Here is a 115,343-nt window from a genome sequence, read left to right as displayed (position 1 = left end):
TGGATTAATTGCTTTGTTCTTATGGACTTTCCCATTCAAAAACAGGCCAATGAAGGTTCCTCTTATCAGGTAGTAATAACTTACTAGACAAAGGATACTGGTAGCGGAAAAGGTAATGGCGAACTTTAAGAAAGCAGAGATTGGATAATCGAAAAGCAACCCAACTATAAGATAGATAAGCGGCAGATGTATGATATAAACCCAGTAAGACGCATCCATCAAATAACTTAACCGGGGCGAATAACGATTGAAATACGTCAGAAAAAGGGCCAGTAAACCAAATACGAATAAGGGCGTGTATAAAGCGGAAAGAGCTATTTTCAGCGTAAGGGTATCATCCGTTAAGGGCCATTGTATAATACCCTGTGCTAAAAAAAGGAGAGTGGCAGCAACTAACTGGCTAATTGAGTATCGCGTCAGTTTGGGCAGGCTGTTGGTTGTAAAGATCAGCCAGCCTAACCCAAAGAAGAAGAGATACGTTGTAAATACCGATGGAATAACAACCCATCCGACACTGGTCAACAGATAAGGGCTTCGCTGCCAGTAAAGACAAAGAAAAAACAGGACGCCCACGCAAGAATACGTACCCAGAAATTTTGAATGATGATAGTAGTCAGTCGCCTAACGGTTTCCGTATACGTTTCTGCTTTTTGGAATACCATTACTAGTAGCCATCCTATACCTGCATATAGGGCCAGAAAATAGATAAACCATAAGTGGTCCACTTGAAAGGGAAGGAATTTGCCAGTAGTGAGAGCCTTCCAGCCAGTCTGGAGGGGAAAAAGGGCATGCGAAAGTTTCGCTCCAGAATAGGTAATAACGAATGTCTCCAGCGGACCAAGGATCAACGTAAAGACCAATAACGGAAGTACAATTCGTTTGAAGCGGTTGATCAGCATTGCCCTGGGGCCTTTTTTATAGAGTAACAAGGCACAAAAAAAACCGGATGCGACAAAAAACACGGGCATACGAAAGCAATGAATGAAGCCACAGGTCAAGTCAAAAAGCAGGCTATTGGCTGAGTCCGGGAGTGGCCATAGCTCATTTTTGGTAACGATATACGCAGCGGAACCGTGAAGAACAATACCAAGCAGCATCATGATACTCCGTAAGGCATCGAGCGCATAAACCCGTTCGCTCGTTTGCAGGTCAGTCGTTTCCATTGAGATAGAATGTAAAATAGGTCGGTTGGAAGTGAGAACAGATCAATTGGATCATTTACTAACAAACTCATCGTCGCTGATACCGGTGTTAACCTGATAGCTCTCTATTTTCAGGGTACCATTTCCGGGCGTAAGCAGGAACGGAAACTTGATGCCCTTAACCTCCCGATAGTCGCTGTAAAGAGTCACATCGGGATTAAAAGGGGAAGACCAGGGTTATATAATTTTACTTTTAAACCTGTCTGGATATCGTAATAGGTGCTCCAGGTGCTGCCGTCAGGCATGGTGTGGGTGAGTTTGTAGGCTTCTTTACTATTTACGGCTTCCCGGCCAGCGAAGGCGGTCTTTACGCCCTGATCGGCTAAATACAGCTCGGGCATTATGAGCATAGTCAAAACCAGGCGATCCACCGCCGAACGATCGATGGGCACTTTACTCGTTCCCAGAGTTACAGCTATATCCTTGCCATTACTGATAAGCTTAAACGCAGTCTACCCTTTGTCGGTCTTGGCTGTGACCGTCACGTTCAAAGGGGCTTTGTATTGGGAAACGGTTGGTAAAGAAATCCCATTGGATATAGAGGCTGCTTTGTAAGTGAAATCCTTAAGGTTTAGGAGAGCCTTTTCCCTCCAAGGGCTTTGAAGTAGGCATTGAGCACCTCATCGGCAGTCGGCAGGTTTTGGGCGTTAGTTGTCGTGGCTATCGTGAAAATAGAAAGTAAGAGTAGCGTAATGACTCGAGTTTTCATGGCTTGCTTTAAGGTGAGATGAATTGGTTTCGAAAAAGTTTTCTCCGCAAAATCAGGAATAGGCTCGTCTGTTTTGGACAGAACAAAGGTCGCTTGGACAACTACGTTAAGCTGTCATTTTTAGGTAAAAAGCTGCTAATTTTAAGTAATGAATTAGGTTTACCTGGTGTTGCCAAATGCCTTAGATAGGTAACTGAACCGTGAAGGTAGCTCCCCGTCCTTCCTGACTATCTACGAGTAAATCCCCCGCATGCCCTTTCGTAACAATGTCATAACTTAAACTCAGGCCTAACCCAGTTCCCTCTCCCGGCGGCTTGGTGGTAAAAAAAGGCTGGAACAGTTTGTCTTTAATTGGCTCCTGAATACCGGGGCCGTTATCCTTAACTCGGAGGGCCACATAACCATTTTGAGCGTAGCTACTTACTTCAAGCATGGGTTGGTAACCATTGGTTTGCTGCTTTTCCCATTGCCGAATGGCATAAAAGGCATTGTTGTATAGATTTAATAATACCCGGCCAATATCCTGACTATCCAGTTGAATGGCAGGAATAGTTGGGTCAAATGAGGTGACTAGCTGACAAGTGAACAAATTATCTTTAGCTCGCTGATTCTGATACGCTAATCGTAGGTAATCATTCGCCAGTTTATTGAGATCAGTAAGCTGGCGTTCTCCATTACTTACCCGCGAGTGTTCCAGCATCCCTTTGACAATACTGCTGGCTCGGTTACCATGATGGTTAATCTTTTGCATATTATGCCGAAGGTCGCCTAGAATGGCATCGGAATAAGCTTTTTCGGATTCGGGCAGCAACTGTAAGGGGCCTTCCTGAAGTTCATCGACTAATTCGGTACTGACCGCAGAGAAGTTGTTAACGAAGTTCAATGGGTTCTGGATTTCATGGGCTATGCCAGCGGTCAGTTCGCCTAAGCTGGCCAGTTTCTCTTTTTGGATCAATTGCGCCTGAGAAGCTTTGAGTTCGGCGGTACGCTGTTCAACTTTTTCCTCCAGCACTCGGTTCTGGGTTTCGATGAGGGTTTGGTTCTCCTGAGTTAACCGGAGTTGCTCCAGAATGGCTTCATCCTGCTTCTTTTTCAGCTGATTGATTTTGTAGGTAAGCCCTAGCAAGAAGAAAATAATCTCTAAAATTAGACCAATCGATGCACCATTCTGATTCCAGAACATAAACGGAAATACGCCGTATAAGCTCAGTACGAATAGACCGGTACATATAAGAACCGATATACTACCCAGAGCATAAAATAATCCTGGCCTATAACCTTTGATGGCAACGGTAATCCCAGCCAGCGTCCCAAAAAAAGTTAAAGGAAACGCAGTTGTGATGCCTAAATAATCTTGTAAGTGATGACCCTGTTGTTGACGCAATAGATACATACTAAATACACCGGCTGTGGCTATGGCAACCACTACAGCTAGTGCTACACCGCCCCGGTACAACCAGGGCGCCCGTTGCCTGAGTTGTAAAAACGAAAGTATAAACCCTATCTGGAAGAGAACACTGATGCCAGTATGTACGCCATGGTTGTCCTTGAGTGCGATCACCCAGTTGCCGGGTAATTCAAGCAGTGTTCCATTTGAGCTAATCCCAATAGACGTCGTAACAACAGTCGATAGGGCATACAATATATTATCGCGATCCCCAAGCCTGATACCTAGCAGCAGACTATAAATGACAATGATGAAAATGAACCCATAAAAAAGGCCGTTGAGCAGGTCCTGGAAATGGATCTCTTTGGTGAGCCTTTGCGCCGACATAATACCGATGTGAAGATCAGGTATACTCATGTTGGGGACAAAAAAGTACAGAGTACGGGTTTGCCCCTGCCGAAGCTGTAGTGGAAGGATTGACCGGCTTCGTTGAAATAAGTCCTGGTTGGAAGTGCCATGAAAATCAATCTGACAACTATCTATCAACTGATTGTTGGCTATTTCATAAACCTGAACCAAATCACTCGCGTAATAACAACGCAGGAAGTAGTTGTCGAGGGTGGGGTTGATCAGATCAACTTTGAACCAATAGGAGTGCTTGTTGTCGGATTGGAAAGGCCTTTGTTTAAGAGTAGAAAAGCGATACGTATCCGGGTGGTGTAGTAGGGAATCTAGCGTAATTTTTTGTCCCGGCTCAATGGGGAGGGCAGCGCAGTTCTCAAAAATGAGATAGGTTTGATTCGGGTTGTTCAGAACTACGGATTGAGCCTGAATAGTATTCACAAATAAGAAGAGGAAGTAGGTGGATAATAAGGGTTTCATATACGGTAGGTTGGTAAAAGCAAATATAAGTAATTGTACCTATCTTATACACCCGCATTATTAATTTCTAGTGATCGCTTCCTATGATAAATAACAGTCTTTATATGAGTATTTTATAATTAATCTAAAGATAAAGACTTCCTGGTTTTCTTTTCCTTTATCTCTCAATTCCTTATATAATCTGTAGGCGTTTGATGGTAAAAATCCTTAAAAACTTTAGCAAAATACGAGGGCGACTCAAAACCCACCAGATACGTCGTTTCGGATGCATTGTGACCCGCTTTGAGTAGATCAATCGCTTTGCGAAGTCGATACTGACGAATGACTTCATTCGGTGAAAGTTGTATAAGCGTTTGTACTTTCAGGTAAAGCGTCTTTTTACTAACGGCCAGTTGCTTAGCCAACCAGTCGATATTTAACGAGGAATCATCTAAGCGTTCCTCAATCAGTTGGTACAACCGACGAAGAAATTGATCCTGTACGGTTGCCAATGGGGATAATGTGCCAGGCTGAGCAAACTGCTGACGGTATTGATCCCGCAGTTTCTGTTGACGATTCAGCAAATTGCGCAGCCTTAATCGGAGTGCACCCACATTAAATGGTTTGGTTACGTATTCATCAGCTCCGTATTCGAACCCTTTCCGTCGACTATCGGATTCGATGCTGGCCGTTAATAGGATGACAGCAATATGATCGGTTACCGGGTCATTTCGGATCTGTTCAATGAGCGCATAGCCATCCATTCGCGGCATCATCAGATCGGCTATTATGACATCGGGTAGTTCTTCTTTTGCCAACAACCAGCCTTCATAGCCATTGGCCGCCGAACGAATTCGATACGTAGCCGCTAGTTCAGCCACGATAAACTCGCGCATCTCTGTATTATCCTCAACCACCAGAATCAAGGGCAAGTGTTCCTGAGGCCCGGAATCAATAGCCTGAGCAGCAGCATACATGAAGTCAATTTGTGTCGTGGGCGCAACTGGTGGGTTGGTCTCCCGATAATTTCCCATTTGCTGAATGGGTAGTTCTACCAAAAAATGAGTTCCTGATGGTTGGTCAGCCCCTTCTACCTGGCTTCGAACACTGATCGTACCGCCCAATCGCGAGGTAAGGCTATAGACTAAGGCTAACCCGATGCCGGTTCCCTCATACACCGGGTTCGCGAGCTGTCGGCCTGGTCAAAGCGGTTAAAAATATAAGGTAGTTTATCGGCCGGGATACCAATGCCGGTATCGTCATCGACCAGTAGAATTTTGGTTTTCATCATTAGATAAACTTACGTTACATCGTATTTACCGAGCAAAAATACTCAGCTTACTAAGTGAAGCAATTGAAAATGAAGGGGATTGAGGACGAGATTGTTACTTTGCAAAAGATAGCTATTAGCCAAAAAACAGCCTATCTATATCTTTTCGAAAATCAATTGGACCTTTTTACTGAACAACTATTGAGTACAAACAGATAGCAGTTGATAGCCATTACTAAGATCTACGCTAATTGTTACATATGTTTTTATTAATGCACTAGATTGCAGTTTCTTGCTTTTTGATCCACCACACATACGTAATAAGAATCCTACTGAGGAACTAACAATCGAATGAACGCCTTTGGCAAACGGGTACGGATGATTGCTAAGGAAGTCATTTTTTACTCATTTAAGCAGTTTGATTAGAAAGTTGTAATGCTCATACGTAAGTAAAGCAATTACTAAATCTAGGCATGTGGTAACGTTAGGTCAAATTCGGCACCCTGCCCATCGCGCCTTTCTACGGTTAGTGTTCCTCCGTACCCTTTCGTGATAATGTCGTAACGTAAACTTAGCCCCAAATCTGTACTGACCTCAGAAAAGTTGGTAACGAAGTTGAGTGAATTCTGCATTTCGTGAGCAATACCTGCCGTCAGTTCGCTCAGGGTGATATCCGCCAGCTTGTTGGCCTCTTCCAACTGGACAAAATCTTCATGCCAAGCATAAGCCGTCGAAAAAGAATCCGCCCGCAGTTGCACAATGCTAAATTAGGGATTAACTATAAATCTCAAAAAAGCTCCTAACTGAGACTAATGAATTTTCCTGTATCTGTGCCAATAAATGAGCGTTTTAACAGACGGTCTATTTCAATAACTGTCAATTACTATCCGTAGCATACGTCCTTCACGTACACTAACCACTTTTACGAATGAAGCCACTCAGGTCTATCTTCATGACGAACCAAACACAATCCATGCTTAGGCTTCTGCTACTGGCTCTGGTCCTATGTCCGTTCTGGGCTTTTTCCCAGACTGTTTTCTACGTTTCACTCAACGGTAGCGATACTAATCCGGGATCGAGGACGAAGCCTTTTGCTTCAATAGATAAGGCCTTGGTGGCAGCCCGCCGAACTGCCGGCCCCGTGTCGATCCGGTTATTTGGCGGAACCTATCATCTGACTCAGCTCATCCGGTTTACGGCTGCCGATTCCCGGAAAGCTAACGAGCCATTGGCGCTAACCTCTACTGACAACCAGCCAGTGACCCTGAGCGGTGGAGCCGTATTGACGAATCTGCATTGGAAAGAGGGCTCTAACGGAATCTGGCAGACACCAATTGCGCAGGATCTGATCTTTGATGAGTTGATTGTCAACGGGCAACGCCAGCGCATGGCCCGCTATCCCAACTACGACCCTTCGGCCCGGTTTCTGGGAGGAACAGCTGCCGATGCGGTCAGTGCGGAACGGGCGGCTCGATGGAAATCGCCAGACGGGGGCTACGTCCATGCTTTGCATCGAGCCGAGTGGGGTGATTTTCATTACCAAATTACCGGGAAGAATGATAAAGGAGAACCGACGCTCGAAGGTGGCTGGCAGAATAACCGCCGAATGGGAATGCACGTCCGACACCGGTTTGTGGAGAACGTTTTGGAAGAACTGGATACGACTAACGAGTGGTACTACGATAAAAAGGCTAAAATTCTGTTTTTCAAGCCGCCGAAAGGGCTTGCCCTTAAAGCCGCCACCTTCGAAACCCCGCAACTTACTCATTTAGTCGAGTTTACCGGTACGGAAGCCAATCCGGTAAAAAACATTCACCTGTCTGGCCTGACGCTCACGCAAACCATTCGCACCTTCATGCAGAACCGGGAGCCACTATTACGGAGTGACTGGACCATTTACCGGGGCGGAGCCGTGCTGTATGAGGGAGCCATGAATTGCAGCCTAGCCAACTGTACACTTTATAACCTGGGTAATAATGCGGTCTTTTTCAACAATTTCAACCGAGACTGTCAGGTATCGGGATGCCTGATTCGGGAAATCGGGGCTAGTGCCATCTGTTTTGTCGGCGACCCCAAGGCCGTTCGTTCGCCGAGCTTTGAGTACAATCAGTTTGTCCCGCTGGCTCAGATTGACCGAACGCCCGGTCCTAAAACGACCAATTACCCAGCCGACTGCAAGGTGTACGATAACCTGATGTTCGATCTGGGGTATGTTGAAAAACAATCGGCAGGGGTGGAATTATCCATGTGCCAAGGCATTACGGTGAGCCATAACACGATTTACGACCTACCCCGCGCAGGCATCAACGTAAGCGAAGGAACCTGGGGTGGTCACATCATCGAATACAACGACGTATTCAACACCGTAAAGGAAAGCGGTGATCACGGTTCGTTCAATTCCTGGGGCCGGGATCGCTACTGGCATCCAAACAAACGGGTACTCGACTCTATTGTGGCAACGAATTACGATCTGGCCCTGCTCGATGTCGTGAAACCCATTATCCTCCGGTACAATCGGATGCGGTGCGATCACGGCTGGGACATCGATCTGGATGATGGGTCAAGCAATTACCTCATCTACAACAACTTGTGCCTGAATGGGGGTCTAAAGCTCCGCGAGGGCGTCGGGCGGGTGGTAGAAAACAACATCATGATTAACAATACGTTTCATCCCCATGTGTGGTTCAAAAACAGCCATGACGTATTCCGCCATAACATCGTAACCACCGGATATCTACCCATTGGCATCACCAACTGGGGCCAGGAAATCGATCACAATATTTTTCCCGATTCGGTAGCCTTGGCCCAGGCGCGACAACGCGGAACAGACCAGCATTCCGTGTACGGTGATCCTCAGTTCATCGATCTCGGAAAGGGTGACTTTCGGGTAAAAGACGGTTCGATTGCGCTGGCCGCCGGGTTCAAAAACTTTCCGATGGACAGCTTTGGCGTAGTTTCTCCCCGCTTGAAAAAGCTCGCTAAACCAGTGCCGCAGCCAACCCTCATTAAACTGGACAAAGTTGGTGACACCGAATCGATCCAGTTTATGAGAGCAACGGTCAAGAATTTGACGACACTGGAGGAACGGTCGGCAACGGGGATGGACGAAGCGCGGGGAGTACTGGTGGTATGTGTGCCTATCGGTGCTGAAGCGGCAAAGTTCCTCCAGGTCAATGACGTTATTCTATCATTCAATGACAAAAAAATTAATACGCTACGAGACCTCTTCGAGGCACGTCTTCTGGTGATCGGGTCAAGCACCAACGTAGTTGTTTTTCGTAATCAAAAGGAATTAAAACAAGAAATTGAATTACATGAAAAACGATAGCTTAGACTTGGTAGAGCCTCTGAAAGCCATCTATTACAAGCGTTTCTGCAAGACAGTGGAACTGAAGAATGATGCCGGACTGATCGACGCCTACAAAAAAGTCCTTGCTCCTGGAGCGGGATGGCCCGAAATCGCCCAGGGAATGAAGGAGGTTGGGATTATGACCATGGAACTTTACCTGTTGGGGACCACACTGTTTATGATTATGGATATCGTAGCCGACTTTGATCTCGTCCGGGCTATGACCGAACTAGCCAGCAAACCCCGCCAGAACGAATGGGAAGCCCATATAGCGCAATTTCATGATATCACAACGGTGGCCACCGCTAACCAGAAATGGCAGCTGGTTGTCATGCAAACCCACTAAGGCTTTGGGAGTCAACGATTGGGCGATACAAAAAGCCAAAACCTATGGTGCGATTTTAGTTGATCTGGATCGACATTAACCTATTGATTTACTTGAAGGCAGAACCGCCGAAGGTCTGCGGGATTGGCTGAGAGCCCATCCCGGCGTAGAGGTGATTACTCGGGATTGTTCAGGCGAATATGCATGGGGCGCTCGTGAGGGAGCACCACAGGCCCAGCAAGTTGCCGACCGATGGCATTTGCTACAAAACCTAGAGCAAGTGGTAGGGCTAAGACCAATGGTTATCAACGACTTCGTAATCTACCCACTTCAGAGATGAACTCATCGGCACAAAAAACCACTGAGCGATTGGCTTACATTATGCAGGATTATTCGCAAAATGAACTGGAGGCTCGTCACAACAGTCGGGAAAGACGACTGGCTTATTAGCAGAAAGTACAACAATTACATCAGGCGGGCTGGTCCATTTGGCAGATCAGTCGAGAAGTAAATTTGAATCGGACTACGGTGCGCCGGTATGCCTTCGCCGAATCGTTTCCAGAGCGTATCCGGCGTCCCACGGGCCGTAGCATGTTTAACCCCTTACTTGCCTTAGCTGGAACGGTGTTACCAAGAGGGGGGGTGCCATAATGCCCACAGTTATGGCGGGAGATTTGTCAACAAGGCTATCCTGGTTCAGATAGTCGACCCACTAAGTGGCTCAGTCGACGCCGGACCCAAGATGCACCTTTGACTAAAAATTAGCTAGCAACAGACTCCTCTTTGTCTAAACAATTGCTTGTTACTGCCCCCAAGCCGCCGGTTGAACTTCCCTCCACACAACAACTTGCTTGGCTGATGGTGCGCCCAGTCTCCCTTTTAGAAGAGGTTGACCGGCAACTTCTAACTCATATCTGTCAAGATCCCACCATTAACCAAGTTTATGAATTAGCTAAGGAGTTTGCTGTTATGGTTCGCAGCCATCATGTGGAGGCATTAGACGATTGGTTGTTTCGTTGTAAGACCTCTTCGGCCGCGTTGTTGCAACAGTTTGGGTTGCGACTTCACCAGGACTATGCTGCTGTTCAGGCGGCCCTAGCTACGGAATGGAGCAATGGCCAAACTGAGGGGCAAGTGACCAGAGTCAAGCTTATCAAGCGTCAGATGTATGGGCGAGCCAAGCTGGATTTATTACGCCAACGAGTCTGTACCGAGACTGAGCCACACAAAGTGCGTAAGAGCCAGTTTATTGGGAGGAGGTCAGGGTGTCAACTGTATCAGATATCCTTAGCGTTGATTTATATGCTAGTCCAGCGACCAAACTGTACTTCTTCAGACCGGGAGTTGGCGAGTTTGCGCATGGAGTGAGATTGTCGGGTTTTGATTCCCTCGGTAAATTTATGAAGTGCGTTAGCTAATCGCTTGTCGGGTATGGGCATACCGCAAAAGTAAACTCATAAGATGTGTATACACTCTAGGTGAAGACACGGAAAGAAGATAAGAGATTCCTCCTGACCTCGGAATGAAAAATAAGTTTAAACCAAAAAACGCCCGATACTCACTAGTATCGGGCGTTTTTTGTATAGCTTTAAAAAAAGGAGTTCTAAAGCAATCTCTTGATCAATTGCTCAACGGAAATTCCTTCGGCTTCTGCTTTAAAGTTGCGGACAACCCGATGGCGCAGAATTGGTAACGCTACCGCCCGAACATCTTCAATATCGGGGGAGTATTTGCCCGAAAGTAATGCATTACACTTAGCTGCCAGAATAAGCGATTGCGAGGCCCGTGGACCTGCGCCCCACTCTAAATATTGATTCGCATCAGAAGATGCCATTTCGGTATTGGGACGTGTTTTATGGACAAGCTTAACCGCGTATTCAACCACGTTGTCAACTACAGGCACTCGGCGAACCAGTTGCTGGAACTCCCGAATTTCTTCGCCCGTAACTACGCGCTGAACCTCGTATTTACGATCAGAGGTAGTACTTTTTACGATATCAACTTCTGATTGGTAAGACGGATAATCCAGGTAGATATTGAACATGAACCGGTCTAACTGTGCTTCGGGGAGCGGATACGTACCTTCCTGCTCAATGGGGTTTTGGGTAGCCAGCACGAAAAAGGGGCGTCCCAGATTGTATTTTTGACCCGCAATCGTTACCGAATATTCCTGCATCGCTTCCAACAGAGCAGCCTGCGTTTTAGGCGGAGTCCGGTTGATTTCATCGGCTAGAATAATGTTGGCAAAAATAGGGCCTTTGATAAATTTGAAATTGCGCTCCTGATCAAGTGTTTCTGAGCCCAGAATATCCGAAGGCATTAAGTCGGGCGTGAACTGAATTCGATTGAAGTCCAGATCCAGCGCCCCAGCAATTGTCTGGATCAGCAGCGTTTTGGCCAGCCCTGGCACACCTACTAACAAACAATGTCCCTGGCAAAAAATAGCCGTCAACAACAGCCGAACGGTTTCGTCCTGACCAATTACGACTTTCGAGATTTCGCTTTTGAGTTTTTGGTAAGAGTTGCTAAGGGCTTCTGCAGCCGCGACGTCTGATGAGTAAGGCACAGTAAATCAGGTTAATTATGAATGAGCGAATGAGTGAATGACTGAATGAGTGAATAGCTGACGCAAGAATATTCCGCCGAATGATATTCACTCATTCGCTCATTCACTCATTCAAAACTAATTGCCTCCACTTAGGTTGGCCGCACTGTTCTGGGTTGTTCCGAATATTCGGCAACTGTGGAATTCAGGATCAACCGTGATGTATACATCGGCGATTGATTTTTTGAACCAGTCATCGATGGCGCGGTTCTTTTTGTTCTGAAGCACAATTGTCTGCAATTTTTCGAAGTCTTTCGTGAAGTCGGCCGTGTGAGGTGGAACCTTAGTCTTAAAATACAATAATCGTACCGCACTTTTGCCATCTTCCGTACGGTAAGGTAGTGGCGACGAAATCTTGCCTACCTGCATGGTATCAAGCATCTGGAACATTGCATATTCCATTGAGCCATCCATCGCCATGCGGCTGCTACCCGTTTGAGGATCACGGAGTAAGCCCCCAGCATCGGCTGTGTTTTTGTCTTCTGAATAGTCGTGCGCTGCTTTTTCAAATTTCAGCGAATCAAGTTGAATCAGATTCTTAAGGCTGTCTAAATAGTGGGTTGGACCACTTAAATCTAAACGGTTGTAGTCTGGGCGAAGCAGAATGTGGCGGGCATGGTATTCGGCACCACGGGTTTCTAGCAACTGGATTAAGTGTAAACCGAATTCAGATTCCACAACATCCGACATTTCATTCGGTTTTAGTTTCAGGGCAGCTCCTTCAAAAGGCGCAACCATCATGCCTCGTTTGGCAAAACCTAAGTCTCCACCTTTCTCTCCCGAACCAACGTCTTCAGAGTTTTCTTTGGCTAGTTTCGCAAAGTCTTCTCCTTTTTCAACCCGATGTTTGAGGTCCAGTAATCGCTGACGAAGCGCTTCTTTTTGTTCTTTAGTAGGTTTCGCAAACCGAACAATCTGCCCCACCTCTACGTCAGCGGGCATGTACGGAAGACTGTCTTTAGGAATCGCATCGAAGAACTTACGAACATCACGTGGCGTCACCTTCACATCGGTCGTGATTTTCTGCTGCATTTTCTGAACAACCTTCTGCTCTTTTACTTGCGTCCGAAGTTCACTTTTCAGCATTTCCAGGCTTTTGCCATAGGCTTCAACGATGCTTTTTTCAGAACCGAACTGCTGTATCATGTACTGCATTCGGGAATCGAGTTCGCTGTCTACAATTTTATCATCGACAACAACCGAGTCAATCTCGGCTTTTGCCAGCATCATTTTGTTAACAACAAGACTTTCCAGTAACTGACATTTTGCGGGAGGTGTCTGGTTTTGGCCAACGTACGATTGGGTGGCTTCGTCAAGATCTGATTTCAGCACGTAGTAGTTATCTACTTTTGCGATGATCTTGTTAAGACTGATGCCCTGGCCAAAGGTAGGTGCTGTCAGAAGGCAACCAACCAAAATAAAGAGCACACTGCTGATTACTTTTTTCATATTCTCAAAGATACGCACAGAACGGCAAGTGGTCTGTGTTTTAAGAAATTTTAAATGGATTGGGTATATCATTTTTGTCATGCTGACGAAGGAAGCATCTTAACGTATCCTAACTCATTGGTAATAGGGAATTAAGATGCTTCCTTCGTCAGCATGACAAAACTTACTTAACTAACTTCTGAATTTCGGCTTCGTTGACCTTCACCGGATAGGTTTGCCGAAGTTGATTAAGCCATTGTTGCTCAAGCATGGCCTGGTATTCGTTAATGACCGTGCCACGTGCCTCAGCAAATGTTTTGGCTCGTGGGGGGTCAATTCGGCTGATGATCACCGCAATCGCCTTATTATCACGGTGAAGGGTCGTTGTACCTACTTTCCATTGGGCGATAGCGTCAAGGTAGGGATTCGCTCCCTGGGCAAAGACGCCCTCGGTAAGGGACAGCGCAGGTAACGCACCAGTGGCTACTGGATATTTGCTGTTGATGGTTTTGATTACATCGTCCTTGGCATTGCTGAAGTACTGGAAGGTTACGTTCCGCTGAGCATCTTTGGATACGCCTGGTCGGGCTCCCTGGTAATCTTTTTCCATAATGCGGCTCAGCGAAATGCCATTTTTTTGCAAATAACCCACAACACTCCGAATCCGATTTGCCGAAACAGAATCACGCTCGGTAGGGTCGTGCGAACCAGTTACCTCAATAACGTAATCGGGATTATGGCCCATTGCAACCAGAATGTCGAAGAGGGTTTCACGCAGATTTTGCGTGAGAACTGTCTGGTTTTTGTCAAACGTTATCGGAGCTGCCGACCGGCGAAGTTGGTAGAGCGGGCGGCCACTAAGTGCTGTTGTAGCTTGTTTCAGAAGGCTGTCGTTTTGGGCAACAACAATCGTTGCAACGGCACGCTCGGGCAGGCGATAATTGGCTTTACGCTGTTCAAAATACTGACGCTGACCTGTTGAATCGACCATCGACCGCTCCCAAACGTTCTTCTCCATTACCTGAGAGAGCAATACACCGTCCCGGATTTCATTCATTAGCGACCGAAACTCGGCAGACTTTTTGTCCAGATTCGCTTCTTCGGTGGCTAAAAGGCGATCCCCCACAAATCGATCAAATAACCGACGCATCGCAACAACTGGCGACCCCTGAACAGGCGTGGTGGCGGGTGCACTCGATGTCGCCGATAACGCTGGGTTGCGGGGAGGTTGCTGCCGTTGGCGAACATAGGCGAAGAAATCGTTAACCGTCGACGGTTTGCCTGAGATGGTAACGATATTCTTGTTTTGTAAAGCCGGATCAAGTGGCTCTGTATATCGCCATTGGCCCCGAAGCAAGCTAGTATCGGCTTTGGTTAACGCAGCTTCCAGCGTAGACTTATCTTCCTGAACAGCATATTCTTTGCGAAGTTTAAGGATCGTGGCTTGCCTTAGTACTTCGGCCCGGCTGTCGGTAGTAACCCGCTGATGTAACGAAGGAGCCATTGTTGCGTAGGGCTCCAGATTTTTGCGTTCAATGAGCTTAATGATATGCCAGCCGTAGTTGGTATGAACAGGCTTGGAATAATCGCCGGGTTTGGCTAGGCTAAAAGCTGCATCGTCGAAAGTCGGAACCCAGGGTCGATCGGGGGTAGACATGGGTAAAACACCCCCGTTTGTTTTCGAGGTTGCATCGTCGGATAGCTCACGACAAACCAGTTCGAAAGGCTCTCCTTTTTGTAAACGGGCGTAGGCAGCGTCGATCCGTTCTTTCGCCATTTTTTGCCCCGCATCGTCGGCACTTGGACTCATGCGGACCAATATATGTGCTACCCGAACACGCCCCCGACTCGGCCGACGGTTGTTGACTTTGAGAATATGATAGCCAAACCGAGTTCGAGTGGGCTGCGAAATGCCACCAATGGGGGTTGTGTAAGCGGCTGTTTCGAGTGGGTAAACAACGCCAAAGGCCGTAATATAACCCAGGTTTCCTCCGTTTGGAGCGGTCGTTGCGTCTTGCGAATGAGCGCTCGCCAATTTGGCAAAATCTTCGCCAGCTAATGCTTTTTTACGCAACGCCAACGCTGTTTCATACGCCTTAAGGGTATCGGCAGGCAGCGCATCTTCGGAAACAGGTATCAGAATATGGGATGCATTGACATCTTCCTGCATACGCTGATAAGCCTCGGCCGTGAGGGATTCGACCAGTACTTTGTCGGTCATGTACGATTGCGCCAGTTGCTTCCGGTAGGTGTTCATTTCCTCCCGAAAAGCCTCCGTTGTATCGCGGCCTTCGGTTTCGGCAGCCAGTACTTTCAGCTTAAGATTTGTATAGAGATCAAAATATCCTTTTACATCGGTGTGCTGGGCCGAATCGGAGGATAACTGATTTTTGGTGAACGACTGAAAGAAATCATCGGTCGTAAAAGCTTTGTTCCCCAGAGTCAAAATAACTGGTTGCGGGGGTGTTTGCTGAACAACCGGCGTGGTTGTTTTACAGGCTGTTACAAGAATGGCCAGTAAAAAACCGCCTGTTAAATGGCGCATAGCGTCTAGTAAAGGAAATTTTGATATGTTGGTAAAACAGATACTATAGAAAAAACATTCGCTTCTTAGTTAACTAGGGAACGAATGGACAGAATCGCTTATTGGCGAACTGGTTGAATTTTAACGGTTTTCAGTACAATGTCATACTCCAATCGGTAATCGAATGCGTCTTTCATATTCTGACCGGTAAATACGGCCGGAACATGCACAAGCTGCTGTTTTTTCTGGCGCAAATCGGCTTCGCGAAGATCAACACTGCTTTGTCCTAGTAGATCATCGTCATCGAGTTTATCGACGAGTTGTAAGCCAATGCCCGACGCCACCAGCCCCGCCGAGACATATTTCAGCGGTGTCAGCACTTCAGTGGCGGTTAGCAATAACCCAATCGGAAGCGCCACTATGTTATGGATCTTCTGTATTTTAGAAATCGTTTGCCGGGCCTGATTGTAGTCGTCGACCTCAATCAATACGACCGATGCTACAATGCGACCGTTGCGGGGAAGTTGAAGACTAATCGGTTTCGCCGGACTGTGCTCGACTGAACTACTGCCATCCGTCTTGCCTGTTTGCAGATCAAGCTGGTCATCCTTCTTTACGGACTCTACCCCCCAGCCTCCATTCACGACAGCAACAGGCTTATTCTTGGCATCATAGCTGGTCAACGAGTAGGCCATCATCAGCTCATCCCGCCGACTAATGGTTTCTTCCAGATTAACAGCCCTCAATGACCGGGGTACCAATTCTGCGGTGAGGGTTGGTTGAGGAGTACAGCCGATAATCTGAACCAGGATTATCAGGATTAAAATGATTCGCATGATCTATGATTCGCGTGATTTTGTCAATTCATTCGACAACTTCTTCAACTACAGATTCGCCCGATGAGTTGTCGCCACTAGTCCACTGCCAGCGTTCGTTAAGGCGAATACGCCCATCAGCGAGCAGCTCGGGTGTGGAGTGGCATTGACCAGTCATCAATTCTCCCTGATTATTGACGTGCTGGTATCGCATATCCAGGCAATTGTTTTCCCGCAATGTTGCTATCAGAAATCCTTTGACGATAGCCCCGCCACTATACTCTGCCCACACAATTGAGCCTTCCTGATGGTAATGAAAAAGCGTGTCGCCACTCACTTCGCCATTGGGCGTATTGGTGACGGAGCGGAAGGTTTTGTTGTTGTACACGAGTTATATAGGATGTAGGATGTATGATATATAAGCAGAAATACATCCTGCATTATATATCATATATCAGTTAAACAACTGGCTCCTGCTGGCTTAAACAATGGAAACTTCCCAAGCCCCAGACGATATCGGTTGAATCGATGCCGACAATTTTACGATCAGGAAAGCAGGTGCCGATGATGTCTAAAGCCTGCTGATCCTTGGCGCATCGGAACGTTGGCACGATGACCGATCCGTTCGTAATCAGGAAATTGGCATAGGATGCGGGAAGGCGCAGTCCATCACTCTCAACCGGATCGGGCATGGGTAGTTCAACAATGTTAAGCTGCTTGCCATTCAGTAGTCGCATTTCCTTCAATTCCTGATGAATTTCCTGTAGGAATGGGTAATTGGCGTCGTTCGGATTCGATTCGTAAGCGGCAATAACTGTGTCCTCGTTCACAAACCGGACTGTATCGTCAATGTGGCCATCGGTATCGTCGCCTACAATGCCTTCTTCTACCCAAAGCACCTGTTGCACACCGTAGTAGTTGCACAAATACTGCTCGATTTGGGCCTGTGTTAAGTGTGCATTTCGGTTCTGATTGAGCAGGCAGGCTCGGCTTGTCAGCACCGTTCCGGCACCGTTGAACTCTACAGAACCACCTTCCATAATGATGCCGGGCGTAACATATTCCAAACCACGATAATGGGCAATTTCTACCGGAATTAGGTCGTCCCGATCGTAAGGCGGATATTTTCCTCCCCAGGCATTGTATCCCCAGTTAACGATCATCCGCTCTTTTTTCTCAGGATTAATGAGGAAAGCCGGCCCATGATCGCGGCACCACGAATCGTTCGTTGGATGGGGCAAGAGCGTAATGCGGCTCATATCAGCGCCCGCAGCGAGTAAACGCAATTTTGCTGCCTGCATCACAATGTCGTTATGCGCATTGATGCACACGTGCTCGCTTTCGGCGATGGCCTTGATAAACTCAATATAGGCCGGAAACATCAACTCCTGCCGCTCGCGCGTCCAGGAGGCTTCTGTATGGGGCCAACTGAGCCAGGTTGCCACGTGTGGATGCCACTCGGGAGGAAAGAAAAAGCCCTCGCGGGCTGGTATAAACTCTTGATTTGTCGATTCAATCAATGGCTGTATCTTCATGCGAACGCTAAAAATTCGTCCACAAAAGTACAACAAAATACGCACCCCGATAAGCAGAATGAGTGCTTCTTCATGATTGTGGGATGGTGCGTATCGAATCTAAAAACCACTTCTATATGCTTAGCCAACTAACGCGTGCACTGCCTCGACGGTTAATTGCGTAAAATCCTCAACAATCAACGACGCACCTGTGTCTGCTAGCTCATCCCGCGTATGGGTTGTTGCCAGGGCAATGACTTTCATACCTGCCTGTAATCCGGCTTCAATACCTGCAAACGCATCTTCGAATACAACACATCGGGCTGGTTCAACACCCACTCGGTTGGCGGCAGTCAGATAGATTTCGGGGTCGGGTTTGCCTTTGTGCACCATGCTGGCGTCCACGATCGCGTCGAAATAAGGGCGTAAGGGCAGGCCATCTAATGTGAACAAGACATTACTTTCTGGGGCTGATGTGCCTACGGCCAGTTTAACGTGTTGCGTTTTTAAAGCTGTCAGAAAGTCCAGCAAACCCGGTGCTGGCTGAAGATGCGGTCGATATAATTCCCGATAAATGGCTTCTTTTTCTTCCGTCAGTACGATCAGCTCACCCGGTGAAATGGGCCGCTGAAATACGTAGGCCATAGCGTCGGCAGATACACGACCGTTGATATTTTCGAGGTATTGGTCTTTGGTAAGTGGACGATTGTGCTGTTGAGCAAACTGTAACCAGGCATTGATATGAAAATCGGAATTGTCGATCAATACACCGTCCATATCGAAAAGAGCCGCCCAGGTAGGGGCGAAAGAAGAATCGGGCATTAGACTAAAATTTAATTCAGGTTGTCTGGAGTAGCTGTGGGTAAAATATCTCCGGCCAGCACAGCCGCTTCATGGAGTAATTCTGTAGAAACCAATTCATCCGTAACCTCCTCAATCCGCTCATCGAAGGCATCGATCCCTTCATCAGTAGTGGATGAGGACGCATTCATGCCTAACAGAAACCGGCCTATGTACAGAAGGCTAAGCGAAAAACGCAATTCTGGTAGCGCAGGGCTATGGCGAGTTACTGGTTCGGTTTGCATGGGAGTAATGTAACGCGGACATCCTGTCCGCAGTAGCCTCTACTAATTTGACGCTATGCGGACAGGATGTCCGCGTTACTTATAATGCTTTGATTTTCAGATTTCGGAAATAGATAGGTGCTCCGGCGTGTTTCCCCTGTAAGCCGATATAGCCATGAAGTGGTAAGTCGGCGGGTGGTTTACTAAGCCATTCCGGTACGGACGAACCATCGGGGTTGCTTTTAGCCGAGGTAAACTTTGACAGATCGATGGTATTCACCAACTGGTTATTGAGCACCACATAAATCATCTTGCCCTGGCAGGTGATCGTATACCGGTTCCATTCGTCGGGCTTCTTAACAACTTGTTGTTTGATAGCCGCCTGATGACCAAAAAACGCACCACATTGCCAGTTCGTTGGCGAATCGGCCCATTTTTTTGCGTGATCGTCGGCAATCTGAATCTCTACTGAATTAGGAATCCAGTTGGTCGTATCGCTGGCATGAACAACTACACCACTGTTGGTTCCATCGGCCGTTTTGAAAAATAAATCCAGAACAAAGTCGTCATAAGGTACTGCTGTCCAGATGGTTTTATCGGCCGAAGCTGTCAGAACACCCCCATCGTCGACAGTCCAGACGCCTTTGGGAAAACCGGCATCAGAAAGATCACTGGCAAAGAGGGGTTTCCAACCGGCACCGCTGGGGTTTGGGTGGCCTTTTGGAACTGGAACGGTTGGAGTCGTTTGGGCAAAAAGCTGATTCGTTAATGCCAGCGCGAAACCAATGAACAACAGATATTTTTTCATGAAAAGCATTAGGGAAATAGTCTATTCGTAAAGTAGCCGTTTCGATTTTAAACACAAAGACGCAAAGTACACAGAGAAAACGTAAAAGCTCTCGGTACTGTGTATCTAGATGTAAGACAAGTTTTTCTGACAGGATTAACAGGATTTTCAGGATTTGTTTTGCTAATCTCTTCGGTCAACAAATCCTGAAAATCCTGTCGAAAAATATCAGGCACCCACGGCGATCTGCGCCAGATCGAATGAAGGGTCGTTTTGCCGGAAGCTTTTCATAATCCAGCCCCCGCCAATAACGTCGTTGCCTTCGTAAAATACAGCCGCTTGTCCGGGTGCAATAGCCGATACGCCTTCCTTGAAAAGAACCTCAATTTTGTCGCCCGTTTGCGAAATGGTCGCTGGAGTGCCGGAGTCTTTGTAACGCACTTTAGTCACGGTTTCGAGCGGTCCATTGATGTGATCGTACTTTTGCAGATTCAGCTTGCTGACAATCATACCATCGCGAAGCAGATCTTTGTCGACGCCTAGTACGACTTCATTGGTATCTTTCCGGATTTCGGTAACGAACATCGGCTGGCCAAACGCCATACCAAGTCCCTTACGTTGGCCAATTGTATAGAAGGGGTAGCCCTGATGTTTGCCGAGAATTTTACCAGTACCTTCCATCACGAAATTGCCGCCTGCTACTTCGGCTTCCAGACCCGGCATCCGGCGTTTCAAAAAGCCCCGGTAATCGTTGTCGGGCACGAAGCAGATTTCGTATGATTCTGATTTGGTAACCAGTTCGATAAAGCCCCGTTCGGTAGCCATCTCACGAATTTCAGATTTGCGCAAATGGCCCAACGGCAATTTTGTTCGGCTTAAACTCTCCTGCGATACACCCCATAATACATAGGATTGGTCTTTCAGGCTATCAACGCCTTTGGACAGAATATGGCGGCCATTCTCCGTTCTGATATGGGCATAATGCCCAGTTGCAATCGACTCGCAATCAAGGCGGTCGGCTCGACGTAGGAGGGCGTCCCACTTGATGTGCGTGTTGCACATAACGCAGGGGTTAGGTGTACGACCTTCGAGGTATTCACCCGTAAAATGGTCGATAACGGCATCGCCGAATTCTTCCCGAATGTCCAGAATGTAGTGGGGGAAACCGAGACTAACCGCAATGTTGCGGGCGTCGTTGATGCTGTCGAGGCTGCAACAGCCGGTTTCTTTTTTTGTACCACCTGAGGAAGCATAATCCCAGGTTTTCATGGTCATGCCAATGACCTCGTACCCTTCTTCGTGCAACAATACCGCTGCCAGCGAAGAATCGATGCCGCCACTCATGGCGACCAGAATTCGTCCGTGTTTGCTCATCTCTGCCGGGGTTCAAAGCCCCGCGATTTATGGTTTAATATGGTACTATTTGTATTGATATGTGCTGATAATCAGCGTATTTAAAAAGCTATCAAATCGTATAAAAACAGGCAAAACCACTATTTGTTGTACCTATGTTGTACCAATTTGTTGTACCATTTGGTTATCTTTGTGTTAGATAGCAGTGCCCAAAGATACAGTCTAACAATTTTTGACGGAAATCCATTCAGACTATACGGATAATTCTATGGCCTCCTCACTCAAAGTCGTTTTACGGAAGAAAGCTAATCAGACTGGTGTTTTTCCGCTCGCCATACGCGTCACCATCGACCGGAAATCATCGTATATCTATTTGGGGCAACAAATACGGGAAGCTGATTGGGATGCAGCTCAACAGAAAGTTCGCAAATCACATCCCAATTCAGTTCGACTGAATAACGAAATCCTACAGAAAAGAGCGGAAGCTAATGACAAGTTGTTAGAAATGGGTACCCAGCACAAAGCTGTATCCTCCAAAGCCGTTCGTAAACAGCTAAAATCCTCTCAAAGTGCTTCCTTCTTTGCCTTAGCAGAAACGTTTATTGAGAATATGCGCAAGCAGGGAAAATACAACCGAGTCAGCACCGAACAGCCACGGATCAATCATTTTCGCGATTTCTTAAAGGATAAGGATATTACGTTTCCAGAGATCACCGTATCATTGCTGAATAAATTCAAGTCTTATTTGAAGGGTTCTCGACAGGTTGGCGAACGGACTATTGCTAATCATCTTGTCCTGGTCAGAACCATCTTTAATCAGGCAATTGCTGAAGGACTTGTTGATCAAAAATACTACCCCTTTGGCAAAGGGAAGGTTGGTATTAAGATTCCTGAGTCAGTAAAAATCGGATTGAATGCTGAAGACGTAGCTAAACTGGAAAATGCTGATCTGTCTTCATGCCGCCCTTACTGGACTCATGCGCGAAATATGTGGCTCATATCTTTTTGGTTTGCCGGTATGAGAGCATCAGATGTGTTGCGCTTAAAACATTCAGACTTTCAAAATGGCCGATTACATTATACAATGGGGAAGAATGCCAAAAGTGGATCACTCAAAGTGCCCGAAAAAGCACTTAAAATCATTGAACAATATCCTAAAAACACTAAACATGATTTGGTCTTTCCTGAATTGCAGCCTATTGATGATATAAGTAACGGATACGAAGTTCAACGTAAAATTGCTTTTGCTATTAAACGGTTAGACAAAAACCTTCAAGACATTGCCAGGTTTGTCAAGATCGACAAAAGCTTGACTATGCATATTGCCCGCCACACGTTTGGTAATCTGTCAGGTGACAAAATATCGATTCAGCAATTACAAAAACTTTACCGGCATACATCGATTACAACAACGATTGGTTATCAGGGGCATTTTATTCACAAAGACGCTGATGAAGCCTTGGAGGCTGTTATCGGATTATAATTATTCCGTTTTGACTTTGCGTCAAAACGGAATAATTCATAAATGGTCGCTGATTAATGAGTATAGCGCCTTCTCCGCTATAAAGAGTAGTCATTCAGTTATCGGTGCTTTTTCCATCAGATTTTCTATTTTGGCCTAAAAAACAAATGGAAGTTATCTGTCTACACGATGAAGCCTTTTATGCCCTGATCGATAAGGTTATTGAACGAGTCGAGCAACGGAAAGTGGCTAAGGATGATAAATGGATTTCAGGCAGCGAAGCCATGCAGAAACTGCGTATCCAGAGCAAAACGACTTTGCAGAAGCTCCGTGACGAAGGCAGCATCCGGTTTTCGCAGCCTGAGAGAAAGATCATTCTATACGACAGTGATTCAATCAACGACTACTTATCTCGCCACTCCAAAGCAACCTTTTAGCCATGACAGAAGACGAAGAAGAACCATCCCCGGAGTTCGTAAAAGGTTATAATCATGGCTACCAACTGGCCAAACATGAGCCGGAACTACTGGACAAAATTCTGAAATCCCCAAGCGACAATCCTCCGAACGATTACAGCAGGGCTATGGTACACGGGAAAACCCAGTACGAGCATGAAAAACTCGTTGCTGAAATGAAAGCTATCCGTGAACGGCAGAAGCAGACGATTAGAAGAAAGCGATAATTCTAATCAACACATCATTTATTCGGAAATCATCTTTGTTTCCCTAGTGTAGTCAACGACATAAACTTTCATTCGTTGACCTTACGTTTGTCTATAACCTTTTCTTTAATGGATCAAATCCAAACTCTGCGTCGACGACTGCACATCATTCGCATGGTCGACCGACCTTTTTTGTATCCGTCCCTCAAAAAGCTGGTTGCTCAACTCAGTGAGGACTTCGATGCGGTTTCGGAACGGACCGTCGAGCGAGACATTCGGGCGATTGGAGCGGTCTATCAAATTTACATTCGGAATGACCGGCGCAAAGGGGGCTATTACCTCGATCTGCCAACCGATGAAGATGTGGCTGACTTCGAGCAGTTTGTACAACTGCTCGAACGACGAGAACGGTTGGAGTTTCTGACGTCGTCGGTAGCGAGTATTCGGGGCATTGGGCGCTATTTGCAACTTGAGCATAACACACAGTTTACAGGCAACGGACATTTGCCTCTGTTATGGCAGGCACTACAAACAGGTCGCTGTGTGGAGTTTGTCTACCGAAAGTTTGAAAAAGAGGCCGACGAAGGAAAGCTCCGGCGGGTAGAACCGGATTTACTGCTGGAGTACCGTAATCGATTTTATCTGGATTGTTTTGATCTGGAAGCCAATCGGCCACGCACCTTCGGCCTAGATCGGTTACACGGACTTACACTAACCGATCAGCCTATTTCCACCGCCCATACTGGCCAGCGTCGAACCGACCGCCGACACGCTATCGGAGTAACCTGTCCGCCTGACCTCGAACCTCAACGGGTGATCCTGCGCTTCCAGACCAGCGAAGCCAACTACGTCCGTTCACTACCGTTGCACAGTAGTCAGCGGCTGATTCAGGAAACCCCCGATTTTGTTGATCTCGAATTGACCGTCATTCTCAACCACGAACTTGAACGTGAAATTCTGGCTTTTGGCGAACTGGTCGAAGTGATGGAACCAGCTGAACTGCGAGAGAAAATGGCTGCGCGTGTAGAAATGATGACAAAGAAATACTTTTGATTATCTTATTATAGTCATAACATACCGTAGTAATGCAAAGTAGAAATTAACGAAAAATTTGGATTTATTTTCTGTGTAAGGCTGAACAAAATTACTTTTGTTATAGTTGTGAAAATCAGGAAATAAACTCAAGATACTATGAAGCTAGTAGTAGTTACTCCAGAAATCCAACCTATTTTTCGACGGACGCTCCGGACGCTCACATTCTTTGATAAGAGTGAGTTGATAATAATTTCTGAAAACCAGAGCAAAAAATATGACAATGAAGAAGTGATTCAGCAAATTTAGGACTTACGCAAAAGTGGTAAATTGAAATAAAAAATAGCTTGAAGGTCACCGCACAACTTTACGGACAGTTTCTACTGAGTAGCCAGATCAACTATACGGCTACCTACTTGGCTGATCACCTGGAAGGGATCACCCATGACAATGTGCAGTACTTTCTCAAAGCTAGCCGAGTGGCACCTCGCCAGGTCTGGCAACATGTCCGCCACCAAATTCAACTGGATACCGATGGCTATATCCTCTTTGATGATACCGTGCTCAATAAAGAACATAGTCATAAAATTGAACTGGTTCGTCGGCAATACAGTGGAAATGCTCATGGAATCATCAAAGGCATCGGTGTGGTTAATTGTGTCTACTTCAATCCTAAAATTAATCAGTTCTGGCTCATTGACTACCGTATTTTTAATCCCGATGAGGATGGAAAAAGCAAGTTGGATCATGTGTTGGACATGCTTAACCAACTAGCACCCCGCCAGATCAGTTATCGAATCGTCTTAATGGACAGTTGGTATGCTGTGACCGACCTCTTCAAGTGGCTCATTACCAATGAAAAACTGTTTTACTGTCCTATCAAGAGCAACCGTAAGGTCGATGATTCAGGTGGCAAAGAATCGTATCAACCTGTCAGCTATCTGAGCTGGTCAGCTCAACAGGTGCAGCAGGGTAAGCTGGTTAAAGTACACAAGATGCCTCAAAACACCTATCTTAAACTGTTCCGCGTACTGGTGTCTACCCACCGGACGGACTATATCGTCACCAACGATTTAGCTCAAAATGAGACGAGTGCCGCTGAAGAAAAAAGTGGTATTCGTTGGACAATTGAGCAGTTTCATCGAGAAGATAAGCAGATCACGGGTCTGGAATGTTGTCAATGTCGATTAGCTCGTAGTCAACGCAATCACATTGGCTTAGCGGCTCTGACTTGGTTACGTTTTAAACAGTTGGCTTATCAGACTAAGAAAACGGTTTACCAACTCAAACAAGGCTTATTAGATGCTTACCTTCGTCAAGAGTTGGCGAATCCTTCAGTTGCCTTTGCGTAAGTCCTAAAATTATAGAATTTTCACCATCATTGGTTATTACTCAAGACAAAGATTTGGCTAGTATTTGCATTAACCTTCTAGGGTGCCCTAAAGTCATATTATTGAGGGATTGTCAGCCAAGCTGTGATCGCATCTTTTTATCAAATGCCCTGGATATCAGTGCTTTCATAGCTTCTAGTGCCAAACTATTCACAATGTAATTAATCGCACCCGTTACGGGTATTGAAATTAGTAGTGCATAGGGGATATTAATTCACCCCAATCATCAATCGCACCTTCGGGTATTTTTTTCTGTAAACCGTCAATTTCTGGCGGAATGGTCATTCACCTTTGACCCACATCGCTTATTAACGGCAAATAACAACCTTCTAAACCACCTATGCGTCTTCAACTACAACTAACGCCCAATACCCAACCGGTTCCCTACGACCATTTACACCAGCTTACTGGTGCTTTGCACAAATGGCTAGGCCGAAACGATATTCACGATGGCTTGAGTTTATATAGCTTCGGCTGGTTACGAGGGGGCGAAAGTCGCAATGCTTCCTTACGTTTCCCCAAAGGAGCCAATTGGAACATATCTTTTTTTGATGACGAGAAAGCTCGGCAACTACTAAAAGGTATATTGGACCAACCTGAGTTGGGCTTTGGTATGCAGATTTATGAGATTCGTGAGGTAGCCCCACCACCGTTTCAAGCCCAGCATTATTTCCTGACAGACGGCTCCTCGATTGTCATTCGCCAAAAACGGCCCGATGGCTCGCGAGCCTATCTACTCTGGGATGATCCAGCTACTGATCAGGCGCTAACCCAGTCATTTCAGCGCAAACTTATAGCGGCTGGCTTTTCTGGAGCCGATCTCGGCGTTACAGTTTCGTTCGATCGTACCTACCAAACTGCCCGCACTCGAAAGATCGCTATTAAAGGTACTAATCATCGGGGAAGTGAATGCCCGGTGATTGTTGAGGGAACTCCCGATGCACTACATTTTGCCTGGACGGTGGGACTTGGTGAATTAACAGGCAGTGGTTTTGGCGCATTACGTTAATCCGATAACCCATTATGAGCCAAGAACTTTACTATGTCGTCCGCTATACCGGACCCTTCGGCTACATCAAACCTTGGACCGCTGTGCGCGATGAACGAACATTCAGCCAGCAGTTTCTGACGCCAAGTATTGTTGAAGGTATTCGGCAAAAACTGGGGGTAGAGGTAATTCTGCGGCATCGATTGTCGTATGCCAAAATTGATCAGCAACAGGAACGGACGCAATCAAGGGCGTTTGTTATCGAAGCCAAACGGAAACGGGCAACGCGGGAGCAATCAATTCTGATACGGGGTGTTATGCTGAATCCAGTCTTGCATCTGGCTTTTTCGACCCCTGAAGATGCCGAACTGGCAGCTGAGCAACATGTCTGTTTATGTCGAAATGAGGATGTATTGCTACCAGATGGTTTGGTACTGACTATGTCCGCTGACGAGTTTGACCAAATTCCTGGCTTCGAACTTTTGTTTGGTGAAGGCTCATCGGCGGTTATGGTCGGATATGACCGCTTTCAGGCGAATCAACCGATGTATGGCACCGTGAGGATTATTGGTAGACCCGTTGGCGCTGATCCCCTCGAATAATGGAACTCTTAGCAAAAAGTCCCGAACAGGGAGGATTGACGCTGTTGCAGCACACGCAGCACGTGGTCGACTGTATTTTGAAAATGGCACGGGAATACGGCTTTAACACGAGATTAGCTCGATTGGGTGCTGTACTGCATGACCTAGGCAAAGCTCATCCTTATTTTCAGCGCGTGTTACAGGGAAAGATTGGCAAAATAGAGAATGATGAATCTGATCCACACCGGCACGAGATTTCGTCGCTGCTTTTTCTACCCTTATTCGACCGAAGGGATTGGCCTATTCTAATTGATACGGTTGTTGCTCACCATAAATCATTAAAGTCATTACAGAATAATAACGCATCCAGACGCGGACTCAATGATTTGAAACGTGATTTTGGGCCCAATGATGTATTTCTCCGGCACGCCGATTATACCTACAGCGGTTGCCATGAAGTGTGGGAAGTCTGGTCGGCGCGGGTAGAACCTGTAGTAAAAGCATTCAAGGTAAACTACCGTTTAATCAGCCGCGAAGAGGCCCGAGAAGCGTTTGATTACGCCATTGAGTACTGTAAAAGTCGACCTACTGGTCGGTCGCGATGGCGAGGTTTGCTGATGAGTGCTGACCATTTTGCCTCCGAGCACATGCACGAGGCTAAATCACTTCTTAATAGCTACTATAAGCGGCCTAATCTCACTTATTACAGTCGACAGTCTGATTTACACCCTCTTTCATTATTGCCAACGGATCGCCGAAACCGGCACACGCTGGTTATTGCGCCGACGGGGGCTGGAAAGACAGACTTTTTGCTACGCCGTTGTCTAGGGCGAGTCGTATATACGTTGCCGTTTCAGGCTTCAATCAATGCCATGTACCTTCGAGTAAACGAAAATTTAAACAAGAAAGATGGTAAATGGCTGCCTCGCAACGAGCAAACGGATGTTCGGCGGGCGCACGCATCGTCACAGATCAGGCTTCGAGACGAAAAAGGTAAGCAGATTGAAGAAGAACAATTCCGGCAGCGAAATCCAGGAGCTAGTATTAAAGTAACAACTCCGCACCAGTTGGCTAGTATTGTATTTAAGACTAGTGGTCATGAAGCGGCAGCACTCGATGTTGCTGACTGCGACGTGATTTTAGATGAGGTGCATGTATACGACAATCTGGCTCGGGCAATGACACTTGAGTTGGTCAAGGAACTGGTACGGTTAGGATGCCGGGTGCATATTGGCACAGCTACTATTCCTGATGATCTAAAACAACATTTCATTAATGCACTGGGCGGTAGCCGACGTGTTTACCAGGTTCAGTTAAAGAAGCGAGCGCTTACCAAATTTAACCGACATGAAGTGAGCAAGTTGCTTGATGAAACATCTGCTCGTGCGCTGGTGAAAAAAGTAGTTACGGGTGAAAATAAGGAGCGTGTCTTGTTTGTCGCTAATCGGGTTAAACTTGCTCAGGAACGGTACCAATGGGCGCAAAAAGAATTGCCGAACGTGCCTGTATTGTTGGTTCATAGTCGTTTCCGACGGTGTGACAGAGCTGATTTGGAAAGCCTGATTGATGTATTTGACAAGTCAGAGGGGCCATGCGTGGTCATTGCTACACAGGTTGTCGAAGTAAGTTTAGATATTTCGTTTGACCGACTAGTAACGGATGCCGCTCCATTGGATAGCTTGATTCAGCGTTTCGGGCGTATTCACCGTCGACGCACTTCCGATACGATTGGTACATACAAGCCGGTTCACGTAATCGCACCAGCTACTACAGACAAAGACATCCAGCCTTATGATGCGGATGTGGTGCGACGCAGTTTTGATTTGTTGCCCGATGGATTACTACGTGAGACGGAGTTGCAGCAACTCATAAATCAGGTATACGATAAAATTACTGTTCCACCGATTGATGTTCACACCGCTCCTATTTGGGAACTGTGTCATCGTCCGAAGTCATACCTGATTGCTGCTCTTGAAATAGATGGAGCCGTTTGCATTCTGGCAAAGGATCGGGAAACGTACTTAAAACCGAAGGGTATAAACCGCCAAGAATTAGAGATACCCGTTCCCTGGAAGAGTATTGCCGCTTTCGTTGCTGCCAAAACCTTTCCTCCACTCGAAGCAGGTAATTATCCATACGTTATTCCAGATAATTTGTATCAATATGACCCAGAAGGTATTACACTAGGACTGGTATTGCCCGATAAACCAGAATCGGTGCGCGCGGGAGCTTCCTCAACTACAGCTAAACGAATGATCTGATATGTACACAGCTTACCTAGGGCGTCGGCTTGTTGAATTACTCAACACTCGCGACCATACCCAACGAACGGTGCAGGATTTTTTCTCGAATGAGTATTTTACGTTGTTCTTCAACGACGAACGATTCTTGCAACACGTCAATAATTCGAAGTTCGATCAAGCCTATAAGCAGAAAGGAAAAACACCACTTACGGAAGTGGTGCGGACGAATGTTTTGGCGGCTCAGCATCAGCGAATCCAACACGACACCCCTGATGGTTCCTTCTTTTTGGGCGGTGCCGCAGCCGAAGCGACGGCCGGTACGTCGGGGCAGGTAACCGACATTCTGTTACCCATCTCACCCGAAGAAGTGTATGCTTCGTGGATTGGAGCAGCTTTAGGAATTGGGGTAAGTGGCGGACTAAACGTACTGGTTGACGATGATCTTGTCTTACTGACTCTGTATGATGGCTGGCAATATTATCGGGCCTTCATGAAGCAGATGCATAACCTGAAACCACACCAGATTAATACCTGGAATGGTTGGTGGATTACCAATGCATTTCGGGATGATTTCGAACCGACCGATGAACCGTTTAGCCATCAGCCTGATGTAAAAATAGATAAAGCTTCGGGGATTGCAAGTCTGGAAACGCAGAAGTGGGTAGGTGTCATTTTTGCGCTGGCTCACAAAATTCCACGTCCGCTAACAGCGTATGTGTATTCGCTCAGCCAGATGAACACAACAGTCGGATTCATTCAGATTCAATTGCGTGACATAGTTGAGGTGTTACGTGAACTTCATCGGCAGCTTTTTCTCTTGCGAGAAGGCTTGTCTTATGAAAAAGTAGCCAGTTTGTATGAAACCGAAATGGGGTTTCAAAAAGCCTGCGAATTAGGTGCTATCGGTGTCCAGGCAATTGAGCCAGAAAGCCTGCGCGAATACATGCCCGGAGCGCGTGGGAATAGCAAGCTGTTTAAAACGCCAAAGAACAAAGAAGACTCATTATGGATCACTTACAAAATTTATGAAACCTGGATCACTGCCATGCTAAACAACAGGAAATTATTGGAACTCAGCGAAAAAGTAGCTGCCATACTTATTCAAGTGTCAGACCCTACTCAACGAGGCAAAAAAGGGGGAAGTAATCTAGTCAATGAATTAACGAACTCTACTAATCGCAATCAATTGATCGAGCGCTTTGCCAGGTTAATTGATAAAATACCAGATCAGCACCCAATGCTGAATGAAATAGCCAGTATGATTGCGGTCATGCCTCTAACGGATATTCCGCTCTTTATTGCCCTTCTGAAACTAAAATACGCAGTCGAAGAGGCCAAATTAATCACCAGTACATCAAAAGCTAACTAATCGAAAAATGAAACCTTACCTTTATCTACGCGGCTTAAAAATAGCCGAACATACTGTTTTTGCTGTTCAGGATGGACAGAAAAACTACTATGATCCAACGTTTAATAAACGAGTTTCTTACTCAAGCGGCCAGCAGGTAAAACGCTCGTTGCTTGATATGCTCTCCGAAACGCTGGAAGAGAATCGGGCACCTGTGACGTTCAATTACGAGATCAATAACAAAGACGAGTTAGGAAATAAAGAGCCATGGTCACCCTGTGATCCAACGTACGCCGATCAGTTGATTGGGGGCTGGATGCGGGCGCGTCCGGGCGTGGTAACCTTGAAACGACGTAGTCCACTGTCTATTTCGGCTATGCGTCCATTGCACCCATTGCTGGTTAGCATGACAAACGAAAATTTGACATTCGACCGGAGTGACCGACCGGACAATAATCCAATACGCGTTATCAACGCTGCCGGAGAAGCACTTTCTGAGGAGCAGATTAATGATTATCTAACCAGAAAACAACGCACGTTACCGCGTCGGCACTGGATTCCAGATAATTCCCGAACAACGGGCTTGTTTGTCTTCGATGTTGCCATCGATCTAAATCGGTTATTTAGTGTTTCCGTTAATCAACATGAACCGGAACTAACAGCGGATTCATTACAAAATCTGCGAGATGCTGGCTGGGTAGCCTCCGCTGATGGCGAACGGCTGATTGCTCCCGCTGAGCGTCGAACGGAAATTATTCCAGCTTTGGCGTCGGCACTAGTTAACTGGCATATCACTAGTAATCAGGCGCGTACTTACAGTCCGCAAACGATGTTGGCTATTACTATTAGCGACAATGCCAGTCGGATTGCTGGAGCTATTCGAGCCGACCTGGACTCTGAACAAAATAGGGACAACAGCTACCGGGCGATTCCAGTTGTTGAGCCTATTGAGGGAGTTGATTTATTTACTTCTCTGGCTTGCAAAGGGTATGTGCCGGGTGTTAGCGGTTCGGTCGATGCGATGGAACAGGCGGAACAACGGCTAATCGAATTGTTGTCAGCTTATAAGTACGAAAACTGATGACCACCCTTAACCCTCGCATCGGTGGGATGCTAGTAGGCTACTATCGGTTATGTCCCCGCAAAGCGTGGCTGTCGATGCGGGGGTTGTGGATGGAGCAGGAGTCGGACGCGGTGGCGCTCGGACGACTACTCGATGACCACAGCTACAGCCGCGACGAGAAGCACCTCTCCATTGACGCCGAAGCTCCTGATGGCACGGAACTGGTCGGTAAGATCGACCGGACGAACCTTAAAAACGGTGTCTTGCACGAAACCAAGAAAGGCCGCGCCTGCGAGGATTCGCACCGCTGGCAGCTACGGTTCTACCTCTGGCTACTTTATCTCAACGGAGTAACTCGTTTCAATGGACAGCCGTTTACCGGTCAAATAGATTACCCGTTGCTGCGCCGGACAGAACCTGTCACGCTGGATGCTGAACACATCACGGAACTAGCCACTACCGTGTCGGCAATCCGGTCCATAGCGGCTCAGGAAACGCCACCGCCCCGACTAACCAAGCGGGTATTCTGCACCAAATGCGCCTTCGAAGAACTCTGCTATGGATGAGCCAAACTGCCGTAGTGAAGCGAGAGGGCGGATAAAGTAACGCGTTCATCATCACTCATTCACTACTATGAAACGACCACACTACCTTTTTTCAAGCGGCCGATTGCGTCGCCAGCACAATACCCTATGCCTAGAGCGCACAACGGGCGAGCGATTGCCTGATGATGCCCCCGACGACGAGGGATTGCCTTCCGCCGAGGCCGACGGTGCCCGATCCCCGTTTCCCGTCGAAGCCGTCGACAGTCTGTACCTGTTCGGCGAAATCGACATCAACAGCAAACTCGTCACGTTCCTAGGGCAGCAGGGTATTCCGACGTTTTTCTACGACTACTATGGCAATTATACGGCCACGCTGTTCCCTCGGGAGGGGCAGTTGTCGGGGCGGTTGCGCGTTGATCAGGCCCGGCATTATCTGAGTGCGAAACGGCGGCTGGTATTGGCCCGCGCCTTTGTAGAAGCGGCTCTGTTCAACATTGAGCGCGTTATCAAATACTACCAACCTCGGTTAGCAGGGGAGAAGCAAGCAGCCGTGCAAGCTACCTTACTGGAACTGAAAAAAGACCGAGATGCCCTACCGCTGACGGTTGATATTCCCACGCTAATGGCGGTTGAAGGGCGTATTCGGGATCGGTACTATCGACTTTGGCCCCACTTTCTGGGGCCGGAAGTAGCGGCCCGGTTTCCCTTCAACAAACGTGAACGACGACCACCTTCGAATGAGTTGAACGCCCTGATTTCGTTTGGCAACTCGCTCTGCTATTCGACCGTACTGCGGCAGATTTACCGGACAGCTCTCGATCCGACCATTGCCTACCTGCATGAACCTGGCGACCGACGATTCTCGTTGGCCTTAGACTTGGCTGAAGTCTTTAAACCCCTGCTGGTGGATCGGATGATTTTTCGGCTCCTAAAAACGGGCGAGCTGAATCCACGGCATTTTGAGAAATACCTGGGCGGCTGTTATTTAACCGAGGCCGGACGTAAAATTGTGGTTAGCCATTGGGATGAGCGCCTAAGCCAGACCGTCCAGCACCGCACCATGAACAAGAAAGTATCCTACGAGCGGCTGATTCGCCACGAGTGCTACAAACTTGTGCGTCACTTGTGCGATCCGGTCGGCGATCCATATCAGGGTTTTCATATGTGGTGGTAAAAACGTTTATACTAAACCGTTATAACTATGCCGTTTTGTATTGCCGTTTATGATGTGAAGCAGAAGCGAGTGGGTAAAATGCTCAAATTATTCCGGCGTTACCTAACATGGGTGCAGAATTCCGTCTTTGAAGGTGACCTAACCGTTGGTCAGTTAAAGCAATTACAATTGGAAGCGGATGCGCTTTTGCAGGACAATGACGGCGTGGTGTTTTATCAGTTTCGCGACGAACGCTATGTCGAACGTATTGCCCTCGGTACTGATGAGGTAAACCGAACGCGGTTTTTATAAGTCGTCAGCCCGTCGAGTTGCGAGATTATTTCGGCATGAATAATGCCTGTTCTAGAAGGCATACCTATCGAAATCGGGCCATACTGATTAATAACGGCCTTTTTATCAAGTCGTCAGCTTCCTGCTTTTTTTGCAGTACTATAGGCTGACGCTTTTTTGTGTTATTTTTAAGACTGAAAACCTTCTTAAAAGGCACGTACAGTGCTTTTTTAGGGCTTGGTATCAATCGCACCTTCGGGTATTGAAAGAATACATGACCCTCAACCGGGTCAACGAGCCTTACCGTATCAATCGCACCTTCGGGTATTGAAAGGTTTTAACCCCTGCCCCTCAAATACTTCGATACAGGTATCAATCGCACCTTCGGGTATTGAAAGAAATTTTCATTCCAGTCAGGAACATTGCTCAAAAACCGTATCAATCGCACCTTCGGGTATTGAAAGGTTCCAATCAGGGACCTACGTAACCTATGCAGCCAGTATCAATCGCACCTTCGGGTATTGAAAGTCGTATCGGGTAAGATTCAGTGTTATTTAAGTTTGAATGTATCAATCGCACCTTCGGGTATTGAAAGTCAGGATCAACTAGTTCAAAGTGCGGGTGCTCCAAGTAGTATCAATCGCACCTTCGGGTATTGAAAGAATCCTGGCATGAGGTCACACTTTCTCAGGCACTGGTATCAATCGCACCTTCGGGTATTGAAAGCTATTCAAGGAGCAATCGACGCAGCCAATTTGCTTGGTATCAATCGCACCTTCGGGTATTGAAAGGATGGCATGACAAATCAACTCATTGATCTTGGAACGTATCAATCGCACCTTCGGGTATTGAAAGGGAGTATTATTAGCCGCGACATTTTTCAGATTAACGTATCAATCGCACCTTCGGGTATTGAAAGAACTGGTAAAGCCCGGTATGATCGGTATTCTACTTTTGTATCAATCGCACCTTCGGGTATTGAAAGTCAACCGCCACGGCTTCAATAGCCGCTATCTGTTCATGTATCAATCGCACCTTCGGGTATTGAAAGTTTGAATCACCTCGGCAATGGTGGAGCAGGTGGCAGTATCAATCGCACCTTCGGGTATTGAAAGAAATGGTGTGATTACTGTATTGTTCATCCAAATCAAGGTATCAATCGCACCTTCGGGTATTGAAAGTACAACCAGCCGCCAACGCAAAATATTATACACGGTATCAATCGCACCTTCGGGTATTGAAAGTTGCCAAAGAGGTCGCCATCAAACGCGGCAAATTCAGTATCAATCGCACCTTCGGGTATTGAAAGTTGTAAGCAGTGCGATGGCAGTGGTTTCGAGGGGGTATCAATCGCACCTTCGGGTATTGAAAGGTGGAAATCTCAATTTTCTGGGTACTCGTGGTGATCGTATCAATCGCACCTTCGGGTATTGAAAGCATGGAGGAAAGGGGGGCAGATTCAGCTTCTTGATCAGTATCAATCGCACCTTCGGGTATTGAAAGTAACCAGCGCGCGTCCAGGACGGCACAATTGAAGTTGGTATCAATCGCACCTTCGGGTATTGAAAGGCGAAGTGGTTTACGATGGTTATTCGGGTTCAGGCACTGTATCAATCGCACCTTCGGGTATTGAAAGTAAAAGTCCAGGAGATAACACCATCAGAAATAAAGTAGTATCAATCGCACCTTCGGGTATTGAAAGTATGTGATTCTAGGTCCCTGGCAGGCACGTTCGGGGTATCAATCGCACCTTCGGGTATTGAAAGATCTTGATTTGTATGTTTTGGATTTAGGTGAAGTAGTATCAATCGCACCTTCGGGTATTGAAAGATGCTGAACTATGAAAACCCCTAAACTAATCGGCTGTATCAATCGCACCTTCGGGTATTGAAAGCTCCTGTCTTGACTCCTCAATAACAGTCGGAAGAATAGTATCAATCGCACCTTCGGGTATTGAAAGTTGGCCTTTGCATGGCCACTGAGCATGGCCCACAGTGGTATCAATCGCACCTTCGGGTATTGAAAGGAGAATATCTCCTCACCACAATCAATCAGTTTCGCGGGTATCAATCGCACCTTCGGGTATTGAAAGCTGGTGCAAGGGGGACATCACTATGGTGAACCCGCGTATCAATCGCACCTTCGGGTATTGAAAGATGATCTGGGTCGACAAATCATGTTCTTCTCGGGTATCAATCGCACCTTCGGGTATTGAAAGTAGTATAACCGACTGGCTTCTTACCTACTTTAATCCTGGTATCAATCGCACCTTCGGGTATTGAAAGTTAAAACGTGGACAGATTTAGCGACGGGTTTGCCTTGTATCAATCGCACCTTCGGGTATTGAAAGTTCTAACAGGTGATGCCAGTGTCATAAAAGAAAATCCGTATCAATCGCACCTTCGGGTATTGAAAGATTTTCGCGGTAAGTTTCAAAGGCTTCTTCCCAATGTATCAATCGCACCTTCGGGTATTGAAAGGGTATGCAATTCTGCATGAAACTTGGCCCTACCGCGTATCAATCGCACCTTCGGGTATTGAAAGGTCCACCATCAACAGCAACCGCACCGACGCTGATGGGTATCAATCGCACCTTCGGGTATTGAAAGTGGGTAACAGATCGATCTTGTTAGGCTCCAGTACAGGTATCAATCGCACCTTCGGGTATTGAAAGACTGGAAAAACAGGGATACCAAGTTTATTAACTATCGGTATCAATCGCACCTTCGGGTATTGAAAGCGTTAATTCCTTCGACCCAAGCTGCACCATTCCACGGTATCAATCGCACCTTCGGGTATTGAAAGGCAGGAAGCAAACGTACTAACGGTTGAGGGCTTTACGGTATCAATCGCACCTTCGGGTATTGAAAGTTGAGGTATTTGCTCCACGCTTCTAGGTCCTGAATCGTGTATCAATCGCACCTTCGGGTATTGAAAGTTGTAATAGGTTACTGCACTTCCTGAAATAACACTTGTATCAATCGCACCTTCGGGTATTGAAAGATAACAAGGTCATTAAGGATGCTTTCATAAATCACGCGTATCAATCGCACCTTCGGGTATTGAAAGTTAACTCAAATGAATGCCTATAGCCAAAAATCTATTGTATCAATCGCACCTTCGGGTATTGAAAGGCGAAACAACAATGCCCGTGTTTGGTGTTGGAAAACCGTATCAATCGCACCTTCGGGTATTGAAAGTCTCCACAACGAATCATTAACGCAAGCCATTGACAATGTATCAATCGCACCTTCGGGTATTGAAAGATGGTGCCACCGTCCAAGTGACCTTTACACCCGTTCGTATCAATCGCACCTTCGGGTATTGAAAGAGTTCTATGCCCTTGCTGAACAGGTAGCCATGGAGGTATCAATCGCACCTTCGGGTATTGAAAGAAGACACGTGGAGCCTGCATAAAGAGGCTGGAATTGGGTATCAATCGCACCTTCGGGTATTGAAAGCAGGGGTTGACGTTTACCAGGACTTCGGGTGCAACGGTATCAATCGCACCTTCGGGTATTGAAAGGGTTCCAAACGTCCACGAAAAAGCGGGTCGTTGGATAGTATCAATCGCACCTTCGGGTATTGAAAGGTGACGGACGCGATGAAGGATGGTAAGTACATCGAGTATCAATCGCACCTTCGGGTATTGAAAGTGGCTGGACGCACACAGCCGAGTCAGCCAAATGGAGGTATCAATCGCACCTTCGGGTATTGAAAGTGGTGGTCTGCGAGCCAGGATCGGTAGTTGTCGTCGAGTATCAATCGCACCTTCGGGTATTGAAAGATACCAGGCATTGGGGTCTTGCAATTCGTTGCTCTCGTATCAATCGCACCTTCGGGTATTGAAAGTTTGCACGTCGAAACAGATATCCAGGGGCGTATCGGTATCAATCGCACCTTCGGGTATTGAAAGGTGGCCCTGCACGAGCTGAACATGGTCGGGTGTTAAGTATCAATCGCACCTTCGGGTATTGAAAGTTGCATAACTCAGCTCCTGTTGGGGGTCGCCAGTAGTATCAATCGCACCTTCGGGTATTGAAAGTGAAATATCCTATTTATCGCCCTTTAATTGTACTATGTATCAATCGCACCTTCGGGTATTGAAAGAACCTCGATCATCAGGCTTTTAGGCATCTTGAGTCCTGTATCAATCGCACCTTCGGGTATTGAAAGTAGACGATACCGATAAACCCCATTGACTCCATATAGGTATCAATCGCACCTTCGGGTATTGAAAGCTGGTAGGCGTATCCCCCCCATACAGAATGGATACTGTATCAATCGCACCTTCGGGTATTGAAAGAAAAATCAACGCCCTTTCGCAAACCGAAAGCCTGGTGTATCAATCGCACCTTCGGGTATTGAAAGGCAATACTTCGAACCCACACGGTACGACAGCCGCCCAGTATCAATCGCACCTTCGGGTATTGAAAGTTGTGTCGAGATAGTATAGGAAACCAAGCCCCAAGATGTATCAATCGCACCTTCGGGTATTGAAAGGTGTCACAGAGGCATCTGCCAGTTTCGATGTCGATACGTATCAATCGCACCTTCGGGTATTGAAAGGGATATAACCCGTCGCATTGTAACTCGCTGAGCCGGTGTATCAATCGCACCTTCGGGTATTGAAAGGTATTAATATCCTCATCAAAATTATCCCATACCAGAAGTATCAATCGCACCTTCGGGTATTGAAAGTAAAATGCAAAAAGGCCCTACCCGGAGTGATCCAGGTAGTATCAATCGCACCTTCGGGTATTGAAAGGAGCTACAACCTCCGACGCATCGGGCAGGATAATGGTATCAATCGCACCTTCGGGTATTGAAAGCGAAGTAGTCCGGGTACCGATTGATAAGGGCCTGAATGGTATCAATCGCACCTTCGGGTATTGAAAGGTGCTGAATAAAATCATTCACGCAGTCGGCGGGGTGTATCAATCGCACCTTCGGGTATTGAAAGGTTAACTACTGCGCTGGCCACTGCCAATACAGAAAAAGTATCAATCGCACCTTCGGGTATTGAAAGTTCGTATGTGCCTTGCCGCTGAATTGGGACGGAACCGTATCAATCGCACCTTCGGGTATTGAAAGTATTTTTCAAAGGTTCGCTTAATCCAGCCTTCAATCGCGTATCAATCGCACCTTCGGGTATTGAAAGGAATTCTGGGCACTTACCTCCCAGACGCCCGAATGGTGTATCAATCGCACCTTCGGGTATTGAAAGATTACCACGACCCCACGGCGAAGTATTGGCCTTTAAGTATCAATCGCACCTTCGGGTATTGAAAGGGTGATTTGCGCCAGTTTCGCTGTGCATACACGCGTATCAATCGCACCTTCGGGTATTGAAAGGCCCAAACCATTACGACCTGTAATCGAATTGCGCTGGTATCAATCGCACCTTCGGGTATTGAAAGTGAAAAGCGGTGGCAACATGAACACGATCAACGCGAGGTATCAATCGCACCTTCGGGTATTGAAAGTGGGTTTCTTACGTAGGCTGGGCGCTGAAAGGAGCGTATCAATCGCACCTTCGGGTATTGAAAGTGAAGGTTTTCGCGACTTCATCCAGGTCAGAACCCACGTATCAATCGCACCTTCGGGTATTGAAAGGGAGTAGGCTGGATCACTTAAGTTCTACAACTAAGTGTATCAATCGCACCTTCGGGTATTGAAAGGTACGACCGCCAAGTTTATCACGATGCTGGCCGTCAAAGTATCAATCGCACCTTCGGGTATTGAAAGTTGAAAGACCTCCCCAGGCACCCGTCTTTCCGGGTTGGTATCAATCGCACCTTCGGGTATTGAAAGTTTTTTAACGGGGGTATCTTTGGCGCGTTACCCGCTCGTATCAATCGCACCTTCGGGTATTGAAAGGACTTATCCTTGTCGGGGTCAATACCGATCACGTAGCGGTATCAATCGCACCTTCGGGTATTGAAAGTCTGCTTCTGTCCACTCAGGATTCAGCGTGCGGCCATTGTATCAATCGCACCTTCGGGTATTGAAAGTTGGCTGAAGGCAGGTTACACCAAGGACGACAGGAGTATCAATCGCACCTTCGGGTATTGAAAGTTCATCCATCAGCGCATAGATTTCCTTTTTGATCGGTATCAATCGCACCTTCGGGTATTGAAAGGCGGTTGATGTTCAGAATAAGACCACGCTTTGAGGTATCAATCGCACCTTCGGGTATTGAAAGATGATTTCAAAGACTTTATGAAGGAATGGCCGGAATAGTATCAATCGCACCTTCGGGTATTGAAAGTAAACGTTGCCAGCACATTCGCCAGCCCTTTGGCTCCAGTATCAATCGCACCTTCGGGTATTGAAAGGTTTTACAGCATCTCCACCCCCGGCTGAACTTAATCTCGTATCAATCGCACCTTCGGGTATTGAAAGAGGGACGGGGGCAGGGGGTAGGGTGCCTCCTTTTTGTATCAATCGCACCTTCGGGTATTGAAAGGAATCAACGACAGCCGATTGCCATTCGCGGCATTCTTGTATCAATCGCACCTTCGGGTATTGAAAGTCAGTGTCGTTCGGGGATTGTGCAGGGCACTATACACGGTATCAATCGCACCTTCGGGTATTGAAAGGTGTCCATTCCGAAAGGCCAAACCGGTATGACTCCGGGCACGTATCAATCGCACCTTCGGGTATTGAAAGCCTTTGCCAAAGGCAGTTGCCGTATCGGCATGGACCAGGTATCAATCGCACCTTCGGGTATTGAAAGTTAAGAAAGGGCATTGTATCTGCCACCGGCCCGTTCTGTATCAATCGCACCTTCGGGTATTGAAAGAATGCAGGTACATGCTCATCGCGTGATCTTCTACCCAGGTATCAATCGCACCTTCGGGTATTGAAAGCTTTGATATTGACATCAATGCTGTTTTTGCCCATCGGTATCAATCGCACCTTCGGGTATTGAAAGGGCCGCCCCCTTTCCCTTCCGATTGGAACCCAGCCATGTATCAATCGCACCTTCGGGTATTGAAAGGGAGAAGAACCAACAGAAAAAAGGTGTAACTCTAGTATCAATCGCACCTTCGGGTATTGAAAGGTAAAAAGTGCTACGCCTGCGGAGGAACAGGTATCTAGTATCAATCGCACCTTCGGGTATTGAAAGATTGGATCTTCACCGTTGATATTGAACACACCCTCCTGTATCAATCGCACCTTCGGGTATTGAAAGTAAGTCAGCCGATTTCCTCAATCATCAACAAAAGCGTATCAATCGCACCTTCGGGTATTGAAAGCCAAGAGAGTCACGGTAAAGAAATCCGCTTTGCGTGGTATCAATCGCACCTTCGGGTATTGAAAGATTCCACCGGTTGCTCGTTTCCACTTTTGGCGGGTGGTATCAATCGCACCTTCGGGTATTGAAAGTGGGTGCCATACGGAGTCTGAACACCTTTGCCCGAAGTATCAATCGCACCTTCGGGTATTGAAAGTTGGCTCCGGCTTATCCATCAATAAGCATCGTTGCGTATCAATCGCACCTTCGGGTATTGAAAGGTAGGCTATCACTGCGTGAAGTGCTTCAGGCCAAAGGGTATCAATCGCACCTTCGGGTATTGAAAGGTATATCGTATTTGATGGGGGGCCAATTGGTTGCATGTATCAATCGCACCTTCGGGTATTGAAAGGTTATCCCACCAAGGCTCCAACCGAGCGGCTTACGAAGTATCAATCGCACCTTCGGGTATTGAAAGTTTAAAAGCAACTGGTACGGTTTTCATGCTTAGTTGTATCAATCGCACCTTCGGGTATTGAAAGCTTTAATCACTGATTATAAGGCGGTTTCAGATGCGTAGTATCAATCGCACCTTCGGGTATTGAAAGTATACCCCCATCTGTACCCGCTGCCAGTTTTTTCGTAGGTATCAATCGCACCTTCGGGTATTGAAAGCGATGAACTACTTCAACTCATTAGTCGCAAAATAGCCGTATCAATCGCACCTTCGGGTATTGAAAGTTTTGGAATAGCCCTTTAGGCCGAGGTACTCGTAGGTATCAATCGCACCTTCGGGTATTGAAAGATGCTTCGCCCAATAAGCCTGAATAAGCTTAATGTAATGTATCAATCGCACCTTCGGGTATTGAAAGAGGTCGTAATCACAGATACCAAGCGATCCAGGGGCAAGTATCAATCGCACCTTCGGGTATTGAAAGGACTCAATATCCGGGATGCTACGTTACTGGCGTTACCGTATCAATCGCACCTTCGGGTATTGAAAGGTTTCTCCAGAGCTATGTAAGCGGCCGTGTCACGCTTGTATCAATCGCACCTTCGGGTATTGAAAGCTTTCTTTTGGGCAGCTTTCAAGTCTTCCTCCTTCTTGTATCAATCGCACCTTCGGGTATTGAAAGGATATACATTACTTCATTCCGAGGAATCTACGCGGGGTATCAATCGCACCTTCGGGTATTGAAAGATTGCCCTGCGCGTGCTGTATTACGCGATCAATACAAGTATCAATCGCACCTTCGGGTATTGAAAGTCCTTCAAGTATTATCCGGGCGCAACGGATAGTATTAGTATCAATCGCACCTTCGGGTATTGAAAGGTTTTCAACTGATTTTCTTCCGGGCGGCAAACGATCAGTATCAATCGCACCTTCGGGTATTGAAAGTAGCTCAATTCAAGTCGAGTTTTGAGTTGTTGTATGTATCAATCGCACCTTCGGGTATTGAAAGTTAAGATCAAAGGGAAAACCTACACGAAGGCACAGGTGTATCAATCGCACCTTCGGGTATTGAAAGCTACGAATCGCTCGGACTCGATACTGTAAAACGTAGCGTATCAATCGCACCTTCGGGTATTGAAAGATCTGGACGAAATTAGGGTATGGTGGTCGGGTGAATAGTATCAATCGCACCTTCGGGTATTGAAAGTTACGCGGGATGATAATTCAGGTGCAAGCCTAACGGTATCAATCGCACCTTCGGGTATTGAAAGTTGTCGTCGTTATCGCCAACGCGCCGATGCTGGTGCGTATCAATCGCACCTTCGGGTATTGAAAGAAGGGTTGGACCTCAAGCACTACTACTACATGGGTAGTATCAATCGCACCTTCGGGTATTGAAAGATGGCGTTGCCTGGTCTTCTGGAACGTATTATGGCTGTATCAATCGCACCTTCGGGTATTGAAAGTCGACAGATCCTGCTTGGCCAGATTCGCCAGGGCTGTATCAATCGCACCTTCGGGTATTGAAAGTGTTGTACAGGTAATCGCTGTTAGACGAAATGTTGGGTATCAATCGCACCTTCGGGTATTGAAAGGATACCTGCACGCTGACTACGACAGCTAATATTGATGTATCAATCGCACCTTCGGGTATTGAAAGGTGTGTTGTTTGAGGTTCGCACTTCTTCACGTGAACGTATCAATCGCACCTTCGGGTATTGAAAGCGTCGATTCGGAGCATTTCAGAAAACCAGAGCGTAAAAGTATCAATCGCACCTTCGGGTATTGAAAGAGCTAAAGGGCTGGCTCATCCGTGTCGAGCAAGAGGCAGTATCAATCGCACCTTCGGGTATTGAAAGTTGCTTACTGGCTTCCTTTTGAATCGCCAATTCCGCCGTATCAATCGCACCTTCGGGTATTGAAAGCTGACCTACTCGGGTGACATGGCGGTAGACTATGTCATGTATCAATCGCACCTTCGGGTATTGAAAGTTCTTATCGGGCTGTTCATGGAACGTTAAAGGCAGTTGTATCAATCGCACCTTCGGGTATTGAAAGAGGTGATAAGACGTGGCAGGACCTTAATGCTGGCGTATCAATCGCACCTTCGGGTATTGAAAGGGTATGATCCAGTATGGCCTGCAACACGCTTCCCTTCGTATCAATCGCACCTTCGGGTATTGAAAGTAAAAGCCGCCCGATCCTCAGCGCAGGTACCGCCCAGTATCAATCGCACCTTCGGGTATTGAAAGATCGGTGCGCGCAGCGGCTTCCAAACAAAAGAAAATGTATCAATCGCACCTTCGGGTATTGAAAGCATAATCAGAAGTTTGATTATTCGACTGAAAGCACACGTATCAATCGCACCTTCGGGTATTGAAAGTTAGGCTAAAAGCCTACTAAAGTTACCTCTACCGACGTATCAATCGCACCTTCGGGTATTGAAAGGGCTATAAGCTCAAGACTCACTATTATGATGGCGCTAGGTATCAATCGCACCTTCGGGTATTGAAAGGGAGAAGAACCAACAGAAAAAAGGTGTAACTCTAGTATCAATCGCACCTTCGGGTATTGAAAGGTAAAAAGTGCTACGCCTGCGGAGGAACAGGTATCTAGTATCAATCGCACCTTCGGGTATTGAAAGATTGGATCTTCACCGTTGATATTGAACACACCCTCCTGTATCAATCGCACCTTCGGGTATTGAAAGTAAGTCAGCCGATTTCCTCAATCATCAACAAAAGCGTATCAATCGCACCTTCGGGTATTGAAAGCCAAGAGAGTCACGGTAAAGAAATCCGCTTTGCGTGGTATCAATCGCACCTTCGGGTATTGAAAGATTCCACCGGTTGCTCGTTTCCACTTTTGGCGGGTGGTATCAATCGCACCTTCGGGTATTGAAAGTGGGTGCCATACGGAGTCTGAACACCTTTGCCCGAAGTATCAATCGCACCTTCGGGTATTGAAAGTTGGCTCCGGCTTATCCATCAATAAGCATCGTTGCGTATCAATCGCACCTTCGGGTATTGAAAGCTGAGTAAGGAATAGTGGCCTCGTAGGTTGCGCCGGTATCAATCGCACCTTCGGGTATTGAAAGTAGCTTCGCCACTGGTCATGACTGATTTCGGCCGGCCGTATCAATCGCACCTTCGGGTATTGAAAGTTCTGCAATACCTGCTGCAACGTGAGGGCGCCAGTGGGTATCAATCGCACCTTCGGGTATTGAAAGAAGTAGGCTTAGGCCAATGTGGTTGCTGGCCCCCTCCGGTATCAATCGCACCTTCGGGTATTGAAAGAAAAAGATCCCTCGCAGAAAGCCCAGATATTAGGACTCGTATCAATCGCACCTTCGGGTATTGAAAGTCTTGTCGTATTGCTCGTCTTCGTGCGGATACAGGCAGTATCAATCGCACCTTCGGGTATTGAAAGCTGTTAGCGATCTAAAGGACGCTCTTTCGCAGATTTCGTATCAATCGCACCTTCGGGTATTGAAAGACGTTCTCGTTTGCAATGGATTTCAACCCCGGCGCAAGTATCAATCGCACCTTCGGGTATTGAAAGATCAGATGGTCAACCTCTTCGGTTTCCCAGGTGTTGGGTATCAATCGCACCTTCGGGTATTGAAAGGATCGGTTGGCGCTTTGTAATTGTCTTTGACTGCGGGTATCAATCGCACCTTCGGGTATTGAAAGTCAGGTTCGCGTTTTTGGTCAGCGTTGGGTTGAAAGTATCAATCGCACCTTCGGGTATTGAAAGATTACAGAACTACGACTGGCTGCTCATCTGGAGCAATTGTATCAATCGCACCTTCGGGTATTGAAAGAATATGAGTGTTTTCACCTGATTGAATAAGAAAGAGGTATCAATCGCACCTTCGGGTATTGAAAGACGCAGCGACTGCGTTTGGTAAACAGGTTGGGGAAAGTATCAATCGCACCTTCGGGTATTGAAAGGAAACACGCAGGAGCACAAGGACGCTCGTTCATTGCGTATCAATCGCACCTTCAGGTATTGAAAGAACAATCCCCCGCCTGTTAATCAGTATCTTGGCTCGAGTATCAATCGCACCTTCGGGTATTGAAAGTGTTGTCAATCGGTTGCGGCTTAACTAGTCGCCGGGTGTATCAATCGCACCTTCGGGTATTGAAAGAAGGACATTTATTTTCAATTTAAAAGCCTTTTAGGCGAGTATCAATCGCACCTTCGGGTGTTGAAAGGCGCGAAACACTTGCCCAGTCGCCTTTTGTTGAATGGGGTATCAATCGCACCTTCGGGTATGGAGAATACTACTAGAAATAATGATGCTTTATTATCGTCTGAATCCACGCCTATGTTGTTGCTTTTGCTCCCGTTTTTCACGAGTCTGTTGAGCTAGCCTTTTGACTTCATCTTCATCGACAGGCTGGCCTTTCATAGGCTGAGATCGTTTAACTTCTTGACCTCCGCCCGTGCCTTGTTGATCCCCGGTTTGGGTTGAGGTTTGTTGTTGTCGGTAAGCCTTTATCATGTCAGCCGCCTTGTCTTGACTTTGAGAAATATCGGGCGATGGCTCCGGCGGTGTTGGCTCTCCTAAATACTCCAGCTGCTCCTGAGCAAAACGGGTTTGTACGTCTTTGACTTTCTTTTCGTGGAGGACTTTGAGCCGATCTAGCTGCCCATCAAATCGGCTTTTATCGTAATGATCGTTTTGTAGTCGTCTGATTGTGGCTTGGTCTGCATAATACTCCTGATTAAGCCGTTCAAGCTCCTTGTCTTGCTGGGCTAACAGATCGCTGTATGTCATAAGTATATAATGCTAAAAATCAGCTCTTTAATCTTCTGCAGTAATAAAACATCATGGGCATTGTGGACTTTACCGTCGATGACCACCACGCCTATGTTGGCTAGCTTGTCGGCGTTTTTTAGTCTCCTCCACCAGTCTAGCGATTTCGTCTGCCCTCCCTAAGCTTTCGGTGATCTCGTCTCCAGATGGCACTCGCTTTTGCTCTATTGGCTCTTCTTGACGAATTGACGGGATTTCAGAAAACAGCTTGTGCAGCTTCTCCGTCGGGAGGTCAATGTCTTGGCTATGATGACGTCGGGTTTGTTCATCAAATCCGTCTAGTCCAAATGAGCAGCTTTGGCGGACCCAGTGTGCAACCTTTGGATCAGTACCGGTCGTCTCTTGAGAGACCGTCTCTAAGACTTCCCGCCGATAAGCCGCTCGTTTATCTTCCAAATACGAAATAACACGGGTTCGTCTATCATTTCGTTCAAGATCTTCCGCCGTCCGTGACGAGGAAAAAGGGACTTCCTTCATCGTATCCGATACGTGGAAAATGACCTTATCCATTTTCTTGAGCTGATCATTCGCCCGAGCGATAAAATCTTCTAAATAAGCGTATTCACCGGGATAGGCCTTATCAAATTTAAAGTCCATAGGCTTACAAGTTATGCGGCATAACGAAGCAGCTTTACCATTTTCTTTTCAAAAATTTGTTCGGCAGTAAACGATCGTTAACCCCCGTACACCACTGCCTCTTTTTCAATCTTTCTTCATCACTAAATCCCTGTGAAACAGGGCCTCTTTCTACAAAACTAATCGATTTTTTATCCTAATCTGTTCAAAGGTAATCCATCGTTTACATCGGAACAAGATCACGGTTAACCCGCTATGAAACAGGCGATTGCTTACTACCGCGTTTCCACTCGCCGACAAGGGCGAAGTGGATTAGGGCTCGAAGCGCAACAGGTAGCCGTGGCCAGTTATTGTCGGCTCAATGGGTATGAGCTTGTCGATGAGGTGGTTGAAGTGAAATCAACGCGCAAACAACAGAATGGCCTTTTTGAGGCTATGGAGCGGTGTCGATTCAACAAAGCCACACTCATGGTCGCCCGATTGGATCGGCTAGGACGTGATGTTGAGAAAATTGCGCGACTGGTTAAATCGGATGTGGACATTGTGGTAACCGATAATCCACACGCCAACCGGTTTACCATTCATATTATAGCCGCTGTGGATGAAGAGCAACGACAGCGCATTAGTGAAACCACTAAAGCGGCTCTGGCAGCGGCTCGAAAACGAGGAGTTATTTTGGGTAAACAGGGGAAAATACAGGCCAAGCGGAATAAAAAAGCGGCTGATGACTTTGCCCACCAGCTTTTACCAGTACTCAAATCCTTGAAGAAACTGGGCATCACTACCGTACGAGCCATGGCCCAGGCACTCAACAATCAAGGCATCCCGACGTTTCGGGGGGATAGCCAATGGCACCCCAGTACGATTTGTGAATTACAGAAACGATTAAAACCAAAACAACCAACAACAATGAAAACACGACCTGTAATGATTGCATCGAATGAAAATAACATTCTCTTTGATGATCGCTCACTGCTGGAAGCAGCATTTGGCGAAAGGGTCTTAAAGGTATCTTCCGCCAATGCCAATTGCGATTGTATCAGCTATTCTTCAACCGCAGACGATGAAGACATTCGTACCGATCAAGTCGCCACAACTGCTGCTTAGAGCTATTGACGATCAACATGCCTTTGCCGTCAACTGTGCTTACCCGAATTCGCTACGGATTCTCAGTCGGGTGCAATCTGACATTCTAGCGGTTATTGACAATCAAACCTCGGTAGCAGCCCTGAGCGAGAAATTCGGTATTGCAGCTGATGTGGTTGAGGAGTTTTTAAGCCTGTTGGCTCGAACCGAAATTATCCGGTTTGACCAGCAGTTTAGTACACCCCGAAAACCACATAGCCCTAAGTCGCTCAACTTCTGGATTCACACCACCAATCGGTGCAATCTGACTTGTAGCTACTGTTACATCTCAACGCTCAATACCACGTCGGGCATGTCGGATACGACCCGTCAACAGTTGTTGAACAAGATGGTGGAGACGGTTCACAAACGGGATCTCAAGTCTATCAAATTGCGCTTGGCCGGAGGAGAGCCCCTCAGCCAGTTCAAAGCTTGGAAAACCTTTATTCCACAGGCCAAAAGAACCTTGCAGAACATTGGTTGTCAGTTGGAGTGTTCGTTTATTACCAACCTGACCATTTTAACCGACGAGATAATGGCCTTCTCAAAGGAACACGGTATCAGCTACGGGATTTCGCTGGATGGATTAGATGTGGATCATGACAGCACTCGCACGTTCAAATCGGGCGCAGGGAGTTTTAACATCATTGATCGGAATCTAAGAACGTTGCTGGATCATCACATTCCGGTATCGACCAATACGGTGGTGACCAACAACAACCTGACGGGATTGCCGCGTCTAACGCGTTACTTAATCGACCTGGACGTTCCGTTTCGTTATTCGATTGTCAAAGGTGAAGCCATTGACTCAGAATTGCTGGACAAATACCTCTCAGAATCCTATAGGTTGATGAAAGTGGCTATCGGGCAGGGCTGGCGTTTTTCTCACCGTCATCAATTCTGCGATCTCAAGCCGAGTGAGTTAGGCTTTCAAACCTGCGCATCGGGTTTTTCGGGTGGAGCGATCTATGTGGATGGCACGGTCAATTATTGCCATGTCCATTTTGGCGATGCCACTCAGCTTTCCTACAGCCTCTTCGACACGGATATGGATTTGGTGGATATGATCCAGCAGGGCAACCATTATGAAGATATGAAGTCCCAAGATTGCCAGTCCTGTCGTTACCGGTCAGTTTGCACCAGTGGCTGTCCGGTGTATCGGGTAAATGGTAAAGACCCACAATGCAGCTTGTACCACCGCTTTATTCCCCTGATTTATGAATTACAGGCACGAGAGCGATTGAAATTATTGCAGGATTATAGAATGATAGTCTAACTAGAAAGCACCTTTTTGTAAAAAGGTGCTTTCTGCATCATAAGCGTTTGCATCATGGGAGGCCAACTTGGCAATTTTGATTTCAGTGCTAGCATTGCTGGCCACGTTTTATCAATTGTATCTGCAACGGATTCATAATGAAAAGTCGCTCAAGCCGCTGGGACAGATTGTATTGGAGGACCAACGAAAGACACTTGCTGTCCATTTGCGCAATAACGGATTAGGGCCTTTAATCATCGACAAGCTAAGTTGTAGTAAGAATGGAGTGGTCCATGCCGATTTGGAAGAATGCCTTACTCTTGCACCCAAATCTTATCTGTTTGCTCCAACCAATGACTCAGTTACGCGGGTTGTGCTGCCGAATTCATCGCTAACGATTTTTGAAACACGCTTTGATGAGTATGAAGATGATGCGGCCATTGAACATGCCCGTGAGCAACTGGCACCGATCACCTTAAAAGTGGAGTTCCGTGACATCTATGATAACAAAACGACTCTTGAGCGTGATTTTCAGTGGTTTCTAAGGTATGCCAATAAATAGCAAAGCTGTAATCAGCATAGAATTACAGCTTGTGTAGATAACCCTGAATTTTGGCCAGAATAGCTAAAAACGCTGGCTGGCCATTATAATAGAGTGATGATGTGCCTTCATAGCGACTTTTAAACGTTGCTCTGATGGCAGGATCATTCAATAAAAAAGCCTCGTTTTCGGCTATTGGAACAGCCAAGTCTGCTTTCGGAAATCTGGCTTGTTTGTGTTGCTCGTAGGCGTCAGTGCCAATAAAGGCGAGGACTTGTTCATTGTCTAATAATTGGGCAACGTCATAATATTGCCTCATAAAATTAACACGAACTTCTCCGCCCTGCTGCTCCTGGCGAAACTTCGTCGCAATAGTTTGCAGTTTTTCGACGAACGTGTAGCCAGGGTGATAACAAAGGATATCTGCGGCTCGATTGTCGATGATACTGATTTTGGGATTCGCAATCGCTTTGTCGAATGCCCAAGATGAAATCGTTAGAGCTTGATTGGGACGAACGGTGTCAAATCCAGCTTCGAGCAATATCCCCTCTTTAACGCCGTCAATCGTTTCGGTTTGGCTTTTGTATATTAATCGTATACCGCCACTGCGATAATGTTCTGTGTCATCAAAATTGGTATCTCGTTCGGCGGATAGAATGCCCTCTATTTTTATGGTCGCGGCCAGCCAGTCGTAAAATGCTTTTCGGCCTTCTACAGCCTGTTTTTTGGTGTTCTTCGGGTTTTCATTAACCCCAAGTGCAGCCGGAGCTTGGATATGGATGTCAATATCTTCGGAAAAACGGTCGATGATCTTATAGCCTTTCGACAGGGATGTTCCACCTTTTAACTCGAAGTCGAATTGCTGTTTTTTTAGCCCATACAGGGCATGCATGATCCAATAATCCTTTTCGATCAAACCGGCTTGAATACCTGTTTCCTCTTCAAGGATACGCAGTAAATCTAGAAAATCCCTGCGTTCGTGCAGATAACTAGTGGGCATAGTGGGATTGTTCGCCAGTTTGGATAAAGGGTTCCAATAATTTCTTGGTTTTCACATGGCCGTATTCTGAAACCGCTTGTTTCAGCTTGTTGGTATCCATTGTTAAGGCCTTTGTAAATACGTTTTTTAACACATGATTTTGATCCTCGGCCAGTGTGTTCAGATTATTGAGTAGGTCCACTAATAGAAACTCCTGGGTGGCTTTTTTAGGGAAGTGCGGTTTTTTACGGAACGAAAAGTTTCGATTGCCGAGTTTGAACTCGCCATGACGCTTATGGTTGTAGACAATCCGTTTATTATAAAGCTGTGTGGTCCCGACTCCCAAGCTATTATAGCTGTTGGGAGAGGTTAACAGGAAACGGTCATCATTTAAAAACCGACGCACCAGGATTTCTTCGTTGGGTGGTGTTTGTCCAAAAACGGTTTCTTTCGGCACGTAATACATTCCTGGGGCTAGTTTTTGTAGCGTTCCGTCGGCAACAAGCTGATCTAAATGACGATCAATCGACTTTGACCATTTGGCCAAATCGACTCTCCGATAGACTTCACCCTTTTTGAGGTGGCTTTTGAGTTCGTCTATTTTCATGATGACCTCTGATTATGTTGTAATTATAGCTCAGAGGAAACGTAAATGCAAGAATATTAATTCAAAATTCATGCAAAAATTCAGTTAAAATTATTGATTAACAGTACTTTGGTTACAGAAAACCATGTAGGAAAATGCTATCTAGAAGATGATGGAAGTTTAGGTGCCATTCATTAGATGATTACTTGGCAAATTGACCATCAATAGGCTTTTTATCAGAGGAACACAATCATTAGATAATCAGTAGAATAGGCTGGTCAATTAGGAGCGAAATGACTTAGCCCTACATCCCGAAATTCGGTGCTCAATGACTCCGAAACTTCCAAATTAATACCAAAACGGGCGGCCTAAGTGTCCTACTTCCAGCATTGGGCTTCCACAGGTTAGATGGCTAATCAGCAGCATGGCCAGCTGTTTGTACATACTGGCGAATTTGGGGGAGTACCGCATTCACTTCTTTGATATAGTCTTCAACCAGCGGAGTGATACTCATCATACCTTTCTCTGTTCTAACCTGAGCTTCCGTCGCCAGAATTAAGCGAGTCGCTTCGCTCAGGCCGAGCATTTTTGTATGCACTTGCTGGGTGTGAATAATTCGCTTTATTTCAGCTATATCCTGCTCATGGAGCGCCAGCTGAAGTTGGTCAATAGTTGGTGGAGTCTCCTCTAAATAAATCTCCAATAAATCAAGGGCTAACTTTCGATCATTGCCTACCGCTTGTAGAAGCGGCTCAACAGAGAAGTTCGTGTTGGATAGGGAGGTGGGTTTGTATCCAGAAGAAGTAGTGCTGATCGGAACCTTAGTAAATAGATAGTTACGCAGTAAAGTCTGGAGCTCATGAAGTTGAAAGGGCTTGGGCAGAAAATCATTCATACCTACTTTAAGGCATTCTTCTTGTTCACTGGGCAGGGCGTGGGCAGTCATCGCAATGATTGGCACGGCACTGTTCAGCCTTGATCGAATCTGGCGAGTCGTCTCGTAGCCATCCATAACCGGCATCTGTAGATCCATCAAGATGATATCAACTGTGTTTTCCTTCAGTAAGTCTAGTGCTTGTTGACCGTCTCCGGCAACCTGTGCCTCATACCCTAATCGCTTGAGCACCTGAAGGGCTAGTTTTTGATTCATCAAATTATCCTCGACCACTAGAACACGTACATTTTCGCCAATAGGTGTAGTTGTCGAAACCGGCTGCGGATTGACACTCATTTGTTCTTTGGCAATTAGGTAAGGTATCTCGACGATAAACTGGGAACCTTCACCGGGGGTACTGGTTACCGCCACTGAACCGCCCTGTAGTTCAACCAGTGCTTTGACGATACTGAGACCAAGCCCTGTTCCCCCATAGTAGCGAGTCGTAAAATCTTCCGCTTGTTGAAAGCGATCAAAAATAGTTGGTAAGACCGTCGGGGCAATGCCAATACCAGTATCCTGTACTATAAACCGGGCCCGTACAGATTCAGTACTTGCCTGTCTTCCTAGTTCAACGTGCAAGGTGACGCTCCCTTGTTTGGTAAACTTGATGGCATTGTTAAGCAGGTTCAGTAAAATTTGGGTTAACCGGGTTGGATCACCCAGTAATACAGGTGGCAGTTCTGGATCGGCTTTGACAATCAATTGTAAACCCTTGTCGGTAGCGGAAGCTTGACACATTGACCAGATTGAGCCCGTAAGCATGGGAATGCTGAAGGGAATTGATTCCAACTTGATCATGCCGGCTTCCAGCTTGGATATATCCAGAATGTCATTAACAATGGTCAACAGATTCTTTCCCGCCGTTCGGATCAGGCCGATAAATTCCTGCTGGTCCTGATTCAGAACGGTGCCCTCCAGTAACTCAGAAAAACCAAGCATCGCATTCAGGGGTGTCCGAATTTCATGACTCATATTGGCTAAAAAATCCTCTTTGATCTTGGCCGCTTTTTCCGCTAGCTTTTTGGCTTCCTGTAAATGCTTTTGCGATTTGACACGCTCACTAATGTCGATGCTCGATGTAATGACATATCGTAAGTTGCCTTCGATGTCATAGACGGGGGAAGCCGTACTTAGCAGTTGAATCACGTTCCCGTTCACCCGAAGTTCCAGATCATCCACCTGGGTAGCTTCCCCCTGTAAAGCCCGGTAAGTCGGTCTTTGCTCAAGCGGGTAAGGCTCCCCGTCAGGAAATCGAAAAAGTTCACCAGGAGCGATCATAACTGTATCCTCACCAGTCTCCCTGCCATTATTCATTAACTTCCTGGCTGCCTGATTGGCATAATAGAACTGGCCATCCTGCTGAACAATGACCACCGAAACGGGTACCGCGTCAAGCAATTTTTTAGTTTGTTGTTCGCTTTCGGCCAGTTTTTGATTCAGTCGATTGCTTTTTTGTAAGGATTGGTACAGGACATAAATAGCCCACAAGATCATCACTAAAGCCGCAATAGCCCCCACCAGGTTACTGAGCGTGGCATAAGAAGCGGATCGTTCACTCTGAGCAACCCGGGTTTCAAGTAATACATTTTCGTAACTCTCTGTGGCTTTGAGTACCTGATAGAACTGGCTACTGATAGTTAAAAAATAGTCGATTGAATCCAGGTGAGCCTTTCCTTGTTTAATAACGCCGGTTTTAAATAAAGAATGACTGCGAACCAGCTTGGTGTGGAAAAGTGCATTCAGAGATTGAAGCCGTTTGGTTTGAATGGGGTTATCGCTTGTCAACGACTGAACGCGTTTAAGCAGCTGGCTCATTTCACGACTATTCTTCTCAAAGTCTGCTTTGAAATAGAGATTATTGCTTAGTAAATACCCGCGTAAATCATTATCCATGGTGGTTAGCAGAGCGAGCATCCGCTGGGTTTTATTGAGTACCTGATAGGTATGCACTACCCAATTATTCACCCCAATTAATCGATAGATGGTCTGGCGAGCATTAAGACCAATTAGTATAGTAATGAGCAAACCTAGAGCTACCATAAAGGAGATACGTCGGTTCTGATTCATATCAAGACAGGTGTGCAAATGGATATAACTCAACGTGGCGTAATAAGTCTTGCCAGTTTGAAGCGTGTAACAATAAACTCTTTATTGAATTTAAACCCAATATAATGTATGCTTTCCAAAAGTTACCATTATATCTAATAAGAAACTTTTTAGATATTTTAAATTTATATATGTATCGGAATTATAAACAAAAACAATTAATTTCAATTCACCTATTGAGTATATACCCTCAATTACGTTTTAAGAGTCAACGAAGTGAAGTAGAGTCGTATCGACTATAGGTCGTCAACAAAAAGTGGACAGATGCGACCGGGCCAGATTTCCACCCAGGAACTTGCCTGATCCTTCAGGTAGGATTTATTTGACGGAATTTATGTCGGATTATCTACTTATAAAGCTTTTTCATTCCTCGTGAAGCCGTTTCAACGAATAATCCCTAAAGGTTAAATCATCAAAAGCTTCAGGGTTAAACGGCATATTGGCAAGATGTTTCTCGGTGAATAGTATTGCAATGTCGCAGTCAAAAAACATCTATCTACTGGAAGAATACATCAAAACGTTGATCGCAACGGAAGTTGTCTTGCCTGGTATCTTACCCCGTCGGTGGGGACACGAGTTCTGCCGCTTAGAGCTGAGAGGTATTTATTTGGGGCTGAAATTTGTAATCAAAAGGGCCAGCCTACTTCTGGATAGCCGTATGGTTGACACATTTGAACAAATCGAGGAATCCAATTCACCATGCACTGGTTTCTATGCGTTTATTGGGAGAAACTGGTTGTGCTGCTGACGTTTTACATTCATCTGGAGAAGGGTTGCCTACAAGCGGAAATCGAGTTGGTTCAAGCGCTCAAGGCTAAATCACCAACAGCATTTTCTACTTTATACGACGCCTATTCACCTGTCCTGTTAGGGACGCTTTTGTGATTGATGAAAGATCAGCCACGAGCAGAAGATTTACTTCAGGATGTCTTTATCAAAATCGGGTCAACGATTGATAGCTATGATGCTCGGCAGGGCCGTCTGTTTACCTGGTTGTTAACCGTCGAATATTGCATTAGATGAGTTGAGAAAGCAAAAGGTGCGCCGGTCAGCCAAGGAGTACTTGGCCCAACACAACGATCAATCATGCTACCTTAGTTTTTTGGATGGCCCATTGGATCAATTCATGCTTATTCAGCTAGAGCTAAAATATCGGCGCATAGTTGAACTGACGTTTTACGGAGATTACACAAAACAAGAAATCGCGAATCAACTCTGTTTGCCGTTAGGTACGGTCAAAACACGCTATCGGATGGCTTTACAACTGTTAAGACAGCAAATCAAGCAAAACATTCATCACTATCATGTAATTGCTTGAAACGTGATCCAGGAAGAAAACAGGCCCGTCTTTTAGTAGCTCTCTGGGATTGGTAAAATCGTTAGAACCTTGTCTTCATTGGTAAATCGCCAATTACTACTTTTCGTATGGGCTCCGGCTCTTTCCTCATTAGAGTAGGGATCACTAAACGATGAAGATCAGCGGTTAGCCCTGATTAAGTAACCGATCTGGCCCGTTGCATAGGTTTATCCAACAAAATCACTCTACAAACCATACCTGCTAGTTAGCCATTAAACATCGATTAAATCAATGATGATGGTAATCTTTCTAGCAATCAGCCCAACAGGTGAGTATCGGAGTTTGGCTTATGGAGCCCCTAACATAGAAATGTGTTTTGAAGCCTTAACGATGTTGCCCAACAAGGGCTGGCAACTGATTCACATTGAATTGATTGATGATGGGCAACACACTCTGTTACCGATTGACGCTTTCGACGGAAGACCCCTAAAAAAGCCTTTAGAAAAACTCCGCCAGGAATGGGAACTGATATTAGCCTGATCGATCTATAGTCGTTTAATTATCTGGTTTGAAATTCATCTGGCGTGTTGGGGTCTTGGCCAGCGTAAACCAATATAAACGAACCTGTTCAGCTAAATCCACTAAAGCCTGATGATTAAGCGGTTTGGTTAGAAATGTATTGGCCCCTAATTGATAAGCTTGATTAATATCATTCTCATTATCGGATGTAGTCAAAATCACGACAGGGACATGCCGATAAACTGGGGAATCCTTCAGATGTTTTAATACCTCGAAGCCATGCATTCGAGGCATATTTAAATCCAATAAGACCAAATCAGGCAAGAACTGATGAGCATCAATTTTTTCTAATACATCGGTCCCATCAGCCGCAAATTGCAGATTATAACGAGCGGAATCCTTTTCAAAGGCGGCTTGTATCAAATACTGATCATCTTCATCGTCGTCAACGATCAGTATATTAAACGTCGTCTTCATTTGATTAGGGCGGATAATAATTAAAAAGTATGCTTGTGATATTATGCTAAAATACAACAAATTGTTATATTCTGATTACTTTAATCACCGTTTAATCCATCAGTATGCTTACATAAAAGTAAGATACTAACCTGTGGCTTAGCCTTATCAAACAACTCGTTACCTACTTGGTAGGCCTCATTGAATCCATGTTTTTTTAAATTTTGTAGATGACGTTCATAACGATCCATCACATGAGCCACGGTGAATGAATTTAAGTTAAACCAGAGGTAAGCTAAATTCATTGGCACAAGAGACACTAAACGAGGTGATAACTCGACAAATACCAGGGGCACATTAGTAGGTATGCTCACTGTATCCACAAATTCCAACTGACCGATTAATAGGCAGTTTTGTTCAAATTTAGTTTGAGTCATTGGTAATGTAGATCTAAATGCCGCCCTTTTGGTTGGCTCATTACGCTTTAATGACCCTGTCCCAATTGGGTCTCAGGGTCAACACATAATCTTTCCACTCATCGGGTTTTTGAGTAAAGCTACTGCTCTTCGGTCCGTAGCCGTTTGGCGATCAGCTGAAGCGTCAGAAGTCGTCACCATTACAATAGAGACTTGGCCTTAAAATCGATTTTGTAGTTGAGGTAACACGTCTAATCCATCAACTACCTGGTACAAATCACTAGCTAATAAAACCAATTGGAGTTGTCTGCCTAATTGCTGATCCAGCAGCTCAAAGGTTTCCGGGCGGATCGGGTATTGATGAATGTCGCTTTCGGGAATAGCTTGCTGGCAATTCTGATCAACAAATAACAAATAGGGGGTTCATCATCATCCACTAAGATTTCAAATGGCCTATTTGGTTGCAAAGCGTGGAACAAAAGTGATACAGTTTAAAGAGGAGTTTAATATGTATTGTTTAATAACAGATCTTATTTCCATCAATAACGTCATTCGTTTGTGATGGACAACTAATCGAAGCAACACGTTGGTGAAGAATTCAAGGCGCACTTTGGAACGTAAAGTCTCAAAAATAGTTAGCCTATTGCCAGACAAAGACTGTTTGCCTCATTCTCACAAAAAGCTGACTTGCTTCGTTTTGGAGCTAGCCTTTCTCATCGCTGAATGACCTCTGCATAGGACTTGATCCTTTAGTTTTTCACTAACGGCCAGGACAATAGTGGCTGTTGCCGGAGTGAGTTAATCATCCACTATTTCTGAAAACCATTGACTGCTTATCTCCCATTGTCCGTTTGTAAACAAGCAAGCTTACTGATTCTCGATTCGTTTCAGAATCCGCTTCATTTGGGCAATCTCCCGCTCTTGAGCCGCAATGATGTCCTTAGCTAGCTTTTTGACTTCCGGGTCTTTTAGATCGGCCCGCTTACTGACTAGGATGGCAATCGAATGATGAGGAATCATCGAGTGCATAAAGAGCTTGTCGTCAATGAAAGCCTGCTGGCGAACGCAGATCAAGGCGGCCATAGACACTCCCACGCTCCCAGCCACGATCAGTTGGTTGATACGCTTATTTGGATACATCGAACGCATAAACCCGAGCATGATCAGGGCCATACTGCTGATCATCAGGGTAGTCATGTAAAGCCGGTTGGTGCTCAAATAGAGATGGTCCGCTTTTTCAGTGTTGAAGTACATGGTCAGGTGCATCACCACGAAGGAGACCCCAAGCATTAAAAAAAAATTGGTGTAATTGCCTTTGGCCATCGGCTGCTGACGGGTTGGATTTGAATTCATGGAAAAGATAGTTAGCAATGCATGTTGCGTAGGGCTTCATCCCTACGACTAGCTAGTAACGAATTTGTCGATTCCGTTGGGTAAGCAGACAAGGCGTTTTCCGGAATATTGTACGCTTGGCCAATAATTCTGTTAGTGAGCGAAGGCGCACGAGTAGCCTACTCCCCGTTGGCTGTAGGCTACCCAGTTTACCGGTGGTCAAGCCTAAGCTCCACGGCCACGGCGGAGTCCGCCAGCCGGGTGGACTGGTAAAGACCGGCGCGCATGAGATCTACAGCCAAGTCTATCTTGGTCAGGCTGGTCGAGAAGGAGACAGCTACGCTTTGCAGATGGCTGGCTAGTTAAGCGAACCCAATGCGGTTCAGCCGTCCTTTAGGCTCTTATCGTTTTACCAGAGTGGCCTGAAAACCCGCTTGCCGGATAGCCTCTTGCAGCTGGTCCGCGATGCGGGTATCGGTGGTCTGAACCGTTAGTAGATGATCCGGAGCGGTGGTATCTAAGTTCCAGCCATCCACCTGTTCAAAATCATTGATGGGCTGAGTGACAGCCGCCACATCGTCACTAGTTTGAATGTTGGTCTTAAAGTTGAGCGTTTCCATAGCGAGACTTATTAGTTTTGGGTATAACCAAATGAAGCCGGAACTTTCCCAGAAATGGCTATTCTAAAATTAGAACAGGATTATTTGTTCAATCTTGCAAAAACGCTCCTATCTAAGACGAGCGAGACTTATGGTAGTGCTTGAATTTTCGGCCGATTTATAAGACAAGCGAAAGTATCTCTGAAACGGCTAGCTTATCTACGCAGTTGAAATTCGTAAGTAAGAAGTGATTTTCTGTTAGGTAAAAAATTCTCTTTCTAGGAAACACAGTCAACCCATATAGGGCCGCCTTCGTCTGTAAATCATTCTTGCCGATGATTTTAAAAATGCAGGCAACCGATTCAATGGATTCAACGCCCGTTTTACTGACGGTCCGGACGCCATTATTCGATTGGATAGTCGCTACCAGTTTACAGGACAGGCCAGAATTGTTCACGATAAACTGAAGGCATTGGTCCATAACTCCATCACTAGAGTAGGATAGGGCCATAAACAAAAACTTTGGGAGGTAAAGTACGAGACAGCATCTTGGCGCGGACATTCGTTTGTAAATGATATCCATCATAGCGCTACCAATTGATTATCATTGTTTAACCAGATCAATTAGATGATTTTTAGGGTCTCGTAAGCAATTAGAACTAAAATGGATGTCTATTTTGGTAAAGTCCTTCCCATTAAGAGTACAGCTAGATGTTGAGGCCACTCATTGGTATAGAGAGAAATTGGGTTTTTACGAACAGCGTATTATTAGCCTAGAGTTGATGATCAGTGAGGTAAATAGCCATTGTGAACACCTGGGAGGTCCCTTTAGAACAAAAAGTGAAGTGGTCATACATCGGTACCAGACTATAGTAAGACGTTATGAAGCTCAATTAAAGCAAGCTCATGTAATCCGTAAATGGATACTGGATCGGCTTCAGTAACAGGCGAAAATGCGTATCGTACTTTGAAAAGTAAAACACTAAACGGCATAACTAGCCTCAATCGCTATTGTTATTTCGATTGAGCGGGTTCATTAAAAGGACACGCCACGCATGTTCTAGTTCTTGAATGGTGGATTGGCCCCAATGTCCATCAAAGGCTTCTACAGGTAGATGAATAGTGCTCTCATCGTCAACCAGAATTGCTTGGGCTAACATATGCCCTCGGGCGACAAGCCTATTCAACACCTCAAAGCCCGCTTCTAATTCCGAGTGATTGAAGAGCAGGTGCCGAACATTCCCTTGTCGATTGACGGCAATTACTAAAAAGATCATAGCCAATCAGATTAAGCTGTTTACCAGTCTGGGTAGGTAAAATAAAGGCGTTTTTAGTGGCCTTTGGGAATGTGCAAAGCCGCTAGAAATTTCTCTTCATTCGACAGATCACCGATAACTTTCCGGATGGGCTCTGGTGATTTTCGCACCAAAGTAGGGATTGCTAAAATCCCATGATCTGCTGCCAGATGTGGATGCATGCGCAGGTCAATTTCGTCAATGATATATCTGTTCGGTAAATATTGTTCGCAGTATTTTTTCAGGTTCAGGCGAGCCAATGCAGACTTGGGGGTGTTTCCGGCGACATAGAGTTGTAAGGTCCACGTTTCTTCGTTTAATCCCATATCGACAAATGCGAGTTGGCATGAATGAGCAATTTCTCATAAACACAACCACGGTGCGAAAGTTCGTAAACTGCAAAAACAGAGTGATCAATATGGGAGTTGAGTAGTAATAGCCATTTTTATTGAAATTTAATTTACTTGAGTATAAATGCAGATATTTTTGCGAGAGTTTTACTTAAAAACCGCACCATTTTATCTTACCATTACCATTCATGGCGAACCGCACCAAAGACCATTTTGCTATGCTGTACCGACATTATTTAAAACAGGTACAAGTCCAATACGATACTGACCCGCAGATTATGATGGCGACTGAACAGTTGATCGCCCGTGCCAATCGTCAAACGGCTCTGACCAATCGGCAACGAGACAACTCGCCTAATACGGTAAAGTAGGCTTATGGCGTGACCATTTGTAATGGCTTTGACTGAATAGAATAACCGTGCTTGAGGCTGTTTTGTCTAGTCCATTAGACGGATGTGATGCGAATAGGGTAATTGCGCAACGAGTAACTGCATTAACGGATTTCAGTTTTTAGGTCGTCCAGAAGTTGATAATCATTGTCAGGGGAATTACTCATAGGAGCAAATCAGCACATGGTCAGAAAAAGAAAAAGCCTGACACGCCGTGCGAATTATTTCTCACCAGGGCCGTGCTGGTTGTAGTTGAAAAATAGTAACATTATTTAATCATTATTTTTTGAAAATATACTAAATGGTAGTTTAAGTTTTGAAAATTCATTATTGGTAACAAATTTATACATTTCTCCTATCCGCTGAAACAGCTATGACCACATTCGCAGATCGGGCGGTGCTGTTCTTTGGGCTAGTCATGCGGTAGCATGGTTGCGTTCGTAAACGGGCTGTTTGGTCGCTCAGGTGATTTGTCAGGATGATGTCGGGGGTATAGCCACCTGAAAAAGGCAAAGGATAGTTGATTGTAAAGCGGCATGAATATATCTTTGCCTTCTCTTTTCCATTACCACCTCTTTTCCAAGCCTGCCAATCATGGCTGCGGCCACCTCCTGACTGTCCGACATTCCCACCGTTTGTCGGGCAGGCCAGACACAAGCAGTTTATACCCGATGTCTAATTTTTGGGCTTTGTGATCCCGGATCAACTTGGCCACTGATTTGAGCATGGTCGATTTCGGTCAGTTGCTGGCTTCTAAACGGATCAAAATCAAAACAGCGTTGACTGAGAATGATGTCGGGTGAATTGGTTACTCGTTCATCCCAAAGGAGTAACCAATTCAAATGCAAAAACGATGATAAAAGCTGGGGCTTAAACACGGCCTGGAAAAAATGGACCGGCAATGCCGGTCCATTTTTATGCTTGTCCCAACCAGTTCAACAGCGGCAAAAGCAAACTGTCCTGCTTGAGCGTCAACCTAAGAGTGCCAAGATAGCGCTAAAATAATTCAGGCGCGTTGTTCGGTCACTGTTAGTGAAATTCTGATCACACAAAACGCCTGCCGTCAGGCGAAAGCAGGCGTTTAAAGTCCTCTACATTACTGTGTGGAGAGATCATGTGTATGCCCGCATGATAAGGCAGAAAAATAGGCCGACCATGTCAGCCTACTTTTACCTATTCTATCCACACCTTTCAAGATCGGCAGTCATCAACTGCAAACCTTGAGGTCAAACCCCAAAGGGGTTTTGGCAAATATACCCAAGTTTCTAATCTACCTAAAAGGTATAATCACATGTACCCTTTCAATATTTTTATTTGTTTAAATCGCTCATAGAAACTAGCAAATCAACTAGTAAATCCATTTGATTTTTTATTCTAGCTGAAGAGGTTGGTAGCCTTTTAACCTGTAAAGAATGAATTAAGCTGCTTAATTCAAAAAACAGTTCATTAGAGTTGTCGAAAGCCTGCTCTGACCATCGGGAGGACACCAAATTCATTAAAAGTGACTGAGCACTAGCTATGTTGCGGAGTAGCATTGGCTCAAACACGTTTTGGTCCACCTCAGTTGGCTTACTATCTAGCACATTTAGACTGTAAATAATAATGCCAAGATTGCCTCTAAGATCATGAATAAGCTTTCGTAAATATTCATCCATAAGAGTTCTTGTTTTGATCAGCTGATTGGGCCATTTAACGATTTTCAAGGCAATACATTTGTAAAGTCATTTAAGCAGACTGTTGAGATGCTTTCCAATCTGTTTCAAACGCTGCCAGTATATTAAGTGCTTTTTGATAAAGGACTTTCATCTTCTTGATGGCCTCCATTTGCCGATTTTGGCAGATCGTATGGGTTTCCAGTAAAGTCGATTTCCGACCTGGATCGTTTTGCAATGACTGAGCCTGCTGATAATCGATCTGGGATATTGCTAACCCGTTTTCAAATTGACGCAAATGGTCTTCTATTTCAATGACCCGTTGATGAAGCCTTTGATAAGTAGGATTTAGATACAAAGGGGAGTGCGCCATATGCGATGATTTGTTATGCCTAAACCACTTAGTATCACTTTATGTTTATGTGGCGAATTTGTCCTAAATCTGAGTGAATGGATCTATTTTTTCCCAATGACATTCATAACGAAATCGTTTTTATTCTACCATCTACTGATGCAGTTAAATCTATATACATATACTATAGATTGAGAAGATTATTTGTCGGTGACTATTTGAGATTCTGGAAATCTTGTTGTTTTACTTAGCAATCCGTAACAAATTAATCATGACTGATCAGCGACCGCCTGATAATTCCTGTCCAAAGCTTAGTCCTTACTATTCTGACGCCACTTTGCGCTGCAAGCCGCCCAAGTGTCAAGATCACAAAAAATACGAGATTTCCCTTGAGATCTGCACATCAAATTCTAACGGCATTATATCTTAACAGACTAGAATTTTTAACAGAACTAGACGAATTGTTGGTAAGACTAGAATTCGGTTTATCTACATCTGCATTAATTCTAATACAGCTTCCAATTCCGCTAACGCGTGGGCAATATCTAACCCTTCATCAAAGTGGTTGTTTGGCTATAGAGGACGTATTGAACCTTTCTCAAGAAAGGTTAGAGGAGTTGGTAGGTGTATTAGCGGCTGAGCGAATAGCTGCATTCAGAAAAAGACAGTAACACCTACGCTTGACATGAAAAACTAATTTTGATGCAGAATGAAAAACGAATAATGGTCCACTATAGCTAATCCAGCGGAGAAATTAGTTCAGTCTCTTAAAGCTTGCTGTACGCCATAAAGATTGATCAAAGCTCGCGCCATTAAGTTTGGTGTTTTGTTCTTTGAAAGACGGTTAACTTTTGGATGCATTGCTCAGTCAGAGTGGTGGCCGCTAGTTCTTTGACCACCTTGTAGTCAGAGAGAACCTGCCAGCTTTGGCCATCAGCTCTCAGCCGTAGCTGAACCCACTGATGGCCAAAGGATAAGCCCACACTGTAAACCTTGCCAAAATGGACGATTTGCCCACTCACGGAGACTTTTCGTGTATAAAGTTTAGGCATCAGAAAACAGTACACACGCTCAATGGAGAAGTCGGCTGGGCTGTAAGCTCGACGACTTGTTTCCAAAGTAGGATAAGCGGCCAGTCGGCTTTTGCCTGCCAGCCGATGCACGGGATAACGAGTTCGCTGTAGAACCAGGCTAGCTTGCAAGCGTAGCTGCAAATCAGTCAGATCGGCGGCTTTATTGATCTCAGCCCAGCGAGCTGTGGTGTCCTGCATTTTCTCGACGCGCCCGTTTTGTTGGGGGCAGTGGGGCTTGTTCCAAATCATATCCACATCAATCCCAATGAGCCATAGGGCCAAGACAGGGGTAAGTTGGCCCGAAGGGGCACCTAGCGGTAAGCCATTATCGACGCGCATGGCCCCCGGCTTACCCCAGCGGGCAAACGTCTCAATGAGTCGTTGACGGACTTGCTCAAGGGGCACTTGGCTAATGCGTTTGTGGGGGGAAAACCAACGCTTCCAGACCGGCTCCGCTGTGTTCGTCGGTGATCGTTAGGTAACAGGCTGGCTGCCCGTCGACCAGGGTTAAGTTCTCTTTGGCATCCACCTGCCAAATATTATGAACCGCCTTCGCTTGTCCAATATGAACTTGGACTGGCTGCTGGCGGGGCTTGGTAAGGTGTTGCTGGCGAAACCATCGCTGGAGGGTACGTACCGAAGGCGTTCGCTGGGGTCCGTAGCGTTGAAGCAGTTGCTGGTGAATCAGGGGTGCTCCCCAGGTAGGATGATGGCGTTTGAGCCACAGACTAGCTCGCTCCAGAAGTCCTTCGCTCCGCCGTTGTTTAGGGCCGCAGTTGGCGTAGCCAACCTGTAAATGTCCCTGCCTCCTATAGCGAGCAGACAGATTACGTACTGTAGCAAAAGGCAGGTCGAGTTGCTGAGCGATTGTCGCCAGACTAAGTCCTTTTTGTTTAAGGGCCATAAGTTGCTCTCGCTGGCCCATTTCAATGGCGCGTCCCATACATGTTAACCGTCTTGTCAAAGAACAAAAATACTAAACTAAATGTCGCTATACACTACATAGCTTTAGGTCGTACAGCAAGCTTTAAAGGATGATTGGACTATTGAAATAGAAGATGTGTTCCAATCGTAGCGAGCTAAATTGTCAAGTTTCTTGATCAAAAAACTTGACAATTTTAGTGACTACATGCGAGCCAAGTAATTTGGTTGTCTAAAGAAATCTAGGAACATAGTAGGTAATTTTGGGGGTAAATTTCAAATCGCCCAATTAAACATCTTGTTTTATCAAAGATTAAATTGACAGATTAGAATCCTAGCACCCCAGCCATTTAACTCTCCAATACAATCTAACAAAGCCTATAAAACCCTTGAAATACAGGCATTTTTAATGATATGATCCTCTAAAGCAACCCAACGGAGAATAACCAAATCTGACAATTTTGGGGGTAAATTCCGGGGTATAATTGGGGTAACGAAAAATCATACCCCCAGTGCAAAAAGGAGGGGGAGATGTCATTATCCGACTTGGATTGTCGCCATGCCAAACCGGCGACGTCAGCTTATCGACTGTTTGATTCGGCAGGTCTGTATTTGCACGTGATGCCGACCGGCAAACGGGTATGGCGCTTGAAATACCGATTTTATGGCAAAGAGAAACTCCTAACATTGGGCACCTATCCTGGTGTGACGCTCATCAAGGCTCGTGAAAAAAGGGATATCGCCAAACAAACGCTGGAAGCGGGCGTTGATCCTAGCCAACAAAAGAAAGACGAAAAAGCGCTGGCTCAGTTCAAGCAAGCACAAACCGTCCAATTGGTCGCTACCGAGTGGTACAATCGTAATCTGCCAACCTGGTCGCCTAGTTACGCCAAAAATGTGTTTAGTCGTCTTCAGCAAAACATATTCCCCTTCATTGGTCAGTTACCAGTTGCCAGCTTAACCGTTCAGCAATTACTGGCTTGTCTTCAAAAGGTGGAAGATCGAAACCGCCATGACTTAGCCCATCGTGTCTTACAAATGATGGGACAAATCATGCGTTATGCCGTCATTACGGAACGCGCTAGCCGCGATATTACCTCGGATATGAAAGGGGCCTTGAAAAAATACGTCAAAGGCCATTTTGCCGCTATTGAGATCGACGAGTTGCCTGATTTAATCAAAGCGATTGAGCGCAATGACGCACGACTTTTCAAGCAAACGGTCATGGCACTGAAGCTTATTTTATTGACTTTCGTTCGTACTAGCGAGCTGATCAATGCTACCTGGGTTGAAATTGATCTGGAGAATAAAGTATGGAGTATTCCGGCCGAGCGAATGAAAATGCGTAAAGCGCATATTGTTCCCTTGTCCAATCAGGTCATCTCGATCCTGGAGGAATTAGGTGAATTATTTGGGAAACAAGGGTATATCTTACCCAGCGCGTTTCAGAAGAATAAGCCCATCAGCAACAACACGATTTTAAAAGCTTTAGATCGATTAAAGTACGGCAAGCTGATGACCGGTCATGGCTTTCGAGCATTAGCCATGAGTACGATCAAGGAAAAATTGGGATATCGCCACGAAGTGGTTGATCGGCAGTTAGCTCACCAGCCCAAAAGCAAAGTGGACAAGGCCTATGACCGAGCACAATTTCTGGCCGAACGTACGAAAATGATGCAGGAGTGGGCTGATTATATTGATGCGCTTCCGGCTTCGGCGAAGCCAGTAAAATTAAGTGAACCGCTGCACGTTGCTCATAAAAAGGACTAGATCTCTGTAGTTGGATAAGTACTGTCAAATCGCTCTATCCATTGCCGAATGTCATTAGCCTTCCAGGCTGTAACTCGGGGCGCTAACTTGTAGGGCTTCGGAAATTGTCCTGAGCGACACCCATTCCACCAAGTGGCTTTGCTAACCGGAATCAATTGTAGAACTTGTTCTAAACGTAAAAATCCTGAAAGTTGATTGGCGACTAATGTTTCGTTCATGTAAGTCCTCCTATAACGAAATAATGCTAGCTTATTTATCACAGAATTTGGGCTGTATTGAAAAAAACATGGCGTATTAAACTCAGATGTAGATAAATAACTCTGGTAAGACGTGTAATCGAATTAAATTCGTTTGAACCTGCAACCGTCCATGACCTATATCCTAGTAATCGTATTATCAGCAATCGCAGGATGGCTGACTCGAGATTTTTTGACAAGACGAGCACCCAATCAGATAATCTCGACTGATCAGCAATCCACTGATTCTAAATTTCAGCTTGACCCTAAAACGAGTGAGCGAAAAGAGAATCATACAAGAGGTATCAATCCAAGAAAACAGGATGAGACTGAAAAAATCCCATTGAGCATTGCTGAGTTGATCGAAGTGGAACAGGAAAAAAAATTCAACGTGCACTTGTCGTGTGGAGATGGTCAGAGATTGTGTATGGTTATGGGATATTTCGAGGCTCAAGCAATTGCCATAGAAATGAATGCTTTAAAGGCGGCCCGACCAATGACGTTCGATCTTTTACAAACACTCTTACTGGCAGGTAATTTCTCAGTGAAAGAAATTGTAGTCGACGCTATCATCAACCAACTCTTTTATGCCACGGTTGTCTTGCAAACCAAGGATGGCGAACTTGAGCTAGATACAAGACCTTCTGACGCATTCGTGATTGCCTTGAAAAATAAGGCTCCGATGTACATTTATAGAAGTGTTCTTAAGGCGTACCAAGATCTGGAGTTGAACAAATCCTGAATTGTCTGACCACGTTGAGCAACAGTTTATTCGCTATTCATACAAACGTGTGTTTTGCTAAACAAATCAAATAATCAGGTAAGATTTGTCGCATAAATTGGGTTAGGGAGTTGGCTGGCTTGCCTAATGAATTTGTGTCACTCGTTCAATCATCAAACCATACTTTTTGATAGGCCATTGCAGTGTCAGCAGCGAGGAGGAAGACTCAACACATGAATAAATTATCATGTATTGAGTCTGGCTAGATGCCGTCAGCAACATCACAAAACGAATGGCAAAAATAAATCCTGTGCGTTAAAAAGGGTCTTGTTTTCACCAAGTCAGTTGATTGACCATTAATGAAATCGCAATTCAATTGACAGCCATTCGCAAAAGTATTTAGCTACTCTCCATTACGAACAGAGTCAGAACGACAACTGACGTTTTGTTTTTGTCTTGCAACCAGGAGCTTTCATTAATGGCCCACAAAAACACGCTCAATCCCTTACTAAATCGAAAGCAGGCCGCGGCTTATCTGGGCGTTTCACCCGGCACGCTGGCCGTGTGGGATTGTACCAAACAAAAACCACTCAATCCCATTCTGGTGGGTAAACTGATCCATTATCGGCTGGCCGATTTAGATCAGTTTCTAGACCAGCGGCTCATGGACTAAAAAGCGGAAAGGGAACGTTCGGCAAAAACGTTCCCTTTCCTAGTCCCCGATCCCATCATCACATCCCCTTCGACGGAGCAGGCAATGGATTTAGAACATGCCAATACGATACCTATTTCCGAAATTCTAGGCAAGCTTGATCTTCAGCCCTTAAGGCGTGAAGGGGCTGTTCTTTATTATTCGTCTCTGTGGGGGCGAAAACGGCAGGCGACGCTGACCGTTCATACGATCACCAATCGCTGGTCTGATCTACACACCCAAGATGGTACTTTGGTGGAGTGGGTCGTTCACTACCTGCGGTTTCGCGGGGAAGCCCACACAGAACGCGACGCTTTACGCTGGATCACCAACATGAGTGTCGGCTCATTGGGCCTTGTAGCCACTCCGCCTGCACAGCAGCCTAAAGTAGACCTCCGTCATAAAAAGACGCTTCAATATCCTGGCTTGCTGCATTACCTGCACCGGGAAGGCATCGCGTTACCGCTTGCCCGGCAGTATCTGAAAGAGATCCACGCGCGTAATCGCCAGACGGGCAAGGATTTCATCGCACTGGGTTTGCCCACGGTTGATGGTGGTTTTGCCTTGCGCACGGCCTACTTGAAACGCTCGATTGGTCAGCCAGCGATATCGTTTATTCGTGGCCGAATGCCAAAGCCCAAGGGCATTCACCTCTTCAAAGAAGTTCTGGATTTTTTATCCGTGCTGAGCCATCTTGACCACACGACTTTGGATGAGGATGTGATTATTCTCCATGACTGGTGCTGTCTGGTACAAGTACCTGCCTACATCCATCAGTATGGTTACCAGACGCTGTATACCTGGCTGGATCATACCGAGCAGGGTGATCAGGCAACGGCTTCTGTGGGTCAATTTTTGCAGACAGAAGTGGGCATTCGTCACCAACCGATGAACAAATTGTATGCTGGTTACCACAGTGTTCACGATTGGTATCGCCATGTACATCGTTTGGCAGTTTAAGCGGTTCGGATGACCCGACATCAAAACGTCGCCCCAGCCTGCCAGATTTAACGTTGATCCGTCAATAATCCAGGTGTGGCAAACGGCTGGATAGTGCCATTCTCGCTTACTGGATCGTTGCATCGCATCCCAATTAGGCCTGTTAAGACGAGGGCTGTATGCCGTGCTAACGGTCATCAGTTTAGTTTGCATGTTGCCAAGGCTTGAGTTGCCTATGGGACTGTACCCGACGCTACTCGTTTACCAACCACAATTTTCTCCTGCTTCGCATTCCCCACCCCACCAAAATTCTGGCCGCGCGACGTTCGCTGGCTCTCTCGCTAAGCCGTCGTGTTTTTTTCATTCCCTGTAACCTCAACCATTGGAGCATGATACATGACCAAACCGATTACCCGCAAAGACACATCACTCCCTGCCGAACAGTCTCAACAGGATATCTATGCTCGTGTTACGGCTAAAATTCTGGCCGATCTGGAACAAGGCAATCTCTCGTGGCGTAAGCCCTGGAATTCCGAACAGATGACGGGTCAGGTCATGCGTCCGCTGCGCTGGAATCATATTCCTTACACGGGTATCAATACGCTCATTCTCTGGAATGCCGCTAACGATCAAGGCTTTACCTCTCCCTATTGGATGACTTTTAAGCAAGCGACCGACATGAAAGCGTCTGTCCGCAAAGGCGAGAAGGGAACCCAAATTGTCTACGCCGATAAATTCACCAAGGAAGAGGAAGACGCCAATGGTGACCTCAAATCCAGCCAGATTCCCTTTCTTAAAAGCTATACTGTCTTCAATGCCGCGCAAATCGAAGGACTGTCCGACGGTTTTTATAAAGTCCCTGAACCCGTTGTTATCCATCAACAAGCGCGTGATCCGAAACTCGAACAGTTCTTTGCCCAAACGAAAGCTGATATTTATACCGGCACCAAAGCGTGTTATACGCAGAGCACCGACCGCATCCAAATGCCACCGTTCGAAAGCTTTGAAACTGCGATGCGATTTTACGCTATTTTAGCCCATGAAATTTGTCATTGGACGAAGCCTCCACACCGGTTGAACCGTGACTTCGGCAAAAAACAATACGGTGATGAAGGCTATAGTAAGGAAGAACTCGTTGCTGAACTAGGAGCCTGTTTTCTGGCGGCTGATCTGGGCTTTGAACCGCAGCCGGAAGAACATCATGCGGCTTATATCCAGTCCTGGCTGCACGTGCTCAAGGATGACAAACGCTTTATCTTTCAGGCCGCATCCCATGCCCAAAAGGCGGTTGAATACATTCATGCGTTGCAAAGTCCTCGTCCTTGAGTTTCGAAAGCACAACCCCATGCCCTGGTTTACGGACGATTTGGCGGTTTCGTCAACTATCCCTTTCTTGGGGTCGGTTGATAGAGCATGTCAGCTTAGCCCAATTGTCCGTCATGGCGCTTATCCCTCATTTTTACGAGGTAAAAACGATCTACGACTGCGGTCAAAAATAGACATTACACATCGATTTTTGACCTTGGAGAGCTGATACGGCCTATCGAGCTTTGTTCGCTTCCATCATCAACCACACAAGAAAGGAGATTTGATGATGACTTCTCAAACCGAAACCCGTTCAACCAAGCCAACCCACACGGTTTACGTTCTGAAACCGCAAGCCGATACCGAGCAAGCTGACTGGATCAGAGTAGGTGCTGCCTGGGAACACGGCGATAAAGACGGGTTGAACCTGTCTTTGAATATTCTCGGCCAGAACGTTCCAGTTGTTGTTCGTAAGAACAAACCGAAAACTTAACTGCTATAGAGCCGGAGATGGTTACCTCTTCGGCTCTAGTTTTATCAAATCCGAATAAAGATGATACAAGTATGAGTTTAAATCATATTAGAACAGACTGTTATTCTGGGCTCTTGCTTGGTTGTGCTAATTTCCCTCTAATAATTAAAGCTATAGCTCTTCTTCATGACAATCTCAGTAGATTACTATTTCGGTAAAGTGCCGTAAAGCTTATTTATCCATTTTCCAACACTTACAGAATTTTTTAAAACCTGTTCTAATTTTTTTATTCTGTCTTCTGGAACCCCAAAAACACTTTTAAATACCATAATTCCTCTAAGTTCAGGTTTAGAGCTTAAGTAAGCTATGTCGGTCGAAACTTCAGTACTGATAAATGAATTACGAGCAAGGCATACCGTCATCATAAGTAAATATTTATCTTGTTCAGCAGCTTTACTATAATAAAATATTGATGCTGGATGGGACGATTTATATTCATTAACAACTTTTAAGGTGCTGACAGGAAGAATACCTAAGAACAATCCTTCACATTCTGCTGATGACGAAAAGTGGTCCGCCTTATCAAATTTATCTCTACACATTGTTTGGTTCGCCATTACGTATGACTTAATTACTAGAGCCAATCGCTCCCGAGATTCTTTTTGAAGATTCTCGGGTAATTTTTGAGCATCAGCTTGCTGAATTGCTGCCAAATATTTGTTTTTTTCCACTTCTAATATATTGGCCAGTCTCCTTACTAAGTGTTTTTCATTTTTTTCTAATTTTCTTAAGTTATCAATCCATTTAGAGGTCCATTCATGACCAAGCTCTTGAATCGAAAATAGAAACACTCGTTGGATTGATGCCCCTCGGACTGTGGCAGATTGTGTAGCAGAAAAGTATCTACCATCTAATCCAAGAGCGGATCCCTGCCACATTCTCGGGTGCGTCAAACTAATAAAACGATCTCCGTAACCTAATCGTTGAAACAAGATTAGTAGATCTACAATTAATTTTTCTCTTGTATCGCTGAGATTTACTACATCATTGGCTAAACCTTTAACTAAATCTTCTATATCATGAATTCTATGTTCAACTAATTCTTCTAAAAAAGGTATTACACTCATTTCTCGATCAGCTAATTCTCTAGTTATTCCGCGCCATGTTTTAGCGATAGATAATAGTCTGTTGTTAATATCGGGAATTTTCTCAGGAGTTGCAGTAAGATCAAGATTAAGTCTGACATATGATTTCAAAGCTTTCAAGACCTCGTTCATATTTGGTCTATCAATTGGATCAAGTGAGACGCATTTACAAATAATATCTAATATAAAGGGATTGCTTTCCAGTAGATTGGGATTTCTTTCGATAAACTTATTTCTGATTTTTTCACGTCTTAAATGCCCACTATCGTCCGAAGATAGAATTGGCTCTTCTCCTATACATAAATGAAGCATGAGCTTCCCAAACGAGTAAACGTCTGCCATCTGTGTGACTATGCTCTGTGCGTCCTTTCTTTCCGGCGCTCTATATGCATGATCTCTTTGCGATCTTGGTATACCAGTAGGCTCAATCGAAAAAGCCTCACCAAAGTCAATAAATATCGGAAAAGGCTTCCCTTCATTATCAACTTTGATAAAGATATTTGGTGGCCAAATATCAGCATGTACAACACGCCTTTGATGAATGTCTGCTAAGCCTGTTGCCAAACCAATAGCAAGTTCCAACCATTTTGCGGGATCGCTCATACCATTCCAGTTATCTACCGGATCGCCTTGGCGACTTTTGTACGGTTCAGCTCTTTGTTTAGTATCTAGTAAATAATTATCTAAGGATTTAGCATCATCTAAGAAAAATTGCACTGTAATTGGTATATCAACAATATCGTCATAATAAGACATTTGAATTTTCGTGAAATCGAAAATAGGATTTGCATACTTACAACCGTCTAATCGTTCCCGAGTCAGCTTCCATTCTCGACCACCTTCTCTACTTTGACGACTTAAATATTCTTTGTTCTTATCGGAATCATCACCTAGTTTAAGATTTGGTATTTTGAGAACAACATTTTTCTTTACACCAGCAAGACGCTCGCCTAATTCGTCACAAACGAACCCTTTATAAGCAATAGCTCTGCCACCTTTTCCTATTTCTTTTTCGACTCCATAATACCTAGAATTACGTGATAGCCACGGTAAATTCGTCTTATCCTTCTCACTAAATTTTAACATTGCATTAAAATGGAGTGGCATTTCAACAGAAGTTCCTAAGAAATTAATGTGTTTCATTGTCTTCTTAAATTTAGTGCGATAGAACCTTTTTATAAATATTCGAAAAAACGGGATCAAATTCTAAACTAGTACATGCTACTACTCGTTTATTGATGCGTGAATTAGTCAGTCAAGTCGTAGGATTATAAGAGTTCACTTACTTTCTCAGAAACCACACAGAGCGGTTACAAGAGTCATAGACTCACTTATGGATCAACAGTATGCTTTAACTGTATTATATTACAAAACGATTGTATAATAAGATAAAACATAGAATTATTTACTCACAAGGTCACATTATTATTCACTTGTCACCGTAATTTCAGCGACGAAATCGCTCTCTGTTTGCTCGGGCGTATAATATCGTAGATTACGGGCTATGATGGTTTTAGGGGTATGGTTCAGCAACATGTCGAACAATACACCCAAACAATAGCCTTTCAGCGTGACAACCTGTCCACTGAAATAAAGCATCATCACGTTCAGATCATCGATCAAGGTCAGATCGACCGATACCAGATAGGCATAATTGAAAAAAGCTTTGTGGCCATTTTCCCAAACAAAACAGACATTACGAACTGAATTATTGCTATCGTGCACCTCTACACCACTGTCACAGAGTTCAGTTTGCCCGTCTGTTCTCCGCGACACCTGCGCCGGTTGGCCGAAATTCCCCCTGAACTCATGGATGCAGTGCATGATTATTCGGCTTTCGCTGAACGAGTTTTACTACTGGCTTTGGTTCGCGTTTAGTTTTTATAATCGTTGTGACAGGCGGCTTGGTGCTTATCAGATGTTCCGCTGTTTTCCGGTTTATTTTCTTGCGCTGTACCAATTCCAAAGCAGACAGGCGATCCCCTAATTCGGATGCATGAGCCAGCAAAGCGGCTTTATTATCGGTGTAGATATGCACACCATCCCGCGCCCGTGACACCGACACATAGAACTGGTTGAGATTGGTAGCGGCAAAGGTGCTGGCTGGTTGCGCGATAAAGACCTCATCCACCGTCTTGCCTTGTGCGGCATGCGAGGTCAGGCAATAACCGTGGGCGATATGGCCGAAATGAGCCGGAACAGTGTAGGTGGCTTTGCTTGCCTTGTTGTGCAGACGCAAAGCCCCGTCTGGCGCGATGGCGATAACCTCCAGCATTTGCCCATTGGTTAGCCGTTTTTTATACGCATCATATCCATTGCGGGTAATGCGTACAGTATCGCCTTTGGCCAGCGCGATTTCGCCCGCTCGGTACACATCGAATTGCTGTATACGGTCTAGGGGCAGGGATGTTTGCGTGCCGATGGCATCGTGAATGCGGACGACGCCATCGGCCACAGAATGAACCGCCCATCGCGAACCACGCTCGATGCCTGCCAGCTTCTGGTTGAACTGGATGACTTGCCCAGGGCGATAATTGCGGGAATCGCTTTTCTCCGCTATCGTCAGATTGGTGTTAACCAACCGCGAAACGGTTGTTTCCTCATTGGCAATTCGTCCAGTCTCGCGCAATGTCTCGCGAATGGCTTTGGTGACCTGTTCGCCTTCCTTATGCGTCGGTGAAATCACCAAGGCGGATTTTCCTTTTTTCAAGGCAGCTAGATAATCGTTGGCTAAGGCGGTAAAGGAATTGGCGGGACTCAAGGTCTTGATCGCTCCCATGCTATCCAGTACGGCCAATGCTTCGCCGACTTTATGATCCGCTAAAGCTTGCACGGCTTGGCGATAGTCCAGATGACGTTGCCGATAGATGCGGCTGACTTCGGCTGATTTTATACTCGCCACGGTGTTCAGAATCCGCAACGCATCACCACGCATAACGCTACTGTGTTGCCGGGTATCGCCACTTAAAATCAACCGTGCGTTTTTGTCCGTAACCAATTGCAGCAGAGCGGTCATGTCCTTGGTGTTCAACAGTCCGGCTTCATCGACCCACAACACACCATGGGCTAAAGCCGCTTGTAATTCGGATGAGGACAACAGTTTGGCCACGGTGTCTGCTTCGCTAAACCCTTCTTCTCGCAACACGCCCCGTGCCGCTTGCGCCGTGGGTGCCACAACGGTGACTTGATACCCTGCTTCCGTGATCAGCCGAATGGCTTCTGTCATCAATGTGGTTTTCCCCGTTCCAGCCCGACCGCGAATAATCGACACGCGATTGGTGGTGGTCAGTACATGGGATACGGCTTCACGCTGTTCGCCTTCCAGTAAGATTTCAGGAGTAACCGGATAAAGCGGGAGCAGCAGGCCCCTGCTTTGCCCAGCCAGAGCCACCATCCGCTGTTCTTCACGCAAAACCTCTTTGGTGGTGCAGAGTGTTTGGGAGCCATCCTTGACCCGGATAATCCGCTTATCGTCGGCAAAGCGGTCGGTAATCTGATCGACGGTCAGCGTTGGATGACCCAATCCCTGCTGATAGGCCACTTCCAAAATGCGCCGATCTTGCATGACTGATACCCGTTCAAATCGCATCGCCAACGCATGATCGACGCAGTGTTTAGGCGAGGGAGAGGAGACTGGTTTGGCAGGGGCAAAGCGTATCGGTTGATCACCTTCGCCTTTATCTCGCATCCCCAATGCGAATATCTGCTTACGCCATTCAGCCTTCAGCTGGCTCATGGTTAAACCCTTTTGCTTCCTGGCGCGGGTTCTGGCTCCTAATTGATCTAACTCGTCCTGATCTGTAATGCCCAGTTCCTTGGCAATCTGGCCGATTTCATTGGTGCGTTTGGAAAACAGGTCGATGATATGCTCCGGCACACCAGCAACTTCAAACGCCTTGTCGGTGCGCCGAATGCAATAACCTAATTCAACCAGTTTATCGGCTAGCCGTTTGTGAAACCGTGCCTGATAATAGGGCATGTCCTGTTTGATCGACCGGAATTGCCCCGCCTTGAACTGCTGTTCAACCCCATCCCACGTCACATTGAACACAAAGGAATGACAGTGGAGGTGTGGATCAGGCACAGCGTTATCAACGGGCCTTGCAGTTTGGTGAATGAAGTCCGCCCAAAGCAGTTCACCTGTTGATCGGTCCTCATCCATGCCATTTTTACGAACGCGGGTTTGGGCGTCCACTTCAATATCCAGCATGGTCTGCTGAACGCTTTCCTGAAACGCATTCAGAATATGATTGTCAGTCGTCAGCGCATGAAGGATCGAAACAGATTTTGGGCAATGGAAATTAATATCATAGCCGACTGTGCGATTGTCTTTTTTGCGTGGTGTGAGTGCCTGCCCCGTGATTGGATTGATGTTTTCGCAAAGGGCATGAAAAGTGTTCTTTGTCGCTACGCCCGTAATGTCAAAACGGGCGGCTACACGTCCATAGAAACAGCCAGGCTGCTCTTGATCGTTAAGGTAATAGTCGGATTGGTGCAGAGAGTCATTGAAATACGCTTGGGCTTGTCCAGCCGAGGTGCTTTGAATCATGCGGATCATGCATGATTTTATACAGCATAAATTATCTTATAATCTTTTATTAGTGCATGATTAAAGATAAAATACCTGTATCTATATGTATCAATAATCATGTTTAAGGTTTCGTGTAAACATGATCAAAGACAAAATTTCCCACTTGTCTACCTTGTTTAATTCCATTATCAGCGTCGAATTGCCAGTGAATGCCTAGCCATATTCTACTCTGTGCATTTTCCCATTCTGACGTATCAAATGTGAGGGTGCGACTTGTTAAACTCCTGCGAGTATTAAGTCTTGCACTTTTATTCTCGCCGTTGTATTCATCTGAATGAAATGTAAAAGAAGATTCTGCATCATTTGTTATGCTGTAGAATCGCCTTAATGTTTGAAACAGTGCAGCACCAAAAACGGCATGTCCGGAAGGATATGCAGGAAAAGGGGGAGTAAAATTTTTACTGGCAACGGAATTAGTCACTGGGGCACCAAGCGGTGTCCAGAACTTATTAGGTTGAGCTTGTGGATTCAACGTTGCAGGAATTTTACGAATAAGAGAAATTGGTCTGGGGTAGTTATACCAATATTTTGCCTCCCATGCTGAAATTCCGGCATCGGCTAGCGAAAGATTGATCAATGCAAAGTACCGTGCAAGCTCAATGAGTTCATTGGGATTTTTCCTTTGAATGGCAATGTCTTTCGCAATCATATTATACAATCTTGGGGGGGGCGCATAAATTTCCGGTGCCATCATATCCCCAGAGAATCCCTTTATATGTTTCATTCGCATCATTTAAATCTTGCAATTCCTCACCCTTTCTACTTGTGGGAGTTGGACGTCGGATTGCTGAAGTTTCAGCCAAAGGATCTCCTCCTAAATTTTTAACATCGTTAAATGCTTTAACAAAAGCTGTGCTGTCGAAGGAGGGTGGTGGACAGGGGCGGAATGCATCTTGGGAGAGGAGCACAAACGGTCTTACTTTCGACCAGTTTCCACCTAGTGCTGTATTAATATTCGATAAAGTATCTTTTGTCCAGTTTCTGAAATCATTAGTGGTAACGGCAGATGCCGGTGGTTCAGGATAGTTAGCACGATCATCGTTTCGATCCATCCAAACGGCTTCAGCGGATGCTCTTCCGATTAAAGCACCGCTTGTATCTTTCGAAGCCCCTTCGGTTGGTAAGCTTTGTATAAATTTGGTGTATTGATTATTGATCAGTATTGCTTTCTTTGGGTACAATTTTAATAAAGTTTGTTTTGCGGCTTCCGCTATTGCATAATTGAGGTTAACCTGTGCTAGTGAAATAGTAGATGGAAGGCCAGAAATATCAAAAATTTTCTGCTGAATGGCACGATAGCTCGTATATTTCTTTATGACTGAATTTATTGCTTCAAAGATCGCCACATGAGTAATTGCAAATGCACGACTGGCTTTATGCGGTCCTAATTGCTCCGCGTAAAAATCGGTTGGTGTTGCCGAGGTCAGATGATCGGTGGCTGATATATCTAAAGAATAGTCATGCCAGAAAAGATAATTTTTAATAATTTCTTTTTCAGTCGTAGAATCGACTAAAAAATTTTTCCTTTTTGCCGGTGATAGCGCCTGCTTTTTTAATTGAGATTTGATAAATTCTTGCCTGTCTACGGGAGCACCTGAAACTCCATATATACGCGCAAACTCCCTTTTTTGGGTTAGGCTTAACGTTTCTTGACTGTATACCTTGAATAGGCAGAAGTAGCAGAAGAAAAACGCTGAAATACGTTTTAGAGCATTCATATAAATAATTAGATTAAGATTGTATTTGGAAATAGCTTTTTCAATTTCTTATAAGAATCAAATCTGTATACGCCATCCGAATGAAGGCTTCTGCCCAGGAACTGGTCTTCTCGTAATGATGACTCAATCGACGATATATGCTGAGCTAAGCAGAGCTATGTACAGCCTGCTAGCGTCTCTTATGATGCGCAAATCCTTGAACTGACTCAGAATACTGCCTAATCCTGACGTGGTAGTCCATCTTGTAAATATGGGCTACCTTTAAAAGGCGGAAATGCGGCTAAGATTATTCAAATATATAGATCAAAGGCACAGAGAAATACGGGAAATTTCCCGTATTTCTCTGTATTTTATGCGGCCGGAGGCAGAATACAAAGACTAAAGCCGTGGATAATGAGCCCGCGCTCAGTATGCTGGTTTGCATGGAAGTTCGGTTATCAGGGCACAGTGCGTATTGGTTGCAATATCATGTTGTTTGGATTTGTAAATACCGGCGGCGGGTCCTGAAGCCTGGTATCCGTGTGTATCTCCATAAACTGTTGCTGGGCTTCTGCGAAGTTTGCCAGCCGTGGAGTTGGAGACGATCGGGTTTGAGTCCGATCACGTCCATATGGTGATGGTGATGCCGCCTAAATATGCGATAGCAGACGTGATCGGACAGTTAAAAAGCCAATCGTCGTCGCGGTTGCGGAAAAAATTTACGTGGCTGTCCAAAGTGTACTAGAAGGAAAACATCGTCTGGTCGCCGGGTTACTTCGTCAGCAGCGTGGGGTGGATGAAGCAACTGTGAAACGCTATGTTGAACATCAAGGACAACAACAGGATGAAGGTCAGCTCCGTCAGGAGCTGTAACGGCCTGATCCTGCAAAGATCAGGCGGCAAAGCCATAGAACCACGGGTTCACCCGTGGGTTTCTATCTGGTTTTAACAATCTTTATGGGCTAATTCGTGCATCAGTAAAGGTATTTTTGATAGTCAAATTAATAGCCGATTGATAATAGCGTCAGAATACACAGACTACCATACAGGTCATCTGTGATAGGTAACAACCAACGTCTAAAGTATGTTACTATTAAAGAAAACCCGTCAGACATCTTCCCTATTCAGTGCAATAGTTAACTATAAGAAGAGTTTTTTAATAGTAATCAAAATGGCTCAGGTGCACATTATGTATACAGAATATTCTATTTAGCCTTAATGAATATTAGATCTTTTATATTATATAAAATGTTGACATTTGCGTAACCTCTAGGCAAGATAATTTAAGATTAAGTTCTGGAGATGTCAATGAATGATATATTTAAAAGAAATCAATTTGAGAGAAATTTTTTACTATTAAAGAGTGCATGCTTTATTGCTACTGCTTTTCTATTCAACACAATTTTGAATTTGGAACATAGAGGAATAAACAAGATTGATTTATTGGATGATCATATTGTAAATACAAAGAATTCAAAATACTTAATTAATAAAGACACAATTACAGTTAACAAAAAAACAATAAATAATAGTGCAACTAAAAGTTCAAAAAGCAATAAACTGAGCTTTTAATTTAACGCATAGGAAATTAATATCCTTTCATTGGCGTAATTGACAGCTTCAATCAATGGTTCTATCCAAAATCATCTATTTTCCTTTTTGATTTACCAAAGAAGTTTTGAGACTCGTAAGGATTATAAGTTGAATGTGCTTTCTTAATGACCTTTTTAATGAAATCATCATCACTATCGCAGTTACTTAGAAGATTTATTGAATTTAAATATGTTTTAACATTTTCTACAGTTAATTCGCCCATTGGAACGGGAGGCTCGAATGGTACGCGCTGGCAAAACTTAGCTGTAAAATTGAAGTTTTTCTTTGCATTGTAATAAAATTCAGATACGTCATGTTCTCTATCTTTATTGTAGTACACTACTGCCGAACATTTTGGATCTACTTGAGTTCTAAATACTACACTTTCATTAATATCTTCTCTTACTAAGTTAAACTGAGAATTTAAATAAATTTTTACGACTAGATCATGATCAGTGGCTTGATTATAACGTTGTGCTACTAGTATGGTTGCAAAAAGCTCTGCTTGAACGTCCCTTACATTGTCAATTTCAATATCTATATGGGAGATTTGCTTTCTATACCTCATATATAAAGTACAAACATCGTTATCAGTTGGATTTAAAATAATTAATTTTATCTCTGTAGTAATACCGTTTTCTTTTGATAAAGTTGCTAAATAAGGCATAGCTTCCGTACGAACCCATCGTCCAAAATGTCCATTGTGGAGCCAAAAATGGGTTGTTTTCAGAGTTTGATTATGAAGAGATTTTGTCGCTCGCGAATCAAGGGCTTCTATACTGCCTACATGCCTTTCAATAGGTATTAAATAAATTAATATAGATAGAAGTATCACAGCTGAAATGGTAGCAGCTACCAAATTAATTAGAACTTCCTTTACAATAGAGGAGTACGGCTCTGGTACATTTTTATAATGCTCATGTGTTAGCACTAGTGCAATTATTTCTATGATAAAAATTAATATAGATACAAACAAGAATACCCTTCTTGCCGTTGATGTTTTCAAATTGCCTAAGTCAAACATAAATTATATATTTTATAAAGATTTATTTTTTATAGAGAAAATACTTCCCCTTCGCTGCCGTAATAATCAAGTATATTCTGCCAAAGTGATAAATTTGCTTGCGCCCAATTAATGTATTTTTTTGCTGAATCACTATAAAAATATATTCCCTTTTCCATTAGTGGAATTTGATATTTAATGATTTTTATTGCAGTATCATGAATAGTTATATCTTGCTCTATACAGTATTGCTTGGCAAATAGAATAGGAGTAATAGGTAGAGATTTAAATAGAGTATCGGCATCGCTAAGCGCTTTTGCATCGCTTGATATATTTTCGTGACGATAGCTTGTATCTGCTTCAAAAATTATTTCCTCTATCCTACTGATGTCAGTAGATTTTATTTTATATTTCTTGAATAACGCTCTTCTCATTTGTTGCCCTTCGCTAGGCTTTGATTTTACGTTAATCAAATAATTCATATCATGCGTTAACGCAGCAATTGAGACGAAAAATAAATCTGCATTTAATTCTATAGCAAAATCTCTCGCTTTGGTGTAAACAAAAATTATGTGCTTCCATCCATGATAAGGGAGGCTTACATCACTTGATTTATATATTTGTTCAACTTCCTCTTTGATGTGAATTATAAGTTCATCTTTTCGCATTTATTCTAATACTTTTAAGTAATTTTTTATAACTGTTTTTAGGCTAGATGAATTAAATCTAACCGACTTCGGTAAGCTTTCCCTTAATTTATTTTGTGAATAAATTAAGGTTTCTCTTTGGCATATTGGACTTTGTAGGCATAAAGTTGATGTGCATATATTTGGTGGCGCTGATACAAAATGTAATGTCTGATGATCGAGTAAATATTGGCTTCCTGAACTTAAATTAACTTGCAATTGCTTCTTTAATGCTCTGGTGCCAATATATTCAAAGATATATTCGTCTTCCTTTAACGGGTTAATATATTTTTCCATTGAAATTCCATTGTCGCTTTCGGAATATATATCAAAATTTAAACATCCTGTAATAATACTTGAGGAAAAATCATACAAGTGATTATGGATTGTAAACTCATTGCCATTCTTTATATCAATGTTGATTTTGGGTAAATTCCATATATGCAGCTTGAGCATATAAGATGATACATCCCATCCAATAATGTTTACTCTTATAAATCCTAAATTATGTATAAAACTACTTTTGGCAACTCGATCTAATTCCTTTTCCTCACACATTATAGATTCTAGTATATTTATCAAAGATGAGGGTTGGCTTATCTCTGGTAAAAGGCAATTACTCAGGCAAGAGAAATCATTTGATGTTTTTTTAGACATTATACTCTTTAATTGTACTATGTTCATTAAGTCGTTTTTCATCCGTTTAGAAGACGCTGTTAAAGCCATTATTATAAGTTGTATTTAATTGAAATAGGAATTGCTATACGTTCTTCATCTTGGCAAATTTAAGATGTATTTTCTTGCAAATTCTTGATATATAGCTCTTTCGGCTATATATCATATATAAATCCTAAAAAGTTCACATTGCTTTTGAAAAATCATTGACTTCTAATAATATGGATTATCATCTGCTCTATTCAGTATTTCAGGTATTTTATAATAAGCCCTTTTGGAGAACGTTGTCGGTGGGTTACCACCCAGAAAAGCAAAAATATTTTCAGCCGAACCACGCCGTACTTCATCCGGTGTTACAAGCGGCCTTTGATTGGCATTAGCATCTTGAACACCAAACCAGTTACGTGTTGTAATCACATGTGAGGTTTGACCAATAGCCGCACTCACATAGTTTGCGGTAAAATTGTCGTTGATGGTAAAGAACTGCCGAATAGCGGTGTTTGCCGTGAATGTTTCCCAATTCTCACCATATAAACCCTGTAGCTGAATGAGTGATTGCAAGATCGGCCAAATAGTGATTTCAAATCCGGCATAGGTGCTTAATGCGGTCTCAATTTCAGGTAAGTAGCCCAAAGCTGCAAATTCATCGAGTAAAAAAGTTACACGCTTATTCGGGTTTCTGACAACGGCCCGTAATGTCGTTGTGGCCATGAGCCGCAGCCACCGTGCATGACTTTGTAATTTGTCGGCGGGGATGATGATATAGAGTGCTGTATCGCCTTCCGATAAGGTGGCTGGATCATAGCCAGAGCGTAATGCCTTTTGCAGTGATGGACTTTTGAGAAAATCTGTTGCCTGTAAGACAGAAGAGAGAATACTACCAAATGTCTCTTCACCAGCTTCCATCAATTTGACGATTTCATTGCCGGCATTGCGGATGATTTCTCCGTTGACTGGATCATTATTGAGCCGCATACGGGCGATCAATTCATCCCAATCATCACCTGCCAATCGTGCCCATCGCCACAGCGTAGTAAGGGTTCGATCATCGCCTTCCTGCGTGGTGGCAATTTGCATGATGAGACCAGTAACGACTGAACGCGCTGTATCGGTGAAGAAGCGGTTCTTATCGTCGCGCTCGACTGGGACGAGCATTTCTGCGATCATGTGCGCATCATCAACTAAGTGAATGCTGCTGGTATCGGCCAGTATGTCTAATGGATTATACGATTCCGCTTCGCCGATATGGTCTTCCAGCAGACCCCACGGATTAAGAATAACAACCTGTCGTCCGCTCTCGCGTTGATACCGCGCTGTGATTGCGGCATTCTCACCTTTCGGGTCAATGACGACCCAGGATCCGGTATAGCCACCAAGACCGAGCAAGTTCGGAATAATTAAATTCGTGCCTTTGCCACCCCGTGTACCGGCAACTGTTAGAATGTGCCCTTTATCTTTGAAGACAAATCCACCTCCGATATAAATGCCTGGGCCTTGCCGGTACGGATTCAGTTCGTCGGGTCTGGCAAACCGCGCCGTACCAAACCGGTTGCCTTCGATCAGCTCGTTGTTAACACCAATCTGCCAGCGCCGGAAAATAAAAAATACGACGAGTGAAAAAAACAGATTGAAGCTCATGAAAACAAGAAACGCATAGCCCTGCATCCCCATCAGTGATGCGACGAACCAGAGAACGAACAAAAGCCCAAACAAGACGAACCAACCCAGTATCGCCCAGACAACCATCGCAAACTTAACGATGGGCCGCAGGGGATAGAGCAGGGGGTATTCCGCCAACGGCTTCATAAAGCGCAGGTAGGCTTGCGTATAGCCGAATAAGGCTCCTGCCAACGTGATAGGGGTTAGGAAGAGACCGACCAGAAACAGAATAATTCTATTCTGTAGCGAAGGGCTTGGGGTGATATTGAAAAGCTGATTGATTTCATCTGAGGTCACACCAAACCCGTTTGTGGCTGGTTTTGGTGCGTCTACCATTTGGGGTTGGGCGGGATTCATCAACGAGGAGGTTAAGGTGGGTGGAAACAACCCGCAAAAACGGAAAAAGAAACGCGCTCTACAACGGGATTTTCCCCGTATTTGAAACGGGTTTTTACACGTATTGAAAAAGTATTGCCTCAAAAAAGAAAAGCAGTTTGCCTTGAAACCCAATGGTTTCCGTCAAGTATTGCAAAGACGAGATAGATCATAACGGCCTCTACAGGCCATGAATGGAAGTATAGTCGAAGAATCGTTTGGTTTTCTGGTCCGCCTGGACAATCGCTAGGGAGCTTGTCAATTATAATTGAGCAGTGATTTAAAGTAGGAGAAGTTGTCAGTCAAAGCTGCGCAGACGATCCGGAAGCGAGAGGCTTGGCAGCCCTATGACGATGAGGTCCATCACGTAACGCAGTTAATTGTAACGATTTGAGGGAGAGACTTTGTATCGTCACAATCGGGTATTCGTATGGCGGGGTCAACGATCTCGATGAATACTGGACAGAAAAGTAGGCAGAGCGTGTCATCTAATTGCACGCGGCCATAGCCGCTCTGTGCAACTGATCCACAAAAGCTATAACACCAGTGCCAGTGCAGAAGCACGGCGCACCCATGACGTGCGGCTGAAAAACAATCCGCCTAAATTATTTTTAAAGCTATATTTGTCGCCAATCCTTATACAAGGATGACTTCAAGGTTGGCAGTCTATCACTTCTGATCCTGAATGGTGTGGATAGAAACGGAAAGTCGGCTGACTCTGTTGGCCGACTTTTTTCCCTTTCGCAGCGTGTAAAGCAGGTATGACTTTAAACGTACGGGTTCATTAATGCGTTTATAAGCTCAATTGATTTACTCAATGTCAAGACTTTTATGGTTAGGTGTGCAGCGCACAACTAAAAGGTTATGAACGATTGCGGAAACATACAAAACGGAACTGCATTGCGATTCCGTTTTTTGTACAGGCCTGTTATGGCAGTGGTGCCAGGCTAAAAATATTTCTTATATTGAGGGTTACTGGTTAGGTTAAGCTTCAACAGGCGCAGTTTACGGCTGTGCCGATTGAATGATTTCGCAATGAGCGTAAGAAAATAGGCTGACTTTGTTAGCCTATTTTCTTATCTGGCACAGTCAACAAAAGCGTTGAATGAAAACAGTCTCCTGTTTTTTGCTAAAAACAAGGGGCTGTGACAAGGCTTAGCTATTCCTAAGCACAGCTTAGGGAAAGTGTTTTAATATGGATTAAAGGTTTTGTCCGATCTCACGCAATTTCTTAGCAATTGATTTTAGCTGTTCCCTGTTAAATTTAGGTCTTTCAGAGCTATCAATATGATTTGAATAGAATTTATCTTCAAGCTCTGGGTACCAATCACCTGGAGCAGATAAATCTCCTTCTTTTCTGGGTATAACATGCATGTGTAGATGAGGAACGCTTTGACCAGCAGGAGCACGCTCTTGAATAGACCAATTAAACGATTCTACATTAAATGCTTTTGATAATAGTCGTCCTGCTTTCTGACCTAAAACCATGAAATCCTTTAATTCTTCTTGGTTGAGTTCAAATAAACTCAATGTATGTTTCTTAGGTATCACTAAAGAATGCCCAGGTAAAATAGGTGCTATATTATAAACTACGAGGAAATTTTCGTTTTCAAGAAACGAAATATCTGAGATGTCAAGTCTACAGAAAGGACATATCTCTATTTTTTCTGCGTCAATCATAGTTATTTTCTGTAAGTGTAATGATCAATCTTCGTTGAACGACCAATTATCAGCATTAGACCACAATTTGTCAAATTCATCTTTAAATGCAGAAAACCATATGTCTCCTTCATTTAAACGAAACATCGGTCTATCCCTTGATATTCGGCTATGCAAGAAATAAAATTGAATAACAACAAAAGATTCCCCATTGTTTTTTTTAATATAAATAATACTTAGAGTTGGAGCATGATTAATTGTTTTGACTGTTATTTGTTTCCCAGTTTCTTGCCTAATTCTTTTTAAGTGATATTCCATTTTTTTAGCATTGCTAAAATAAATACTAGAGTCATCCCCATAAATATATTTTACTGCATCCGAAGTTGGGCCAACGAATAATAGCCTAACATCTGTTCCTGATCGAACACTTTGAATTATTTCTCTATCATAGTTTCCGAGTAAATTAACAGCAGTGCGAGCAAGAACATATACTTTTTTAGCATTTTCTATCAAATCAACAAATGTGGAATGGGTTTTATACGCATCATCAAGTGTGTAGAAATAATCATTTATCGTATGATTTATTTCGGATAAACTTTTTTTATTTTTTAAATTTTTTAACCACTGTATAAGTTCAAGATGACCCCGTTGTTTTTTGCCTTCAGAGAAATCAATATAATTTATTCCCCCTAAGTCTGATGCAATTTTTGCGCTTCCTACTTTTAAAATAATAGCATTTTCAGAACCTAGGACCCCTGTAAATATACCATGCTCAAAGATAACATTATCTCTGGGCTGTGTAGTTATATCATAACGATACCATACTTTATCATCTTCAGCAAAAATTATGATGGAAGCATCAACATCATTTGCAATTTCAACAAGTCGATTCAAAATAAAGCTGCCGGGCCTGAATAGACCTGGCTCATCCCATCTAACTGGTATATGTCCATTACTTTCTACAATATTAGCTATCTCGACCAGAGTATTATATTGCTCTTTTGAACTGCCTATAAAAATCTTCATTTTATAAAATTGTGGATTGGGTTTAGAAGCGTTGTAGCATTTGCTAGCAAATTAATCATTTCCTGCATTTTTGCTCGCATCAGCAACGTGTAAATACCGTACCAGCAAAAAAATCAGCTGCGGCCTTGCTTCTTAGCACTCAAATCGCGAACGTTGTAGAACCTGAAATTGATGAGTGTTGCAAGACGTGGTTTGTAGCTACAAAAACTCCGTAATTGTAGTTTCCAAACCATGCTTGTAAGGGCAGGGATGCTCCCTCCCTTAACCCTCCCTCTAACCGCTACCGCGTATGGCACGACCCCAAAAGGACGATGCGGACAAACGGGAATTCACTATTCGCGTTCGTGTGACGGCATCTGAGAAACTCCGTATCTGGGAGATGGCAGCCGAAGCGGGCTACACGCCCAGCGACTTCATGCGGCTGCGCACGATGGCCGCGACGCAACCGTTGCGGCATAAGCCGACGCCCGAGCGTGAATTGCTGCTCAATGTGATGGTGGAGCTTGGCAAGATCGGCAGCAACGTCAATCAGATTGCACGTAGCCTCAACAGCCGTGATGAGACGGGGCAGTTGACCGGTATCGACATCGATGAGATCAACCAGGCCATGCAAGGTTTGGATGCGCTGACAGCCCAGGTTCTTAAACTCCTTAGCTGATGGTCATTCGAGGAGCGATACGGGGCAATGGCAAGCAATTAGCGCATTATCTTCTCTCTGGGGAAGCCAATGAACGTGTCCAGGTTGTGGACGTTGCCGGACGCTCCAAGGCAACCGACGCGTATTTGCATCAGGCCTTGCAAAGTATGTCGCTAACCAGCGAACTGACCAAAAGCCAGAAAGGACTGTATCACGCCCAAATCAATCCGGCCTATAGCGAAGACCGGAAGATGAGCGAAAAGGACTGGCTGAAAGCGGCTGATATTTTGGGTAACGAATTGGGGTTGCAGGAGCAACGGCGCGTGATTGTCCTGCATACCAAAAAGGGACGGACACACGCGCATGTGGTCTGGGAACGCTACGATCATAAAACCGGCAACGTGATTGCCAACAAATTTAGCCGATTGGCTCAAGATCGTGCTCGTAAAGAAATGGAGCGGGTGTTTGAACAGCAGCCTACGCCCCATCGTAACCAGCATCGGCCTGAACTCAAAGAAGCACTGACCAATCTATGGAACGACACTGAAACAGGGAAAGACTTTGTGAAAGCTGTTCACGATAATGGGTATCTGTTGGCTGAGGGTGTGCCGCGTCACCCGTTCATGGTGGTCGATGAGAATGGGCGGTCGTTCGATTTGGTGCGTCAGTTAAAAGGTATACGGATCAAGGAGGTTCGTCAGCGTTTACGCCATGAAAAACTGATCCCTGAAAAAGAGGCCATCGAATTAATGCGGCAAAAGCAGGAGGGCAGCAGTGACGCGAATAAGGCCGACCAACAGTGCGATCAAGATAAAGCGAAACGAACGGCCAGTGCCTTCTGGAATAATAAACGGGAAACAACTTTAGAGGACGCAGAGGCCCAGAGCCGCCATCGAATGAAAGACTTGGCGGATAGCTTTATCCAGTCTGGTCAGGATTTGACGGAGGAAAGGGCACAGAGTAACGACATTGAAAAGAAAAAAATACGAGCAGGGGAATATTCTTTGAATGTGGGTGAATTGACAGGCAAAGCTGAGGAAACAGAAGTCGATAAACCTACAGTGGAAGATTACACACAGGCAAAAGAGGAAATTACTACGAAGCCACAGAGCATAGAGAGCCGACAGAGACAACAAAGGGTAGCGGAGCAATTTGCAGCTAACGAAGAAGATGCTAGTCAGCCAAATGCAAAGCCGGATCGTAAACGACATCAGCAAATTCTAAAAGACTTTATGCAAGCAGAGGATGAATTGGTTGATCAAAATGGCAAACCAATGGAAGAAGCCATGCAACGACAGCAGACAAAAGTACGGCAACTTTTTGAAAACGAAGTAGTTGCCGACACCAAAGAACTTCAGCGACTGATGCATGAGCAAAAAGAAATAAGAAAACGCAACCGGCAGAAGATTAAAAAACGAACTCGTTGAGATAATACAATAAAAAGCTATGTGAGATTAAGAATGTAGAAGTTTGGTTTTTGCCCTCGCAAGACTTCAGTTAGATCAACTAGATTACGATACGCACAGTATAACCTTCTAAATGTTGTACCTATGTTGTACCAATGAAGATTGCTGTTTTGTAAGATTATGATAATCAAGTTTTTGTGTGGAAATATGCTTGCGGTTCGCAGAATTCAAAGCCCCGCGATTTATGGTTTGATATGGTACTATTTTTGTTAATATATGCTGATTATCAGTGCTTTTGAGGGTTGTTAAAGCGCCATTTGCTATACCTATATTGTACCAGTTGGTTATGTTAGTTGGTTGTCTTTGTACAAGCGACCAATGCCCAAAGGTACAGTCTAACAATTTTTGACGGAAATCCATTCAGCATATACTGATAATTCTAGGGCCTCCTCACTTAAAGTTGTTCTACGGAAGAAAGCTAATCAAACCGGTGTTTTTCTACTCGCCATTCGTGTCACCATCGACCGGAAATCATCCTATTTAGATGTTGACGGCCCCAACTGAACACCACCAAACGGGACGCTGGCACCTAGAAACACCTGCCCGTGCCCGCCCGAACTAATAAGTGGATCGACGTATGATGTGAGTCGCTGGGTGGCTACGCGTAGTAGCTGATTCATGCTGCGTTTATTTTTTGCGGATAGGTTTTTTCGCGCTGTAGCCTTTTTTGCCTTGAAACCATTGGGCAGCCTGCCCCGTGAGCCAGAGGTAATAATCAGAATCCAGGTCGGATTCGATGCCGACGAACCTGCCTTCGCCATTCAGGGGTAATTCGTTCTCTCTGCGGGTTTTGAAGATGGCCGTGCCTTCGTCGACTTCATCAAACATGGCTACATAAAGACTCTGAGCATTAGCTGCTTTAGCACCAGCCACCTGCTGCCAGAGAAAATCGCCTTTCAGGCGCGGAATCTGGTTGTAGACATTGGGACTATTTTTGAGATTCCCCCAGCTGAACCCCGGAAAAACCAGCGGTACGTAATCCACCTTAGCTTCTTTACACCAGGCAATGTCGCCTGCTAGTGTACTGCCCGCTACGGTGGCATACGTTTCGGGTTTGTAACGACCAACAGCCCAGGGCATGATGATATCGGCACTTTTGATGAGCGGATGGAGCAGGTACGACGCTTCGGTATCTTTAGTCATGGTTCGCCAATAGTACGGTACGCCCAGCAGAATCGACGTTTTTTTTGTCGGGCCTTTTATTCGATCCACCAGCGCTTGAATATCGGCCGTGGTGTACCGACGTCCGTCGTTGAAGCCAACGCCCCAGATAGCCAAAAGCGGTTTGCCGTTGTGTCGCAGATAAGTCGGATTTTCTTTGTTGCTGAACAGCGAAAAAAGTTGCTGCACTTCTTCCCAATCCTTCACCAGTAACTCCATGTCGGCGGAAGTAGAACCGCTCAGGTCGTACATAATGCAGATGGCCCGGCTGTATTTTTTAGACGCTTTCAGCGCATTCTCTAGAACTTTATTGAAATGCCGTTTGCCTTTTTCTGACTTCACTTCGGTCAGAAATCGCTGCATAAACACTCCGTCGATGCCGTACTCCTTCATCCATTTGAAGTGTAAATCGACACTGCTTTCATCGTAGGGACTATAAAGTGATGCCGGACTACCATCAGCAAATTGAAAAGCCGTTTTATACGTAATCGGATAGTCTTTCACATCCGGCCAGAAGTCAATCGACGCGAACCCCGGTTCGAATTTGCCCTGTTTCTGATAATGATGCCAACCTCGTTCCGACGCATCGCCCTGGGCGGCAAACCAACCCTGATAGCCAGCCATTAACAGCCCTTTGTAGCTGGTATAGAGACAGCCTTTTTCATCGTACTTCACCTTGGTCGATTGACTTTTACCGGTCGCGATACCTAGCAACCAACCTGTCATAGATAGGAATAGTAATTTTCGCATCGTGTTAAAGGGTTTTACTGACTACTCGTTCCGGTTTTGATCAATTCGTCTAACGTCCAGGCTTTTTCGTGCCCGGCGGTTTTTGTTGGTACGGCTTTTACTTCATCTGGGCGTACAAACAGAGCGATTTATAGATGTTTGACCCGTTGAGCACCAGCTGCCGATCCGCTTCATCCATACTCCCCAATCTCCGACCGAACTTCTTGACATCTTCATTCTTATCAATGCTTCGCTACGCACAGGCCACCAGCGAATTATTCTTCGCCAATAGATACATGACCCCATCGACGATGATCGGGTTAAATAGATACTCAACTTTATCAGACGTCGGATAATGCCAGGCCACCTTTAACTGGCTGACGTTCTGCTTCCTAATCTGACTTAGGTTCACAAACTTAGACTGATCTGGCCGACCTCTGTACTGGGGCCAGTTCGAATCCGTGGCTGGCTGATCGATCCGTGGGCCAATGCCTTTCAGGCCCATCAGCGCGATTCCCAACTAGGCCGATAGTGCGATAAAAACCAGCCAATAGCCGGATAACCTCCGTTCAATGCTTCGTATATTCATTGGCAGGAACGGTTGAACTCGTTACATCTTTCGCTTTACGGTGCCACCAGGAAGCCAGAATGGAACCCGTAATATTCATCAGTGGGCCAAAAATGGCCGGAGCCAGACCAACCGTTGCCATCTTTCCCATTTGATTGGCGATGCCAGAGGCTAATCCGCCATTCTGCATACCCACTTCAATAGCAATAGTCCGGCAGTCGCGTTCGTCCATCTTAAATAAGCGGGCCGACGAATAGCCAAGCAAATACCCGCATAGGTTGTGAATGAGCACCAAGCCAATCAATAGAGGCCCAATAGTCAAGAGATTGGTTCTACCGGCTGCCGTGATTACGACAATGATGAAAGCAATACCGAACATTGATACCACTGGCATGGCCTCATCGAGCCATTTCGATTTGCCGCTCAGAAACTTGTTAAACAATAAGCCAGCCCCGATCGGCAAAATCACCATTTTGATAATGTCCCACATCATGTGGAGGGCGTCAATCTGGACAAAAGCACCCGCCAGTAGCTTCATTAAGAAGGGCGTAACGAACGGGGAGATAGTGGTCGAAATGGCGGTAATGGTAATCGAAAGCGCCAGATTGGCTTTGGCCAGATACGAGATGACATTCGACGCCATACCATTGGGCGAGCAGCCGATCAAAATGATGCCAGCCGCAATTTCGGGAGGTAGCCCGCTCAGATTTGCCAGGGTAAAACCTAGTAGCGGCATGATTAGAAAATGACTCACTACGCCAATGAAAACTCCTTTAGGCATTTTGACGACTCCAACAAAATCCTCGGCGCTCATCGACGTACCCATGCCAAACATGATTAACTGAATGAGTGGAGTGATCAGGCCTGATAGCTTAAACCCATTGACTTCCACAAAATAGGTTGGGTAATACAGGGCTGTCGTAACGGAAGCGAAAATGACAACGGTATAAGAAAAGCCTCTTAATGCCTCATAGCCTCTAAAACCAATGGCCAAAGCCACAAAAAAGGCAATAAAAAATGGCCCTGCCTGAGCGAGCGACCCGGTAAATATCAAGTAAAAAGCAATAAATAGGCACAGCCCACCCAAGCTTAGCACTAATTTGTAAGCATTCATGGATACAAGAAATGAGAGAGAAACCCTGTCAGGGTGAGAATTCCATTTCCCCTAAACTCCCTTCAGGCCGTTAATTTTTCTTTTTCTCCCCTCTCCCCAAATGGGAGAGGGGCCGGGGGTGAGGGGAAGTTTACGGCTTCAAAATGGTACCGTCATTTTTACGAACCGTCCAGCGCGACTTGGTACCGATTGGGTACTTGGCTGCTTCCTTTTCGTTGATGTCAATTCCCAAACCCGGTGATTCACTCACCTGATAATAGCCGTTCTTGATGATTGGACAACCCGGAAATACCTCTTTCACTTTGTCATTAAACATCTGCGACTCCTGAATACCGAAGTTCCAGACGGCAATATCGATGCTGTTGTTGGCCGCATGTCCCACGGGTGAAGTATCGCCAGGGCCATGCCAGGCCGTGCGAACATTGAACCACTCACCCAAACGAGCTACTTTCATGGCTGGCGTAATGCCCCCAATCTGCGAGATGTGAATCCGGATAAAGTCGAACAGATGGTTGGCCATCGGTTCTTTGAATTCATTAACGTTGTTGAACAGTTCGCCCATCGCAATGGGTACGGCGGTTGTCTGACGTAGTAGTTTGAACCAGCTCATGTTCTCCGGGGAGAAGGGGTCTTCGATAAAGAAAGGTCGGTATTCCTCCAAACCTTTGATCATGTTGATGGCGTCGATGGGTTCGGTCAATTCGTGCATATCATGCAACAACTGAACATCTTCCCCGCAACGTTTGCGCACTACCTCGAACATTTTAGGCACCCGTTTCAGATACGTCCGTTGATCGGAGAAATCGTCGGTTTCCCGGCCAAAGCCAGCCGTTTTGAAATCAGGTTTTAGGTCGTTCATTGCACCGACTCCGCCATAACCGCCCTGCTGAATCCGTACATGACGAAACCCCATCTCCATAAATTGCTGCACTTTATCGGCGATGGCTTCGGGCGTTGGTCCGCTGGCGTGGGTGTAGGTATCTACGGCAATTCGGGTTTTCCCTCCCAAAAGTTGATAAACCGGCATATTGGCCCGTTTACCTTTAATGTCCCAAAGTGCCTGATCGAGGCCGGAAAGTGCATTATTCAGTACGGGGCCGTTCCGCCAGTAGGAGCTTACATAAGCTGATTGCCACATGTCTTCGATGTTGTCAACATCTTTCCCAATACAGAAATCGTTCAGATAGGTATTGATAGCGGGTATGACCACCTGAGCCCGTTGCGTGAACGTTGCACAACCCAGGCCGTACAAGCCCGGTTCGGAGGTTTCAACTTTCACAATAACCAGATTAGATCCTCCCGGTGCCGTTGTGATGGCCCGAACACTTTTGATCGTTACGGGAGCCGCACCTTTGGCGTAGGCTGGAGTTGTGTAGTGTTCGGCCCTGGCTTTAGGGCTATCGAAAAGACTAAAGATGCCTGCTGTTGAACCTAAGCCCAGCATTTTAAGCGCGTTCCGGCGGTTCGTTTCGGTTTGTATTTCTGGCTTCGCCATAGGAATGTATTCGGTTAATGGTCTAGAAATCTGTTCGTTTAAGGAATTATTTTGCTGGGTCTTTTACGTAATATTGGTAGGTAATCTGCCAGGTAATGGTTTTGCCGGGTTCCACATTTAGGTTGATATAGGGTTCTGGGCAAACCGTTGTAGAGGAAGACCAGTATACCAACCGGTCAATTTGTCGATCACCAGTCACATGTACACCCGCTCCGGTTTTTGTGTTTTCGACAGTAAGCGCGTAACTCACGGATTTCCCGTTAGTGAGATCAGGGAAATAAGCCTGCTCGCGTTTGGCTAAATCGCGTAGGTAGCTAAGCTGGTTATCCTGAAGTTTGACCACCTCACCGAGTCCTTTACCGCCTTCTGAAGAAAGATTGGCAACGGGCAGTGTAACGGCATAGCCGGGACCCGTAGGCTGCTGATCGATCACAAAAAAGTTGTGGTTGTAGACCGTCGTTTCAATCGGATGTTTTCCCGTATTTTTCAGGCTGTGCCTAATCACCAATTCGGGTTTGTCCTTAGTGAGTTTTAGGGTTTTCTGGTACTCGTAGGCGTAGGCCGTGTCAGCAAGCGTATGCCTGAACTGCATTTGATTTGCTTTCTGTTTTACTGTCCATTTGCCCGGATTAGCAAGAGTGTAGAATTTGAACGAGTTATAAGGCTTATCATCGGGTCGAATCAGGCTTCCAATGCCAATTTTAACGAACGTTCCTCCAGGTTTAGCAGTCGCGTATCCCAGCGGGCCAAATTCTTCGACCGGCCCCATGATGGCATCGTGGGTTGTTGGATTATAGGTGTCGAACCACTTGCCATGATACGTATGTCCTTTATAATCAAGGCTGGCTACTACGCCCGACCAATCGAAGCGCGTACCCCGATAGTAGCCATTCTGCCCATCAGGCAAGTACAACTGTGCGTGAATCAGCCCGTTAGAAATCTCTGTTTCAGGCATGTCTACAGCCGGTTTTAAGCCGAAAGTTAGGCTAATTAAGAGCCACAGGAAAGAGAGAAATAAGATGCTTTTCATGACATATCAAGAATGATAGAACGCAAAGGCGGCCTAGGCTGATTTTTATGAACCTTATGATTTACACGGATCATAATGAATCATAAGGTTCATAAAAATCAGCGGTTCTATTTCAACGCAAAAGCGATATAGTTTCCTCCAACTTTCTGACCTCGTCCGCCACCAGCGGCAATAACGATGTACTGTTTTCCATTCACTTCATAGCTGATGGGTGTCGCGAAACCGCCCGCCGGAAGCTGGTATTCCCAAACAACCTTGCCCGTTTTTTTGTCGAATGCCCGAATCTTTTCATCCTTCGTTCCGGCAATAAACACCAGACCTCCCGCCGTGGCCAGTGGCCCGCCGTAGCTATCGGTTCCAGTTGTAGGAACACCTTTCTTGGCCAGTTCCGGGTACTCGCCCAATGGCACCCGCCAGAGATAGTCACCTGTATTCAGATCAATAGCGTTCAGCGTGCCCCAGGGCGGTTTGATACCCGGATAGCCTTCCTTATCCGTAAAGCGTTGCCAGACTTTACTCACGTAGGTTGGCACGTAGGGGAAACCACTCTTGTTCGCAGAAGCGGACGTACTACCAGAAGCCTGAGCCACTTTTGGCGATCCAGTTTCGGTATTCAGCAGAAAGCTAATGAGCGCGTCACGATCTTTATCCGATAAATGGCCAAATGAGGGCATCCGACCACTGCCGGTTTTTAGGAGAGTTTTGATCTCATCGACCGACCGCCTTTTACCAATATCGATGAGCGACGGCAGTTCGGGGCCGCTCCCACGTCGATCCTGACCATGACAGGCGGCACAATTCGCGATGTACAAAGCATTACCTGCGGTAACGGGCGTGTTTCGCTGCGCCAGATCAGCCCGTTTGGTCATGATCAGTTCCCAGGGTTCTTCGTTGACGTTCTGGTAAAGAATCCCCGACGGATCGATTGCATTGCCACCCCATTCGGCCCCACCACTGTAGCCAAAAAGTAATGTGCCCTTTTCAGACGGGGGGGCGAACTTATTATCTGTTTTAAGTTGGAGAAAACGCTCTTTTACGTATGCATGCGCTTCCGGCGACAGATTGGTAATGTCCGCTTCGGTATACACCTGTCGGTTTAACGGTAGCGGTTTAATAGGGTATTTCTGGGTCGGCCAGGGATGTTCGTCGGGTAAGCCATTGACTGGAACTTTGCGTTCTTCCACCGGAAAGAGCGAGGTGCCTTTATCCCGATCCAGCACGTACACCAGGCCATCTTTGGTCGTCTGCACAACAGCATCGACGCGTCGGGGCCGACCGTCGGGACCGTTACGATTCAGCGTAATGAGGTTTGGTGGGCAGGGGTGATCCCGATCCCATAGATCGTGGTGAATGGTCTGGTAATACCACTTTAGTTTGCCTGTTTCGGCCTCTAGTGCCATAATACAATTGGCAAACAGATTCTGGCCCTGACGGTCACCCCCATAGAAATCAGATGCGGGTGAGCCTGTCCCGAAATACACAACGCCCCTTTTCTCATCGAGCGACATGCCACTCCAGTTGTTAACGGCACCGATTTTCTTGTAGGCATCTTTCGGCCAGGTGTCGTATCCAAACTCACCTGGTTGTGGAATCGTATGAAATACCCACTTCAGTTTGCCCGTAACTACGTCGAACGCCCGAATATGACCGGGTGCAGCATCGCCCGACTCCGATACGCTCGATCCGATGATAAACGTATTCTGGTACACAATCCCCGGCGAGGTCGCATTCACCGATAGCTTGCTCACATCGTGATCAAGATTGGTTTGCAGGCCTTCATGCAAATCGGCTTTACCGTCGGTGCCGAAACTGGAAATAGACTCACCTGTTGCTGCATTGATGGCATACAGACTAGAGCCAACCGTATACAGAATCCGCTTATCGGTTCCGCTTTGCCAGTACACAACCCCCCGATTCGAGTTGCGCCGATCGTTACGTGACGGTTCAAATCGCCAGAGTTGCTCGCCAGTACCTGCTTTCAGGGCAAATAGGTTCAGATCCGGTGTCGTACCGTATAGAATCCCGTCTACGACAATAGGCTGGCACTGAATGGCCCGGTCGCGTCGACGACCGTTTGCGTCAGGCTTTTCAGAGGCATCATACATCCAGGCAACCTGTAGGTTTGTTACGTTCTGGGTATTGATCTGGGTCAATGGCGAATAGCGATTCCCCGCTTTATTGCCCCCGTAATTGGGCCAGTCTTTACCCGTCGACAGTGGGCCTTCGCCAGTTACCATACTGGCAGCCAAAATGCTACCGACTGCCAGCCCAAAGAGTGCCCCTTTTTGATCCAATCGAATCATAAAATCAGTGTGTGTTGTGTGCTAATTCGTTTCGTCAGCGGTGAGCAAATCCGTATTCATTATAAAGACACATGAAGAACGAAACCGGATAACGAATGAGAGTAGTTTGGGTGAAATTTTTGCCATTAATTGATAGATAAAAATTCGAGTAACGAAGCATAATTCGATTCGTTCATTTTGTGTGACCCCGACGGGGTCAAAGGTTTATAGTTGTATTTATTTCCTATAGACATTTGACCCCGACGGGGTCACACTGAAAACTGCTCAGTTGAGTTGTGTGAATAGAGCCAAGGCTTCTTTATTTGTGGGGTCAATCGTTAAAATTTTTTGTACATAGTTTAATGTCCCTTTCTTATTATCCATTCGATAATAGGCGCTGGCAATTTGATTTAAAATCGACACATTAGTCGAGTCAATAGCAGTGCGTTGTTCGAGAGAAATAATTTGTTCGGTATTGGCTTTAACCGATTGTAAATCGAATCGGGATTGGTTATTTTGAATGGCATAATCCAGATAGGGTAGGGCTTCTTTGGGCCGATCGAGTTGGAGGTAAAGCACAAAAAGATAGCGTGCTTTGTCGAAGGTTGGGGCTAAGGCAAAGGCTTTTTTGAAATAGAAAATAGCAGTTGCCTGATCGTTCAGTTCGCCACTCAGCATGGCTGCCTTTTCATAATAACGCACGTCGGTTGGGTATTCCAGCACGAGTGTCTCGACTACTTTTCGGGCGTCGCGCAACGCATGACTGCGCATGTAAAAATCATACAAATGACTGAGGGCGTCGTTCCAGGTCGTTTGTTGCGTCGTCAGGCTGTAGGCTAATTTTTCTTCTACCGATTCCACCCTAAACGACTGAGTCGACATAACTTCGTTGAACGGCCAGTTTCGTTTGAGATTAGCCACTTTATACAGACCTGCCAGGGAGTCGACCTTCGTGATGGGCATATCGCGAAGTAGCTGAGCCAAACTCATTTCCGGTTCATCCTTTATGGTGAAGAACCGGGCCTTCTTCAGAGCCTCATAAAACGCATCCGACAACAAAGCATAGCCTTTCAGGTCAGGATGAACGTGCTCCAGAATCAACTCATCGCCAATAATCGAATTGGCCGAATTGGCTTCAAAAAGGGCTTTAGTATCTACGAGATGCGTGTTTTTGTATTGCTGGCATAACTGGCCGATAATACCATTGAAGGCTTCTGGTGCTCTGAAACGCAGGCCATCTAAATCCCTAGCTCTGGAGAAATACCGCTTTGCCTGCCCGAAATCACCCTGTAAATAGGCCGTTCGTCCCAAATAGTACGTGCACAACGCATGGTTGCTGTTCAACTGATTGGCTGCTTTGAAATACGAGGAAGCTGTTGGCAGATTACCGTTCGTCAGCGCCGTTAAACCAAGGTTGTATGCGCTGTTGAATTTCGACGAGTTGACCGTATCGACTGAGAAACTTACGAACGGTTTCAGGTCTTTCTCATTGCTAACCAGATTACTGACAAAGACAGGAATGTTGCGTTTGGCGAGCAGTTGAAGGGTTCGATCCATGTTCCGGCGAAACTGTTCTACTCCCCGCTCATACAGGTCTGATTGATAGGGGATCTGCTGGTTCGCTACCATCAATTTCATACGCGTGCCACCCGAACTCGGTTTATTTCCTCCGGCTATGCGCTGTATTTTTTCGTAGCCATTAGTCAGTAACTGCATGAGCCGAAACTGACGAAGATAAAGAATCAGGTCAATGAGTTGGGGAGTACCAGCTATGCTTTCAGTAGAACCCACACCGAGGGCACCGTAGTATTCATTATGCCCCGTATAAATCAGGACAGCGTCTGGTTCATAATCGATTAGTTCGTTGGCAAAACCGTAAGTTGTATACGAATTAACGGCTGTTAATGAGAGGTTGATAATTTCAAAATTTCGATTGGGAAACGTGTGGGTTAGTCGATACTGAAGCCAGCGATGAAATGAACCATTGTGGAAATAAGGATAACCAATTGTCGTGGATTCGCCCAGGACAAAAATGCGTAAGGTGTTTTCGTCTTTTTTCTTTTTAAAGTGTTCACTATTTCCGGTAGTTGCTATTTTTTGATTGCTGAAATATTTTTTAGATGCATCTGGGTTTAATACATAGTAATTTTTATCATCAGGATAATCAATAAATAAATTTACGCTATGACCATAATTAAAAACCCTCAATATAATTTCGATAAGAACCAGTAAAAAAATAGGAAATAAAATGGCGGTGAATTTATAGATGACAATTCGCTTAGACGACGGCTTTGTCCGGGGCTTATATTCTTTCAGAGCTGCCATCTGTAATGTAGGAGTTGTTTGAATTTTTACTTTTAATAGAAACGTAAGACTAGTTTTTGTCATTCCGACGCAGGAGGAATCTCAAGCTTGACTAATACTCAACTTTGAGATTCCTCCTGCGTCGGAATGACAAAAAAATATCCAGTTTTAACAGAATTTAGAAAGTTTAAACGGCCTCTCAAAAACCGTATAGCTTACTGTAAAAGCATTTCTGTAGTATAAAAAGCATAGCAGAAATTCCACTATGCTTTCCAAGCCAACCTATAATGAATGAGTGATTGAGCGAATAAATTACAATCAATTACTTATTCACTCAATCACTCATTCAATTAGTAGCCGTCATTCTGCGTCCAGCCCGGATTTCTGGACATTTCGTTCACCGGGATGGGGGCTAAATACTTCTGGGCAAAATTTGTATTCGCTGGAATTGGATTTTCGGCTGAACTTCGGGCGGCTACAATCTGTGGTAATAGTTGTAATCGAACAATATCAAACCACCGCACACCAAACTCGCCCGCAAATTCATAGGCCCGTTCATACACGACCGCATCCCGGAAAGCAGTCGCCGAAAGGCCCGTTGTCAGATCGGGCAAACCCGCCCGTTTTCGCACCTGATTGATGGCACTATAACTTGCTGTTGTTGGGCCACCAGCGGCCATCGCCGATGCCTCGGCATAGATTAACAGAACTTGCGGGTAGCGAATGACATCATACACTTTGTTCGTACTCGGATTGATGGCGTCGATGGTCGTTTCGGTTTCAGAAACGCCATCGCCATTTAAACCCGCCCGGAACTTCTTGTAATAGGGGTGACCCGCGTGCGTTTCGGGCGAATCCCAGGACACCAATTTAAATGTTTTCCCATCGGGCTGGCGTAGCTTGATCGTTGTGTAAAACGTAGCATCCGTCCGGGAGCATTTAGGCGCGTTTTTGTAGAAATTGATTTCCGGATAATAATCATCCCAGCCACTCGATCCGTTCGTTGCGATTTCATCGAGCGGTACAGAAGAAGACCCTGCACTCCGAAGCGGCAGCCCCCCGCTTACATTGTACTGGAAACCAAAAATAGACTCGGAGCTATTGTTCGTCGTGAACACGGTTGCGTAAGGCGTATTGAGGTTGTAAACGCCCGATTGCATGACCGAATTCGCTTCATCGGCAGCCAGTTTATAATTGCTCTCCTGGTTGAGTGGCCAGCCTGTCATGCTTAGATACACATCGGCCAGGAGTGAGCGGGCTGCCATCTGATTCGCCTTGCCGGGTTGGTTCGGGAACGAAATGGGCAACAGCTCTTTCGCTTTCTGTAAATCGCTGATGATAGCTGCGTACACTTTATCGACCGGATCGCGGGGAGGGCGGTCGTTCACATCGATCTGGGTCAGAATGATCGGTACAGGGCCGAATGTTCGAACCAGATAATAATACCCCAATGCCCGAAGGAAATACGCCTGACCAGCTGCCTGATTTTTCAGAACATCCGTAGAACCCACTTTTGTATAGTTAGCGATTACGTTGTTCGCCTGATAGATGCCCTGCCAGGGACCTTGCCATTGGGCTACCAGGCTCCCATTGCCGCTGCCACCACTCAGGCGATCGAACAGCCGGAAATCTTCTTTATTCAGGCCGGGATCGGTGGTAAAATCATCTGAGCCAAAATAAGAGGTGCTCCGGTTTGTAAACCCCCAGGCGCCATCACGCGCAAACTGGATATAGATAGCCGCCACGGATGCATCCAGATCCGACTGCGTTTTAAAATAGGTTCCGGGAGTCAAACTGCCTTTAGGATCTTCAATTAGACTCTGACAGCCGCTAACCAAAATCAAGGCAAGAAAGACAAGGAATAAGGAATATTTGGTGTTCATGGTTTTGTCTTCTGATTGAATGTTGTAATCGTACAAACAGCACTTACAGGCCAAGGCGTACGCCAATCGTATACGTTTTTGGGTTTGGTATAACGCCCATTTCCAGTCCCTGTGTGATGGCGTTCGTTCCGTTCGATACTTCGGGATCATAGCCAGGGTATTTGGTGATCATGAACAGGTTCTGACCACTCACGTACACTTCGAGGTTGCGGATTTTTGCCTTATTCAACAGATTATCAGGCACCCGGTAAGTAAGCGACAGGTTCTTCAGCTTGGTATAGCTGCCGTCGTACACATAACGGCTACTGTTGTTGAAGTTCTTGCTGGTGTTGCTGAATGCCGGATTGTCGGTCTGATTTTGGGCTGTCCAGATGTTCAACGCATCCGTAGTGGTGGCGTTTCGCTGATCCCCTAAACCGCCCCAGAGGTACGCCAGTGTCTGCGAGTAAATCTGGTTGCCGTGCGTTCCCTGGAACATGAAGCTAAGGGTAAAATTGCCGTAGCTGACGTCATTGATGAAACCAAACGAGTATTTAGGCGTTCCGTTACCTATCGGTACTCGGTCGGCGGCTGTGTAAGCATGATCACCGTTAACATCCACGTATTTGGCGTCTCCGGGTTTCATCCCAAATTGGGCTGCCTGATCGGCTTCGCTCGTTTTCCAGGTTCCCAGAAACTGGTATCCGTAAAACTCACCCAATGGCCGACCAACCCGCAGGATAGACGCACTGTTCAGCGCAGAACCAACGCCATTCACAATCACATTGTCGAGGCCACCCAGATCGGTTACTTTATTGCGATTAAAGGAGATATTGAAATTGCTGGTCCAGCGGAGCTTGCCTGTTGCGATTGGAGTGCCACTGAGCGAAAATTCGAGCCCTTTGTTTTCAACACTACCAATGTTTCGAAGGTAATCGCCACCGCCCAGATAGAAGGGAGCCTGGTAGCTATACAAGAGGTTGGAAATGTTTTTCAAATAGGCATCGGCGGTAAATCGTAAGCGACCGTTCAGGAACGACGCGTCGATACCCGCATCATATTGAGATGTGGTTTCCCATTTCAGGCTATTGGATACGGGCGCTCCGAGCGGGGTTGCTACGCTAGGGGTCTTGCCATCGTAATAATAGGCTGGCTGGCTTCCACCTGTAGTTATCTGCGCTATGGTGGCATACGCGCCTACTGCCTGATTGCCCGTTTGCCCGTAGCTTGTTCTGATTTTTAGGTCTGAAAACAATTTAGAGGTTTGAAGGAAACTTTCTTTCGACAAGTTCCAGGCCAGCGCCAGCGAAGGGAAGGTGCTATACTTCTCGGTCAAGTGCGAAGAGCCATCTACGCGTACGCTGGCTGTGAGCAGATACTTCTCTTTGTAGGCATAGTTGACCCGACCCATATACGATTGCAAAGCGTCGGCAGAGTAGCCGGAAGAGGTCTGTTGCGTGCCACCCAGACTCAAGTTGTAATAACCAAGTGCATAAGTGGACAGACTGTTCGCACGGGCCGTTGCCGACATGCCTTGTCCCTGTTGCTGTTCGTACAGCGCCGTTACGGTAACGGCATGATCGCCAAAATTGCCTTTGTAGGTCAGGAAGTTACTGTTCTGGAAATTCCAGTTTCTGGACGAATTAACCTGTGCATACAAGACCCCATTGCCTGTCCCCGGTCCAAATAAGGTCTGGTTAAAGGGCGAGGAAATTTGATAGGTCGTATTCGTTGTGAACGTCAATCCTTTCAGAATCTGATACGTCAGTATACCGGTTCCCGCAATGTTTGTGTTCCGGCCTTCATCGAACTGACCAAGTGCCCGCGCTACAGGGCTGTACTGAATGGAAGCATAGGGGGCCGTATACACGAGCGCACCCGTTGTTGGATCGCGCACGGGCGAGGTTGGGTCCCATTCGGTTGCTTGCGTGAACGGATCGGTCAAATCGCCTGAGTAGTTCGTATTGCGGTTCTGAGGAATTACGGCCGCTACGTTAAATTTCAGGTTGATCTTTTCGTTGATCTTGGCGTCGATATTTGCCCGCAAGGTGGCCCGTTTGTAATACTGGTTGAGAATTAAACCAGGCTGATCGAGGTAATTGGCTGAAATCAGATACCGCACACCCGACGTACCTCCTGATAAATCAATCTGGTAGTTCTGAATAAGCGGCTCCTGATGAAGTTCGCGTTGCCAATCGGTACCGCCGTTAGCTTTTAGTTGCTGGAGCCGATCATCCGAAAAAGCAGGCGGGTTGCCCGTTGAAGCAAACTGCGTATTGACTGTCCGAGCAAAGTCATAAGCATTCATCAGCGATAGTTCTCTGGGCATCATCCCTTTGCTGAACCACGTACTGAAATTAACCTTGGCTTTGCCTTCCTGCCCCGATCGGGTGGTGATGAGCACGACGCCGTTTGATCCCCGAGATCCATAAATCGCCGTTGCCGAAGCATCCTTTAGAATTTCCAGCGATTCAATATCATTCGGGTTAAGTGACTCAATGTTTCCACCAATGAAGCCATCAATTACATACAAAGGCTCATTAGAACCCGTAATGGAGTTTGCTCCCCGGATACGAACGCTCAGACCACGGCCCGGTTGTCCGCTACTGCTAGCGACAACAACCCCGGAAGTAGTGCCTTGTAACGCCTGCTCGACTCGTATCAGCGGGCGTTTGGCAATTTCTTTGGCTGTTACTGTACTGGTAGCGCCCGTTACGTCGCTCTTGCGTTGTTCGCCATAACCAACGACGACTACTTCCTGTAAACCGCGCTCGCTGACCTTTAACGTTACATTTAAGGTTGCCTGATCGCCGGGCTTAACTTCCTGCGTTTCATAGCCTACAAAGCTGAAAACCAGGGTAGTCGATCGGTCGGGTATATCAAGTTGAAATTGCCCTCTCGGATCTGTTGTGGTGCCGCGTTGCGTGCCTTTCACAACAATACTGACGCCTGGTAAGACTTCGCCTTTTTCGTCGGTGACTTTACCAATGATCGGAATAAGCAAGGGTTTGAAGGCTTGTACTCGATCAACCAGTTCGATCGTTCTCCGCTCAAAATCCGCGCTGGCCTCCAGTCTCAGCCCGGCCCTGGCATCGGGAAAGAGCGAAGGCAACTCACTGACGGGTTTATGCGAAGTGGCATCGTCCTTCTTTTTAATAACGATGGTTTTGCTAACGATGGAATAGCTTAGTGGCTGGTTCTTAAATACTTCTTCCAGAACTGTTTCCAACGGCGTATTTTTCAGCCGAACCGTAACCCGCTTGCTGCTGGCCAGCAGATTCGTTTGCAGGAAGAAGGAATAACCGCTCTGTTTTTCCAGTTTATCCAGTACTTTTTCAAGCGGTGCATTCCGTTCATTAATTGAAACCAGCTGGCTATAACTGGCTGCGTATACATGCAGACAGGCAATTAATAAGAATATGCTGATAAAATTGAGTCGCATAATCCATTTTCGTTTCGTATCCCGACTCATATGGAGTAGTCGGGGGGACATTCGATGCCTAAGCGGTGTCCATGCTTCTTGCTGACACAGCCGTAGGTAAAAAGTAGAATAATTCATACTTTTATGCTGGTTTTGGGGTTGGTAAAAACTTGTACGTCAACAGGTTTTGCTTTTCTGTTTTTTTTGACAGAGAAATCCCAGCTTTTGCCGGAAGTGCTCGCAACACGTTCCGGCTTTTTTTATGGAATCCTCTGTGGCTATTCCGAGCCTTGCCCGGTCTAGCGATTGTCGATCAGGATTTTACGGTTATTTTTCTGCCTTCTATTTTAAAGTTGATACCACTTAACTGAAGAATCTGAAAAATCTGGGAGAGCGGTACGTCCCTCGAAATCTTACCTCTGAATTTTGTATCGGGCAGTCTACCCTGAAAATCAACCTTAACATCGTACCAGCGGGAAATCTGGCGCATGATGGTAGGGAGGTCGGTATCTTTAAACTGAAACTGCCCATTCTTCCAGGCTACGGCTTCTTCCAGGTCAGCTTTCGGAATCAGATTAAGCCTGCGCTTCGCATCGGCCGTTAACTGCGCCTGTTCGCCAGGTTTAAGGATAATCTCCGTTGAACTTTCTGCCCGATCTGGGCTTGTCCTAATAACCTTCACTTTGCCTTCCAGCAAAGTTGTTTTTACCATGCTTTCGTCAGCGTAGCTGTTGATGTTGAAATGCGTACCCAGCACTTCGACAACCTGACTGGCTGAATGGACCCGGAAAGGCATAGCCTGCTTATGGGCATTTTTCAGGGGCATTATCTCAAAATATGCTTCGCCTATAAGCGTCACGCTTCGCTCATTACCGATGAATTTTGTGGGATATTTCAGCGATGAAGCCGCATTGAGCCAGACTTTGCTCCCATCCGGGAGGATTATCCGAAACTTCCCACCGCGAGGGGTGGTAATGGTGTTATAACTGGACTTGGTTATAGGTGCTTCGAGAGAATTTGCGGCTGAATTTTTGGCATATAGCAATTGTCCATCAGCGGTTTTCGTGATCACTACGTCCGCTTGTTGGGCAATTTGGCCATCCGCTACATCATCCAGAATTATTTTTGATGCATCCGCTAATGTCAGAATTGCTTTGCTACTACCGGGAGCAAAATCAGTTGGTTGTTGAGCAACTGGTTTTGTTGGCTGCGATTGGCGATTGAAAGGGTAGAGTAGTAGCCCGGCTAGAATGACAACCACAGCGGCTGCTGCGTAACGGAGTAAACGTTTACCTATATACGATCTATGATTGGGCGTATTGTACCCTGTTTCAGATACTATTTTCTCCCAGGCTTCTGCTTTGTCAGACGAACCAAATTTTGTCAGTTCAGTATTAATAGTCGCTTCCTGAGTCAGTTTGGTAAACAGTGCCCGATTATGATCGCTTTGAGCAAGCCAATCCTCCAGCTCTTCCCGTTCCTGATCACTCAGCTCCCCTTTGAGGTACTTAGCGATCAAGTCACCCTGTCTAAAATAACGGCTATAATTTTCCATGGCATTGCTTTACTCCATAGAGACACGCAGACCAGGAAATAGGATAAAGCGAATATAAATTTTAATCTATTTTTTTTCGCTAGAGAAATAGGAAGGTAAAATTGACTCTAGTTCCAGTGTGTGGGAATTTTTGTCATGCTGACGAAGGAAGCATCTTAAAGCATCATAACGTACGAATAAGGATAGCTTAAGATGCTTCCTTCGTCAGCATGACAAAAAGTTACATCATATGGGCACTCCCGATGGTGAGTAAGATAGCAAACACCTCAGGTGAAAGCCGCATTCTGAGTAATTCAAGTGCCCGTTGTTTTTGCTTCTTAACGGTATTGATCGACATATTTAATTCATCGGCAATCTCCTGATTCTTTTTGCCTTCCATATAACTCATCTCGGAGATCGTGCGGTAATTAGCGGGCAGTGCTTCAATGGCCGAATGCAGTTCAGCCATGACCTCAGAAGAAATGATCGCATCCATGATGGTCAGTTCTTCCATTTCCGGAAGGCCATGGTGCTCCCGATAGTCGTCAACAACTTTGTTATGTCGGATTACATTCAGGCTGGCATTTCGTACGGTACTGTAGAGGTAGTTTTTAATGGCCACCTTATTGGGAAATATAGCCTCTCGTTCCTGCCAGTATTTTATAAACGCATCCTGTGTGATGTCCTGCGCCTGTGCCTGATCCCGTATGATTTGTACCGAAAAGTACACAAGTCGATCATAGAATTCTTTAAAAAGAGAGTCCAGCTCTAGCGACTCCGAAGCCGCCACTGGACTTTTTTTTGTCGAGGTCAGTTGCTTTAGCACACTCATAACAAGGTGAATTTTACGTAGAAAAAGCAGAATCGCTGGTTTAATACTTACTGCTAACTGATAATCGATACAGTTTTTAACTCCGAATTAACCTGGCAGAATCAACTTGCGGCCCTTTTATTAGCCTGGTTGAAAAGAATACTATCCAGCCTATTCTGTGTGAATAATTTTACAAATCCATTATTTTTCTGGATTAATTCGGTACTAAGTACAGCGTGGCCCCTTAATAAAATCTTAATAAAACCTTAATTTTTAGAAGTAGGCTCGTTAAAGTGGAGTAAGGCGACCGAAAAAGGAGTTTCGGCCAGGTCGGCGTCTGCTTAGGGCCGTGATGAAGAAATTAGATTATTTTTTATCTGTTTTATCGTCGTGTTCATCTTAACCCGTGGGGCCTTAATAGCGCAGCGTCGGTAGTATAAGAATGCCTCAAGACAACCTGCGTGCCGTCAGGTACGCAATAGATTCTGTACCTGACGGCACAGGTGTTAGCTGCTTGAGTTATTCTACCGACGCTACGCTGTTGGGACCCGTAGGGTCACATCCCAAACTCACTTTCTTTTAATCGATGATGGCCGAGAACGATTGTTCGTATTCTTCGCCATAGATGGCTTTATAGTCCCGAATAAACCGCTCGAAGGTGTTCTTGGCCAGCGTATGTTTCCCCATCAACGACAGGGCTTTACATTTTAAAATGATGGCATCTTCATTGACGGGATCATAATCAAAAATATAATTTGTAATCTGGATTAAAAGCTCCGGCTCCTCGCTGATCGTTAGCGTATTAGCATACTTTAGGAACGTATTGATAATCTTGTTTGAAATATCTGCTTTGAAATCATCTAGCCAATAATACTCCGTATTTTGCAGAAAAGGACCCCGTTTCGTAAGCTCCCCTAACTCAATAATGGCCTGTTTCGTCAGTACGGTCTTGTCATTGATAATGGCCGTATACCGTTCATAATCAACATACAGTTGCTGGTTAAAATTGAATTCTATTTTCCAGTAGCCAGAATCCTTGGAGAGCGAACAAAATTCAACTTTCTCCAACAGATTTCGCAGTTTCGTAATGTTGACCGAGCGATTATTACTGGCTTCCCGGCCCGACTTATCAGGCCAGAGAATTTCATTCAGTTTTTCGGTAGCTACTCCCCGTTGCTTACCAAGGCTATTGAGCGACAGCAGTAAAAAAAGCTCTTTCAGCAGAGGAGTGAAGGACTTGGTTATATCGTTTCCCGAGTGATCGAGTACCTGAAAGTTGCCAAAAAAGAAAATACTCGATGTCAACGCTAATTTCATTGGCAAGTCGGAGCGAGATGTCGGAATTTCCGGGGTTATTAGTAAAGCTGGTTGCGTCAAGTTATCGACTAATAACGGCTGTTGTTGAAAAGGAGTCGGCTCTAGTTCTGGTTGTTTACCCACTAATTGGCGATTCCGACGGGTATACAGGAAGACCGCTCCGCCAACTGCCAGGATAGCAACGGGAAACCACCAATAGGGGAGAGTTGCTGGTTCTTCCTGATGTGCCTGCACGTTCAGGGCATTGGGAGGGAATGAAATCGAATAGAGTTTTACGTCCGTTGTATTGGTCTCCTCGTTCTGATATAATGTAACAGCTATTAGTTTTTGGCTGACTGGACAGTAGTACAAATCGGCGTACGAGTGAATATCGTGAAACGAATAAGGTATAGGAGTTCCCAACACTTCGTAGGATGGCGTTGTCAAAGACCCTCGAATCAACTGCAACTGAGCCTTGAACTGCTGATTGGGAAAGATAAGTCCGTAATACTGCTTCGATTTTGCATCGATCATCAACGAGTTGGCGAAGGCAAAATCCGTTTTTGGAACGGTTAACTCATAGACCTTTCGGAAGGTGTTTTTTCTGACCAGATATTCTAATAAATCGTACGAATTTTTAGGGTTAAGCATCTGCTCGCCCGTTAGGCTTCCATAGCCTCCTATCATATAAGCCGTATCAATAGAAGAAGTTGTTCCTAAAGCAGCAAGGTAACGTGGTGTATATACGTTTTTGCTCGAACTAAGCGTATCCCATGTTCTGGAGGCAAAATGGTAGCGTAGAATACTGTTTTTGTATCGCAACTGGCCATAACCGCCTAAAATGTACAGTGACGAATCAAATGGGGAAATGAATTTATTCGCGTGCCAGTATTCCGTTACCTTAACCGCGTTTGGGGTAATGGTCTCGACAGTCCAGTCGCTGGTAGCTGGGTTACAACTATATACGGACTTCTGATCGACAAAATAGCTATAAAGTCGGCCAGTAAACGGATTGTAAATGGCCTGACTACCCCGAAGTAGATTTTGGGGAGGGTTTTTATGTGGGTGTGCGCTAGCTTGATGCGTTGAAACAGCGTATTGATACAGCTTCTCAGAACCCGTCACGTAAACCGTTTCGGTAATTGGATCAAAGGCGACATTTGCATAGCCTTTCAGAGTAAGCTGATCCGCCTTTTTCCACTCCGTATGCAGCGATTTGATCCAAACCGGGTTTTTGACCGTGGCTATTTGTCCGTCAACTTCATCCTTAGTTGTTATACCATTCACTCCCTGCAACGGCCAGTCGTGTGTTCGCCGGCCATTTTCGGTCACGACAATGTCTTTAATGTTCATGGGGGGCAAGTCCTTCGATTTAAATTGCCCAAACTCATTGCTGCCAAAAAACAGTTTAAAACACCCGCTTTCGTTAAAGGTTACATGATCCTTAATAATCACTTTATTGTTGACAGACACAAGCAACGACCGCTGGTTAAGATCCCAGTTGATGGTAAAGTGATTCCATTTGTTGAACAGCGTTACCGAATCAATTTGAATTACCGATTGGGCTAGACGACCACCAATAATCAGTTTGAAACTCCTGGACTTCTGATCGTACAGGAGATCAAGATTTTGTTTGTCATCCTGAATAATTCTGAAGATATAGCCAAAGTACGTTTGATAATTGGGTACAAGCGTCAGATCAAAAGAAACCTCTACATTACCTTTCAGGCACAACGGTTGATCCGGCGTAAGATTTAGTGAGGTACGGCTATCTTGAATGTCTTCGTGTCCTACAAACTGTAGGCCATACGTTTGCGCCTGAATGGCGGTCGAAGCCATCAACAGCGCAACTACGCAGTATGCGATATCGCGTACGAATCGATGATATATATATCGATAGATTGTCAAGGTTCTTCTGGTTGCTAATCGTATTCAACTTCTATAACGGGAAAGCTAAGTGCTGGTTCGTTGCTTTCTACTGAACGTGCAAGTATATGCTCTGCTCTATAGCCTCTAATTTATCGGATATTCATTAGCTATCAAAATGAGCAATGCTGACTGAAACTAATGAGAAAATTTACAAAATATAGCTTTTAAATCTAATTAGTAAAAGTGCCGGAGGGATAAAACAACAACTAAGGCTTGAATGAGTCCTAACGACCCGGCCTTTAGAATATCGCCAAAAATGACCGACGTGTCCAGCAGCACCAGGCCAATTTTGACAAATAACTCAGTGGCAAGCGAGGCCCGTAACCAGTCGGGAAGTTTTCATGAGATTGCCAACCAGTAAGCCAATGCTTATACAATTCCAGTTCATCGTCATCGATTACTCCGCTTTGCGCCAGATAAAACAATAAAAAGGCTTTCAGATAGGCTACTAAGATTATGGTGAGAGATCAACTAGATAACATCAGTGAAGCTTTCAGACGCCTTTGCATAGTGAGTCGTAATGCGTCGGTATTGCTTGAGCTTATTGAAACTATCGCTAAGTTTTCCTGAAGGTCTGGCCCGTTGTGATCCTCGTATAAATGTTAATTCATCCCTACTCTGGCAGGATTTTTGTTTGCCTACGGATTAGTTAGTAACAACAGAGCCATTCCATGAAACAATTTATTCAAATTTGTATATTTCAAGTTTGTCTAGCCTGTAGTTATGTGTCTATTACTCAGGCTCAATCAATTACTACAAACGAAACTTCCTCTTCAGTAGCTACTACCTGGGCTGATATGACGGTGCGAGTCATGACCAGAGCGCCGAAAAATACACCTACTTATGGGTCTCGGGCAATTGGGTATCTGGGACTAACTATGTACGAAACCGTTGTTCATTCAGCTCCCAAAAATCGATCAATCATTCGTCAGCTGGTCGATACACTTGCCTTGCCTAAAGTTGATCCGAAAAAAGCGTATTGTTGGGAATTGGCCCTCAACGCCGGGCAGGCTTATATGCTCAAAGCGTTTTATGCGTATACCGAAAAAACGCAACCAATCGACTCGCTGGAGCAGGAAATTCATGACCGATATGCGGTTCAACTTAGTCCGGATGTTGTTGAGCGGTCTGAAAAATATGGGAAAGCCATTGCCGCTAAAATTTACCAGTGGGCAAAAAATGATGGTGGGCACGAAGGCTATCTACGCAATTTCCCCGCAGATTTTGTGCGACCACACGGGGAGGGATTGTGGGTACCACCTGCCATTGGGCAATCGAACACAAAAATTCCCATGCATCCAACCTGGGGCCAGAATCGGACATTCTCTCGCCGAAATCGGGAATTGCCAATGCCTAAGCCCCTGGAATATTCGACGGATACAACTAGTTTGTATTACAAACATTACAAAGAAGTCGTTGATCGTAATCGAACGCTTACTGAGGCCGATCGGGCAATTGTGATGTGGTGGGGCGATGACCCTACTGAAACCTGCTCTCCTCCTGGCCACTCGTATAATTTGGGTAGCATTGCGATTCGGAACAGTTCTGCTGATCTGGTGAAAGCCGCTGAAACCTATGCCCGGATTGGGATGGCAGTGGCCGATGCTTTCATCATCTGCTGGAAAGTGAAATTTGCTTACAATGTAGAGCGCCCTTCATCATACGCCCAGAACATACTCCGTCCGAATGGCAAAAATGGCCAATGGTGGCCTCAATGGTTACCGTTCTTTCTGGAGCCGCCTTTTCCATCGTTCTATTCAGGTCATGCTGTTCAGTCGGCGGCTACCGCTACCGTACTTACAGCGCTATACGGTACTAGTTTTCCTTTCACAGATGATACCCACGTCACTCGCCCCGATCTGGTGTATACGTATCGCCATGAATTGCCCGACAAACCAACGCAGGCGGATTATACTGCTTATTTTAACTCGTATACCAACAAACTGAAGTATAAATCCCGGCACTATAAATCATTTTGGGACGCGGCTCAAGAATGTGCCGAATCCCGTTTAATGGGCGGTATTCATACCCGTTACGACAACGAAGTAGGTTTAGTTGAAGGGGTTAAGATTGGCGGTAATATTAACGCATTGAAATGGCGCTAAAGAGCACTAGTACTTATCCAATTTAGATTCTGTAGATTCTACTGATTCTGTGGTCTCTCTTGACTCTGACTATCAACTCAATAGAATCTATTTTGCCAAAGCACTAGTATTCAAGCTCTTTAAATCTGAATTGATACACATACGTCCTCCCGAATTTTGTGAGTAGCTACTCAAAATTCGGGAGGACGTATGTGTATTAAGGGTATGGCGACTAGTCGGATAGAAGGCTATTAGTTGATGGCTACCAATCGGCTGACATCCTGAGGTTTCGGAGTGCCCAGCGTTACAGTGTGTTGAGTAATTTGCTTACCGTCTGTGATGCTCAATTGATAAGCCCCGTCAGGCAAATCACTCATATCGAGCTGTAAGCGAACGGCGGTTTCTTGTTTCCCCACTCGTTTAACAAAGAACATTTGCCCACTGCCATCGGCCAACCGAATCTGAAGGGCATGACCCGTTTGTTTATCCAGAGCGATCTGCAATTTTCCCGCCTTGTTGGTATAGATGCCACTTTGGAAAGCAGGGCTTGGTTGAGCGTTGGCAGGAGCTTGAGCGAACGTAGTATAGGCAGTGGTGATCACCAGGGCGAAAGCAACGAGCAGGGGTTTGATGAGCGTTTTCATGACCTTATGTATTTGTGTTTGTGTTTCGTTTTTGAACAGGTCAAAGGTCGGGTGGTTTTGGGGAAGGCATTATCTCAAATGAGTCAATTACTAGCACTTTTGAGATAATGCAGCTCATTGAGTGATAGAGTTAGATGGATAATCGGATCGAGTTCTGCAAATGGCTTATTAATAGTAGATTAGTCGTTTTTCTGTCATCCCGACGCAGGAGGGGTGACAGAAAAACGAGCTGCCAGCAAACCCGCTAAAGCCCGGAATTAGAGCTTGACTTGTACTGTCAGGAAAAAGCTGCGGGCATCGGCGGGGATGATACCGGGGCCGGGGTAACTGTCGGCACGGCGGGTGAAATAGCGGGCATTCGCCAGGTTGTTAATCGAGCCTTGCAGCATGAAAACTTTGCTCAGTTTGTATTGTCCCGACAGGTCCATGACAGTATAGGCCGGAACGAGTCCATCAATGGCATTGGCCAGAAAGACGGCGTTGGTGGCATCGGTAAACTGGTCGCTGGTGTAAGCGAGCTGATAGGTGGCGGACAGGCGTTTGTGCTGAAAAGACAAGCCCGTTTTGAAAATCACATCGGGTGCCAGTTCCACTTTTTTGTCGCGGTAGGCCGGTTCGTCGCTGTTAATGTAACGGGCGTTGATCAGGGCGAGATTGGTAAATACCGAAAGCCGGGTGCGGCTGTTTTGTTTGTCGATGAAATGCAACAGTTCCAGTTCGGCGAACGACTCCAGACCGAGACTTCTGGATTGGGAAACATTGGTCCGATAGCGATAAATATTAAACGTTACGGGGTCCGACTTTTGCACCGTCCCGATTCTGTTGGCGTAGTTGATGGTGAATAAACTCACATCGTAATTCAGGATGCCAGACAAGTTGCCTCGCACGCCAATATCAGCCGAATAGCCCCGTTCGTCCTGTAGGTTTGGATCGACCTGAATATTTGGGTTGACCGAGCGAATGTCGTTGAAATTAATGGCCCGGTAATTCTGCGAAATATTGGCGTAAACCTGAAGCGCCTGATTCTGGAAATAACTCAGACCAATGCCGCCGATCAGAAAATGCCGGACATTGTTTTTATGTTCCTCGATCCGCTGATTGAAAATCACATTACCCGCCTGATCTTTATTGATCACCGAATAGAAACCGTCCGCTTTCGTGGTAATATTTTCAAATCGAATACCGGGAATGATGCTTAACTTGGAGTTGACCCTCAGGATGTGCTCCGCGAACAACGCCAGATTGTAGTTCGGAAATGTATACTGCGAGTAGGCATAATCGGCCAGATTGACGAACATAAAATCGGCGGGAGTGCCGGTCGAATTGCTATTGCCAAGCCCCTGCGATCGATCCGTATTACCCCGATAATAGCGCAGTCCGACCAACAGATTCTGTGGATTACCGTTTATCTTGTAGGTGTACAGCAACCGGCTTTCGTTGCCATAGTTGTTGTAGTTATCCTTGTACAAGTCGCGAGCCAGACCCGGATCTAAGCGGTTGATATAATCCA

Annotated in this window: 100 protein-coding genes, 2 pseudogenes and 1 CRISPR repeat array (2 of these 103 cut by a window edge); of the genes and pseudogenes, 40 read left to right on the top strand and 62 right to left on the bottom strand. The window is 45.5% G+C overall.

From position 1 onward, the window contains the following. The 4 genes in view from H3H32_RS37885 to H3H32_RS18630 are tightly spaced (at most 51 nt apart) and all read right to left on the bottom strand, a layout consistent with a single transcriptional unit that may run on beyond the window. Positions 1-522, bottom strand: partial view of an acyltransferase family protein gene (locus H3H32_RS37885; RefSeq protein WP_374191832.1) — the 5' portion only. The gene continues 18 nt to the left of window position 1, outside the view; 522 of the gene's 540 nt are visible here — the first part of the coding sequence; it begins with the start codon at positions 520-522; its stop codon lies off the left edge, out of view. After that, positions 519-1,163 carry an acyltransferase family protein gene (locus tag H3H32_RS37880; protein ID WP_182464153.1) on the bottom strand — a complete coding sequence of 215 codons (645 nt, stop codon included), beginning with the start codon at positions 1,161-1,163 and terminating at the stop codon, positions 519-521. The genes H3H32_RS37885 and H3H32_RS37880 overlap by 4 nt, the downstream gene beginning before the upstream one ends. Positions 1,164-1,214: 51 nt before the next feature. Continuing rightward, positions 1,215-1,352, bottom strand: coding sequence for a hypothetical protein (locus H3H32_RS18635; RefSeq protein ID WP_182464152.1), 138 nt, complete (start codon positions 1,350-1,352; stop codon positions 1,215-1,217). After that, positions 1,349-1,543, bottom strand: a complete 195-nt coding sequence (locus tag H3H32_RS18630; protein WP_182464151.1) for a hypothetical protein — start codon at positions 1,541-1,543, stop codon at positions 1,349-1,351. Before H3H32_RS18630 ends, H3H32_RS18635 begins: the two co-directional genes overlap by 4 nt. Position 1,544: 1 nt before the next feature. On the opposite strand from H3H32_RS18630, the gene H3H32_RS18625 reads away from it, so the two are divergent. Next, positions 1,545-1,757, top strand: a complete 213-nt coding sequence (locus H3H32_RS18625; RefSeq protein ID WP_182464150.1) for a hypothetical protein — start codon at positions 1,545-1,547, stop codon at positions 1,755-1,757. A 16-nt stretch (positions 1,758-1,773) separates the two neighbouring features. Here H3H32_RS18625 and H3H32_RS18620 read toward each other — a convergent pair whose 3' ends face one another. The 5 genes from H3H32_RS18620 to H3H32_RS18605 all read right to left on the bottom strand — a co-directional run bounded on the left by H3H32_RS18620 (position 1,774) and on the right by H3H32_RS18605 (position 6,187). Then, positions 1,774-1,911 carry a hypothetical protein gene (locus tag H3H32_RS18620; RefSeq protein ID WP_182464149.1) on the bottom strand — a complete coding sequence of 46 codons (138 nt, stop codon included), beginning with the start codon at positions 1,909-1,911 and terminating at the stop codon, positions 1,774-1,776. A gap of 181 nt (positions 1,912-2,092) precedes the next feature. Beyond that, the gene (locus H3H32_RS18615; protein WP_182464148.1) at positions 2,093-4,180 is read right to left on the bottom strand and encodes a sensor histidine kinase; all 2,088 of its coding nucleotides are present in this window, start codon (positions 4,178-4,180) and stop codon (positions 2,093-2,095) included. Between the two features lie 164 nt (positions 4,181-4,344). After that, a complete protein-coding gene (locus H3H32_RS18610) occupies positions 4,345-5,337 on the bottom strand; it encodes a response regulator (RefSeq protein WP_240543812.1) in 993 nt (330 codons plus the stop codon). Then, entirely contained in the window at positions 5,310-5,450 is a 141-nt protein-coding gene (locus H3H32_RS37545; protein ID WP_240543811.1) for an ATP-binding protein, read from the bottom strand. The genes H3H32_RS18610 and H3H32_RS37545 overlap by 28 nt, the downstream gene beginning before the upstream one ends. 446 nt (positions 5,451-5,896) lie before the next feature. Further along, positions 5,897-6,187, bottom strand: a complete 291-nt coding sequence (locus H3H32_RS18605; protein WP_182464147.1) for a hypothetical protein — start codon at positions 6,185-6,187, stop codon at positions 5,897-5,899. A gap of 170 nt (positions 6,188-6,357) precedes the next feature. Between H3H32_RS18605 and H3H32_RS18600 the strand changes: the two genes are divergently transcribed. From H3H32_RS18600 to H3H32_RS18580, 5 genes and pseudogenes are all read left to right on the top strand, one after another. Beyond that, positions 6,358-8,757, top strand: a complete 2,400-nt coding sequence (locus tag H3H32_RS18600) for a PDZ domain-containing protein (RefSeq protein WP_240543810.1) — start codon at positions 6,358-6,360, stop codon at positions 8,755-8,757. Then, a complete protein-coding gene (locus H3H32_RS18595; protein WP_182464146.1) occupies positions 8,744-9,124 on the top strand; it encodes an L-rhamnose mutarotase in 381 nt (126 codons plus the stop codon). Before H3H32_RS18600 ends, H3H32_RS18595 begins: the two co-directional genes overlap by 14 nt. Beyond that, positions 9,123-9,389, top strand: a pseudogene (locus H3H32_RS18590) (transposase); the annotation flags it as partial. The gene H3H32_RS18595 and the pseudogene H3H32_RS18590, both read left to right, overlap by 2 nt. Next, positions 9,356-9,553: a hypothetical protein gene (locus H3H32_RS18585; protein WP_182464145.1), complete on the top strand. Its 198-nt coding sequence runs from the start codon at positions 9,356-9,358 to the stop codon at positions 9,551-9,553. The pseudogene H3H32_RS18590 and the gene H3H32_RS18585, both read left to right, overlap by 34 nt. A 408-nt stretch (positions 9,554-9,961) precedes the next feature. Continuing rightward, positions 9,962-10,309 (top strand): annotated as a pseudogene (locus H3H32_RS18580) (transposase); the annotation flags it as partial. A 397-nt stretch (positions 10,310-10,706) separates the two neighbouring features. Here the strand turns inward: H3H32_RS18580 and H3H32_RS18575 are convergent. The 10 genes from H3H32_RS18575 to mnmA form a co-directional block, all read right to left on the bottom strand. After that, on the bottom strand, positions 10,707-11,669 hold the full coding sequence (locus H3H32_RS18575) for an AAA family ATPase (protein WP_182464143.1): 963 nt from the start codon (positions 11,667-11,669) through the stop codon (positions 10,707-10,709). A 117-nt stretch (positions 11,670-11,786) separates the two neighbouring features. After that, the gene (locus H3H32_RS18570) at positions 11,787-13,157 is read right to left on the bottom strand and encodes a peptidylprolyl isomerase (RefSeq protein ID WP_182464142.1); all 1,371 of its coding nucleotides are present in this window, start codon (positions 13,155-13,157) and stop codon (positions 11,787-11,789) included. A gap of 163 nt (positions 13,158-13,320) precedes the next feature. Continuing rightward, positions 13,321-15,681, bottom strand: coding sequence for a peptidylprolyl isomerase (locus H3H32_RS18565; RefSeq protein ID WP_182464141.1), 2,361 nt, complete (start codon positions 15,679-15,681; stop codon positions 13,321-13,323). Between the two features lie 98 nt (positions 15,682-15,779). Next, on the bottom strand, positions 15,780-16,496 hold the full coding sequence (locus H3H32_RS18560) for a hypothetical protein (protein WP_182464140.1): 717 nt from the start codon (positions 16,494-16,496) through the stop codon (positions 15,780-15,782). 28 nt (positions 16,497-16,524) lie between these two features. Further along, on the bottom strand, positions 16,525-16,863 hold the full coding sequence (locus H3H32_RS18555; RefSeq protein ID WP_182464139.1) for an avidin-fold protein: 339 nt from the start codon (positions 16,861-16,863) through the stop codon (positions 16,525-16,527). Between the two features lie 70 nt (positions 16,864-16,933). Next, positions 16,934-18,010 (bottom strand): agmatine deiminase family protein, encoded by a 1,077-nt coding sequence (locus tag H3H32_RS18550; RefSeq protein ID WP_182464138.1) that lies wholly within the window; start codon positions 18,008-18,010, stop codon positions 16,934-16,936. A 120-nt stretch (positions 18,011-18,130) separates the two neighbouring features. Further along, on the bottom strand, positions 18,131-18,811 hold the full coding sequence (locus tag H3H32_RS18545) for an HAD family hydrolase (RefSeq protein ID WP_182464137.1): 681 nt from the start codon (positions 18,809-18,811) through the stop codon (positions 18,131-18,133). Positions 18,812-18,822: 11 nt separating this feature from the next. Continuing rightward, the gene (locus tag H3H32_RS18540; protein ID WP_182464136.1) at positions 18,823-19,074 is read right to left on the bottom strand and encodes a hypothetical protein; all 252 of its coding nucleotides are present in this window, start codon (positions 19,072-19,074) and stop codon (positions 18,823-18,825) included. A gap of 79 nt (positions 19,075-19,153) precedes the next feature. Then, positions 19,154-19,861 (bottom strand): 3-keto-disaccharide hydrolase, encoded by a 708-nt coding sequence (locus H3H32_RS18535; protein WP_182464135.1) that lies wholly within the window; start codon positions 19,859-19,861, stop codon positions 19,154-19,156. A gap of 207 nt (positions 19,862-20,068) precedes the next feature. Beyond that, positions 20,069-21,214 (bottom strand): tRNA 2-thiouridine(34) synthase MnmA, encoded by a 1,146-nt coding sequence (gene mnmA, locus H3H32_RS18530; protein WP_182464134.1) that lies wholly within the window; start codon positions 21,212-21,214, stop codon positions 20,069-20,071. Between the two features lie 247 nt (positions 21,215-21,461). On the opposite strand from mnmA, the gene H3H32_RS18525 reads away from it, so the two are divergent. The 14 genes from H3H32_RS18525 to cas2 all read left to right on the top strand — a co-directional run bounded on the left by H3H32_RS18525 (position 21,462) and on the right by cas2 (position 33,972). Further along, positions 21,462-22,676: a site-specific integrase gene (locus H3H32_RS18525; protein ID WP_182464133.1), complete on the top strand. Its 1,215-nt coding sequence runs from the start codon at positions 21,462-21,464 to the stop codon at positions 22,674-22,676. 146 nt (positions 22,677-22,822) lie between these two features. Then, complete coding sequence (locus tag H3H32_RS18520; protein WP_182464132.1) at positions 22,823-23,092, top strand: helix-turn-helix domain-containing protein; 270 nt, start codon at positions 22,823-22,825, stop codon at positions 23,090-23,092. 2 nt (positions 23,093-23,094) lie between these two features. Next, positions 23,095-23,337, top strand: a complete 243-nt coding sequence (locus tag H3H32_RS18515; RefSeq protein ID WP_182464131.1) for a hypothetical protein — start codon at positions 23,095-23,097, stop codon at positions 23,335-23,337. A gap of 108 nt (positions 23,338-23,445) precedes the next feature. After that, positions 23,446-24,369 (top strand): helix-turn-helix transcriptional regulator, encoded by a 924-nt coding sequence (locus H3H32_RS18510; protein WP_182464130.1) that lies wholly within the window; start codon positions 23,446-23,448, stop codon positions 24,367-24,369. Positions 24,370-24,507: 138 nt separating this feature from the next. After that, positions 24,508-24,657: a hypothetical protein gene (locus tag H3H32_RS18505; protein ID WP_182464129.1), complete on the top strand. Its 150-nt coding sequence runs from the start codon at positions 24,508-24,510 to the stop codon at positions 24,655-24,657. 38 nt (positions 24,658-24,695) lie between these two features. Then, positions 24,696-25,700 (top strand): IS701 family transposase, encoded by a 1,005-nt coding sequence (locus H3H32_RS18500; RefSeq protein ID WP_182458304.1) that lies wholly within the window; start codon positions 24,696-24,698, stop codon positions 25,698-25,700. Positions 25,701-26,079: 379 nt separating this feature from the next. After that, positions 26,080-26,748, top strand: coding sequence for a CRISPR-associated endoribonuclease Cas6 (gene cas6 / locus H3H32_RS18495; protein ID WP_182464128.1), 669 nt, complete (start codon positions 26,080-26,082; stop codon positions 26,746-26,748). A 14-nt stretch (positions 26,749-26,762) separates the two neighbouring features. Beyond that, entirely contained in the window at positions 26,763-27,329 is a 567-nt protein-coding gene (locus H3H32_RS18490; protein WP_182464127.1) for a hypothetical protein, read from the top strand. After that, positions 27,329-29,569: a CRISPR-associated helicase Cas3' gene (gene cas3, locus H3H32_RS18485; RefSeq protein ID WP_182464126.1), complete on the top strand. Its 2,241-nt coding sequence runs from the start codon at positions 27,329-27,331 to the stop codon at positions 29,567-29,569. Before H3H32_RS18490 ends, cas3 begins: the two co-directional genes overlap by 1 nt. Position 29,570: 1 nt before the next feature. After that, complete coding sequence (locus H3H32_RS18480; RefSeq protein ID WP_182464125.1) at positions 29,571-30,920, top strand: hypothetical protein; 1,350 nt, start codon at positions 29,571-29,573, stop codon at positions 30,918-30,920. 7 nt (positions 30,921-30,927) lie between these two features. Further along, a complete protein-coding gene (locus H3H32_RS18475) occupies positions 30,928-31,980 on the top strand; it encodes a CRISPR-associated protein Cas7 (RefSeq protein ID WP_182464124.1) in 1,053 nt (350 codons plus the stop codon). After that, positions 31,980-32,528, top strand: a complete 549-nt coding sequence (gene cas4 / locus H3H32_RS18470) for a CRISPR-associated protein Cas4 (RefSeq protein WP_182464123.1) — start codon at positions 31,980-31,982, stop codon at positions 32,526-32,528. Before H3H32_RS18475 ends, cas4 begins: the two co-directional genes overlap by 1 nt. A 67-nt stretch (positions 32,529-32,595) precedes the next feature. Next, on the top strand, positions 32,596-33,681 hold the full coding sequence (gene cas1b, locus H3H32_RS18465) for a type I-B CRISPR-associated endonuclease Cas1b (protein WP_182464122.1): 1,086 nt from the start codon (positions 32,596-32,598) through the stop codon (positions 33,679-33,681). A 27-nt stretch (positions 33,682-33,708) separates the two neighbouring features. Continuing rightward, a complete protein-coding gene (gene cas2, locus H3H32_RS18460; protein ID WP_182464121.1) occupies positions 33,709-33,972 on the top strand; it encodes a CRISPR-associated endonuclease Cas2 in 264 nt (87 codons plus the stop codon). 219 nt (positions 33,973-34,191) lie between these two features. After that, a CRISPR array of direct repeats spans positions 34,192-45,929; the repeat unit is 29 nt; unit sequence GTATCAATCGCACCTTCGGGTATTGAAAG. Between the two features lie 25 nt (positions 45,930-45,954). Here cas2 and H3H32_RS18455 read toward each other — a convergent pair. Then, complete coding sequence (locus H3H32_RS18455) at positions 45,955-46,428, bottom strand: hypothetical protein (protein ID WP_182464120.1); 474 nt, start codon at positions 46,426-46,428, stop codon at positions 45,955-45,957. 69 nt (positions 46,429-46,497) lie between these two features. Continuing rightward, on the bottom strand, positions 46,498-47,064 hold the full coding sequence (locus H3H32_RS18450; protein ID WP_182464119.1) for a hypothetical protein: 567 nt from the start codon (positions 47,062-47,064) through the stop codon (positions 46,498-46,500). Between the two features lie 234 nt (positions 47,065-47,298). Here H3H32_RS18450 and H3H32_RS18445 point away from each other — a divergent pair, with 234 nt between their 5' ends. From H3H32_RS18445 to H3H32_RS18435, 3 genes are all read left to right on the top strand, one after another. Further along, positions 47,299-48,150, top strand: a complete 852-nt coding sequence (locus tag H3H32_RS18445) for a recombinase family protein (RefSeq protein ID WP_182464118.1) — start codon at positions 47,299-47,301, stop codon at positions 48,148-48,150. Continuing rightward, a complete protein-coding gene (locus tag H3H32_RS18440) occupies positions 48,107-49,444 on the top strand; it encodes a radical SAM/SPASM domain-containing protein (protein WP_182464117.1) in 1,338 nt (445 codons plus the stop codon). The genes H3H32_RS18445 and H3H32_RS18440 overlap by 44 nt, the downstream gene beginning before the upstream one ends. Before the next feature lie 85 nt (positions 49,445-49,529). Then, positions 49,530-49,985 carry a hypothetical protein gene (locus H3H32_RS18435; protein ID WP_240543832.1) on the top strand — a complete coding sequence of 152 codons (456 nt, stop codon included), beginning with the start codon at positions 49,530-49,532 and terminating at the stop codon, positions 49,983-49,985. Positions 49,986-50,007: 22 nt separating this feature from the next. Here the strand turns inward: H3H32_RS18435 and H3H32_RS18430 are convergent, their stop codons facing one another. The 3 genes from H3H32_RS18430 to H3H32_RS18420 form a co-directional block, all read right to left on the bottom strand. Then, entirely contained in the window at positions 50,008-50,964 is a 957-nt protein-coding gene (locus tag H3H32_RS18430; protein WP_182464115.1) for a nucleotidyl transferase AbiEii/AbiGii toxin family protein, read from the bottom strand. Then, the gene (locus H3H32_RS18425; protein WP_220472662.1) at positions 50,954-51,550 is read right to left on the bottom strand and encodes a DUF6088 family protein; all 597 of its coding nucleotides are present in this window, start codon (positions 51,548-51,550) and stop codon (positions 50,954-50,956) included. Before H3H32_RS18425 ends, H3H32_RS18430 begins: the two co-directional genes overlap by 11 nt. A gap of 391 nt (positions 51,551-51,941) precedes the next feature. Continuing rightward, a complete protein-coding gene (locus tag H3H32_RS18420; RefSeq protein ID WP_240543809.1) occupies positions 51,942-54,533 on the bottom strand; it encodes a response regulator in 2,592 nt (863 codons plus the stop codon). Positions 54,534-55,271: 738 nt separating this feature from the next. Between H3H32_RS18420 and H3H32_RS18415 the strand changes: the two genes are divergently transcribed. The 4 genes from H3H32_RS18415 to H3H32_RS18395 all read left to right on the top strand — a co-directional run bounded on the left by H3H32_RS18415 (position 55,272) and on the right by H3H32_RS18395 (position 56,409). Then, positions 55,272-55,457, top strand: a complete 186-nt coding sequence (locus tag H3H32_RS18415; RefSeq protein WP_182464114.1) for a hypothetical protein — start codon at positions 55,272-55,274, stop codon at positions 55,455-55,457. Positions 55,458-55,460: 3 nt separating this feature from the next. Beyond that, positions 55,461-55,595: a sigma factor gene (locus H3H32_RS38280; RefSeq protein ID WP_182464113.1), complete on the top strand. Its 135-nt coding sequence runs from the start codon at positions 55,461-55,463 to the stop codon at positions 55,593-55,595. 16 nt (positions 55,596-55,611) lie between these two features. Next, complete coding sequence (locus H3H32_RS38275; RefSeq protein WP_374191845.1) at positions 55,612-55,890, top strand: sigma factor-like helix-turn-helix DNA-binding protein; 279 nt, start codon at positions 55,612-55,614, stop codon at positions 55,888-55,890. Positions 55,891-56,160: 270 nt separating this feature from the next. Beyond that, the gene (locus H3H32_RS18395; RefSeq protein WP_182464111.1) at positions 56,161-56,409 is read left to right on the top strand and encodes a hypothetical protein; all 249 of its coding nucleotides are present in this window, start codon (positions 56,161-56,163) and stop codon (positions 56,407-56,409) included. Positions 56,410-56,424: 15 nt separating this feature from the next. On the opposite strand, the gene H3H32_RS18390 is transcribed toward H3H32_RS18395, so the two are convergent. The 3 genes from H3H32_RS18390 to H3H32_RS18380 all read right to left on the bottom strand — a co-directional run bounded on the left by H3H32_RS18390 (position 56,425) and on the right by H3H32_RS18380 (position 58,613). Continuing rightward, the gene (locus H3H32_RS18390; protein WP_182464110.1) at positions 56,425-56,865 is read right to left on the bottom strand and encodes a response regulator; all 441 of its coding nucleotides are present in this window, start codon (positions 56,863-56,865) and stop codon (positions 56,425-56,427) included. 80 nt (positions 56,866-56,945) lie between these two features. After that, positions 56,946-57,281, bottom strand: a complete 336-nt coding sequence (locus H3H32_RS18385) for a hypothetical protein (RefSeq protein WP_182464109.1) — start codon at positions 57,279-57,281, stop codon at positions 56,946-56,948. 846 nt (positions 57,282-58,127) lie between these two features. Next, positions 58,128-58,613 (bottom strand): DUF305 domain-containing protein, encoded by a 486-nt coding sequence (locus tag H3H32_RS18380; RefSeq protein WP_182464108.1) that lies wholly within the window; start codon positions 58,611-58,613, stop codon positions 58,128-58,130. A gap of 116 nt (positions 58,614-58,729) precedes the next feature. On the opposite strand from H3H32_RS18380, the gene H3H32_RS18375 reads away from it, so the two are divergent. Then, positions 58,730-58,954, top strand: coding sequence for a hypothetical protein (locus H3H32_RS18375; RefSeq protein ID WP_182464107.1), 225 nt, complete (start codon positions 58,730-58,732; stop codon positions 58,952-58,954). A 39-nt stretch (positions 58,955-58,993) separates the two neighbouring features. Here the strand turns inward: H3H32_RS18375 and H3H32_RS18370 are convergent, their stop codons facing one another. The 4 genes from H3H32_RS18370 to H3H32_RS18355 form a co-directional block, all read right to left on the bottom strand. Continuing rightward, entirely contained in the window at positions 58,994-59,212 is a 219-nt protein-coding gene (locus H3H32_RS18370; RefSeq protein WP_182464106.1) for a copper chaperone, read from the bottom strand. A gap of 157 nt (positions 59,213-59,369) precedes the next feature. Further along, entirely contained in the window at positions 59,370-59,702 is a 333-nt protein-coding gene (locus H3H32_RS18365) for a hypothetical protein (RefSeq protein ID WP_182464105.1), read from the bottom strand. 490 nt (positions 59,703-60,192) lie between these two features. After that, positions 60,193-60,468, bottom strand: a complete 276-nt coding sequence (locus H3H32_RS18360) for a hypothetical protein (RefSeq protein ID WP_182464104.1) — start codon at positions 60,466-60,468, stop codon at positions 60,193-60,195. Between the two features lie 53 nt (positions 60,469-60,521). Continuing rightward, positions 60,522-60,812 carry a circadian clock KaiB family protein gene (locus tag H3H32_RS18355; RefSeq protein ID WP_182464103.1) on the bottom strand — a complete coding sequence of 97 codons (291 nt, stop codon included), beginning with the start codon at positions 60,810-60,812 and terminating at the stop codon, positions 60,522-60,524. Between the two features lie 212 nt (positions 60,813-61,024). Between H3H32_RS18355 and H3H32_RS18350 the strand changes: the two genes are divergently transcribed. Beyond that, positions 61,025-61,207 carry a hypothetical protein gene (locus tag H3H32_RS18350; RefSeq protein WP_182464102.1) on the top strand — a complete coding sequence of 61 codons (183 nt, stop codon included), beginning with the start codon at positions 61,025-61,027 and terminating at the stop codon, positions 61,205-61,207. Between the two features lie 1,328 nt (positions 61,208-62,535). Here the strand turns inward: H3H32_RS18350 and H3H32_RS18345 are convergent. From H3H32_RS18345 to H3H32_RS18330, 4 genes are all read right to left on the bottom strand, one after another. Next, complete coding sequence (locus tag H3H32_RS18345; protein ID WP_182464101.1) at positions 62,536-62,880, bottom strand: hypothetical protein; 345 nt, start codon at positions 62,878-62,880, stop codon at positions 62,536-62,538. A gap of 70 nt (positions 62,881-62,950) precedes the next feature. Continuing rightward, positions 62,951-63,250 carry a hypothetical protein gene (locus H3H32_RS18340; RefSeq protein WP_182464100.1) on the bottom strand — a complete coding sequence of 100 codons (300 nt, stop codon included), beginning with the start codon at positions 63,248-63,250 and terminating at the stop codon, positions 62,951-62,953. A 791-nt stretch (positions 63,251-64,041) separates the two neighbouring features. After that, complete coding sequence (locus tag H3H32_RS18335) at positions 64,042-64,707, bottom strand: hypothetical protein (RefSeq protein ID WP_182461889.1); 666 nt, start codon at positions 64,705-64,707, stop codon at positions 64,042-64,044. Positions 64,708-64,711: 4 nt separating this feature from the next. Continuing rightward, a complete protein-coding gene (locus H3H32_RS18330) occupies positions 64,712-65,245 on the bottom strand; it encodes a COG3415 family protein (protein WP_182461887.1) in 534 nt (177 codons plus the stop codon). A 509-nt stretch (positions 65,246-65,754) separates the two neighbouring features. Here H3H32_RS18330 and H3H32_RS18325 point away from each other — a divergent pair. Then, positions 65,755-66,993, top strand: coding sequence for a tyrosine-type recombinase/integrase (locus tag H3H32_RS18325; protein ID WP_182464099.1), 1,239 nt, complete (start codon positions 65,755-65,757; stop codon positions 66,991-66,993). Here H3H32_RS18325 and H3H32_RS18320 read toward each other — a convergent pair. Further along, entirely contained in the window at positions 66,990-67,211 is a 222-nt protein-coding gene (locus H3H32_RS18320) for a helix-turn-helix transcriptional regulator (RefSeq protein WP_182464098.1), read from the bottom strand. The two genes, H3H32_RS18325 and H3H32_RS18320, sit on opposite strands and share 4 nt — an antisense overlap. 151 nt (positions 67,212-67,362) lie before the next feature. Here H3H32_RS18320 and H3H32_RS18315 point away from each other — a divergent pair, with 151 nt between their 5' ends. The 5 genes from H3H32_RS18315 (at position 67,363) to H3H32_RS18295 (ending at position 71,378) form a co-directional block, all read left to right on the top strand. Further along, a complete protein-coding gene (locus H3H32_RS18315; protein WP_182464097.1) occupies positions 67,363-67,971 on the top strand; it encodes a bifunctional nuclease family protein in 609 nt (202 codons plus the stop codon). 457 nt (positions 67,972-68,428) lie between these two features. Beyond that, positions 68,429-68,623: a helix-turn-helix domain-containing protein gene (locus H3H32_RS18310; RefSeq protein WP_182464096.1), complete on the top strand. Its 195-nt coding sequence runs from the start codon at positions 68,429-68,431 to the stop codon at positions 68,621-68,623. A gap of 84 nt (positions 68,624-68,707) precedes the next feature. Further along, on the top strand, positions 68,708-69,601 hold the full coding sequence (locus H3H32_RS18305; RefSeq protein WP_182464095.1) for a DUF8464 domain-containing protein: 894 nt from the start codon (positions 68,708-68,710) through the stop codon (positions 69,599-69,601). A gap of 375 nt (positions 69,602-69,976) precedes the next feature. Continuing rightward, positions 69,977-70,906: an ArdC family protein gene (locus H3H32_RS18300; protein ID WP_182464094.1), complete on the top strand. Its 930-nt coding sequence runs from the start codon at positions 69,977-69,979 to the stop codon at positions 70,904-70,906. Positions 70,907-71,171: 265 nt separating this feature from the next. Continuing rightward, positions 71,172-71,378 carry a hypothetical protein gene (locus H3H32_RS18295; RefSeq protein WP_182464093.1) on the top strand — a complete coding sequence of 69 codons (207 nt, stop codon included), beginning with the start codon at positions 71,172-71,174 and terminating at the stop codon, positions 71,376-71,378. Between the two features lie 185 nt (positions 71,379-71,563). Here H3H32_RS18295 and H3H32_RS18290 read toward each other — a convergent pair whose 3' ends face one another. From H3H32_RS18290 to H3H32_RS18270, 5 genes are all read right to left on the bottom strand, one after another. Further along, positions 71,564-73,645 (bottom strand): protein kinase domain-containing protein, encoded by a 2,082-nt coding sequence (locus H3H32_RS18290; protein WP_182464092.1) that lies wholly within the window; start codon positions 73,643-73,645, stop codon positions 71,564-71,566. A 282-nt stretch (positions 73,646-73,927) separates the two neighbouring features. Continuing rightward, entirely contained in the window at positions 73,928-74,326 is a 399-nt protein-coding gene (locus H3H32_RS18285) for a hypothetical protein (RefSeq protein ID WP_182464091.1), read from the bottom strand. Then, positions 74,310-77,051, bottom strand: coding sequence for a MobF family relaxase (mobF, locus tag H3H32_RS18280; protein ID WP_220472661.1), 2,742 nt, complete (start codon positions 77,049-77,051; stop codon positions 74,310-74,312). Before mobF ends, H3H32_RS18285 begins: the two co-directional genes overlap by 17 nt. A 103-nt stretch (positions 77,052-77,154) precedes the next feature. Continuing rightward, positions 77,155-77,742: a vanadium-dependent haloperoxidase gene (locus tag H3H32_RS18275; protein ID WP_182464089.1), complete on the bottom strand. Its 588-nt coding sequence runs from the start codon at positions 77,740-77,742 to the stop codon at positions 77,155-77,157. Between the two features lies 1 nt (position 77,743). Beyond that, positions 77,744-78,811 (bottom strand): hypothetical protein, encoded by a 1,068-nt coding sequence (locus tag H3H32_RS18270; protein WP_182464088.1) that lies wholly within the window; start codon positions 78,809-78,811, stop codon positions 77,744-77,746. Between the two features lie 410 nt (positions 78,812-79,221). Between H3H32_RS18270 and H3H32_RS38270 the strand changes: the two genes are divergently transcribed. Further along, on the top strand, positions 79,222-79,428 hold the full coding sequence (locus tag H3H32_RS38270; protein WP_374191844.1) for a transposase: 207 nt from the start codon (positions 79,222-79,224) through the stop codon (positions 79,426-79,428). Then, positions 79,380-79,535 (top strand): transposase, encoded by a 156-nt coding sequence (locus tag H3H32_RS38265; RefSeq protein WP_374191831.1) that lies wholly within the window; start codon positions 79,380-79,382, stop codon positions 79,533-79,535. The genes H3H32_RS38270 and H3H32_RS38265 overlap by 49 nt, the downstream gene beginning before the upstream one ends. An 888-nt stretch (positions 79,536-80,423) precedes the next feature. Here H3H32_RS38265 and H3H32_RS18255 read toward each other — a convergent pair. The 6 genes from H3H32_RS18255 to H3H32_RS18230 all read right to left on the bottom strand — a co-directional run bounded on the left by H3H32_RS18255 (position 80,424) and on the right by H3H32_RS18230 (position 87,466). Continuing rightward, positions 80,424-81,407: a hypothetical protein gene (locus H3H32_RS18255; RefSeq protein WP_182464085.1), complete on the bottom strand. Its 984-nt coding sequence runs from the start codon at positions 81,405-81,407 to the stop codon at positions 80,424-80,426. Between the two features lie 29 nt (positions 81,408-81,436). Beyond that, on the bottom strand, positions 81,437-82,054 hold the full coding sequence (locus H3H32_RS18250) for an HD domain-containing protein (RefSeq protein ID WP_182464084.1): 618 nt from the start codon (positions 82,052-82,054) through the stop codon (positions 81,437-81,439). Continuing rightward, positions 82,055-82,771 (bottom strand): hypothetical protein, encoded by a 717-nt coding sequence (locus tag H3H32_RS18245; protein WP_182464083.1) that lies wholly within the window; start codon positions 82,769-82,771, stop codon positions 82,055-82,057. It abuts the gene before it with no gap. A 189-nt stretch (positions 82,772-82,960) separates the two neighbouring features. Then, positions 82,961-84,763, bottom strand: a complete 1,803-nt coding sequence (locus tag H3H32_RS18240) for a type IV secretory system conjugative DNA transfer family protein (RefSeq protein ID WP_182464082.1) — start codon at positions 84,761-84,763, stop codon at positions 82,961-82,963. A 1,218-nt stretch (positions 84,764-85,981) separates the two neighbouring features. Beyond that, positions 85,982-86,461 carry an HIT family protein gene (locus H3H32_RS18235; protein WP_182464081.1) on the bottom strand — a complete coding sequence of 160 codons (480 nt, stop codon included), beginning with the start codon at positions 86,459-86,461 and terminating at the stop codon, positions 85,982-85,984. 24 nt (positions 86,462-86,485) lie between these two features. Continuing rightward, a complete protein-coding gene (locus H3H32_RS18230) occupies positions 86,486-87,466 on the bottom strand; it encodes a TIR domain-containing protein (RefSeq protein WP_182464080.1) in 981 nt (326 codons plus the stop codon). A gap of 289 nt (positions 87,467-87,755) precedes the next feature. Between H3H32_RS18230 and H3H32_RS18225 the strand changes: the two genes are divergently transcribed. Then, on the top strand, positions 87,756-88,124 hold the full coding sequence (locus tag H3H32_RS18225; RefSeq protein WP_182464079.1) for a MobC family plasmid mobilization relaxosome protein: 369 nt from the start codon (positions 87,756-87,758) through the stop codon (positions 88,122-88,124). Beyond that, on the top strand, positions 88,124-89,530 hold the full coding sequence (locus tag H3H32_RS18220) for a relaxase/mobilization nuclease domain-containing protein (RefSeq protein WP_182464078.1): 1,407 nt from the start codon (positions 88,124-88,126) through the stop codon (positions 89,528-89,530). The genes H3H32_RS18225 and H3H32_RS18220 overlap by 1 nt, the downstream gene beginning before the upstream one ends. A gap of 515 nt (positions 89,531-90,045) precedes the next feature. Here the strand turns inward: H3H32_RS18220 and H3H32_RS18215 are convergent. The 13 genes from H3H32_RS18215 to H3H32_RS18155 form a co-directional block, all read right to left on the bottom strand. Next, on the bottom strand, positions 90,046-90,189 hold the full coding sequence (locus H3H32_RS18215) for a hypothetical protein (protein WP_182464077.1): 144 nt from the start codon (positions 90,187-90,189) through the stop codon (positions 90,046-90,048). 7 nt (positions 90,190-90,196) lie between these two features. After that, a complete protein-coding gene (locus tag H3H32_RS18210; protein ID WP_240543808.1) occupies positions 90,197-91,480 on the bottom strand; it encodes a glycoside hydrolase family 99 protein in 1,284 nt (427 codons plus the stop codon). 232 nt (positions 91,481-91,712) lie between these two features. Continuing rightward, positions 91,713-91,979 (bottom strand): hypothetical protein, encoded by a 267-nt coding sequence (locus H3H32_RS18205; RefSeq protein WP_182464076.1) that lies wholly within the window; start codon positions 91,977-91,979, stop codon positions 91,713-91,715. A 49-nt stretch (positions 91,980-92,028) separates the two neighbouring features. After that, positions 92,029-93,141 (bottom strand): bile acid:sodium symporter family protein, encoded by a 1,113-nt coding sequence (locus H3H32_RS18200; protein WP_182464075.1) that lies wholly within the window; start codon positions 93,139-93,141, stop codon positions 92,029-92,031. Between the two features lie 130 nt (positions 93,142-93,271). Beyond that, complete coding sequence (locus tag H3H32_RS18195) at positions 93,272-94,636, bottom strand: enolase C-terminal domain-like protein (protein WP_182464074.1); 1,365 nt, start codon at positions 94,634-94,636, stop codon at positions 93,272-93,274. Between the two features lie 46 nt (positions 94,637-94,682). Beyond that, positions 94,683-95,666 carry a hypothetical protein gene (locus tag H3H32_RS18190; protein WP_182464073.1) on the bottom strand — a complete coding sequence of 328 codons (984 nt, stop codon included), beginning with the start codon at positions 95,664-95,666 and terminating at the stop codon, positions 94,683-94,685. Positions 95,667-95,773: 107 nt separating this feature from the next. Continuing rightward, positions 95,774-97,969: an outer membrane protein assembly factor BamB family protein gene (locus H3H32_RS18185; protein WP_182464072.1), complete on the bottom strand. Its 2,196-nt coding sequence runs from the start codon at positions 97,967-97,969 to the stop codon at positions 95,774-95,776. 264 nt (positions 97,970-98,233) lie between these two features. Further along, positions 98,234-100,273: a hypothetical protein gene (locus H3H32_RS18180; RefSeq protein ID WP_182464071.1), complete on the bottom strand. Its 2,040-nt coding sequence runs from the start codon at positions 100,271-100,273 to the stop codon at positions 98,234-98,236. Between the two features lie 329 nt (positions 100,274-100,602). After that, positions 100,603-102,135, bottom strand: coding sequence for a RagB/SusD family nutrient uptake outer membrane protein (locus H3H32_RS18175; RefSeq protein WP_182464070.1), 1,533 nt, complete (start codon positions 102,133-102,135; stop codon positions 100,603-100,605). A gap of 43 nt (positions 102,136-102,178) precedes the next feature. Further along, complete coding sequence (locus tag H3H32_RS18170; protein ID WP_182464069.1) at positions 102,179-105,607, bottom strand: TonB-dependent receptor; 3,429 nt, start codon at positions 105,605-105,607, stop codon at positions 102,179-102,181. A gap of 241 nt (positions 105,608-105,848) precedes the next feature. Beyond that, the gene (locus H3H32_RS18165; RefSeq protein ID WP_182464068.1) at positions 105,849-107,090 is read right to left on the bottom strand and encodes a FecR family protein; all 1,242 of its coding nucleotides are present in this window, start codon (positions 107,088-107,090) and stop codon (positions 105,849-105,851) included. 220 nt (positions 107,091-107,310) lie between these two features. Then, the gene (locus H3H32_RS18160; protein ID WP_182464067.1) at positions 107,311-107,901 is read right to left on the bottom strand and encodes an RNA polymerase sigma-70 factor; all 591 of its coding nucleotides are present in this window, start codon (positions 107,899-107,901) and stop codon (positions 107,311-107,313) included. A gap of 558 nt (positions 107,902-108,459) precedes the next feature. After that, positions 108,460-111,084: a Kelch repeat-containing protein gene (locus H3H32_RS18155; RefSeq protein ID WP_182464066.1), complete on the bottom strand. Its 2,625-nt coding sequence runs from the start codon at positions 111,082-111,084 to the stop codon at positions 108,460-108,462. Between the two features lie 746 nt (positions 111,085-111,830). Here H3H32_RS18155 and H3H32_RS18150 point away from each other — a divergent pair. After that, positions 111,831-113,210, top strand: coding sequence for a vanadium-dependent haloperoxidase (locus H3H32_RS18150; RefSeq protein ID WP_182464065.1), 1,380 nt, complete (start codon positions 111,831-111,833; stop codon positions 113,208-113,210). A gap of 230 nt (positions 113,211-113,440) precedes the next feature. On the opposite strand, the gene H3H32_RS18145 is transcribed toward H3H32_RS18150, so the two are convergent. Beyond that, positions 113,441-113,833: a T9SS type A sorting domain-containing protein gene (locus tag H3H32_RS18145; RefSeq protein WP_182464064.1), complete on the bottom strand. Its 393-nt coding sequence runs from the start codon at positions 113,831-113,833 to the stop codon at positions 113,441-113,443. Between the two features lie 257 nt (positions 113,834-114,090). After that, a protein-coding gene (locus tag H3H32_RS18140) for a TonB-dependent receptor (protein ID WP_182464063.1) crosses the window boundary here: on the bottom strand, positions 114,091-115,343 show its 3' portion. Its footprint extends 1,177 nt past the window's final position; only the last 1,253 of its 2,430 coding nucleotides appear in the window; the start codon falls outside the window, past its right edge — the gene reads right to left on this strand; its stop codon occupies positions 114,091-114,093.

It is taken from the genome of Spirosoma foliorum, assembly GCF_014117325.1.
Lineage (GTDB): Bacteria > Bacteroidota > Bacteroidia > Cytophagales > Spirosomataceae > Spirosoma > Spirosoma foliorum.
Note: the sequence above shows the minus strand (reverse complement) of the source record. Positions and strands in the feature narration are given on the sequence as shown.

Excerpts from the sequence above, each read along its gene's own strand:
- H3H32_RS37880 (WP_182464153.1), bottom strand. The coding sequence starts at position 1,163 with ATGGAAACGACTGACCTGCAAACGAGCGAACGGGTTTATGCGCTCGAT.
- H3H32_RS18630 (WP_182464151.1), bottom strand. The coding sequence starts at position 1,543 with ATGCCCGAGCTGTATTTAGCCGATCAGGGCGTAAAGACCGCCTTCGCT.
- H3H32_RS18625 (WP_182464150.1), top strand. The coding sequence starts at position 1,545 with ATGAGCATAGTCAAAACCAGGCGATCCACCGCCGAACGATCGATGGGC.
- H3H32_RS18620 (WP_182464149.1), bottom strand. The coding sequence starts at position 1,911 with ATGAAAACTCGAGTCATTACGCTACTCTTACTTTCTATTTTCACGATA.
- H3H32_RS18615 (WP_182464148.1), bottom strand. The coding sequence starts at position 4,180 with ATGAAACCCTTATTATCCACCTACTTCCTCTTCTTATTTGTGAATACT.
- H3H32_RS37545 (WP_240543811.1), bottom strand. The coding sequence starts at position 5,450 with ATGATGAAAACCAAAATTCTACTGGTCGATGACGATACCGGCATTGGT.
- H3H32_RS18600 (WP_240543810.1), top strand. The coding sequence starts at position 6,358 with ATGAAGCCACTCAGGTCTATCTTCATGACGAACCAAACACAATCCATG.
- H3H32_RS18595 (WP_182464146.1), top strand. The coding sequence starts at position 8,744 with ATGAAAAACGATAGCTTAGACTTGGTAGAGCCTCTGAAAGCCATCTAT.
- H3H32_RS18585 (WP_182464145.1), top strand. The coding sequence starts at position 9,356 with ATGGCATTTGCTACAAAACCTAGAGCAAGTGGTAGGGCTAAGACCAAT.
- H3H32_RS18570 (WP_182464142.1), bottom strand. The coding sequence starts at position 13,157 with ATGAAAAAAGTAATCAGCAGTGTGCTCTTTATTTTGGTTGGTTGCCTT.
- H3H32_RS18565 (WP_182464141.1), bottom strand. The coding sequence starts at position 15,681 with ATGCGCCATTTAACAGGCGGTTTTTTACTGGCCATTCTTGTAACAGCC.
- H3H32_RS18560 (WP_182464140.1), bottom strand. The coding sequence starts at position 16,496 with ATGCGAATCATTTTAATCCTGATAATCCTGGTTCAGATTATCGGCTGT.
- H3H32_RS18550 (WP_182464138.1), bottom strand. The coding sequence starts at position 18,010 with ATGAAGATACAGCCATTGATTGAATCGACAAATCAAGAGTTTATACCA.
- H3H32_RS18545 (WP_182464137.1), bottom strand. The coding sequence starts at position 18,811 with ATGCCCGATTCTTCTTTCGCCCCTACCTGGGCGGCTCTTTTCGATATG.
- H3H32_RS18540 (WP_182464136.1), bottom strand. The coding sequence starts at position 19,074 with ATGCAAACCGAACCAGTAACTCGCCATAGCCCTGCGCTACCAGAATTG.
- H3H32_RS18535 (WP_182464135.1), bottom strand. The coding sequence starts at position 19,861 with ATGAAAAAATATCTGTTGTTCATTGGTTTCGCGCTGGCATTAACGAAT.
- mnmA (WP_182464134.1), bottom strand. The coding sequence starts at position 21,214 with ATGAGCAAACACGGACGAATTCTGGTCGCCATGAGTGGCGGCATCGAT.
- H3H32_RS18525 (WP_182464133.1), top strand. The coding sequence starts at position 21,462 with ATGGCCTCCTCACTCAAAGTCGTTTTACGGAAGAAAGCTAATCAGACT.
- H3H32_RS18520 (WP_182464132.1), top strand. The coding sequence starts at position 22,823 with ATGGAAGTTATCTGTCTACACGATGAAGCCTTTTATGCCCTGATCGAT.
- H3H32_RS18515 (WP_182464131.1), top strand. The coding sequence starts at position 23,095 with ATGACAGAAGACGAAGAAGAACCATCCCCGGAGTTCGTAAAAGGTTAT.
- H3H32_RS18510 (WP_182464130.1), top strand. The coding sequence starts at position 23,446 with ATGGATCAAATCCAAACTCTGCGTCGACGACTGCACATCATTCGCATG.
- H3H32_RS18505 (WP_182464129.1), top strand. The coding sequence starts at position 24,508 with ATGAAGCTAGTAGTAGTTACTCCAGAAATCCAACCTATTTTTCGACGG.
- cas6 (WP_182464128.1), top strand. The coding sequence starts at position 26,080 with ATGCGTCTTCAACTACAACTAACGCCCAATACCCAACCGGTTCCCTAC.
- H3H32_RS18490 (WP_182464127.1), top strand. The coding sequence starts at position 26,763 with ATGAGCCAAGAACTTTACTATGTCGTCCGCTATACCGGACCCTTCGGC.
- cas3 (WP_182464126.1), top strand. The coding sequence starts at position 27,329 with ATGGAACTCTTAGCAAAAAGTCCCGAACAGGGAGGATTGACGCTGTTG.
- H3H32_RS18480 (WP_182464125.1), top strand. The coding sequence starts at position 29,571 with ATGTACACAGCTTACCTAGGGCGTCGGCTTGTTGAATTACTCAACACT.
- H3H32_RS18475 (WP_182464124.1), top strand. The coding sequence starts at position 30,928 with ATGAAACCTTACCTTTATCTACGCGGCTTAAAAATAGCCGAACATACT.
- cas4 (WP_182464123.1), top strand. The coding sequence starts at position 31,980 with ATGACCACCCTTAACCCTCGCATCGGTGGGATGCTAGTAGGCTACTAT.
- cas1b (WP_182464122.1), top strand. The coding sequence starts at position 32,596 with ATGAAACGACCACACTACCTTTTTTCAAGCGGCCGATTGCGTCGCCAG.
- cas2 (WP_182464121.1), top strand. The coding sequence starts at position 33,709 with ATGCCGTTTTGTATTGCCGTTTATGATGTGAAGCAGAAGCGAGTGGGT.
- H3H32_RS18455 (WP_182464120.1), bottom strand. The coding sequence starts at position 46,428 with ATGACATACAGCGATCTGTTAGCCCAGCAAGACAAGGAGCTTGAACGG.
- H3H32_RS18450 (WP_182464119.1), bottom strand. The coding sequence starts at position 47,064 with ATGGACTTTAAATTTGATAAGGCCTATCCCGGTGAATACGCTTATTTA.
- H3H32_RS18445 (WP_182464118.1), top strand. The coding sequence starts at position 47,299 with ATGAAACAGGCGATTGCTTACTACCGCGTTTCCACTCGCCGACAAGGG.
- H3H32_RS18440 (WP_182464117.1), top strand. The coding sequence starts at position 48,107 with ATGAAGACATTCGTACCGATCAAGTCGCCACAACTGCTGCTTAGAGCT.
- H3H32_RS18430 (WP_182464115.1), bottom strand. The coding sequence starts at position 50,964 with ATGCCCACTAGTTATCTGCACGAACGCAGGGATTTTCTAGATTTACTG.
- H3H32_RS18425 (WP_220472662.1), bottom strand. The coding sequence starts at position 51,550 with ATGAAAATAGACGAACTCAAAAGCCACCTCAAAAAGGGTGAAGTCTAT.
- H3H32_RS18420 (WP_240543809.1), bottom strand. The coding sequence starts at position 54,533 with ATGAATCAGAACCGACGTATCTCCTTTATGGTAGCTCTAGGTTTGCTC.
- H3H32_RS18415 (WP_182464114.1), top strand. The coding sequence starts at position 55,272 with ATGCACTGGTTTCTATGCGTTTATTGGGAGAAACTGGTTGTGCTGCTG.
- H3H32_RS38280 (WP_182464113.1), top strand. The coding sequence starts at position 55,461 with ATGAAAGATCAGCCACGAGCAGAAGATTTACTTCAGGATGTCTTTATC.
- H3H32_RS18395 (WP_182464111.1), top strand. The coding sequence starts at position 56,161 with ATGATGATGGTAATCTTTCTAGCAATCAGCCCAACAGGTGAGTATCGG.
- H3H32_RS18390 (WP_182464110.1), bottom strand. The coding sequence starts at position 56,865 with ATGAAGACGACGTTTAATATACTGATCGTTGACGACGATGAAGATGAT.
- H3H32_RS18385 (WP_182464109.1), bottom strand. The coding sequence starts at position 57,281 with ATGACTCAAACTAAATTTGAACAAAACTGCCTATTAATCGGTCAGTTG.
- H3H32_RS18380 (WP_182464108.1), bottom strand. The coding sequence starts at position 58,613 with ATGAATTCAAATCCAACCCGTCAGCAGCCGATGGCCAAAGGCAATTAC.
- H3H32_RS18370 (WP_182464106.1), bottom strand. The coding sequence starts at position 59,212 with ATGGAAACGCTCAACTTTAAGACCAACATTCAAACTAGTGACGATGTG.
- H3H32_RS18365 (WP_182464105.1), bottom strand. The coding sequence starts at position 59,702 with ATGGCCCTATCCTACTCTAGTGATGGAGTTATGGACCAATGCCTTCAG.
- H3H32_RS18360 (WP_182464104.1), bottom strand. The coding sequence starts at position 60,468 with ATGATCTTTTTAGTAATTGCCGTCAATCGACAAGGGAATGTTCGGCAC.
- H3H32_RS18355 (WP_182464103.1), bottom strand. The coding sequence starts at position 60,812 with ATGGGATTAAACGAAGAAACGTGGACCTTACAACTCTATGTCGCCGGA.
- H3H32_RS18350 (WP_182464102.1), top strand. The coding sequence starts at position 61,025 with ATGGCGAACCGCACCAAAGACCATTTTGCTATGCTGTACCGACATTAT.
- H3H32_RS18345 (WP_182464101.1), bottom strand. The coding sequence starts at position 62,880 with ATGGATGAATATTTACGAAAGCTTATTCATGATCTTAGAGGCAATCTT.
- H3H32_RS18340 (WP_182464100.1), bottom strand. The coding sequence starts at position 63,250 with ATGGCGCACTCCCCTTTGTATCTAAATCCTACTTATCAAAGGCTTCAT.
- H3H32_RS18330 (WP_182461887.1), bottom strand. The coding sequence starts at position 65,245 with ATGGGACGCGCCATTGAAATGGGCCAGCGAGAGCAACTTATGGCCCTT.
- H3H32_RS18325 (WP_182464099.1), top strand. The coding sequence starts at position 65,755 with ATGTCATTATCCGACTTGGATTGTCGCCATGCCAAACCGGCGACGTCA.
- H3H32_RS18320 (WP_182464098.1), bottom strand. The coding sequence starts at position 67,211 with ATGAACGAAACATTAGTCGCCAATCAACTTTCAGGATTTTTACGTTTA.
- H3H32_RS18315 (WP_182464097.1), top strand. The coding sequence starts at position 67,363 with ATGACCTATATCCTAGTAATCGTATTATCAGCAATCGCAGGATGGCTG.
- H3H32_RS18310 (WP_182464096.1), top strand. The coding sequence starts at position 68,429 with ATGGCCCACAAAAACACGCTCAATCCCTTACTAAATCGAAAGCAGGCC.
- H3H32_RS18305 (WP_182464095.1), top strand. The coding sequence starts at position 68,708 with ATGGATTTAGAACATGCCAATACGATACCTATTTCCGAAATTCTAGGC.
- H3H32_RS18300 (WP_182464094.1), top strand. The coding sequence starts at position 69,977 with ATGACCAAACCGATTACCCGCAAAGACACATCACTCCCTGCCGAACAG.
- H3H32_RS18295 (WP_182464093.1), top strand. The coding sequence starts at position 71,172 with ATGATGACTTCTCAAACCGAAACCCGTTCAACCAAGCCAACCCACACG.
- H3H32_RS18290 (WP_182464092.1), bottom strand. The coding sequence starts at position 73,645 with ATGAAACACATTAATTTCTTAGGAACTTCTGTTGAAATGCCACTCCAT.
- H3H32_RS18285 (WP_182464091.1), bottom strand. The coding sequence starts at position 74,326 with ATGCACTGCATCCATGAGTTCAGGGGGAATTTCGGCCAACCGGCGCAG.
- mobF (WP_220472661.1), bottom strand. The coding sequence starts at position 77,051 with ATGATTCAAAGCACCTCGGCTGGACAAGCCCAAGCGTATTTCAATGAC.
- H3H32_RS18275 (WP_182464089.1), bottom strand. The coding sequence starts at position 77,742 with ATGATTGCGAAAGACATTGCCATTCAAAGGAAAAATCCCAATGAACTC.
- H3H32_RS18270 (WP_182464088.1), bottom strand. The coding sequence starts at position 78,811 with ATGAATGCTCTAAAACGTATTTCAGCGTTTTTCTTCTGCTACTTCTGC.
- H3H32_RS38270 (WP_374191844.1), top strand. The coding sequence starts at position 79,222 with ATGCTGGTTTGCATGGAAGTTCGGTTATCAGGGCACAGTGCGTATTGG.
- H3H32_RS18255 (WP_182464085.1), bottom strand. The coding sequence starts at position 81,407 with ATGTTTGACTTAGGCAATTTGAAAACATCAACGGCAAGAAGGGTATTC.
- H3H32_RS18250 (WP_182464084.1), bottom strand. The coding sequence starts at position 82,054 with ATGCGAAAAGATGAACTTATAATTCACATCAAAGAGGAAGTTGAACAA.
- H3H32_RS18245 (WP_182464083.1), bottom strand. The coding sequence starts at position 82,771 with ATGAAAAACGACTTAATGAACATAGTACAATTAAAGAGTATAATGTCT.
- H3H32_RS18240 (WP_182464082.1), bottom strand. The coding sequence starts at position 84,763 with ATGAATCCCGCCCAACCCCAAATGGTAGACGCACCAAAACCAGCCACA.
- H3H32_RS18235 (WP_182464081.1), bottom strand. The coding sequence starts at position 86,461 with ATGATTGACGCAGAAAAAATAGAGATATGTCCTTTCTGTAGACTTGAC.
- H3H32_RS18230 (WP_182464080.1), bottom strand. The coding sequence starts at position 87,466 with ATGAAGATTTTTATAGGCAGTTCAAAAGAGCAATATAATACTCTGGTC.
- H3H32_RS18225 (WP_182464079.1), top strand. The coding sequence starts at position 87,756 with ATGGCACGACCCCAAAAGGACGATGCGGACAAACGGGAATTCACTATT.
- H3H32_RS18220 (WP_182464078.1), top strand. The coding sequence starts at position 88,124 with ATGGTCATTCGAGGAGCGATACGGGGCAATGGCAAGCAATTAGCGCAT.
- H3H32_RS18215 (WP_182464077.1), bottom strand. The coding sequence starts at position 90,189 with ATGAATCAGCTACTACGCGTAGCCACCCAGCGACTCACATCATACGTC.
- H3H32_RS18210 (WP_240543808.1), bottom strand. The coding sequence starts at position 91,480 with ATGCGAAAATTACTATTCCTATCTATGACAGGTTGGTTGCTAGGTATC.
- H3H32_RS18200 (WP_182464075.1), bottom strand. The coding sequence starts at position 93,141 with ATGAATGCTTACAAATTAGTGCTAAGCTTGGGTGGGCTGTGCCTATTT.
- H3H32_RS18195 (WP_182464074.1), bottom strand. The coding sequence starts at position 94,636 with ATGGCGAAGCCAGAAATACAAACCGAAACGAACCGCCGGAACGCGCTT.
- H3H32_RS18190 (WP_182464073.1), bottom strand. The coding sequence starts at position 95,666 with ATGAAAAGCATCTTATTTCTCTCTTTCCTGTGGCTCTTAATTAGCCTA.
- H3H32_RS18185 (WP_182464072.1), bottom strand. The coding sequence starts at position 97,969 with ATGATTCGATTGGATCAAAAAGGGGCACTCTTTGGGCTGGCAGTCGGT.
- H3H32_RS18180 (WP_182464071.1), bottom strand. The coding sequence starts at position 100,273 with ATGGCAGCTCTGAAAGAATATAAGCCCCGGACAAAGCCGTCGTCTAAG.
- H3H32_RS18175 (WP_182464070.1), bottom strand. The coding sequence starts at position 102,135 with ATGAACACCAAATATTCCTTATTCCTTGTCTTTCTTGCCTTGATTTTG.
- H3H32_RS18170 (WP_182464069.1), bottom strand. The coding sequence starts at position 105,607 with ATGTCCCCCCGACTACTCCATATGAGTCGGGATACGAAACGAAAATGG.
- H3H32_RS18165 (WP_182464068.1), bottom strand. The coding sequence starts at position 107,090 with ATGGAAAATTATAGCCGTTATTTTAGACAGGGTGACTTGATCGCTAAG.
- H3H32_RS18160 (WP_182464067.1), bottom strand. The coding sequence starts at position 107,901 with ATGAGTGTGCTAAAGCAACTGACCTCGACAAAAAAAAGTCCAGTGGCG.
- H3H32_RS18145 (WP_182464064.1), bottom strand. The coding sequence starts at position 113,833 with ATGAAAACGCTCATCAAACCCCTGCTCGTTGCTTTCGCCCTGGTGATC.